Consider the following 115,343-nt stretch of genomic DNA (forward strand, 5'->3'; position numbering starts at 1 on the left):
AGGTCATTGAAACCAAACTCAATGACCTAGTTTGTTTTTTAGGTTGTAATAAAATTTAATCGTAGTTTAAAGATGTGTGATTTTTTTAAAATAGTAGTTAGACGTAGTGAAAGGGAGGCAGACTCCACCGGGAAAAGCGTGGCGCCTGAGACTACAGGCTCAGGCCACGCCCGGGGAAAGGGTACTCCCTGTAGCGTAGGCTAACGGCTAAAAAAAGCCACACTCTAAAACACTATACAACGGAGGAAAATAAATGATGGAATTAGCAGACGTGCGGAATGCGCTCGAAAATACAGCTACAAAACTAGCGGACTTCAGGGGGTCTCTTTGACTTAGAAAACAAAGAGGCACGTATCCAAGAATTAGATGAGTTAATGTTAGAGCCAAATTTTTGGAACGACCAGCAAGGCGCTCAGACAATTATTAACGAATCAAATGGCATTAAATCGGTCGTTAACGAATACAACGATTTAATCTCAACACAAGAAAATCTAGAAATGACATTAGAATTGTTACGCGAAGAGCCGGACGAAGAATTACAAGAAGAGCTTGGAAATGAGCTAGCAGAGTACCGAGAAAAAGTTGAAGCGTTCGAATTACAAATGTTATTATCTGAGCCATATGATAAAAACAATGCCATTTTAGAGCTTCATCCAGGTGCAGGTGGTACTGAGTCTCAAGACTGGGGTTCGATGCTTTTGCGAATGTACCAACGTTGGGCAGATAAGCGTGGCTTTAAAGTCGAAACATTGGACTATTTACCGGGCGATGAAGCAGGGATCAAATCGGTTACTTTAAAAATCTCTGGTCATAATGCTTACGGTTATTTAAAGGCAGAAAAAGGTGTTCACCGTTTAGTACGTATTTCGCCGTTTGATTCATCAGGTCGTCGCCATACATCATTCGTTTCATGTGATGTGATGCCAGAATTTAATGATGAAATTGAAATCGAGGTTCGTGCAGAAGATTTAAAAATTGATACGTATCGTGCAACAGGTGCGGGTGGTCAGCACATTAACACGACGGACTCTGCTGTTCGAATTACGCATGCGCCTACAGGGGTTGTTGTACAATGTCAGGCAGAGCGTTCACAAATTAAAAACCGTGAAGCTGCGATGAAGATGTTGAAATCGAAACTGTATCAATTAGAAATTGAAAAGCAACAAGCACAATTAGATGAAATCCGTGGTGAGCAAAAAGAAATTGGCTGGGGTTCACAAATTCGTTCGTATGTATTCCACCCATATTCAATGGTTAAAGATCACCGCACAAGCGCAGAAACAGGCAATGTTGGTGCGGTAATGGATGGCGATTTAGATTTATTCATAACAGCGTATTTACGTTCAAAAATTTCATACTGATTTATGATTGGGAATGTCCTAGAAGCGATTCAGGGGCATTCCCTTCTTTATAGTGAAAATTTAATTAGATGTAGTTGGGACTTGTCAAATAGATGAGGATATGTGATAATAAATACGAACAAACGTTCTTAAAATAAGGAGGCATTTTATGCTACAAATCCCTTCTGGAACGATTCCGTATTATGAATCAGGCATTTATTTGCCGTTATTGTTAATCATTCTTGAAAAAGATCAACGAATTATTGAGCAAAGTCCGTTCAAGTTTAAAACGCCATATTTACAATTAATTGATGCTACACGAATAAAAATTGAGCAAGATTTAAAAGAAACGAAGGACTATTTTACACTTCATCAGATGCGCTTAGTTAGAGGAAAAACGGATGATTTGTTTACCGAGTATCAATTTTATTTTGGTGGGGTCATGGAGTGTAGAAGATATTCGAATATTCGCCTTCGTAATCAAAGTGAGTTACTTCTTGCTGAATATATTGGAAAGTCTTAAGGTCATATTAAAGCTTTGCGTTGTAATATAAGGTTTTTATAGTAAAGAACAGCTCTTACGTATTGCTGATTAAATGATTTTAAGTGCACAGGGAAAATTTGCTCTGTACCATCGACAAATGTCACCAATGTTGATTCGTTCATTTCTTCAATATTAATAATGGCATTGACCGTCACCCAAATATTTTGTTTTGAATGAGGAGAAAACAAAGGGAATACAACACAAGGATCCCCAAAGTTATAGGCAACCATAATCGGTACTTTATGTCGATTATGCCCCAAAAATTCTCTCGCTTGCTGTGTAGTTGCTTCAAATGTTGAGCCGTTTAACGTACAAGTATGTCGAATTACTCTCAAAGGTGGGAATGACATTGTAGTTTTTCCGTGCTTGTCTAATATTACTGTGAAAACTTTGTCGGAATTTGGTTGTGAAATTAAGCAATAGGTCGAATTAGTAATATAGTACTTAGATATTTGTTCGCTATTTCGATTCATTGTAGACTCCTTTCTTATGAAAAAATACTTAAATTTTCACTATATATCTAAATTAATGCATAAAAAGTCAAAAATCAACACAATTTTTAGAAAATTCTGTAAGAAGATAATTATTCAGAATATATTGCAAATTAAATATGGTTTATCTTATAATGGAAAAAAGAGATCGAGGTGATATCGATGGATAAATATTATTCATATACAGACTTTTTAAAAGCAGTAGGCCATCAGCCAACAGAAAATCAAGCAGAAAAGTTGTTAGGTGAAATTTATTTAGATTTATTTATTAGTCGAATACAACGTATATATCGTATCGAACAATTAAAAACGCTAATCGATAATTCATTAGATCAGAAGAACCAGCGAGATTTTTATACCTATGCTTCCGAACTAAAAATGCTAATGGAAGCACCGATTTCTTAAACAGAGAAAGCTACCTAAATAGTTAGGTAGCTTTTTGTGTGTGGAAAATTAGTCTACTCTTAGAGATATTCGGCGAGAATATTAGAAGGCATGCACTATATTCTTGGGGAAAATTTCGAATATATGTTCGTAAAATAATCGTCAATTGAAAATGCGTATGGTAAAATGTAGTTATGAACAAAACGACAGAAAGGACAGCAACTATGACAGAAACTTTTACAATTCAATCAGCGTACAAGCCTGCTGGAGATCAGCCCGAAGCGATCAAAGAACTTGTACATGGCATAAACGAAGGCAAACGTCATCAAACGTTACTTGGTGCTACAGGGACAGGGAAAACGTTTACGATTTCAAACGTAATTAAGGAAGTCAACAAACCAACGCTAGTAATGGCGCATAATAAAACACTGGCAGGTCAATTATATAGTGAATTTAAAGATTTTTTTCCAGACAATGCAGTTGAATATTTTGTGAGTTATTATGATTATTTCCAACCGGAAGCATATGTACCACAAACCGATACGTATATCGAAAAGGATTCGAGTATTAATGATGAAATTGATAAGCTTCGTCACTCGGCTACGTCAGCATTATTTGAGCGTAAGGATGTTATTATTATTGCTTCGGTATCGTGTATTTATGGCTTAGGGAATCCTGAAGAATACCGTGAGATGGTTGTATCAATTCGAACAGGAATGGAAATTGAACGCAATCAATTACTGCGAAAATTAGTAGATATTCAATATGAACGCAACGATATCAAATTTACGCGCGGAACATTTCGTGTGCGAGGAGACGTTGTTGAAATATTCCCAGCGTCTAAGGATGAACACTGCATTCGAGTTGAATTTTTCGGAGATGAAGTAGACCGTATTCGTGAAGTAGATGCACTAACAGGTGAAATTCTAGGCGAGCGTCAGCATGTGGCCATTTTCCCTGCATCCCACTTCGTAACGCGTGAAGAAAAGATGAAAATCGCAATTGAAAATATTGAAAAAGAGTTACAAGTGCGACTTGATCTGTTGCGCTCGGAGGATCGTTTACTAGAGGCGCAGCGCTTAGAGCAACGTACAAATTACGATTTAGAAATGATGAAGGAAATGGGTTTTTGCTCAGGAATCGAAAACTATTCACGTCATTTAACATTACGGGAAGCGGGAGCAACACCGTATACATTGCTTGATTATTTCCCAGAGGATTTCTTGCTTGTTGTCGATGAAAGTCACGTAACATTGCCTCAAGTGCGCGGTATGTATAATGGTGACCAGGCGCGAAAAAATGTATTAGTAGAGCATGGTTTCCGTCTGCCATCCGCGCTAGATAACCGTCCATTAATGTTTGATGAATTTCAGTCGAAGGTCGGTCAGGCGATTTATGTTTCGGCAACACCAGGACCTTTTGAATTAGAGCATACACCAGAAATGGTACAGCAAATTATTCGTCCGACCGGCTTACTTGATCCAAATATTGATGTGCGTCCGATTGAAGGGCAAATTGACGATCTAATCGATGAAATTCATGAAAGGATTCGTCGTAATGAGCGTGTATTAATTACAACATTAACGAAAAAAATGTCTGAGGATTTAACAAATTACTTGAAGGAAATGGGCTTAAAGGTTGAATATTTACACTCAGAGATTAAAACACTAGAGCGTATTGAGATTATTCGTGAGCTGCGTAAAGGAATACATGATGTGTTGGTTGGTATTAACTTACTTCGAGAAGGGTTAGACATTCCGGAAGTGTCCCTTGTCGCAATTTTAGATGCTGATAAGGAAGGGTTCTTACGTTCGGAGCGTTCACTTATTCAAACCATTGGACGTGCTGCGCGTAATGCGAACGGTCATGTTATTATGTATGCCAATAATATGACAGATTCAATGACGAAGGCGATTTCCGAAACGAAACGTCGTCGTGAAATTCAAATGGCGTACAATGAACAGCATGGAATTGTACCACAGACAATTATCAAAAAAATACCAGACATCATTCGTGCAACACAAGCTGCTGAGCAGGAAGAAAAGTATATTACAAAAGTAACAGGTGGCAAAAAGCTAACGAAAAAAGAGCTGCAAAAGCTAGTTGAAACATTGCAAGTAGAAATGAAAGAAGCTGCAAAAGCATTAGACTTTGAACGTGCAGCAGAATTACGAGATATGATTTTTGAATTGAAGGCAGAAGGGTGACTTACGTGAAAAATACAGAAATCGTTGTACAAGGCGCACGCGCACATAACTTAAAAAATATTGATGTCACAATTCCGCGAGATAAAATCGTTGTTGTGACAGGTCTTTCAGGTTCGGGGAAATCTTCATTAGCATTTGATACGATTTATGCAGAAGGGCAGCGTCGTTATGTCGAGTCACTTTCTGCGTATGCACGCCAATTTTTAGGGCAAATGGATAAACCCGATGTTGATACGATTGAAGGGCTGTCACCAGCAATTTCGATTGACCAAAAAACAACAAGCCGTAACCCGCGTTCAACTGTTGGTACAGTTACAGAAATTTACGATTACTTACGTTTATTATTTGCGCGTATTGGTAAGGCGTATTGTCCAACGCACGGCATTGAAATTACGTCGCAAACGGTCGAGCAAATGGTGGATCGTTTATTGGAATATCCAGAGCGCACAAAAATTCAATTGTTAGCGCCAGTCATTGAAGGAAAAAAGGGAACTCATGTCAAGTTATTAGAAGACTTGAAAAAGCAAGGCTATGTGCGTATTCGATTAAATGGTGAGCTACGTGATTTAGACGATCATATCGAGCTTGATAAAAATAAAAAGCATACAATTGAAGTCGTTATTGACCGTGTTGTGATGAAAGAGGGCATTGAATCTCGTTTAAGCGATTCTATTGAAGCTGCCCTAAAAATCGCAGAAGGTCGTGTGTTAGTGGATGTTATGGAGCATGAGGAGTTACTTTTTAGTGAGCACCATGCTTGCCCGCACTGTGGCTTCTCAATTGGCGAGCTTGAGCCACGTATGTTCTCATTTAATAGTCCGTTTGGTGCATGTCCGTCATGTGATGGATTAGGGAGCACGGTAAAAGCGGATATTGAATTAGTTGTGCCCGATTGGAATTTATCACTTCTTGACAATGCGATTGCTCCGTGGGAATCTGTATCATCAATGTATTATCCGCAGCTACTAGCATCGGTATGTCGTCATTACGATATCCCAATGGACGTGCCAGTAAAGGATATTCCAAAGGAGAAAATGGATAAAATTTTATACGGCTCAGGCAAGGAAAAAGTCCATTTTGAATATACAAATGATTACGGCAGTATGCATAAGAAGGACATCGAATTCGAGGGGGTAATTCCAAATATCGAGCGCCGCTTCAAGGATTCTTCGTCTGACTATGTACGTGATTCGATGCAAAAGTTTATGACGGAGCAGCCATGCAGGTCTTGTAAAGGGCATCGTCTAAAACCGGAAACATTGGCTGTGAAAATTAAAGGGCAAAACATTTCAGAGGCAACGCGTCGTTCAATCATAGAAATGTATGATTTCTTTAGTTCAGTGGAATTATCAGAAAAAGAAAAGCAAATTGCCAATTTAATTATTAGAGAAGTAATTGAGCGTTTGAGATTTTTACTTGATGTTGGTTTGAACTATTTAACGTTGGCGCGTTCTGCAGGTACATTGTCAGGTGGGGAAGCGCAGCGAATTCGTTTGGCAACGCAAATTGGCTCGCGTTTAACAGGTGTTCTTTATATTTTAGATGAACCGTCGATTGGTCTGCATCAGCGTGATAATGACCGATTGATTGCCACACTTGAAAGTATGCGTGATTTAGGAAATACGCTAATTATCGTAGAGCATGATGAAGATACAATGATGGCAGCAGACCATTTAATTGATATTGGGCCTGGTGCTGGTGTCCATGGTGGGCAAATTATTGCGCAGGGTACGCCAAAGCAAGTGATGAAAAATAAAGACTCCATTACAGGGCAATATTTAAGTGGGAGAAAGTTCATTCCACTACCTCAGGAGCGCCGAGAATCAGATGGTCGTAAAATTACGATTAAAGGGGCTTCGGAAAATAACTTAAAAAATGTTAATGTAGAAATTCCACTTGGGCAATTTATTGCGGTAACAGGAGTATCAGGTTCGGGGAAATCTACTTTAGTAAATGAAATTTTATATAAGGCACTTGCATCGAAATTAAATCGTGCCAAAGTAAAGCCTGGTGCACACAAATCAATTGAAGGGCTAGAGCAGCTTGAAAAAGTAATTGATGTAGACCAATCACCAATTGGTCGCACGCCGCGTTCAAATCCTGCAACGTATATTGGTGTATTTGATGATGTACGCGATGTATTTGCGATGACGAATGAGGCAAAGGTGCGCGGCTATAAAAAAGGTCGTTTTTCGTTTAATGTGAAGGGTGGCCGCTGTGAAGCTTGTCGCGGCGATGGTATTATTAAAATAGAAATGCACTTCTTGCCAGATGTGTATGTACCTTGTGAAGTCTGTCACGGTAAACGCTACAACCGTGAGACGTTAGAAGTGAAATACAAAGAGAAAAATATTGCTGACATTTTAGAAATGACAGTGGAAGATGCTCTAGAGTTTTTCGGTAACTTACCAAAAATACAGCGTAAACTGCAAACAATTGTTGATGTAGGGCTTGGCTATGTGAAGCTTGGTCAACCAGCAACAACATTTTCTGGTGGTGAGGCACAGCGTGTAAAATTAGCATCTGAATTGCATCGACGTTCAAACGGAAAGTCATTCTACATTTTAGATGAACCAACAACAGGTCTTCATGTCGATGATATTGCGCGCCTATTAAAGGTGTTACATCGTTTAGTAGAAAACGGTGAAACGGTGCTGGTTATTGAACATAATTTAGACGTGATTAAAACGGTCGATCATATTATCGATTTAGGTCCAGAAGGTGGCGATGGCGGCGGTACAATTTTAGCGACTGGCACGCCTGAACAGATTGCGGAAGTAAAAGAAAGCTATACAGGTTATTATTTAAAGCCAATTTTAGAGCGCGATCGTGAACGTATGGCTGACAAAATTGAAATGGCGAAAAGTAAATAAATTGCAAGAGTGTCAATGAAACTTTTTGTCCTCCCTCCTCGTATAATAAAATAGATACGATGAGAGGGAGGAATTTTTTTATGCAAGAACAACGAAAACGCATTTTACAATTAGTAGAAAACGGTACAATTACAGCTGAAGAGGCCATTGTTTTATTAGAAAAGTTATCAGGCAAAAACGAATCAACTCCGCCACCAGTTCAACCGGTCGTGCTTCCAACTGAGTCAAAAGAGAACGAGCCTGTTTTTAAAGCAGAGCCGGTTGATGAAGCGAAAGAACAACGAAAAACGACAGGATTTGAAGATATTTTTGGCAAATCATTTAATGATAAAGAATTCAATAAAAAAATGGATGACTTCATGGGCGATATAAAAAAGGATTTATCTCAATTAAGCACGCGTATGACAGGGTTAGTTGGTGCGGCATTATCAAAATTAAAAGACTTAGATATTGAAACGCCTTTTGGTGAAAAAGTAGAGTTTTCAAAAACTTATGCTTATCCAGCTTTGGATGTGAGAAGTATTGAGCTTGATATAGCCAATGGGAAAATTGATGTAGTGCAAGCGACGGATGAATTAATAACTGTTCAGGTGAATGGTAAAACAACACTTAAAGGTACTGAAGAAGAAACAATTGCACACATTACCGAAACATTAGTTACAAAGACGGATGATAAAATATATATGAAGTCAGAAAATAAATTTACCCAGTTGAAAGTGCAAATCGCTATTCCAAAAAAACATTATGACGTATTTATTGCCCGCTTAATGAATGGCGGTATTTCAGTAGAAAACTTAGATGCGAAATTAATAAAAGCACGTACTTATAATGGGGCAATTCGAGTAAACCATACACAATTTGACCATGCCGAGCTGCAAACGAGCAATGGAGCTGTAGAAGCACGTACTGTAAAGGGTACCGACTTAGAAATTGAAACTGCAAATGGCCGAATTTATGTCGATGGCGATTTAAAAGAAGTCGATGCTGAATCGATGAACGGTCATGTTGTCGTAACTACTTCAAGTGCAGAAGCTCATAAAGTAAAAGCGCGTGCGTTGGCTGGTTCGGTCGAAATCTATGTACCAAAAACAGTGGCGCTAGAAGGACAAATTTTCTCAAACTTAGGGAAAGCAGATGTCGGCTTAAACGATGTGAAGCTGTATGAGGAAGAGGAGCAATTCCTGTTAAAATCCGTGCGCTTTACAAAAGAGCTAGAAGGCGCAAAATTATTGAAGTTAACAGGTGAATCACGTACGGGTACAGTGCTAGTTCGTTACACATTACAATAAAATGCTATGTTCAGCCCACTTACAAGAAAGTAAACTTGTATGTGGGCTTTTTAATGTGCTTAAAATGGTTTAAAAGGCTGAATATTCGTTATATTAATAAAATTTCTAACTATAACAAAGTAATTACGAGGAGTATGAAGTATCTCAGATATAATGCAAAAAATATTAGGAATTTGATTTGCTAATCTAGCAAATTTCAGTCAGAAACTAGCAAAAAAAGGAGCATTTTAATATTGAAAAGAAAATGTAATAAATTTATAGCTTGAAAGTGCTATAATGAATAGGAAAATTTATTTCATAAAGACATAGAACTTAGGTGGTTTCGTTAATGATTCAAATGAATAATGTAGTGAAAAAGTATCCTAATGGCGTTGTCGCAGTAAACGGGATTACAATTGATATAAAAACAGGTGAGTTCGTGTATGTAGTAGGCCCAAGTGGTGCCGGAAAATCGACCTTTATTAAGTTGATGTACCGAGAAGAAAAGCCTACGTCAGGTGATGTAATGATTGACAACATAAACTTGCGTACTTTGAAAAATAGCCGTGTTCCTTTTTTACGACGTCAGTTAGGAGTTGTATTCCAAGACTTTAAATTGCTGCCACGTCTAACGGTGTATGAAAACGTGGCCTTTGCGATGGAAGTAATTGAAGAACAGCCGAAAGTAATTCGCAAACGTGTAATGGAAGTATTAGAACTTGTTGGTTTGAAACATAAAGTACGCATGTTCCCAAGCGAATTATCTGGTGGAGAGCAGCAACGTGTGGCGATTGCCCGTTCGATTGTGAATCGTCCGAAAGTAATGATTGCGGACGAGCCAACAGGGAACCTAGACCCTGAAACGTCATGGGAAATTATGAATATTTTTGAAGAAATTAATCGTCAAGGTACGACGATTGTAATGGCAACACATAACCGTGAAATCGTAAACACAATTCGTAAGCGTGTTATTGCAATTGAAGGCGGTATGATTGTACGCGATGAGTACGGGGGTGACTATGGCTATGAAAGCTAGAACGCTCGTACGCCATTTTAGAGAAAGCTTTAAATCATTAGGACGTAATAGCTGGATGACAATTGCATCAGTCAGTGCTGTAACGGTAACATTACTATTAGTCGGTGTTTTTTCAGTCATTATGATGAACTTAAATAAAGTAGCATCAGACTTAGAAAACGATGTTGAAATTCGAGTGATGATTGATATCATTTCAGATGAAACACAAATAGATATAGTAGAAAATCAGCTCATAGATAAGATTCAAGGAATGCCAGATGTTGAGGAAGTTACATATTCTTCAAAAGAAGAAGAATTAAATAAATTAATAAAAGATTTTGGTGATGAATTAAGCCTATTCGAACAAAATAACCCACTTTACAACGTGTTATATGTTAAGGCGGTTGACCCATTAAAAACAGCAGAAGTGGCGAAGCAAATTGATAGCTTCGACAATACACAGGAAGTTGTATATGGAGAAGGAAAAGTTGAAAAGCTATTTAACGTTTTAGCGATTGCTCGTAATGTTGGGCTTGTTTTAATTTTAGGGTTATTATTTACAGCGATGTTCTTAATTTCGAATACAATTCGTATTACGATCATTGCACGTAAAGATGAAATTGAAATTATGAAATTAGTAGGGGCGACAAATTCATTTGTGCGCATTCCATTTGTATTAGAAGGTATGTGGCTAGGCATTATCGGCTCGATTATTCCAATTACTGTCGTATCCTTTGCTTACTATAAAATTCATGAATTATTAGCACCACGCTTAAAAGGCGAGTTATTCCAAATTTTAGACACAATGCCATTACTGTTCCAAGTGAATGGCCTGATTTTATTAATAGGTATTTTCATCGGTATATGGGGCAGCTTTATGTCGGTACGCAAGTTTTTAAAGATTTAACTTACTTTAGCAAATTCTTTTTGTACCAGAGGCAAAGCGACAGGTACAGAAGACCTTACTTCTACAAGTGTGAGATACATGCAACATGAAAGCAGATATTCTACTAGGGAATATCACAAATACTGCACAAGCTCAAAAAACGCATCTAAGACAATCGTAAAAAAATAATTAGGCGTTTAGGGGGAATTTAATTTTTGAAGAAGCAAAATACACGTTCATTTAAACTACTGGCTGTATTATTCGCATGCGTATTATTCATTCAAATGCCAGCAGCCTATGCAGCTAGTTTAAGTGATTTGAAAAAAGAACGTAGCGAGCTTGAGGCTCAGAAAAAAGCATTAAATAATTCGTTACAGCAAAAAGCAAGTGAATTAAAATCCAATCAAAATAAACAACAGCAAATCATAACCCAATTGGAGCAAATTGGTACAAAGATCGATCAAACTAATCAAGAGATTGCGGTAGTAAAGCTTGATATTGAAATCGCGAATCAAGAAATTGCTGCGTTAGAACAAAGTATCGCAGAGCTACAAGAAAAAATAGATCAACGTGATGCGCTATTACGTGAGCGTGCACGTGCGATTCAAACAGGTGGTACAGTTAGCTATATTGACGTATTACTAGGAGCAAATAGCTTCGTAGATTTTATCGACCGTTTCTCAGCGGTAAGTACATTAATGGATGCCGACCGCCAAATTATGCGTGAGCAAAAAGAAGACCAAGAAAAGCTAGAAATTCAAAAGGCTGATCTACTTGTAAAAAAGGCAGATTTAGAAGCGAATAAAGCGCAGCTAGAAAAATTAAGAGCAAATCTTGAAGAGCAAAAGAAAGAGAAAAATAAATTAGTAGACGAGCTAGAAAAAGAGGAAGCGCGTTTACATGAACAAAAAGAATCAATCGAAACACATCTTGAAGAAAACATTGAGCTAAGTAAAGAATTAGAAAGCGAAATTATGGCAGAGCAACGACGCCAAGCTGAAATTGCACGTAAAAAGGCATTAGAGGCAGCAGCGAAAAAGAAACAGGAAAATAATGCATCATCGTCAGGGAATTTACCAACAGTGTCAGCAGGTACATGGACAAGACCAGCTGCTGGCCGCTATACTTCAGGCTTTGGAGGGCGTGATATTGGTCCAATCGGTAGTAAATATCACTTAGGTGTTGATATCGCGAACTCAATCGGCACACCAGTAGTCGCAGCAGCGGATGGGGTAGTATCCTATGTCGGTACAATGAGCGGCTATGGTAAAGTAGTGATGGTGACACACTCATTAGATGGAAAACCTTTTACATCGGTTTATGGACACTTAAGTGGCTTTACATCGAGTGTGGGTGATGTTGTATCAAAAGGGGATCAAATTGCGAAAATGGGGAACACAGGTAACTCAACTGGGCCACACGTGCACTTCGAAATTCACGTAGGTGAGTGGAACGGAAAACGATCAAACGCTGTTAACCCGTTACGTTATATTTCTTTATAAGAATAAACAAAAGGCAAAACTTCGAATTTTTGGAGTTTTGCCTTTTTCTTTTGAATATTTTGTTAAAAGTTATGATATGGTACTACTAGAAACTGAGGACGGGGTGTAAAACATGAAAAAGAATATCGGCATCCTCATCGTTTTAGTGCTAGTTATAACGATGATTGGTACTTATATAAAAAAAGAGCTAGATGAAGACAAGAAAATTAGTGAGCAAGTGATGGGGAAAGAAGTCCCGTTAGATGAAACAATTGGCTTAGAAAAAGGAAACATTGCACCAGATTTTACATTGTATAATTTGGATGGAAAGCCACTTACATTATCAGATTTAAAGGGGAAGCGTGTTGTTTTAAATTTCTGGACAACATGGTGTCCACCGTGTAAGGCTGAGATGCCGCATATGCAGGAATATTACGAAAAATATAAAGAAGAGGACAATGTCGAAATTGTTGGCGTGAATGTAACCTATGATAGAGAAAAGGTTGAACGTGTTGAACAGTTTTTAAAAAGCTACAACATTACCTTTCCAATTGTGTTAGAGCCAGACGGGTCAGTTACCTCACAATATAAAATTATTACGATTCCAACGACGTTTATGATTGATACAGAAGGACGCATCCAAAAGCAAATTATTGGTCCGCTTGATTTAGAAACATTGCGTGATAATGTGACACAGTTAAATTAATTCTATAACGAGCATTTTTCAATTTAAAAGTTGAAGGCAAGTGCCTTTATCTAATAAAATTCGCTGTCATGGCGTAGCCCGCCAAAATAAGTGGAATGCACTTAATCCATTTCTTGTTAGTAAATTTACTCAATGTTAGTTAAATTAATTTTCGAAAATAGTATTCCTAAAAAACAGAAATAGTTTAACTATCAATAAAAATTTGATTCGACTTAAGTAGTATGAAATGATTCTTTGCTTCATAAGTTTTTATGGAGTGGAGGGAAGTTCGTGCGAAAAAGTCGAATTTTTTTATTGTTGGTAGCTATGCTCATTATTGTCGGCATTGGATATGGTTATAACGAGTTGCAAACAAAGGACCAAAAAAAGGTACAGGCGGATTTTGCGGTGGTAAATGAGTTACATGACCTAATTACAACTGAAACGGTGTATGACATTACGTCAGAAAAATTAGTCGAAGGTGCGCTGCGGGGAATGGCGGATGCAATAAATGATCCATATAGTACGTACTATACGGAACAAGAAGCTGCGTTTCATAAGCAAACATTGGCAAGTGAACGGGTTGGTATCGGGGTGGAGTTATCAGAAGTGAACGGGAAATTCATTGTTGTAGCACCAGTGAAAGCTTCACCGGCAGAAAAAGCAGGAATTCGTCCGCTAGATGAGCTTGTTCAAGTGAATGAAACTAGGCTAGAAGGAAAGACATTCAGTGAAGTGATGAAACTAATGCAAGGGAAAGAAGGGGAAAAACTAGAGCTCGTACTGTTTCGACCAGAGTTAGATAGTCATTTGAAGCTATCAGTAAAGCGTGAGAAGCTTAAAAATACAACTGTCCAAACACAATTACTTGATGTTGAAGGCGTAAAAATTGGGTATGTGATTGTTTCACTATTTGCTGAAAAAACGGCTGAAGAATGGAAAAATGCATTGGACATATTGTTCACTAAGGATATTGAAGGCTTAATCATTGATGTGCGCGATAACCCAGGTGGCTATTTACATAGCGTTGCACAAATGATGAGTATGTTTGATCAAAAAGAATCTATTTTTGCTTATATGCAAAATCATGATGGAGCAACAGAGCCGCTGAAAACAAAAGCAAATGAAGCATTTGAGCCATATGCAAAGCAGTTAAAGTCAATGCCAATTACGATTTTACAAAATGAAGGCAGTGCTTCAGCGAGTGAAGTGTTTGCTGGCGCATTGCAAGATTGGAAACGTGCAACGCTAATTGGTGTGACAAGCTTCGGAAAAGGAACTGTACAACAAACTTGGGAACTACAAAATGGTGGAGAAGTCAAGCTCTCAACAAATAAATGGCTGACACCTTCTAAGCGTTGGATACATCAAGTAGGGATTGAACCAGATCTTGAAGTGAAGCAGCACCCGCTATATAAAATGGAAATGAAAGTGCTCAAAGGCCGTTTTGAAGTGGGGGAATATGGTGAAGAAGTGGCATATACTCAACGAGTGCTAAGTGAATTAGGATACAATATTGCACGTACAGATGGTTTTTATGATATGGATATGGCAAATGAAGTTGAAAAGTTCCGTAAGAAATATGATTTACAAGATGGTAGGCATTTAGATGAGGTATTTTTCCGAGAGCTCACTATGCAGCTTCAAAAATTTAAACAAGACCCAGTGAATGATATGCAATTGCAAATGGGTGTGAGCTATATCATGCATCAATTGGAGTAAAAAGGAAATCGTGTATGTGAAATGAATAGAAACTCACAATGAGTACTTTTCAATACAAAATTTGGAATCAAGTGCGTTTATCTAATAAAATCCGTTCTGCTACGCTACGGGGCATGCTTTCCTGGGGGCGTGGCTCCAACTAACTATATGCTTGCCACTACGGCGGCAAGCATATAGTGGATTTTACGCGCACGCTTAATCCCCAAGGAGTCAGCCCCTTCGCTTCGCGGCACTCTACTATAAAACTAGAGTTGGTTTTTATTACAAAGTGTTTGAATGAAGTGTGCTGAATTGAACTTTGTAATTGAAATAAAGTCTACTTTCGTCTAAAAATGGATTTATTTTTGTGAAAATAAAAAAGAGCAATTTTTTTACAGAGCTAACATTTAATTTAAGATACCCTATTGTATTAGTGTACTATTTTATTCATCACCGCCGCCTCGCGATAGCGCAAGCGGCAACATTTTGCGCTCTTAACTATATAGGAAAAAGTACATTTTAATTTGGCGGGCCTTGCATGCGGCATTAAAGACAGTAGTATGGACACGTACCACGTGGCCATATTGCTGGCATGCCGTAGCCCGCCAAAAATAAGTAACACTGTACTTAATCCATTTTTTGTTAGTAAATTTACTCAATGTTGTAGAAATACAAATAGGACTACGCAATATGAACAGGATTTGATACAATTAGTCGTACGGTAGGTGAGAGCATGGACGAAACAATTATTATAGAAATTTTAAAAGGTATTGGTCGCTTTTTTATTAATCCACTATTTTATCTAGCACTCATTTCAGCAGTTTTTTTAGGCTATCGTCGTGTAAAACGAGAGCGTCGCTTTTTTCATATTAGAATTTTAGACGGTTGGTCGGAGCTTAAAAATATGTTATTGATGGGCTTTGTTTTATCGTTGATTATTTCATTATTTAGTGTCGTAATTGGGTTGACGATCTCACTAGAATTATTAGTAGCGGTATTTTTAATTAGCTTTATTGGCTTAATTGTATTTATGTATCATTTACTTTCGCCAATTATACTGATGACGCTCGCATTTTGTGTGATTGTGTGGATGGATTGGCAAAATTGGTCTTATTCTATTTGGGGCGTTGATTTAGCGGCGCGTAATGTTGTCGATGGCTTAGTGATAACAGTCCCAGTGCTTGCGGGGCTATTGTTAATGGCAGAAGGAATTTTAATTCGTCGTAACGGGGCAAAGTTTGCATCGCCGATTGTTGAAACGACAAAGCGCGGTCTAAATGGTATTGGTTATTATAGTAAGCAGCTTTGGTTATTGCCACTTGTGACGATTATTCCGGGTGACGGCATTCAAAGTATTGCACCATATTGGCCACAGTTTACGATTGGTGCAGAGCAATTTTCAATTATTGTGTTTCCATTTGTGATTGGATTCCAGCAAATGGTCCGTCAAAAGCTACCGATTTATGTGTATCCGAAAATGGGAGAAAGCATTATTTTGACGGGTGAATTGGTATTGATCGTAGGCTTTCTTGCTTACTTCATGCCGGTGCTTGGTGCAGCTGCATTAGTATTGGGTGCCATTTCACGTACGGTAATTGGTATTTACTATAGTCATTTAGAGGATCGCAATAGCTATGCGGTGATTCGTAGCGATAAAGGGGTTATGATTGCAGGCGTATTACCGAATTCGCCAGCGCAAAAAATGGGCTTAGTTGCTGGTGAAATTATTAAACGAGTGAATGGGCAGCATGTGTTGACTGAAGATGAGTTGTATAAAGCATTACAAATTAATGCAGCACATTGTCGTTTAGAAGTGCTCGATCATTCAGGCGAGCTACGTTTAACGCAGCACGTCGTTCACCGTGAAGATAATCATACTATAGGATTGCTAATTGTAAAATAAACAACTAGGATTTGTCCGAGAAGTATTTCTGGGACAAATCCTTGCGCCGAGGATGGTGAGAATTTATTCTGACCACCGCAGAAGCACCGCCCTCAAGCGGTTAATTAATACATGAACGAGGGGCTGCCCGGAAAGTATATACTTTTCGGGTAGCCTCTTTATTATGTAAAATGTGTTTTTCTAATTTATTATGTTTATCACTGTTGAGTATTGTGAAGTATGTTACTATAAATGTATCACTAGTTGTTTGAATTATTTGAAAGCGTATTAAAAGTTTGCCGTTCATAGCAGGAGTTGGGTTTTGTGTTTGATTGGATTAGTATTGATAATGTCGAATTATTGATTGAAAAATATAAATTGCTTGGGCCTTGGTTTAGTGTTTTTTTAACGTCTGTTGAAGCATTTTTACCGTTTCTTCCGCTGTTTGTCATTGTTGTTGCCAATGCTGGTGCATACGGATTGTTTTGGGGCTTTATGTTATCGTGGCTTGCAACTGTGGTGGGTTCATATTTATTTTTTTTAATGATTCGTTATTTTGGTAATCATCGACTATTACAAAAACTTAAAGGGCAAAAGCAAGTAAAACAGCTGATTCACTGGGTCGATGTACGCGGCTTTACACCGCTTTTTGTGCTGTTATGTTTACCGTTTACCCCTATTGTTGTTGTCAATACGGTAGCGGGATTATCACATTTAAAAAAGAAATACTATTTTTTAACGTTACTCATTTCAAAGCCAGTCATGATTTTTTTAATTAGTTATTTAGGTAGTGACCTACGTGCCATTTTGAGTTCACCTATGAAAATTGTTGTATCCTGTTTGATTATTGCCGTGATTTGGGCACTCGGTAAATGGATTGAACGGTATTTAACTAAACGGGTTGAACGTGATTTACGCAATATTAAGTCCCGTAAATAACAAGTGTAAGCGCTGCTAATTTAAAAAATAGCAGCGTTTTTTCCATGGGCGCAGTATTAGATGCACGAACGTGTATTCTTATATTATAATGAGAGTATAAAAAAGTGAGGTGTAGGCGATGACATTGCGTGTAATATCTGGTCGAGCGGGTACAGGGAAATCTACATTAATTCATAAGGAAATTGTCGAGGACCTAAAGACAAATGTACTTGGCTACCCGATTTTTATTTTAGTACCAGACCAAATGACGTTTTCGACAGAGTATGAGCTGACGAATAATTACGATATTGAAGGTATGATGCGCGCGCAAGTAATGACATTTAAACGACTTGCGTGGTTTGTGTTACAAAATGAGGGCGGTATTGCTCGCGAACGTATAGATAACACCGGCTACCGCATGCTATTGCGTCGGATTTTAGAAGAGCATCAAGAAGAGTTTTTACTATTTAAACAGGTTGCAGGAAAACGAGGCTTTACAAAAGAAGTAGAACAAATATTAAAGGAATTTAGTCAGTACAACATCGGTGTGGCCTCAATTCAACCGCTAATTGAAGCATTGCATTTAAATGGAGCGAGTGAAGTACTGCTCCATAAAATGCATGATATCGAAATTATTTTACAGCAATTACAACTGCGGATTGGTGCAGAATATGTCGATGGTGACGGTGATTTTCCTTTATTACTAGAGCGTATGCCGAAAATGGAAAGTCTACGCGAAACGCATGTTTATCTAGATGGCTTCGTGTCATATAATGGCCAAGAGTTTGCAATTTTAAAAGAATTACTCATTTATGCGAAGCGTGTAACGTTAGTGCTACCAATGGATGATCCACAGGGAGATAAATTAGATGGTTCAACGTTTTATCGTGCTGCAATGACCTATGATAAATTAAAGCACGAATTGGCCAAATTGCAATTTGAGCGCGGCATTGTTATAGAAGAAGAGCCACGCGTGCATTTAGAAATAAATTATCGCAGCAATAACCGTGATTTACAGCAAATTGAACGAAACTTTAATGAACCGTTTGTGACATCTGTCGAATCGTTAGGGAATGCGCAAATTATCGAGGGAGTAAATCCACGCGCAGAGGTACAAGGTATTGCCCAGGAAATAAAAAAGCTCATTGTTGAGCAGGGGCTTCGTTATAAGGATATTGGGATTATGTATCGACAAGCGGATGTCTATGATCCAATAATTGGTACAACATTCGCGCAATATGAGATTCCTTATTTCTCAAACGAAAAGCGCGCGATGTTGTACCATCCACTCATTGAATTTAGTCGTTCCGTTTTAGAGATTATTACGTCGAATTGGAAATATGAGCCGGTATTTCGAAGTGTGAAAACTGACCTCTATTTTCCGTACAATGCAAATTTAGCAGCGATGCGCGACCGTGCTGATATTTTAGAGAATTTTGTCATAGCCAAAGGGATTGTGCATGATCGTTGGTTCGATGAAAAGGTTTGGCATTACCGCCGTTTTAAATCATTGGAAAAAGTAAATGCAGTGCAAACAAAAGATGAGCAGGAACACGAAACACTATTAAAATCGGTGCGTAATTTAATTGTTGAGCCGGTAAAAAACTTGCAGCGAAAGTTAAAAGGCAACGTAACTGGTCGTAATATTGTCGTTGCTTTGTACGAGTTTATGGAAGCGCTCGATGTGTATAAAAAGCTTGTTAAAATGCAGGAGCAAGAGGAAAAAGCACATGCACTGCAAAAATCATTAGAGCATGAGCAAGCATGGAACGGCTGGGTGCATATTTTAGAACAATTTGATTTAATGTTTGGCGACAAGGAAATGACCTTAGAAGATGCAGCACAAATTTTAGATGAAGGTTTTGAATCCCTACAGTTTTCTAGTGTGCCACCGACATTAGATGAAGTAACGGTTTCGACATTAGAATTTGCCCGCTTTGATAATAAAAAGGCGATTTTCATTATTGGTGTCAATGATGGGGTCTATCCAATGCGTATGGATGCCGGTGGACTTTTATCGGATGCAGAGCGTGAAGTGTTTGAAAAGGCGGATGTCGAGCTAGCCCCTGGTATTAAAAGTCGACTGTTACAGGAAAGCTTTCTATTTTACCGTGCAATCGCTTCACCAACAGATTATTTGTTTGTTACATATGCGAGCGCTGATGAGGAAAGTAAGGGGAAGCTTCCATCAATTTATATAAATCGTCTCCATAAAATGTTCGAAGTGAAATCGGATGAAAAAACGGAACCAATCCGCACATTACGACAGCGTCAAGTGGTGGCAGACCCGCTTGATGAGCAAAATGCAGAGAATATGCTTGATTATTTGCAGCATCCGTCACCGGCAATTGGATTTTTAATGACACAGCTAAAGCAGGCACAATTTGAGCGTCGGGAAATACCTGAACAGTGGCAAGCGTTAAAAGCGTTTTATGAGAGGGAAGGCAATTGGCAACATGTGCTCCATATTGTAACAAAGCCACTTTATGAAACAAATGAAGCGCAAAGCCTGACTGAAGAAACCGCAACCAAGCTATATGGCGAAAACTTTTTAGCGAGTGTTTCACGTATCGAAAAATTTTATAGCTGTCCTTATTCGCATTTTGCTTCATATGGCTTGAAGTTACAGGAACGCACGGAATTTAAGCTAGAATCATTTGCGATGGGCGATCTATTCCATGAAGCGATTCGTACGATTTTGTCGGAAAAAGAGCAAACGATTGTACTTGATACGTATGTTGCTTGTTATAAAAAAGCCGATGATACGATTTCGAAGCTAGTAGATTATTTTTCATACAACATTTTAAAAAGTAGCCATCGCTTTGAGTATATTAAAACTAAGCTAGTAAAAATAGTGGCTCGTACGATCTATGCTTTAGTAAATCAAAGTGAACTATCCAAATTCAAGGCGATTGCGCATGAAAAGCCTTTTGGTAAGCGTGATGATAAAAATACAGAACAAGATGACCGTAATCCACTTGATGCATTGGAAATTGAGCTAGACCATAACCGAAAAATGTACGTACGCGGCCAAATTGACCGAATAGATGCTTATAAAGATGCGCAAAATCTGTATTTACGTGTCATTGACTATAAATCAAGTGGGCGTAAATTAGATTTCACTGAAGTATATAACGGCATTTCACTACAGTTGTTAACGTATTTAGATGTAGCGATGCAAAACTTCCCAGTCATTGCGCAGGAAGGGAAGTTCATTAAGAATTTATCGGAGCTTGAAAACATTATTGTACAAGCGGCTGGTATGTTCTATTTACATGTGCATAACCCACTAATTCCTACAGAGGATTATGAGCAGCTTGATCAAGTAGAGAACTTGCGTCAAGAAAAGTTCAAACTAAGTGGTTATATGCTAAAGGATACAGAAGTGGCAAATTTAATGGATACATCGCTTGAGCCGAGTAAAGCTTCTATCATTGTCCCAGCAAAGTTTAAAAGTGGTAATGATTTAGAATTTGATAGTCGTTCATCGAAAGTCATTGAACCAGACGAAATGAAAGACCTTCAGCAATTTGTGCACCATAAATTCCGTCAAGCTGGCAATGAGATATACAAAGGCAATACCGAAATAAAACCGTACAGCTTAGGTAGTCAAAAGGCATGTACGTTTTGTAATTATAAATCGGTTTGTCAATTTGACGAAACAGAAACAGGCAATAGCTTCAATGAATTGAAGAAGCAAAAAGAGGAAGACGTATTTGACAATATTAAAAAGGCGGTGTGTGAACATGACGATTCCAACGAAGCCAATTGATGTGCAATGGACCGATGTGCAGTGGAAGGCTATTTACGCAGCAGGGCATGATGTATTAGTATCCGCCGCGGCAGGCTCAGGAAAAACGGCGGTGTTAATTGAACGTTTAATTCAAAAGATTTTAGCACCAGAAAAAGAGCGTATTGATGTTGATGAATTACTCGTTGTAACCTTTACAAATGCGTCAGCCGCTGAAATGCGCAATCGTATGGCGGAAGCGTTAGAAAAAGCATTGTCAAAGGACCCGAGTAATGCCTTTTTACGCCGCCAATTAAGCTTATTAAATAAAGCGCAAATTTCAACACTGCACTCATTTTGCTTATCCATTTGTCGGGAGTTTGCGTACACGATCGATTTAGATCCAGGTTTCCGATTGGCAAGTACGGAGGAAGCATCACTTTTACAGGATGATGTGTTAATGGACGTGCTAGAAAAGGCGTATCGAGGCGATATGGATGCATTGTTTTCGAAGGATGAGCTCTACGCATTAGTCGATAGCTTTGCGTCAGATCGTAGCGACCAAGCCATTGAGTTTTTACTACAGGAAATGTATAAGGTGTCGCGCGTACAGCCAAAGCCATATGAGTGGTTACGAGAATTGCCAACGAAATATGACATTGATCCAGACGCACCGATTGATACATTAGCTGTTGCACAGGAAATTCGCCCATTTATCATTGCAAGCTTACAGGAAGCAGCAAGTCGATTAGAAAAGGGCTTGCAAATTGTATCGGTGGAGCCCGCACTTGAAAAAAATGTGCCGTTATTCGGGGCAGAATATACGGCGGTAAAGGCTGTTTATGAAGCGCTAATACAAGGAACATGGGAACAGGCATATGCATTAATGCCGGCGATAGAATTTGGTCGTATAAAAGCGGCAACCAAAAAGGATACGGAAGAAGACCGAGCAAAGTATACAGTAGCCAAGGAGCATCGTGATCAAGCGAAGGCAATGATTACGGGTTTAAAAGAGACATTTTTCGCGCGCCACCCGAAGCTGTATGTACAGGAAATGGCAGCAACAAAGCCCATTTTGGAAACATTAGTGAAGCTCACAATTGAATATAGCGAGGCGTTTAAAAAAGCTAAGCAAGAGCGTGGGTTACTTGATTTTTCTGATTTGGAGCATTACGCACTTGAAATTTTAACAGCACCAAATAGTGATACAACACCACCAACCCCATCTGAAGTAGCGATTGGCTTTAAACATCGCTTTAAAGAAGTGCTTGTTGATGAGTATCAAGATGTGAATTTTTTACAAGAAACGATTTTACAGCTTGTGAAAAGTGGCGATGAAGCAAGTGGCAATATGTTCATGGTCGGTGATGTGAAGCAGTCCATATACGCGTTTCGACTGGCAGAACCACGTCTATTTCTTGATAAATATAAGCGTTTTGATGTCGATCCCACGCACAATGGTATGAAAATTGATTTAAATGCTAACTTCCGGAGTCGTTCTGAAGTGCTTGAAGGGACGAATTATGTATTTGAGCAAATTATGGATGAGGAAGTCGGCGAAATCGAATATGACGAGCAAGCAAAGCTCAAATTTGGTGCGAGCTATGATGCGCAGCAAGTGCCGATTGAGCTTGTATTATTAGAGGGCGATTCGAAAACACAAATCGTACCAGGGGCAGAAGATGATACAGAAGAGGAAAGCATTAGCGCAGCGCAACAGGAAGCACGCTATATTATTGAACGTATCCGTGGATTGGTTGAAAAAGGTGGACAAGTTTACAATCCAAAAACGAAATCGATGCGTCCTGTAAATTACCGAGACATAGTTGTATTAATGCGCTCGCGTTCTTGGTATACAACATTTGCTGAGGAATTTAAAATGGCGGGCTTACCGTTATATGCTGAAACGGACGGGGGCTATTTCGAATCGCTTGAAGTAATGATTATGATCAACACACTAAAAGTGATCGACAACCCATATCAAGATATCCCACTCGCATCGGTGCTACGCGCGCCATTTATTGGGCTAACGGAAAATGAACTCGCAGCGATTCGCTTAGTCAATGAAAAAGTGCCATTTTATGACGCGTTAAAGCAATACCGTGAAAAGGGAAGTAACGCGATTTCAAACGCTACGGAACAAAAGTTAGATAAATTCTTTAGTTTACATGAAAAGTGGCGAAATTTCTCGCGTCACGGGGCGTTAGCTGATTTAGTGTGGCAAGTGTATTTAGATACGAATTACATTGAAATGGTTGGCGCAATGGCGAATGGCAAGCAGCGTCAGGCCAATTTACGTGCACTGCATGACCGCGCATTAAGCTATGAAAAGTCATCGTTCCGCGGTTTATTCCGTTTCTTACGATTTATCGACCGTATGCACGCGCGCGGGGATGATTTAGGCATTGCAAAATCAATTAGTGAAGCCGATGATGTCGTAACTCTGATAACGATACACAAATCAAAGGGGTTAGAATATCCAGTCGTATTTGTGGCGGGTATGAGTAAAAATTTTAATACGAAAGATTTAGGAAGCCGTTATATTTTTGATCAGGAGTTTGGCTTAGCGATTAAATCAGTAAACCCAGATTTGAATATTATTTCAACATCACTTCCACATTTATACGTAAAAGAAAAGAAGCTTGCAAAATTAAAGGCCGAAGAAATGCGTATATTATATGTTGCGATGACGCGTGCAAAAGAGCGATTAATATTAGTTGGCTCAATTAAAGATTGGGAAAAGCAAAAGGAAGAATGGCAGTTTTATCAGGACTTACAAGAAAAGGTACTGCCGAAGTATGTACGTTCAAAAGCGAATAATTATTTAAGTTGGGTTGGCCCAGCTGTTGCACGTCATGACGATTTCCTATTTGCCAATTATCGCTCGGATAATGCGACAAAAACAGAAAAATGGACGATTACAGTGGTGCCAAATAGTGATTATTTAGCAACGAATGAGTTGACAGAAGTAAGTGAGGACCATACAAAACAAGTGGTGAACGAGGATTTAGTCTCATTGCTAACGAAGCGTTTTTCAGCCGTCTATCCATATAAACAGGCAGTAATAAAAAAATCGAAAACATCTGTGTCTGAGCTAAAGCGTTTAGAAAGCTTGCAGCAAATGGAAGACGAACAGCTGTACAATACCGATGCAAAGCGTTACGTAAAGGCGAATGTTCCGAGCTTTATGCTGAAAGGAAAAAAGAACGAACGTAAACTTTCAGCAACAGAGATCGGAACCGCGGTACACGCAGTCATGCAGCATGCCCCTCAACAAGGTTTTACAACGCTTGTACAAGTAGAACAATTTATTCAATCATTAGTCGAGCGTCAATTATTACAGCAAATAGAAGCCGAGGCAGTACAGGCTGATAAAGTGCTCGCATTTTTCCAAGCAGAAATTGGACAGCGCTTTACAAAAGCCTCGCAAATATTACGTGAAATGCCGTTCACACTCAGCCTAAAAGATAAGGACGGGGATGCCCAAATTATCCAAGGGGTAATTGACTGCTTATTTGAGGACGCTAACGGTCAGTGGGTGCTTCTAGATTATAAAACGGATTTTATCACACCATCGATTTTAGACGATTTTGAGAAAGTTAAACAAAAAATGACCAAATCCTACCAAATTCAATTAAACTATTATCAACAGGCTGTCCAATCGATTAAACGAATTGATATTAGCGAGAAATATTTATATTTGTATAGTATTGGTCAACAGCTAAAAATGGATTAGGAGGACGAGTTGTGGAGTTTCGCCCAGTAGGTTCAAATGAGCGTATTGCAACGCTTGATATACTTCGAGGTTTTAGTTTGCTTGGTATTTTATTAGTGAATATGTTTGGATTTTATTTACCGATGCCTCATATAGCAGATTTAAGTAATTGGTTTAGTGAGGCACAGGATATAATTTTACAGCAACTTTTAGATATTTATGTGCAAAGTAGTTTTTATCCGTTATTTTCAATGCTGTTCGGGTATGGTTTAGCAATGCAGTTTTTAAAGGCAAAACAAACGGGGGCTAGCTTTTATCGTTTTGCTCCTAAGCGTATGGTTATTTTATTTGCAGTGGGGATGCTACATGCCATTTTCATTTGGTGGGGCGATATTTTGGCAACGTATGCATTTTGTGGTGTCTTTTTGATTGCATTGATGCGTCTGCCAGCAAAATGGCTTTTAATAATTGCCATTATCGTGAATGGATTGTATCATGCGTTTATCTTAAGTTTGTACAAGGTTAGTGGTATGTTTACTATGACAACAGATAGCATGTCTGTTGATATCGAAGCAATTCAAAGCGCCATTGCGGCATATGGTGTGGGGAATTGGGCAGATGCATTTTCACAGCGCTTAGTTGATTTGTCGATTCAAATGAGTGGATTTATGTGGATTTCGTCGCTGTTTACGATTTTACCCTATATGTTAATCGGTGCAGCACTTGCGAAATGGCGATTGATTGAACGTGCGAAAGAAAAACTAGTGTTATGGTTTGTACTAGCACTCGTTGGAATCGGCGTAGGCATTTATGTCAAAAGCTTGCCGATTGTAGGTGCGCAAACATTTGGTAATGAATATTTACAAGTGTATATTGGTGGTCCGATTTTAGCATTAGGCTATATTGCGGTTGTGACGTTAATAACGCAGCTACCAGTCATTGCAAAAATTTTAACACCGGTCGCTAAAGCTGGTCGTATGTCGATGACACTTTATATTATGCAGTCCATCGTATGTACAGCACTATTTTATAATTGGGGCTTTAGCTTGTATGGTGAGGTTAATGTACAAATGGGGATCTTTATTGCGCTCGCGATTTATGTCAGCCAGTTACTAATCGCAGAGCTATATTTTACAAAGTTTAAGCAAGGTCCACTCGAAGCAACAATGAAACGATTAACCTATGGTAATAAGATTTCGGAAAAGTAAGGTAATTTCGAAAGATTTGATGTATGATGTAAAAAAACATTAAGGAGCGCTCTACGTTATGAAATTGTTATCATTTAAAGTTAAAGACCAAATAAAGTTTGGACCAAAAGTGAAAAAAGAAGAGGCAGTTTGGGATGTTGTTGAAATTCAAAAACAACTAAACGTTTTAAAAGCCTTCCCTATAACAATTATTGATGGTATAGCGTTAGGCTATGAATTTGTCGAGCAAGTTCGTAAGTTAGTAGATGCCGCACAAAAACATGAAGACAGTGCGCAATTTAAATTAGCGTATTCAGATATTGAATGGTTATCACCAATTCCTCGTACACCAAAAAATATTTTATGTGTAGGAAAGAATTACAACGATCACGCAGTTGAAATGGGGGCCGACAAAGCCCCAGAAGATATTATGATTTTTACGAAATCTCCAACAGCTATAGCAGCTGATGAGTCAACATTACCGGTACATGCAGACTTAACCGATTCACTTGATTATGAAGGTGAGTTGGCGATTGTTATCGGGAAGCGTGGAAAAAATATTGCTAAGGGAATGGCAATTGACTATGTGTTTGGTTATACAATTGCAAATGATCTTACAGCGCGTGACCTTCAACAAAAACATAAACAGTTCTTCTTAGGAAAGAGCTTAGATGGCAGCTGTCCGATGGGGCCGTACTTAGTGACAAAAGACGAAATTCCTGATCCACATGCACTTTCAATCGTAACGAAAGTAAATGGAGAAGTACGTCAAAATGGTTCAACGAAAGATATGATGTTTACGGTGTCAGATATAATTGCAATCGTATCAAAATACGTAACGCTTGAGCCAGGCGATGTGATTTTAACTGGTACGCCAGCTGGAGTGGGTAAGGGCATGAATCCACCACAATTTTTAAAAGCAGGCGATGAAGTGAAAATTTCGATTGAAGGAATTGGAACGCTAGCAAATCGCTTCGCTTAGCATTGTAAAATTTTCTTATAATGCTAGTTAAGTTAGTCGAATTCATTGAATCCATTTGAGCTCTCATGGTAGGATAAAACATGTAGGGAAAAATAGAAGAGGTGGAAAATCATGAGTTTTTTATCAAGCACACCGCATTTACACATCACAACTTGGGTAATTGCATTAGTTTTATTCTTCATCGCAGCATTAGCTAGCAAAAAGTTAACAGGTGTGCATATGGCACTACGCGTTATGTACATTTTAATCATTATTTCTGGTGGCGCATTATTCTTAGAATGGCGCGACAAAATTCCTGAAAGCGGCATGAACTATGATATGAAGGTGCTATTCGGTATTTTAGTAATCGGCTTCATGGAAATGGTTTTAGTACGTAAAGGTAAAGGCAAATCAGTTAATTTATTCTGGATTTTATTTGCCGTTGCATTATTAGTAACATTATACCTAGGGTTAAGCATGGGTATCGGTATGAATTTCTAATTTTAAAATGAAACCACTTTAGCGAATAAGCTAGAGTGGTTTTTTCTTCTTTGTTAAGGAAACTATAAATTATCGCATAGTGTATAACTTTTGCAAAAAGTCATCTTCCGTCTAGGCTAAAGCGCCAGCCCCTCGGCCATTTCGATCCCTCCTGCAAAAGTGGCGGAGCGTTTACTTTTGCGTCGGGCCCTCCAATGTCTCTCGGGACTGAACGGGCACTTTAGCGCTTTTGTTCTAGAATACACATTTTTGTCACTTATTTGTTCAATTTACTATTAATAACTACTGTTTCCATAGCTTGTCATATGCTTTTTTTGGTAAAATGACGATGGACTGTATGTGAAGGAGAGGAAAAAGTTGAAACTGAAAAAGTGGTTGAGTGTATTAACTGCGGGTGTGCTGCTTTCGACGACTTTTGCATTTGCAAGTATCGCAAATGCTGAAAACAAAGCAAGTACAATAGCAGATGAAAGTATATACGATTTATTAGTAGACCGTTTCTTTAATGGTACAGGTAAAAATGATGATGAACAAGTAAATACAAAAGACCCAGAAATGTTTGCAGGTGGGGATTTTGATGGACTTGTAAAAAAAGTAGATTATATTGCCAATATGGGCTATACAATTTTATCAATTGGTTCAGTATTCGAGACAGAAAAATATGATGGCTCGATGGTGACGAGTTATTCGGCGTTAGAATCACATTTCGGTACAGAAGAAGAATTTCAAAATATGCTACATACATATCAAAATCGAGATATTAAAATAATGGTCGATTTCCCGCTTTCAAATGTAAGCCCGAATCATGAATGGGCTTCAGAAGCTGGGTTTGTAACAAGTGCGAATGACGGTAAAATTCAATGGGATTTAACGAATACAGCAGTACAAGACAATCTAATAGAAAGCGCGTCCCAATTCGTATCAAAGTTTGGTATTAATGGTGTGCGCCTAACGAATATTGAGTCGGCGGATACGGCATTTTTAAATCGAATGATTGATGCGTTAAAGGCTGGTAATAGCAATGTTTATGTCATCACAAATAGTGAAAGTGATGCGAACTTTGATGCAAAGTTTTATGAGGATACAGCGAATCTGTTTACGAATGCTTTTAAAAATGTTGATTTAGACACTGACGTATTGGAAACACATATCAATGAAGCTACTTCTGGTACACCTGTGCTATCAATGACAGATACAATTTGGTCGGATCGTTTTACATTGTCTTCAACAGAAGAGGAGATGTATCAACCGACGCGAAGTAAAATGTCGATTGCGAGCACATTGTTATTACCAGGTGTTCCAGTTGTTACATACGGTTCTGAAATTGCGATGAATGGTACAGCAGGTGCAGAAGCACATCAATACTACAATTTTAAAACTGACTCAGAATTAGTCGATTACATTGGGAATTTACAGACTTTACTGAATGATTCGGATACATTACGTTCAGGGGAATTTAAATGGATTGAAAATGATAATGGCTTTATGGCATTTGAGCGTAAATCTGATACAGAAGATTGGATTGTAGTCATTAATAATAGTAGTAAGACAAAGCGCGTTAATCTTCCTGTCGCTGAAATTGGGGAAGGAAAAGAAATTCGCGGAATGTTCGATAGTGAAATAATTCGTGCCAATAAAGATGGTAACTATACAATCATTTTAGATCGTGAAATGGTTGAGGTTTATCAAATAATCGATGCACGCGGTATTAATATGTCTTACATTATTGCACTTGGTTTAGTAGTCGTTATTTATACAACTTTCATGATCGTAGTGATGAAGCGCGGGAAAAAACGTCGAACAGAGCAAGTGAATAACGGATAAAAAAGGAGCTGCGCGAAAAGTAAATACTTTTCGCGCAGTGCTTCGTTCGTGTATTAATTATCCGCTGCAGGCGGTGCTTCTGCGGTGGTCGAAATAGGAACGAATGCTAAAACCGTCACATCGTGTGACAACGCATTCATGACCAGCATCGTGCTGGCCTCCTTTAAGCGTTAAAGCTTTAAACGTTCTTGTAGAAATTTCGCGATACCGTCCTCATTATTGGATAATGTAATTTCATTAGCAATGTTTTTCAGCTCAGAAATACCGTTATTCATTGCCACACCAACACCTGCATATTCGATCATCTCTAAATCATTGTCCTCATCGCCAAATGCGATAATGCGATCGCGGGGAATTCCCATTTCTTTCGCGATATGGTCAATCCCCACAGCTTTGCTTAAGCCTTTTCGTACGATTTCGATAATTGGGAATGGTGCGCCCCAACGACGATGCTCGATTAATTCAGCATGGACATCTTGTAAGTGTTTGCGAATAATCGGGGTATTCGCATCATCGGCATGGACTAGTAAACTCGTAGGATTTTGTAATAATGTTTGCGTTAAATTACCAAGTAAAATGTTTGGGCTACCCATATGGAACATTTCTAACATGCCATCATCTTCGCGGTGAATGTACACGTCGTCCATCACTTCTGCAATTAAATTTTCATACTCGTATTTGTGTATCGACTCTACTACATCATGAACTACATGCAAGTCGACTGTAGTATGAATGGTTTTCCACATTGGATTTTTGGGATGGTGGATTAATGCACCGTTAAAGTTTACGATAGGTGTTGTTAAACCGAGTTCATTATAGTAAAGCTGGCTTGCGCGGTATGGACGTCCTGTTGCGATCATTACTTGGTGACCAGCTTGTTTTGCTTTTAAGAGTGTATCTTTTGTTAAGTTGGAAATGACTTTTTCGTCAGTTAAAAGTGTGCCATCTAAGTCCAAAACGATTAAATGTTCTTTCATAAAGGTAAAGCCTCCTTTTGCGTGGGTTAATTGTAACGATAAAATTAGTGTTCGTCAAAGTTTTGAAACAAAGGTAAAGTTTTGATAAAGTAAGTAATGAGGTGAAAGTGATGATCGTAAAACGTGAGCTTTGGAGCGGTATTCCGTTATTACATGTATATAATGAAGAAACGAATGAACAATCGCCCATCGTAATTTTTTTACATGGTTTTTTAAGTGCGAAAGAGCATAACTTGCACTATGCCTATCAGCTTGTGCAGCAAGGAGTTCGTGTAATTTTACCAGATGCTCTTTTACATGGTGAGCGTTCAGAAACATCATCAGAAGTAATGATGAATGCGCATTTTTGGAAGATTGTTTTAACATCTGTGAAAGATGTACATACTATTTATGAGCAATTAAAGGTAAAAAATTATGTAACGAACGGTAAAATCGGCATAGCAGGGACTTCAATGGGAGGTATTGTGACGTCGGGTTGCTTAGCTGTATATCCTTGGATTCAAACGGCGGGTATTTGTATGGGAACAACAAGCTTTACAAATTTGGCACTGCATCAAGTAGAAGACATGAAGCAGCGTGAAATCGATTTCCCGATGTCAGAACAAGAACAGTCAGACTTATTGACACTACTAAGTCAATTTAATCTGGAAGACCATGTAGCAATGTGGAGTGGGAAACCAATTATTTTCTGGCATGGCATGCGTGATACGGTAGTACCTTATCAAATGAGCCGTGATTTTTATGATGGGCTAACAGATAAGCTACTGACATCTATCACTTATTTATCAGAAGAGAAGGCTGGTCACGCTGTTTCACGGGATGGTGTATTACAAGTGACCCAATTTATTGCCCAACGTTTGGCATAAATCGTAAGTTCTGATAAGATTAACGTTAACACCATTTCGAAAGGGGAAATACAAAATGGCGATTGATCAAGATATGAAAGACAGCATGTTAGGTACATTAGAAAATGTAATTGACCCTGAGTTAGGTATTGATATTGTAAACTTAGGTTTAGTATATGATGTTGATTTAACGGACGAAGGTTTAGCAATCGTTACAATGACTCTTACGTCAATGGGTTGCCCATTAGGTCCTGTTATTGTGGATCAAGTAAACACAGCGTTAAACGAGCTTCCTGAAGTAAAGGAAGTAAAGGTTGACATTGTATGGCAGCCAGCATGGTCTAAGGACAATATGTCGCGCTACGCAAAAATGGCATTAGGAATTCGCTAATGTACAAGACCCCGATTTTTTCTATTTTACTATAGAAGAAATCGGGGTCTTTTTTTAATCAATGCGACAAACGGCAAGCGGGCAGTTCTCACATTCAATTTCGCGTTTTAAAAACGATAAATTATGAATTGTAATGTAACTTTTTTCGGTGGATAGCACATGCTGTTTACGTAATTCACTAAGCATACGATTTATCATTTCGCGGCTTGTCGCACATAAATTGGCGAGTTCGGTATTTGTCAAAGCGAGTCGGATTGTCACTTCATTAGGCGATTGAAACTCACCATACGTATTCGCTAGACGTATGAGTGTAGAATAAAGCGCCCCTTTTTTGCCATGAAGCACTAAATCGCGTAAACGACTTTGATCTTTTATATGCTCAATTTGTAGCCATTTTAAATAGTCGGTCATTATAGTGGGTTCATGATGTAAATAGTTTTCAAATAAGTTGCGTGAAATAGCATAAAGTTCGGTATTCATGATGGCCTTTGCTGTTGTTGTATGAAAGGTGCTACAACAAAAAACCGTCGTTTCGCCAATTAAATTATGCTCCCCACAAATACGAATTGCTAATTCTTTCCCGCTTTCAGTTTCTTTGCTAATTTGCACAGTCCCTTTTTTTATAAGATAAAGTTGATCGGCTAGGCTTCCTTCTTGAAAAATGTGCATGCCCTTTTCTACTTTTAATAATATGCCTTTAGTTTGAAAGAAAGTAGTAATGGTAATGGGCAAAATAATTGCCGTTTCGATTGTACTCACACCTTTCAGGAATTTGCAGTTTACAAATAATACCTAATTTATCGTACCACATAAATAGAAAAATGTTGTTGAACATTGAGTGTATTTTGTTGAACTTTGACTAACTTTGACCTATACTTAAATTAGTCAATAAAGGTCAAATTATTAAAGGGGTGCAGTTTATGCAATTTAATCAAACACAAGATAATCGTCCGCCATTAGAACAATTTGGGCGCAATTTAATTGAACAAGTTAAAAACGGCAAAATGGATCCAGTTATTGGCCGTGATGAAGAAATTCTTAATGTAATTCGTATTTTATCGCGTAAAACGAAAAATAATCCGGTATTAATTGGGGAGCCGGGTGTTGGTAAAACAGCAATCGTTGAAGGATTAGCACAGCGTATAGTGCGTCGCGATGTTCCAGAAGGATTAAAAGATGCAGAACTCTATGAATTAGATATGAGTGCGTTAATTGCAGGAGCTTCGTACCGAGGGCAATTTGAGGAACGTTTAAAAGCAGTGTTAAAGCAAGTAAAGGATTCAGAAGGACGCATTATTTTATTCATCGATGAAATTCATACAATTGTTGGTGCGGGAAAAACAGATGGTGCAATGGATGCTGGGAATATGCTGAAACCAATGCTTGCACGTGGGGAGCTGCACTGTATCGGCGCAACAACACTAGATGAGTACCGTATGTATATTGAAAAGGACCCTGCGTTAGAGCGTCGTTTCCAACAAGTATTAGTGCGTGAACCATCAATTGAAGATACGGTGTCGATTTTACGTGGTATTAAAGATCGCTTTGAGGAGCATCACCGCGGTGTTCGTATTCACGATCGTGCCATTATTGCAGCGGCACAATTGGCAGACCGTTATATTACGGACCGTTTCTTACCAGACAAAGCCATTGATTTAGTCGATGAAGCATGTGCAATGATTCGCATTGAGATTGATTCCATGCCACAGGAGCTAGACCAATCAATGCGTCGTTTAACGCAATTAAAAATTGAACAGCAAGCGCTGAAAAAAGAAAAGGACGAAGCAAGTAAAAAACGTCTAGAAGTATTATCAAGTGAAATTAATCAGCTTGAAGCAACGATGAATGCAATGAAAGAGCAATGGGAGTTAGAGAAAAATGGCTTACAAATGGTGCGTGACAAAAAAGATGAGTTGAAAAAATTTGAAGTCGAGCGCGATGACCTCTATCTTTCTGGCAGTAACTTTGCACGTGCTTCTGAGCTGCAATATAGTGAAATTCCAAAGCTTGAACAAGAGGTTGCACAGCTAGAGGCACAGTTAAAAGAAACTGAAGATAATCGTATGCTACGTGAAGAAGTAACAGAAGAGGAAATTGCAAAAATTATTTCGCGTTGGACAGGCATTCCGGTTACGAAATTAGTGGAAGGGGAGCGCGAAAAATTATTGCGCTTAAAAGACACATTGCATGAGCGTGTCATTGGTCAAGAGACGGCAGTAACGTATGTGACAGAAGCGGTGTGGCGCGCACGTTCAGGTATTAAAGATCCGAACAAACCAATTGGTAGTTTCTTATTTTTAGGGCCAACTGGTGTTGGTAAAACTGAATTAGCAAAAGCATTAGCCGAGCAACTATTTGATTCTGAGGAGCATTTCATTCGTATTGATATGAGTGAATACATGGAAAAACATTCAGTATCTCGCTTAGTCGGTGCACCTCCAGGATATATCGGTTATGAAGAGGGCGGGCAGTTAACTGAGGCTGTACGTCGTAATCCGTATTCCGTTGTGCTTTTAGACGAAATCGAAAAAGCGCACCCAGATGTAGCGAATATTTTACTGCAAGTGTTAGATGATGGACGCATTACTGATAGTCAAGGACGTATGGTGAATTTCACGAATACGGTAATTATTTTAACGTCTAATATTGGTTCTCAATATTTATTAGAGCAAACCGAACAATCAGAAGAGCTTGTGCAAATGGCGTTACGTCAGCACTTCAAGCCAGAGTTACTAAACCGTATGGACGATATTATTATGTTCCATGCGTTATCAAATGAACACTTCGACGCGATTGCTTGGAAATATGTCCACCAATTACAAGTGCGTGTGGCTGAGCAAGAAATTACGCTAAAAGTAGAGGATGCGGTAGTCGACTGGATTGTCAAACACGGTATTGACCCACAATTCGGTGCACGCCCATTAAAACGCTTTGTGCAGCGCCATTTAGAAACTGTAGTTGCACGTGAATTGTTAAAGGGCGATGTTGTCGCGGGTGGTACGTTAGAACTTACACTAGAGAACGATTCGTTAGTAATTAGAAAAGGATAGAGTAGTGTAGTTTTTAGTGGGCATTGCAGCAAATTCTATTTAGTTGAAAGTATTTATTCAAAATTTTATGCGATTTTAGAGAAGGTTGTATGGTATGGGAAGTGGCATTAGCCATTAGTATCAAGGCACTTTAAATGAAATGTATAAAATTCTGTAAATGAATAAAAAATTGTAAAAGCCATTAAACATGAAAAATCAACGTTTAATGGCTTTTGTATTGCTTCCTAACTTTGAATTGGAAATATTTACTTTTATATTCTTTCATAAAGATAATTAAAATTGTATATTTAACTTATCTATAATAGTGAATTGAGGAATTTATATGAAATTACACTTAAAACCGATTACTCCAGAAAACTGGCGTACTTTCAATGCTCTTAAAGTGAAAAAAGAACAGGCACAATGGGTTGCTTCTAATGAGTTAATTTTAGCAAGAGCTTATGTATATCGGGAATATAATAGTAATGTATTCGCAATTTATGCTTCTAATACACCGATTGGTTTACTAATGCAAAGAGATCATATTGATAATGGAAAAACATTCTGTATATTAGATCAAATTATGATTGATGAACAATATCAGGGCTGTGGTTATGGAAAGGTAGCTATGAAACAATGGATTTCATTAATTAAAGAAAATAAAAAATATGAATCAATAAAACTTTGTTATAAAGAAGAAGACATCATTGCATATAATTTATATAGGGATTTAGGATTCCAGTACACAGGAGAAATAGATGAAGATGAAATAACAATGGAATATAAAATGTTCTCTATAGATTAAATTACTTTACTAAAATTAATTAAATATAAAACAAAGACAGTGGCTTCGTATAATCGCATTTTTAATGAAATGTATAAAATACTGTAAATGAAAAGAAATTGTAAAAGCCATTAAATGCTGAAAAATCAGGCTTTTGTATTGCTCCCTAAATTTCATTCGGAGACGTTATTAGGATTATTTATGTAAACTTTATAAATCCTTGTTGCACTAAAGCCTCCGTTAGAACAGCAATCAAAAAAACTACACTCTAAAAATTGATTTAATACGATCGTTTTCTTCTTTCTTATCCAAATATTCAAAGAGACCCAGTCGATTTCCCCATGAATCAGTGAAAGATCCCCATTTTGCAGAAACTTCGTCACGAGAGTAAATCTCAAATTCTTCAATTCCTAACTCTTTAACAAGTCTATCTCTTTCAGCAATTATATCAGTAACCCCTAAACGTAAAGGTCCACTAGCTTCTGATGGTGTTCCTTCAGCAACTTGCAACCAGAAACCAGGGATTATTTCCCATTCAACAAACCCATCGTGTGGTATGAAATCAGGTTCTTTGTTTAGTAGTGTTTCATACCACTTCCGTCCTTCTTTAAAATCTGTAACACGAACTTGATTTGTAATTTCAAAAATCATTTATTTACCTCCTATAATGCTCCAAATTATATACAATATATAAATTCAGGTGGCTCTCCTTCTTGTTTGACTAACCTGTTGCGTTAGTTGAAGAAAAAGAGTCACCAAACAGTTTGGTAACCTCTCTATACTTAACATTGAAAATTCGCGTATTTCTGACAATATTTCAATAAGTAGTTATTGAATATAAAGTTATAGTGTTTCGTGAATTTGAGTGTTGATTTTAGCGGACCATAGTATTATTTGAATCATAGTGTATGTTCGACTTAATTTTGCTCAACTCTTTATCGATTTTGGAAATTAACATATGTAACTCTTCATTTTCTGAAACGGTAAAGGTTTCTCCTCTTTGTTTGCTTAACATCACAGTTTGATTAATCAGCCTCAAACAAGATTTAATCAATGCCAAATCAATATTTATTGCTTCTTTACTTGTATCTATTCCCTCCATTTATACCACTCCCTTACACTAATTATATATTGGTAATATATAATTTTATACCAAATAAAGGAATATGTTAACTGGATGAAAAAAATACTAGCATTAGTCTACAATGAGCCCTATAGGATTAATAAAGTTCTTCTAATGAGTTATTCTTAACTTAATATTATTATTAACCCGTGTCTCAAACATACATATAAAACATTCGAGTTAAAAAGATGAATTAATGCCTTTATTTGTGAATTTAAATCACAATGGTACACAGTCAAAAAACCTATAAAAACTAACAAGGGGCTGCCCAGTAATGTTTACTGGACAGCCCCTTATTACAATTAGTGGTGTTCTGCTTCTGCGTCTGGAGTAGATTCGTTTGGAATTACTGCAGCGATAATAAATACTAATACACTGAATACTAAAGAAATAATAACGCCATTCATAAAGTTAAAATCTACGTTTAAAACTGAGCTTACTACGTAGTTTAACATTGAAACTAATAAGAATGACCAAAAGAATGTAACGATATATTGCATTAAATTCACCTCATTGAACTTATTTAAAACGTTTTTATGAAATTACATCTTCAATATCATACCATAAGCCAATATAAAAATAAAAGAGGGAATACAACATTTAAAGAACTTGTCAAAATATATTACACTACGGTCATAATACAAGAAATATCGTTGAAAGTTTAGTCCTAATGACTTTGCAAAAGGCAGAATTAAAAAGCATTTTCATGGCCAGATAACATTTTCTGCTACACCATAAAAAAATCAACAGTTGAGTTTCTGTTTATTATCATCTATAATTAGCACCAACTACTAATAATTAGTGATGATTAACAAGGGATTTTTTATAAAGGGGGCGTTTGAATGAACGCAGGGATTATTGGGATTAGTAAATATATTCCACCGAAAAGTGTAAGTAATGCAGATTTTGAAAAGATATTAGATACATCAGATGAATGGATTCGTACACGTACAGGTATTGAAAATCGATATATCGCGGAGACTGAAGAAACATCAGATATGGCAGTTAAAGCTGCTCAAAAAGCGCTTGAAAATGCAAATATACAGGCAAATCAAATTGGCATGATCATTGTGGCGACAGTTACACAAGATCAAAATTTTCCAAGCGTAGCGTGCCAAGTTCAAGAGCGTTTAGGAATTTCGGGTTGCGCGGCCTTAGATATTTCAGCAGCGTGTTCGGGCTTTATTTATGCGACGACGATTGCCAAACAATTTATCGAGAGCAATAGCTACGATTATGTATTAGTAGTAGGTGTTGAAAAATTATCGAAAATTGTTGATTGGGATGATCGAAATACTGCGGTATTGTTCGGGGATGGTGCAAGTGCAGCGGTTATTGGTAAAGTTTCGGAAGGACGCGGTATTTTAGCGTTTGAACTTGGTGCAGATGGAACGGGTGGTAAACACTTGTTTTTAGATCAAGAATCACAAATCAACATGAATGGTCGTGAAGTGTTTAAATTTGCAGTCCGTCAAATGGGCGAATCTGCAATTAGTGTACTTGAAAAAGCAGGTTTATCGAAGGATGACGTCGATTATTTAGTGCCGCATCAAGCGAATATTCGCATTATGGAGTCTGCACGTGAACGTCTTGGCTTACCAGAAGAAAAAATGTCGAAAACGATTCAAAAGTATGGAAATACCTCAGCTGCATCAATTGGAATTTCAATCGTCGATGATTTAGAAGAAGGCAAGATTAAAGACGATGATCTAGTTGTATTAGTTGGCTTTGGAGGAGGGCTCACTTGGGGCGCGATTGCACTAAGATGGGGTAAATAAATTCAATTTAAACAAGAGAAAAGGGTGTCTTACAATGGAAAAACGTAGAGTAGTTGTAACTGGAATTGGGGCAGTAACACCTGTTGGAAACAGCGCTGAAACATCTTGGGAAAATGTCAAAGCAGGAAAATCAGGGATTGGTCCACTGACACGTGTTGATACAAGTAAGTTTACAGTATCCGTAGCGGCAGAAGTAAAGGACTTTAATATAGAAGATTATATTGAGAAAAAAGAAGCACGCAAAATGGATCGTTTTACGCATTATGCTCTTGCTGCATCAATGATGGCTGCAAAGGATGCTAACTTAACAATTACGGAAGAAATGGCGCCACGTGTTGGTGTATGGATTGGCTCGGGTATTGGCGGAATGGAGACGCATGAACAGCAATTTTTAACATTCCAAGAGCGTGGGGTACGTCGTGTGAGCCCATTCTTTGTACCGATGATGATTCCTGATATGGCTTCGGGTCAAGTGTCGATTTATTTAGGCGCAAAAGGAGTGAACTCTTGCTCGGTAACGGCTTGTGCCTCGGGGACGAACTCAATTGGTGATGCATTTAAGGTTATTGAGCGCGGCGATGCAGATGTGATGATTACAGGCGGTGCAGAGGCGCCGATTGTTACAATGGCTGTTGCAGGATTTAGCGCTAATACAGCGTTATCATTAAACCCAGATGTAAACAGTGCTTCTCGTCCATTTGATAAAAATCGTGATGGCTTTGTTATTGGTGAAGGCGCGGGGATTTTGATTTTAGAGGAATACGAACATGCGAAACAGCGCGGTGCAAAAATTTACGCAGAAATCGTTGGTTACGGGGCAACAGGTGATGCGCACCATATTACAGCACCTGCTCCAAATGGTGAAGGGGCTGCACGTGCGATGCAGATGGCGTTAAATGATGCAAATGTAGCACCAGAACAAGTAGGTTACATCAATGCACATGGCACAAGTACACCATACAATGATTTATTCGAAACGCAAGCTGTCAAAACAGTATTTGGTGACCATGCTTACAAATTAGCGATGAGCTCAACAAAAAGTATGACAGGGCATTTATTAGGTGCAGCGGGTGGAATTGAAGCAATCTTTTCAGCGCTTGCATTAAAAGAAGGTATTTTACCACCTACAATGAACTTAGTAGAGCCTGATCCAGATTGTGATTTAGACTATGTACCAAATGTAGCGCGTAAAGCGAATATTGAATATGCGCTTAGTAATTCACTTGGTTTTGGTGGTCACAACGCATGCTTATTATTTAAAAAATATAGCGAATAAAAATGGAGCTGACCAAAAAGTGATTACTATTTGGTCAGTTTCTTCTTATATATTAATCATCCGCTTAAAGTAGTGCTTTTGCGGTAGTCAGAATAAGAAAAATGGTCACATTGTGTGACAACGTATTAATAGCCAGTGTCTTACTGGATGTACAAAGGGGGTGTCCTGACATGAATTTCAGGACACCCCCTTTCATATTGTGTACAAAGGATGGTGCGTTGACTCGATTTGTACTTTTTTTAGTCTGTTACGGCTTATGTGTAATGTCGCTAAGCAATATCATTTTGTATCTCAATTACCGTACGCTAGGTTATTCTTGGCATGCGGTACTATCATACATTGTCAACGGAGTAGAGCTATATTTAGCCCTCGCTGCACTCATTGGCATGTTTAGCGTCGTTTACGTCCAAGGCCCATCGCGTTCTCCATTTTCTTAAGTGTTTTAGAAGCGATGGCGTTTGCTTTTACTGCTCCTTCGTCTAATATGTCGTCTAATTCTGGAGAGTCGATTAAAGCGAAGTAGCGCTCTTGAATTGGTGTTAAATGCTCGATAACAGCTTGAGCGACACCTGCTTTGAAATCGCCATATCCCTTGCCCTCATATTTCTTTTCAAGATCCGCAATCGATACACCTGATAATGCCGATTCAATTATTAATAGGTTAGATACACCTGGCTTGTTTTCAACGTCATATTTTACAATGCCTTCAGAATCAGTCACCGCTGATTTAATTTTCTTTTCAATTTCTTTTGTTGTATCTAATAAACGGATAGTTGCTTTTGTGTTTGGATCTGATTTTGACATTTTTTTCGTTGGCTCTTGTAATGATTTAATACGAGCGCCTTCTTTTGGTAATTGAATGTCTGGCACCGTTAAAATGTCATTGAAGCGCTTGTTAAATCGCTCTGCCAAATCACGTGTTAATTCGATATGTTGCTTTTGGTCTTCACCTACAGGCACAATGTCAGTATTGTATAAAAGAATGTCAGCTGCCATAAGTGGAGGGTATGTTAATAAAGCGGCTAAAACGGTTTCTTTACCATTTGATTTGTCTTTAAATTGCGTCATACGCTCTAATTCACCGATTGTCGCAACACATTGTAATAACCATCCTGCCTGTGCATGTGCTGGTACTTCTGATTGGATGAATAAAGTTGATTTTTTCGGATCAATACCACATGCAATGTACATAGCTGCTAATGAACGAATGCTTTTTCGTAGTTCTAAACGATCTTGTGGCACGGTAATCGCGTGTTGGTCCACGATGCAGTAAATTGCATCGCCCTGTTCTTGTAGTTGTGGGAATTGTTTAATCGCGCCGATATAGTTCCCTAACGTAATCGTACCTGTTGGCTGTACGCCTGAAAAAATGGTTGTCATTGGTAAGTCCCTCCGCTAAATGAAATATAATTCAATTTCGCCTTGGCGTAATTGTGTTCAGATTTTTTCGGGAGTACTCGAAATGTCCTTTGAAAATCTGTAACATTTGCCAGTGGCTTTTTTATTTAGCTTAGCTAAATAAAAATAAAAAACATCATGCGTCCTCTATAAAAAAATAGAAGGGACGAATGATGTTTAAATCCGCGGTACCACCCAGCTTGCCAATATTGGCCACTCTTCTTCGTAACGTGAAGTCAACGAGCAAAACTACTGGAACCACATATTAGTGTCCGTTCGTAAAGCTAACTCAGAAGTCCATTCCATTTAACGAATGGTCTGTTCTCACCAACCACAGACTCTCTAAACATTCGATTTAAATGTACTACTCTTCGTCAACGTTTTTTTATAATCTTGAAAGTGATTATAACGCACCGCGCGAAAAAAAGGCAATCATTTCACATAAAAATTTTTGTATAAGAAGCTAGGGAATTGGAAATAGTAGGATTACGTATAGAAATCACAAGAACAAGGCTTGAATTGTCAAACTATTTTCTCAATTAATGCTTATAAATGAGAAATATTATCCGCTTGACTGAGGTTTGATACTCACTATTTTTGGGTAAAAAATCATTGTTCCTAAAAATAATGAAATATACGTTCTTTAGAGAGAAAATCGTCATAAAAATTTACGTAAAGCCTCACTTTTTTGTTGACAAGGTGTATTCAAACATGCGTATTTCATGTATAATAAGAACGTAATTTTAAATTAAATTAATTCTAAACTAAGTATTTTTCTACAATTTGCTTCTTTTGAAAGAAGACACTTATAGCAATTGAATTGAATCAATTAGAGAGGAAGTGAGACAATGTTAGTAACATTATTTACTTCACCAAGTTGTACTTCATGTCGCAAAGCGAAAGCATGGTTAGAGGAACACGAAATTCCATATACTGAGCGAAATATCTTCTCAGAGCCTTTAACAATTAGCGAAATTAAAGAAATTTTACGAATGACAGAAGATGGCACCGATGAAATCATCTCAACACGTTCGAAAATTTTCCAAAAATTAAACGTTGATGTTGAAACATTACCATTACAACGTTTATACGAGTTAATTCAAGAATATCCAGGACTTTTACGTCGTCCTATCATTTTAGATGAAAAACGACTACAAGTTGGTTATAACGAAGATGAAATTCGTCGATTCTTACCTCGAAAAGTAAGAGCTTATCAATTACAAGAAGCACAACGTATGGTTAACTAAATAAACGCAATACACGATGTTACGGTTGCAAATTAGCGATTGTAACATCTTTTTTTGTCCGAAAAAGTCCAAATGCTTTGCTAACTATTGCGTATAATATTGTAAGGTAAGTTGTCACTTGATTTACAGAAGTAAGTGCAATACAATTGCAAGTATTCAAATTATTTAGTGTGGATAACGTTTTTCCTTTTCATTTTAAGGCAATCCATCATACAATAGATTTATAGATACTTTAGTGTATGAAAAGTATCGAAGTTCTGATGCAATAGATAGCCATGTTGTATAATATTGTAAGAAGGCATGACGTTCTATACAATGACTGTGAAGGGAGTTGAGGTCTAATGGACATCGAACGCATTAATGAAAATACGCTAAAATTATTTATTACGTATAGTGATATTGAGGACCGCGGATATACGCGCGAAGAAATTTGGTACAATCGTGCAAAAGGGGAAGAGTTATTCTGGGATGTCATTGGCGAAGTGAATACGGAAGATTACTTCGATTTAGATGGACCGATTTGGATCCATATAAATGCATCAGAAAGTGGTTTGGAAGTTGTAGTAACACGTGCAGCATTGAACAATGATTCTGAGACTTCATCGATGGTTGGTTCGTTTGAAGACGACCTTCATATAGCAGATCAGTTAAATGAGATGGAAGACTCGATTTTCAATTCAATTGGTGGCAAAGGGAATAGGGAAGAAGAGTCACTTGAAAACGCACGCTTCCGCTTTAAAGATATTGATGAATTAGTTCCACTTGCCGAACGTGCAGTGCAACTTGGCGTTCCATCAGCATTGTACAAATGGGAAAGTTATTACTATTTATTTGTTGATTTACAACATTTAGAGCAGGCAGATGCACGAAATGTTATCGCATTATGCAGCGAATATTTATCAGTTTCTAAAATGACAATTCACCGTTTAGAAGAATATGCGGAGAAAATCATTCCAGAAGACTGTTTTGAAACGATTATTAGTTACTTTTAATATACAGGGCCACCTACGATTTATGTAGGTGGTCTTTTTGGTGCCATGATTTAATAGCAATAACTTGCACGATTAGGTCCCTCCTTCGAAAATGGTGATGCTTTTCCGTATGAGTTAGGCTCCTCGTTATCAGTATGAATTAGTCGGGCGCTTTAGCAATTTTTTTACTACTCGCAATGAATATTTTAAAAAACTTACAATGAACAATTTTTACACAAAATTTGGAATAAAGTACACGCAAATAAAATAATTCGTTCTGCTACGCTACGGGAGGCCAACACGATGTTGGTCATGAATGCGTTGCCACACGATGTGGCGCTCTTAGCATTTGTTCCACTGTTCCTGGGGGCGTGGCTACAACTAACTATATGCTTGCCACTACGGCGGCAAGCATATAGTGGATTTTCCGCGCACGCTTAATCCCCAAGGAGTCCGCCCCTTCACTTCGCGGCACTCTACTCTAAAACTAGAGTTGTTTTTTTATTACAAAGTGTTTGAATGAAGTGTGCTGAATTGAACTTTGTAATTGAAATAAAGTCTACTTTCGTCTAAAGGTGATTTTATTTTTGAGATACTAAAATTGCTAATTTTATTTACAGAGATAACTTCTAATCAAAGATACAATATTGTAAACAGTGTCATATTTTTTTCATCCCTGCCGCCTCGCGAAAGCGCAAGCGGTAGCATTGGAATCTTTTAACTAAATTAACACGCAACATTTTAGTTTGGCGGGCCTTGCATGCGGCATTAGTGACAGTGGTAGAGACATGTACGACATGGCTCTAACGCAGTCATGCTCCTGTCACTGCGTTTTCGTCGCAAAAGATAAAACCAATCCAGACTGCGATTGGTTTTATTTCTGCCGTAGCCCGCCAAAAATAAGTAACACTGTACTTAATCTTTTTTTGAAGTAAATTTACTGAATATGAATTACAATACATGAAATCGACAGTTTTCCATTAGTTACTTGTTGTAAGTTGAAACTGTGGTCAATACCCGTTACGATTGGGAAAAGGGGTGATTCTATGCTGGTTGCGCACAATGAAAATAAGCAGCTATTTGTTTTACATCGACAATTTTCAAGAGATGAATTGCAGTTGCTGAAGAAGCAACAACAATTTTTTTGCCCACAATGTAACGAGCCACTGCAATTAAAAATTGGCCAAATTCGAATTCCACACTTTGCCCATTTTCATAATAGTGAATGTGACAATTTGTTTTCCGAGCGTGAATCAGAGGCTCATTTACTTGGTAAGCAACATCTATATGAACTATTTGAAAAACTTCAGCTATCCCCAATTTTAGAGCCATTTCTTCCACAAATTCAGCAAAGACCTGACATTTTAATCGAACATCATAACCGCTTGTTTGCGATTGAATTTCAATGCAGCCAACTAGCAATCGAGCTATTTACAGCGCGAACGAAAGGCTATTTGGAAGTAAATATTACGCCTATTTGGATTGTCCATACACCTTATGAAAAGTTAAAGGGGCTTGGTATTCAAAAAATCAAAATCAATCATACGATGAGCCAATATCTTATGCAAAACAACGGGCAGCGTTATTTAATGACCTATGATGTGAAGCGGGAATTGTTTTACTACATAAGTAACATAACGCATTTAACAAAGACGCAATATATAGGGCAAGTTCACCGTATCCCACTCAAGCAACAGCAGTTTCCATTTCTGATTCCTTCTAAAATTTCCCTAGAAAAATTTGACCAATTATTTTCGCAAATACTAAATTTTCGAGATGACTATATGCTTCCAAGAATTTTGTTGAGTAAGCGCGGTGTGAACGACCAATTTTTACGTGCGATATATGAGCTACGTTTAACGGGAAATCGTTTACCGATTTTTATTGGAATTCCTGTCCGAAATACGAATGCTTTCGAAGAATTTTGCGTAGAATGGCAAGTACAGTTATTTTATTTTTTGAAATGTCATGAACTTACGCCACAAACGATGAACGCAAATGCGGTTCCTTATTTTTTTGAGTGGGCGAGTTTTGCTTTGACGATAGAGCGAAAGATAGAAGTGACGTACTATTTAAGTTTGTTAAAACGATTAAATGTCCAATCTGTTGATGATCATTTAGAAAAAAGACACTTAATTGAAGTACTTTACGACGAATTGGTTGCAATTGGATAACGAAATTGTTTAAATAGACTTATAATTTCGAATTTCGTAATAGTGGGAGGTAATTATTAATGGCAAAACAAATTTTAACGCGTTCAGAAGTACCGGAGCAATTAACGTGGGACTTAACATCAATTTTTGAATCAGATGCAGCATGGGAAGCAGAACTAAAAGAGGTAGAAAAGCTATCTGAACAAGCAACAAACTATAAAGGGAAAGTTGCTGATAGCGCGGAAAGCTTATACAATACATTGCAATTTAGCGACGCATTATATGAGCGTTTGCAAAAATTATATGTCTATTCTCATTTAAAGCATGATCAAGATACAACAAACTCAACGTATCAAGATTTAGATGGTCGCGTGCGTTCAGTATTTGCAAAAACAGGAGCAGCATGGTCATTCATTACACCAGAAATTTTAGCCCTAGATGAAGAAACGCTTAACAGCTATGTAGCAAGCTACGAGCCACTGGAGTTATACAAACAAAGCTTAAAGGAAATTAATCTAGGTCGTCCGCATGTACTATCAGCGGACAAAGAAGAACTATTAGCACAATTGTCTGAAGTGGCTTCTACAGCGAGCAAAACGTTCAGCGCACTAAACAATGCCGATTTAGAATTCCCAACAATTACTGGGGAAGACGGCGAAGATGTGCAAATTACGCACGGTAACTACATTCTAATGCTTGAAAGTGATAACCGTAACGTCCGTGAAGCAGCATTTAAAGCAGTTTATTCTACTTATGGCCAATTCAAAAACACATTTGCTGCAACAATTTCAGGTAATGTAAAAGCGCAAAATGCTAATGCAAAAATTCGCAATTACGAATCAGCTCGTCATGCGGCTCTAAGCAACAACTTTATTCCTGAAAAAGTATACGATCAACTAATTTCGACAATTCACGACTACTTACCAGCACTTCATCGTTACGTAGCGCTACGTAAACAAGTGTTAGGTGTTGACGAGCTACACATGTATGACCTATTCACACCACTTGTTAAAGAAGTGAAAATGGAAGTAACGTATGATGAAGCGAAGAAAACAATGGTAGAAAGCTTTGCACCACTTGGGCAAGAGTATCAAAATGCCGTTCAGCAAGGTCTAGATAGCCGTTGGGTAGATGTGTTAGAAAACAAAGGAAAACGTAGCGGTGCTTATTCATCGGGTACATTTGGTACAAACCCATATGTATTAATGAACTGGCAAGATAATGTGAACAACTTATACACATTAGCACATGAATTTGGTCACTCAATGCATAGCTATTATTCACGTGCAAATCAGCCTTACCAATATGCGGATTACTCTATTTTCGTTGCAGAAGTGGCTTCAACTTGTAACGAAGAATTATTATTTGATCACTTAATGAATACATTAGATGATGAAAAGCAAAAAATCTATTTATTAAATCAGTGGTTAGACGGCTTCCGTGGTACAGTATTCCGTCAAACAATGTTTGCTGAATTTGAGCATATGATTCACGAAATTGATGCAAAAGGTGAAGCAATTACAGCGGATAAATTAACGGCAATGTACTACGATTTAAATAAAAAATACTTTGGTGATGCCATGACAGTAGACGAGGAAATTGGCCTTGAATGGGCACGTATCCCGCACTTCTATTACAACTATTACGTATACCAATATGCAACTGGTCAATCTGCTGCAACGGCATTATCAAAACAAATTTTAGAAGAGGGCCAACCAGCTGTAGAACGTTATATTAACAACTTCTTAAAAGCAGGCTGCTCGAATTTCCCAATCGAAGTATTAAAAGCGGCGGGTGTTGATATGGAATCTCCAGAGCCAATCGCACTAGCTTGCCAAGTATTCGAAGAAAAATTAACTGAGCTTGAAAAATTATTATTAAATAATTAATTGTTTGTGAAAACGCATCTGTTTTAGGTGCGTTTTTTATTATTTTTAATTAAAATTTTGCAACTTTTAATAATGTTTATTTGATATGGACACGTTAGGGTAGAAATTGGACTACTTTAAGAAACGTTCTATATCAAGAGTTATAAGTGTTTTCGAAGTTATGAATGTTATAACCTTAATAAAACGCTTACATTTCGATGGAAACGCTTTCTATTTGACGAATTTGTGAAATAAAGCTTGTTTCGTTGCAACGATAATTATTCCATGATAGAGTAATAGACGTGAAATAAATCACATAACAAACATACACCCCTTTGTTTGAACGTGAACATTTCTCCCATCCCCTTTGTGAAAAAGAGGCGTCCTATCTGTCGAGGATAGGTGCGCCTCTTTTGTTTTTTGTTACGAGAAAAGTATAAGTTTTTTTGCCAGCAAAAGTGTTTCCTCCAAACGATAGCTTAAACGTAAAAAGCGTTTTTCATTTAAATATCTCATAAACTACAAAACAATATAAAAAAACCAACCTACGAAAAACAGGTTGGTAAAGAATATGATGTTATAAGTGCTAGATTATTTTGCGCGCCAAAGCGTGATGTCGTCGGTCATTAGGCGCTCGACTTTTTGCTGTAGCATACGTTTTTTTAGTTCGCGTTCTGCTGCTTGCTCATTAATTGAATAAATTTCAGCTACTTCAGCAGTTGTCAATGTTGTAAAGCGAGTGAATAATTCATCTAATGCTGGTGCTTGTTGGCGAATTAACTCCTCACCAAGTAGTTCAGCTAAAATGTGTTCGTATACTTCGTAGTTATAAGAACCACAAACTTTTAAACCTTCATCCTCGATGCATTCGTTGAAAAAGACGATACTTGGGATTTCTTCTACTTCCATTTCGCGTGTTAAGTATAAATCACATTGGAAGGCACGCGCCGCTTCTTTTGAGCCGAAATCAGCCATAAACTCATTCATGTCTAAATCAACGTGCTGTGCAATTTCGATTAAAGTTGCATGAGAATTAATATTGCGTGTTTTTAGCGCTGTCACTTCTTGTACTTTATTCAAATAGCGGAACCCGGCACGTTTCCCTTGGAGCTCAGCTGCTTTAATTGCAATAGAAGGAAGTGCTGGATGGGTAATATCCAGTTCTGCTCCGGTAACACAGCCTTTCATACGGTTTGTCATAGAGTTCAGTGATGATAGCTCCGTACTAAGGACATAACGACATGTAAAGTAGTGACCATATTCGACCTGTAGTTTGCGCAGTGTTAACTGCATCGCAAGAGAACGGTCATCTAATGGGTCAATGAAAATATAAAGTTCAATTGGCTTATTACATGTAGAAGGTGTTATTGGTTGCTGTAAAACTTGGACATTATTCACTCAAATCCCTCCTCATCATTCGGGGCATTTACCATATGGTGAGCAGTCATAACAAGGCGTTTAAAATATACTTCACGGAATTTTCCGTCTAAACCAACCTCGTCCATTGCTTCTGCCATACACTCTAGCCAGGCTTGCGCACGATCAGGTGTTATTTTAAAATGCATATGTCGCGCACGCATCATAGGGTGTCCGTGTTCTTCTGTGTAGAGGTTAGGACCGCCAAGATACTGCGTTTGGAATTGAATTTGTTTACGAATCGTTTCTGATAAATCTTCAGGGAAAATAGGAATTAGTAAAGGGTGCTTCGCCACTCGAGAGTAGAACGCATTCATTAATTCAGAAAGCTTTTCAGCGCCAATATCCTCATAAGGAACCGTATATTTTCGATTCATTTGTTGTACTCCTTTGTGTCTTAACTTCGTCCCTATTGTAAATGGTACCCCCATTTATGTAATGAAATTTCATTAGGGCGATACAATTATTCTAGCAACGTAAACCGGTTTTAACAAATAAAGTGCCCTGCAAAATATTAAGAAGGGCATTTTAATTACGCATTTAAGTAGTTCAAAACTTTCTTTACGTAGTTTTGTGTCTCGTTAAATGGTGGGATTCCATCGTATTTTTTCACGTTTCCAGGCCCTGCATTATAAGCGGCTAATGCTGTTTCAATATTGTTATCAAATTGGTCTAACATTTGGCGTAAATATTTTGCACCACCCATAATATTTTGTTCTGGGTCGGAACTATTTGTTACCCCTAAATAACGAGCTGTTGAAGGCATTAACTGCATTAAACCAGATGCCCCAGAAGAGCTAACTGCCGAGGCATTGAAGTTAGATTCTTGTTTCATGACAGCAGCAATTAACTTTTCGGGTAAATTATAAGTTTCCGCAGCTTTTGCAATTTCTGAGCTATATTTTTCTGCTCCAGCAAGTAGGTTTTCGTAAGATGATTTGCCCGTATAGTCTTTTACATATTGTTCAATCGAAGTGCCTGTTGTTTGTTCATTTGCCTGATTGATTAGGTTTTGCAATGAACTCCCGCCTGCATCGTTATTTAATAAAAACGAAGAAATGTAATTATTTGTACTAGCCGATGTTGTTGAATCGCCTTGTAAAGAATTTAATACTTGCTGCAAGGAACTTACATCACCAAGCCCATCTAATGAACTTGATGTGCCAAGTCCTTGGCCATTCAATAAATTACTCAGTAATTCAGAGAATAATGTAGTGTTTGATGATGACAATGTGCTTGAATTTGAACTATCTGTTGTGTTTAAATTTTGCAACGCCTGTAACTCTAATAATGTTTTCATTGATGAAATATCCATGAAGGCACCTAGCTTTTCTGATTATTTAATGCCGTCATAAAGCGCACGATTTTTTTCGGTGCAGTTTGCGGCTCGATATTGTATCGTTGTAAAAATTGAAGAAACACTGTTTTTCCATAAGTTTCATCATTTGTTTCATATTCTACCTCATAATCATCACAGTGCAAATAAAAAGAATGGTCAAAAACGAGTAAACCTCCTTCGTATGGGAGCTCTACACGGTCTGTTGTCAAAGTTCCGTAGTGTTGTAAGTCGTTCAATGGAATGTCAAAAAGTACAAGTCTGCCCATTACATGTGGTGCTTCGATGCCGTTACCTGCAAGCATTCGATCGGCTTGTTCACGTGTAAGCATATCGGTCGTTTCTAAATGCTGATGCTCGGAAGCTTTTTCTTTTAATGTGCATTCGATATGGTTGCCAAACTCACGAATACGTAACGCACTTTTAATGTTTTTTAAATGCTGCGTTGGTGTATCAATATAATGGTTTGCCTGACGAATAATTTGTTCTGGTTGTATGTTAAAATCTGCAAGCATTTGCTCGTACTGAGCCTTTGTTAACATGTTTTTAAATTCAATTTCGATATGTTGAGACATAAGTTGGCTCCTTTAATTTCATATTTTGATACGGTTCTTTTACTATTCGTAAAGCTTTACTCACAATGAGTAATTTTTAATACAATATTTCGAATAAAGTGCATGCAGATAATATGTTTCGTTCTGCTACGCTACGGGGCATACTTTATCCCCAAGGAGTCCGCCCTAAGAAATGTGCTCCTGTCGCTGCGCTTTCGTCGCAGAAGTTAAAACCAATCCAGACTGCGATTGGTTTTAGCTTTGCCGGAGCCCGCAAAAATAAGTAACACTGAATTCAATCAATTTTTGTTAGTAAATTTGCTCAATGTTAGTTACAGAGTTAGATTTTAATCAAAGATACATAACACCTTTTCCTCAAAACCACTCTGCACCAATTGATTGTCATATGATAAAATAGAAAATAACAGTTTTTCATAAAGGAGTTCTAATCACTTGCGAAACGTATATTTAATTGATCAATTTGACGTAGTACATAATGAAATCTATTTTATTTTAAATGAAAAAAAACAACTTAGCCAATTTCAGCCAGCCGGGCAAGTATTGGCAGATTCAGATAATGGGGCATTTCTTTATTTAATCGACGAGAATGATGCATATAGTTATTTGCGCTTTGATCAATCAATTTGGCCGCAATTAGTGCATATGATTTTATCGGAACAAAAAGCTTTTTTAACAGTAGATGACGGTGCATTTGAGTTAAATGACTTTTCAAATGAACTAAAATCACTGCTTTATAATATTGAGGGCAATGGCAATTACGGGGAAACATTTGTAAAAGCAGTTGAAGAGGCTTTTGCTGATTTTTTTGCGCAAAATTAAGTATAATGAATGCAGTGTTGTGTTGTGAAATAGTAGGGAACGAGAGCTACTATTTTCAGTTGGGAGGTTTTGTAAATGGGGCAATGGGAAATATTTATAAGTCCATATAAACAAGCGGTGGACGAGTTGAAAATTAAGTTGAAAGGGATGCGTTCACAATTTGGCATAATGAGTGCAAACTCGCCAATCGAATTTGTGACAGGTCGTGTTAAGCCACTTGCTAGTATTTATGATAAATCGCTTGCGAAAGGCATCCCATTTGAACCAACTGCGAATTTAGGCAATGAACTACAAGACATCGCGGGCTTACGCATTATGTGTCAATTTGTTGATGATATTGCAACCGTGTCCGAGCTTATTCGCCAACGTAACGATATGAAAATAATCGAGGAAAAAGATTATATCACTTATAGTAAACCGAGTGGATATCGCTCACACCATATGATTGTTGAATATCCAGTTGAAACGATTCAAGGGTGCATTGTCGTAGTTGCTGAAATTCAAATTCGCACATTATCAATGAATTTCTGGGCATCGATTGAACATTCGTTGAACTATAAATATAAAGGTGTTTTCCCAGAAGAAATTAAAAACCGCTTACAAAGTGCAGCAGAAGCAGCGTTCCGTTTAGATGAGGAAATGTCATCCATTCGCAGTGAAATTCAAGAGGCACAGGCATACTTTAGCGAAATAAAAGAAGCAACGAATCCAGCTATCCATAAGTCAAACGACAAAGAGGAGCGTGAAAGTTCATGAAATTTGCTATTCAATCACGCAGAGACAGCCAATCAAACGAATTGATGGAGCTCGCAAAATCATATTTAATCGATTTTGGTTTGCAACTAAATGAGGAAGAGCCGGAAATTGTTCTATCTATAGGCGGTGACGGAACACTTTTACATGCGTTTCACCGATATGCTAATCGACTTGATAAGACGGCATTTGTTGGTATTCATACAGGGCATTTAGGATTTTATGCCGATTGGAAGCCATCCGAACTTGAAAAGCTTGTATTATCGATTGCAAAAAAAGAATTTAATGTGGTAGAGTACCCGCTATTAGAGGTACAAGTACATCGACATCAATCAGAGTCGAGCACATTTTTAGCACTAAACGAGGCGACGATTAAATCACCTGATGTTACGCTTGTAATGGATGTTGAACTAAACGGCGAGCATTTTGAACGTTTCCGAGGTGACGGATTATGCGTTTCAACGCCATCAGGAAGTACCGCCTATAACAAAGCATTAGGTGGGGCGATTATTCATCCGACATTACAAGCATTTCAAATTACTGAAATGGCCTCAATCAACAATCGTGTTTTCCGTACAGTAGGTGCGTCCCTTGTATTACCTGCACATCACAACTGTGTATTAAAACCAGTCAATGAGCAGCAGTTTAATATGACGGTCGACCATGTTAGCATGACGGAGACAGATGTAAAGTCAATTACATTTAACGTTGCAAATGAAAAAGTACGTTTTGCACGCTTCCGACCATTCCCATTTTGGGAACGTGTACATGATTCATTTATTTCAAATGAGTAGAAAGGGGATTATGGAAAAACGATTTCAATTACAATTTAAAAATCAAATCCCAGGTCAGTTGTTGCGTGAAGCAATCAGCAACTGGGGAATTTCAAAACGTGCGTTAACCGCAATAAAATTTGACGGTGGCGCACTTTATGTCAATGGTGAGGAACAAAATGTGCGACACCCACTTGCAGTTGATGATGAAGTAACGATTATTTTCCCGCTTGAACAGGTGAGTGATGGCTTAGTCCCACAACAGGGTGTGCTTGATATTGTTTATGAAGATGATGCGCTGCTAGTTATCAATAAACCTGCTTTTATGAGCTCGATACCTTCACGAGAGCATCCAGACGGTAGCGTAGCCAATATTGTCTGTGGTTATTTTCAACAACAACAGCTGGCTTCAACAGTGCATATTGTAACGCGCTTAGATCGTGATACATCTGGCCTCATGGTAATCGCCAAGCATCGTCATATTCACCATTTAATGAGTGAACAGCAAAAGAAAGGCCTTGTGCATCGCGAATACGAGGCAGTTGTAGAAGGTATTGTAGCTGAAGATAAACAATCAATTATTGTACCAATTGGTCGTAAAGATACGAGCATTATTGAGCGTGAAGTACGTGAAGACGGACAATATGCGCATACAGATGTGATGGTACTAGCGCGAAATGCGAAAACTACGCAGATTCGCTTAAAACTCCATACAGGACGCACGCATCAAATCCGAGTTCATATGAGTTCAATCGGACACCCCTTAGTAGGAGACGAACTATACGGGGGGAGCCACACACAATTGAACCGCCAAGCACTTCATTGTTGCTACGTCTCATTTATGCACCCTTTATCTAAACAGTTCATACAATATAAATGTGAACTACCAAAAGATTTTATCGAGATATTAAACTAGAAGATGCCAATGTGAAAGTGGCATCTTTTTTTATAGAAGAAAATGAATGGATTTAACTATATAGCGATAGACTTTGCATAATTCTACTTAATCATCACATTGAGCAAATTTATTTTTAAAAAATGGATTAAGTACAGTGTTACTTATTTTTGGCGGGCTACGGCAAAGCTAAAACCAATCGCAGTCTGGATTGGTTTTAACTTCTGCGACGAAAGCGTAGCGACAGGAGCATGACTGCTTCTGTGGGGAGTAAAATCTCGATTTTACTCTCCTCGGCGCAAAGAGAAATTCTAAAAAATGTTTTAGAATTTCCCTTTACTACTGTCTTTAATGCCGCATGCAAGGCCCGCCAAACTAAAATGTTATTTTTTCTATATAATTAAGAGCGCAAAATGCTGCCGCTTGCGCTTCGCGAGGCAAAGAACAATCAAATGCCTCTTGATTTGATTGTTCTTTTGCGACGAAAGCATAGCGACAGGAGCAGGGGTTTCAGGGATGAATAAAATATGTCGCTGTTTACAATATTGTATCTTTGATTAAAAGTTAGCTACGCCAATCAAATTAGCTACTTTGATTGTGTCATAATAAAACCATCCTTAGACTAACTTTTGCTTTATTTCAATAACCAGGCTTATTTCAGCATACTTTATTAAACCCTTAGTAATATAACCAAATTTTATCTTTATAGTAGAGTGCCGCGAAGTGAAGGGGGCGACTTCTAGGGGATTAAGCGTGTGCGGAAAATCCACTCATTTGTGCCACCGTAAGAGGCACAAATGAGTTAGTTGAAGCCACGCCCCCAGAAAAGCGTCCCCCGTAACGTAGCAGAACGAATTATATTAGATAATTACACTATGTTCCAAATTTTGTATTGAAAAATGCTTGTAATAAATTAATTGCTAAAAAAATTTACAACCAAAGCAAGCAAACTTCATATGAATCCATTAAAATGAAATTAAAGTGCGTAAGTGCTTGACTATACTTTAAATTTTGTACTAAAATAGTGCGTCATTAGTAAATGGAAGGAGGGGACAAGCATGATAGAGGAAAAAGATAATGAGGTTCATTACGATGAATCATTATTGCGAATGCTACTGGAAGAAGAAAATATAGAAGCATTCCGTGAGCATTTTTTAGAGCTACACTCATATGATCAGGCACAGTTTTATGAAGAGGTGGGCCCTGACATACGACAGGTAATCTATCGATTCTTGTCTCCTAAAGAAATGGCGATGATTTTCCAATCCATTGAACTCGATGATGATGAATATGAAAATTATTTAAATGAAATGGATACATCGTATGGTGCGGCTATGCTTAGTTTTATGTATGCCGATGATGCAGTAGACATTTTAAATGAGTTAGATACGGAACAACGTGAAAATTATTTAGAAATGATGGACGACGAAACTGTCGAAGAAATTAATGAGCTTTTAGCGTATGAAGAATATACTGCCGGGGCCATTATGACGAAGGAATACGTATCGGTGCTAGAACGTGCAACCGTGCGTGAAGCGATGCGCGTATTGCGGCAAGAAGCGCAAACAGCCGAAACGATTTACTATATTTTCGTTGTCAATGATGCACATCAGTTGCTTGGAGTGTTATCGCTTCGTGAACTGATTGTAGCTGAAGGTGATCTGCTTATTCATGATATTATGAGTGATCGCATCGTTTCAGTAAAAGTAACGGATGATCAAGAAAATGTTGCAAATTTAATGAAGGATTACGACTTTTTAGCGATTCCGGTTATTAATGATGAACGTGAATTACTAGGGATTATTACAGTCGATGATATTATTGACGTTATTGATGAAGAAGCGGAAGATGACTACTCAAAATTAGCCGGGATTTCTGATATGGACGACAATGACGCAGGGCCGATTAAAGCGGCAGGAAAACGTCTTCCATGGCTTATTATTCTATTATTTTTAGGGATGATTACATCTGGGTTGATGGGGATTTTTGAGGCGACATTAGATAAAGTAGCTCTACTTGCGACATTTATTCCGCTTATTTCAGGGACATCAGGAAACAGTGGGACACAGGCGCTTGCCGTAGCAATTCGTGGTATTGCGACAGGCGATATTGGTGGGAAAGACAAATTCAGACTTGTACTGCGTGAATTGAGTACGGGTTTGATTATGGGGCTTGTCAGCGGTGCTCTTGTTGTAGGAATTATTTTTGTTTGGAAAGGGACATTTATGATTGGGCTTTTAGTCGGAGCAGCGATTTGTTGTTCGATTATAGTGGCAACATTAGCGGGTTCGTTTATTCCAATTTTAATGCACAAGCTAGGCGTCGACCCAGCTGTTGCATCGGGACCATTTATTACAACATTAAATGACGTAACGAGTATCGTTATTTACTTAGGTTTAGCATCGACATTTATCAGCCAAATTATGTAGCATCTCTTCAAATGTATGCATATTGTATGAAAAAGGATGTGTAACGTGGAAGGGCAACCGCTACTTTATATTACGAGTCCGAGCTTTATAGCAAATATAGAAACTATAGAAACTATACAGCAAGAGGAAAGTACATCGATTTTTGTGCCAACACAGGTATTAGAAACAAAAAATGCTTTACTAGAAAAACAATTAAATTTTTTCTCTAAACCAATGAGGGAACCACGCATGTTACTATTTATAATGAATGACGGTGAGCGTATTTATGCATCGATTCAAAAGTTACAAGGTGTAGATGTACTACTTAATTGTTTTCATAAAGAGCGATGGATAAATGCGAATAATATCGTCACGATACAGCACGCATTGTAAGGGGAGCCAGCTAGCATGGCTCCTTTTTTTAGTTGTTAGGAAAGTATAATTTTCCTATGGGGAACCACTGAAGTAAAGACATCACTTCGCACTATGTTGCGTTTTTCTTATGTATCCCATGCTAATAAGCTATAGCATGGGTTCGGCAGTTTTAATTACAAATTCCAAGGTCCACATCATCAATACATTGCACCGCACAGAAGCAATCAAGGTCAACCGTTACACAACTGTCTGATGCCTCAAATTGAGTTACACTACATACTTCTCGGAACGAAATAGCTGTACCCTCATTATTCAATAAATCTACTGTACAATCATTGTCATTTTTAGGGATTAATACACGTAATGTAGCGCAGCACCCGTCAAAAACATCTTCAACACGGAAATAAATTGATACACATGCTGAGTCATCGTGTGAAGTACTAAATGTTGCAAAGAATGGTGAACCATCCTTGTTAAGTAGTGTGAAGACACGTGTATCAACAGAATTTCTTGATGGACTAACGATGCCTCCAAGTGGCTCTAAGAAACAGTTCGTCGTACATGATGAACATTCGTCTTGCGCAGCAGCATTTTGAATTTCTAAAATTGCACGTACAACTTCACAAACACAGCCTTTTGATGATGCTATTGGTCGACTTGAAGAATTACTTTCTGATCTTCCACATCCCATAAATTCACCTCCTCTGAAATCTAAGCTCATACTACAATATGAATACCTAGATTGATGAGTCGGGCGAATGTAACACATAAATAAAGTTCCCAAACTAACTGAATAAAATCCAATTGAAATGGCTAGAATTGGAGCAACTTTTGATGCAAGGTGGGCTGTTATGAAAAAAACTTGGCTAAGTGCGCTCTTACTACTGCTTTTAGCAGGCTGCAATGAACGTGATCAAGTAGAAACGTATACAAATACAAATGATACGCAGCTACAAAATGAGGTCGCGCAACTGTTCAAGCAAGAGGATACAATTGAGCGAGTCAATATTTTATTGGTTGAAAATGAACTATTTGTTGCAATGCAGTTAAAGCCATTTAGTAAATGGAATAAGCAAAAAATTGAAAAGAAGTGGCAACAAAAAATTGAGCAGCAATTTGAACAACAAACAGTGCTTGTATCAACAGATTTCAAATTGTACTGGGAAACATCGAAATTATTAGAGGAAAAAAGCCAACAAAAGGTTCAACAAAAGCTGCAACATTTGAAAAAGCTATCTAAGGAGGAAACGTAACGTGAATGAGCAGCAATACAATACACTCAAAGAGCAGCTAACGCCACAAACTCCTGTTTTTGTTAATGTCTTAAAGGCATTTGGCGTTGGTGGGATCATTTGTTCAATAGGACAGGCCATATCATATTTTTATATGATTTTTTTTGACTTCACAGAAAAAACAGTAGGAAATCCAACTGTTGCGACAATGATTTTTATCGCTATGCTCTTAACCGGTTTGGGTTACTACCGAAAACTTGGGCAATTTGCCGGAGCAGGGAGTGCAGTGCCGGTAACAGGCTTTGGTAATGCTGTTATTTCAGCGGCGATTGAATATAGATCCGAAGGGTTCGTACTTGGTGTTGGTGGCAATATGTTTAAGTTAGCGGGTTCGGTTATATTATTTGGGGTCGTTTCAGCATTTTTTGTTGCGCTGATTAAGCTGATTCTTGTATCGGTAGGTGTTGCTTCATGGTAATTGTTTTTCAATCTAAACCGGCTTTACTTGCCTCAGCCGCCGTTGTTGGCCCATTAGAAAAGCGAAGTGTTTTTTCTACTTATTTTGATAAGGTGTTAACGGATGAACGTGTCGATAAAAAAACGAATGAAAAAGGTGGCGCGAGGCTTATATCAGAAGCTTGTCAGCTCATTTTAAAAAAATCGAACTTAAATAATTTAGATATCGATTATTTATTAGGGGGCGATTTAATAAATCAAATGACGCCGACCAATTTTGCTGCGCGTGAATTGGCCATCTCGTTTATCGGAATGTTTTCAGCTTGTGCAACGTCTGTTTCTTCTATTATCATAGCGGGTTTATTAACTGAACTTGGTGCAAGTGACTTTGCGATTGCAGGGGCATCCAGTCAGCATAACTCAGTTGAACGGCAGTTTCGTTATCCAGTTGATTATGGGGGGCAGAAGCCTGCAACAGCACAGTGGACCGTGACGGCAGCAGGTTTTGTATTAGTAGGGAAGCACCAGAAAAAAATGCCCGTTCTTGAAGCAGCAACAGTTGGAAAAGTGATTGATTATGGAGCAACTGACCCATTTCATATGGGGGGAGCAATGGCCCCGGCAGCGTTTGATACCATTCAAGCGCATTTGCAAAAGCGAGGGCAAACGATTCAAGACTATGATGTCATAATGACGGGCGATTTAGGGAAAATCGGCTTAAAAATATTAATAGCCATGTTTGCCCAAAGTGGTGTGAAAAAAGAAGATTTAGCAAGATTTCGTGATGCAGGTGCAGAATTTTATGGAGAAGATTCTGCATTTTTGGCAGGTGCTAGTGGTGCTGGCTGTTCAGCTGCTGTATATAGCAGCTATATGATTGAACAGTTTAAAACAGGGCGCTATCAAAAAGTATTGCTTGTTGCGACAGGTGCACTACTTTCTCCATTATCGTTTCAGCAAGGTGAAACGATTCCGTGTACAGCTCATGCAATTGAAGTCGGAATGGGGTGAAGCGTATGGGCTTTTCATTTTTAATGGCATTTGTTGTAGGTGGGCTCATTTGTGTTATTGGGCAATTATTAATCGATATTGGAAAATTAACTCCTGGTCATACTTTATCAATACTAGTTGTTTTGGGTGCTGTTTTAGACGGGTTTGGTCTGTATGAAGCGCTCATTGATTTTGCTGGTGCTGGTGCGACGATTCCGATCACATCTTTTGGTAACTCGCTGACTCATGGTGCGATGGCGGAAGCTGAAAAGCATGGTTGGATTGGTGTGTTGACTGGGATGTTTGAAGTGACGAGTTCTGGTATTAGTGCGGCAATATTATTTGGCTTTATCGCGGCGGTAATTTTTAAGTCAAAAGGCAAAGTCGACTAGACGTTTTACCCTCTTTCTTTTCGTAGTGTGCATACACTAAGAATTAGAAAGGGGGTATTTTGAATGTCTGGATATGGCGGCTGGCAACAAGGCTGTAATTACGAGTCTCCTGCATATGATAAATGTAACAATAGCAGTACATTCGTATTAATTGTTGTGCTCTTTATTTTGTTAATTATTGTAGGTACTGTATTTTATTATTAAAGGAGGCAAGAAATGATGGAACGCTTTTCAAAACAGGTGGAGCGTAAAACCGGCGTAAATTTTGATGAAATAATGGCGCTGGCTAATGCGTTGACACATGCGAATTTTTCAGATGAAAAGCAAGTGCGTAAAATTGTTAAAAAAGTAAGTCGCCTTGCTAATAAGCCAATTACCCAAGAGCTAGAGGATAAAATCGTGAAATCCATTTTACAGGACGGTAAATCATTAGACTTTACAAAAATTGAGAAAATGATGAAGTAATTTATGCATACTAAAACCCCCGTCAAGTACATGTTTGGCGGGGGTTTCTTGTACGTTACATTTCTTTTTCCATTGCGCGATGTGGAATGTCAGCGTCCATGAATTCTGGCGAAGTAACAACATAGCCTAGCTTTTCATAAAATGGCACGGCATAGCTCTGCGCATTAAGTTTTAGTTTTTGAAAATCAATGCTCGAAGCATATTGCTCTACTGTTTCCATAATTAAAACGCCAAGACGCTTACCGCGGTAAGAGCTTAGAACACAAACACGTTCTACTTTGCCGATTTTTGGTTCGATTTCACGTAAACGTGCTGTCGCAATAGTATCATTACCATCATTAACGATGAAATGAATAGCTGTCGCGTCGTGTTCATCCAGTTCTAATGTAAGAGGTACGCCTTGTTCTTTTACGAATACCTCTTTACGTAACGCAAAGGCACGTTCGCGGTCTTCGTCAATTGTTACTAATTTTACATCAAACACGTGTTATTCAGCTCCAGTCAATTTGTATGTTTCGTAGGTTGTCCAGGAGCCATCTTCAAGTTGGTACAGTAAATGAATGCGGTCGATTACGTCTGTTTCATCTACGCCAACCATACGCAATTGACCGAAAATGTCATCGTGCTCTGAAGCATTCAATTTTTGGGCAATTGTAATGTGTGGTGCAAATACATGCTTAGGTGCACCTAGGTTGATATTTTCTTTTAATGACGTATGCACGCTTTCTAATTGCGGTGTAGGCTCTACGCGGAAAAAAATCGCATTCGTCGTAGGATAAAAAGAGCTAATTCGGGAAGCATGAATTTGTAATGGTGCAAATCGGGCTGAAATTTCTTCTAAACTTTTGGAAATTTCACCAATTTGAGATTCATCTGCATCGAACGCATCCTTTAATGTAATATGTGGCGTAATTAATGCGTAGTGTGGGTCATAGCGTTTTCTATAAGTGTTTGCTAAATCTTGTATTTTTTTGGATGGAAAAGCAACAATACCGTATTTCAAATTCATTACCCCCTAAAAAATTAATCAGACTTTATCTGATTATAACAGAAAATTATGTTAATAAACATTTCCTACTCTGCTATTATCCGAAAATTTTGGTTAGTGCACGTTTTAAATCTGGCTTCCAATATGTCCAAGTATGATTACCGTCGAATTCTTCGTAAAACGTATCAACACCAAGCGTTAAAAACAATTGGTGTAGCTCTCGATTTGGTGTTAAAAAGTCTTTAACCGATTTGTCCTTTAAAATAACCTCATTTTCACGTAGGCCGATAATATGGTAAACCGAAAGAATGTCTAAGTTTTTTGCATTTCGAACGGCATTAAGGACATGTTCGTCTACAAAAGGTGATTGTAAAATTGCTTTTCCGAAAATATTGGGATAATGTATCGCCGTCATAAGTGAAATGGTTGCTGCCATAGAGTCACCAATAAGTGCGCGGCTACCACCCATATGAGATGTAGAAAACTCTGCATCTAAATATGGGACTAATTCGTGAGCTAAAAAGCGCATATACGCTTCGAATTGATCACCAGTCGGCATGTACTTACGTTTACGGTCTTGATAGTCTTTGTATGGTACACCAACGATGATCATATTTTCGACAATATAGTCGTCAATCAATTGATCGGCAAGGCGCGGGATTCCACCTAGCTGGAAGTAATCTTTACCATCCGATGCGATTAAAATGTTATATTCATATAGTGGGGAATAGTTAGCTGGAATATAGATTAATAATTCTATTTCCTCATTTAATGCATTACTAAAAAAAGCAATATTTTCTACCGTGCCCTTATCCAAAGCAGTCACTCCTGTCTTACGTTTGTCCCCAAAATTGTATCATAAAGAAAAATAAAGTTGTAATATAGAGAGAGCTAGGTAAGAGTACGCTAAAATTATTTTGAAGTGAGGAAGTATTTATGCATAATAAAAGAGTACGTGTTCATTCGGATGAAGTGACAAAAGCAACACATGATGCATTATTACGCCGTCATGTGACAATTGAAGATATTGCAGATATCGTTTATACAATGCAATCGCCTTATAATGAAGGACTAACAATCGAGCACTGTGTTCAATCTGTTGAGCGAGTATTAAATAAGCGCGAAGTTCAGCATGCCGTTTTAGTCGGAATTGAATTAGATGAGTTAGCAGAGAAAAAGTTATTATCCCCAACATTACAAAAAATTATAGAGTCTGATGAAGGCTTATTTGGGGTAGATGAAACGTTAGCGTTAGGTTCGGTATTTACTTACGGAAGTATTGCGGTAACAACATTTGGTCATTTAGATAAACAAAAAATCGGCATTATTGAAAAGCTTGATACAAAAGCGGGCGAATCAGTTAATACGTTCTTAGATGACTTAGTTGGTAGTATTGCAGCATGTGCGGCTTCACGATTAGCGCACCGTATGCGTGATTTAGAGGAAGAGGGCGAAACATTTGCAGCAATTCCTCCACAAGAGCTAGGACCGAAGCCAAAATCGAACAAAGAGATTTAAAACTAACAATAAGCAAATTTATTAACAAAAATGGATAAAGAGCAGTGTTACTTATTTTCGGCGGGCTACGGCATGACAGCATTATGGCCACGTGGTACGTGTCCATACTACTGTCTTTAATGCCGCATGCAAGGCCCGCCAAACAAAAATGTTACTTTATCCTATATTGTTAAGAGAGCAAAATGCTGCCGCTTGCGCTAACGCGAGGCGGAGGTGATAAATAAAATATTACGCTGTTTACAATATTGTATCTTTGATTAAAAATTAGCTTCGGCAATAAAAGTAGCTAATTTTATTGTGTCAAAATAAAACCATCGTTAGACTAACTTTTACTTTATCTCAATAACAGTGCTTGATTGAACAAACTTTTTTGAAATCTCTGTAATAAAAAACGATTTATAACTTATAGTAGAGTGCCGCGAAGTGAAGGGGGCGACTCCTAGGGGATATAGCGTGCGCGGAAAATCCACTTTATGTGCCGCCGTAAGAGGCACATAAAGTTAGTTGGAGCCACGCCCCCAGGAAAGCGTCCCCCGTAACGTAGCAGAACGATTTTAATAAATAAATGCACTTGGTTTCAAATTTTGTATTGAAAGAAACTTGTTATGAGTTAAAATAAATTTTACGCAAATTGAGATCTTCGGTTCTAGCAACTGAAGATTTTTTTGAGTGTGATTTAACGAATAAATCAAATTCATTGTACTATTTGGCAAATTTAATGATAATAGAAATTAAGCAATGAAGAAGTTAGAAAAGAGGTACTAACATTGAGTGACAAAGATATTAAAACATTAATTACGAGCGGAACAATTATTCTAGCATTTGTGTTGTATTTAATATTTAAATAAGAGTAAAAATCAAAATCTTCAGTTGATAAAAGAACTGGGGATTTTTATGTTTTCGAAAAAAACAAGTAAGAAGGTAGGATATACGTTTGAAAAAGTTTTATTTTACATTAATATTTTTGACATTGCTATTAACTGCATGCACAGAAGAAACTGGCACAAATAATATTGAAACACAAGATATCCAAGGAATTGTAACATCAACAATAGAAACAGCGGACAAGTATGATGTAAGTGAATTTGAGGAATTCGAATTACAAGAGGTAATTGATGGTGATACTATCAGAATAAAATATAATGGTAGTTCTGAAAAGGTTCGTTTTCTCCTTGTAGACACGCCAGAAACAAATCATGAAACATTGGGAGAGCAGCCATTTGGACCAGAGGCGAAAGCGTTTACTATGGAACTTTTAGCAGGTCAGGATACAGTTTATTTAGAGTTTGATGTATCGTATCGTGATAAATATAAACGCTTACTTGCTTACATATACACGAAGGATGGCATAAGTGTGCAAGAACAACTATTGAAGAATGGGTTAGCACGTGTAGCATATATTTATAATCCGAATACAAAGCATGTAAATTGGTTCAATTCCATTCAAAAAACTGCTCAAAAATCAGCAACAGGTATTTGGTCAGTTGAAAACTATGTAACAAAGCGTGGCTACGACAAAGATACTTATTATGCTGTTACAAAAGAAAATAATGATGCCCCTAGTACAACAACTGATGATAATAGTTGTGCGATTAAAGGCAATATTAATTCAAAAGGTAATAAAATCTACCATATGCCTGGTCAACGAGATTATGAAAATGCAATAGCAGAAGAAATGTTCTGTACTGAAGTAGAAGCTGAAGCGGCTGGGTTTATTCCAGCTAAGCAATAGATTTATATTTTATTTATATTAAAATATTCAAACGAACAAGGGCGCATGTTCTTGTTCGTTTTTTTTTATAAAAGATTAGAATTAATATAATGAGAAATGGAGAACTCAATAATTTTGGGAATTGTTTAAAAATAACCAATATTTGATAGTTTGGATTACATAACATTAGGTTTGTTAGATTTTTCACCATACTAAAATAAATAGGAGGTAGAAGTAATCAACTCTCGGCTACCTCTTAGCATACTTATTTCGATTGTGAACAAAATAGAGGGAGGAATGCCGAAATTGTAAAAAAAAATTAATATATTGACTTTCCTTCTCATAGCCTTATAATTGCTTATGATAATCATTTTCAATAATTTATTTGTATAGGAGAAATATATCGTGAAAAAATTATTTGTATTTGTAGTATTAAGTGCTCTATTTTTATTAGCAGCATGTAGTGATAGTAGTTCTACAACTCAAAAGAATTCAGAAGGAAAAAAGAATAGCTCTCAGGAAGAGTCAAAGGAAGTAAATTTATATACAAGCCGTCATTACGATGTTGATGATACATTATATAAAGAATTTGAAAAAGAAACTGGTATTAAAGTAAATGTCATTAAAGGTGAACCAGATGAACTACTAGAGCGTATTAAGCGTGAAGGTAATGCATCAAAGGCAGATTTATTTTTAACGTCTGATGCAGCCCGCCTATTCCGTGCCAAAGAAGACGGACTTTTACAAACTGTTTCGAGTGACACATTAGATAAGCAAGTGCCGAAAAATTTCCAAGATACAGATCAAATGTGGTACGGTTTAACAAAGCGAGCTCGTGTTATCGTTTACAATAAAGACAAGGTAAAACCAGAAGAACTTTCAACTTACGAAGCTTTAACAGAAGCACAATGGAAGAACCGTGTACTTGTTCGTAGTTCTGAAAATGTCTACAACCAATCATTACTTGCTTCATTTATCGAAATTAATGGCGAAGAAAAGGCGAAAGAGTGGGCAAGTGGTCTTGTAACAAATTTCGCTCGTAATCCAGAGGGTGGGGATCGAGACCAAGCAAAAGCGATTGCTGCTGGTATTGGTGACGTTGCCATTATGAACACATATTATTACGGACAAATGTTAAACTCTACTGACCCTGAAGAAGTGAAGGTCGCAGAGAGTTTAGGTGTATTTTTCCCTAACCAAGACACAACGGGAACACACGTAAATATTAGTGGTGCTGGTGTAATTAAAACTTCAAAAAATAAAGATAATGCAATAAAATTATTAGAATATTTAACTGCTCCTGAAGCACAGACTGTTTTTGCAGAGACAAACTATGAATACCCAGTAAATCCAGAAGCAACATCCTCAGAGCTACTTAAGTCATGGGGCAAATTCAAAGAGCAAGATATTCCACTTTCTTCTTTAGGGGATAACAACTCAAAAGCTGTTATGATCTTCAATGAGGTAGGCTGGAAATAACAAGTAAGATTAAACCCTTGTTGCGTGTTGCAGCAAGGGCTTTCTTGCTATATATCGAGGTGACAATTAATATGCGTAAGTTCTTTAGCAAAATGAATATCTGGTCATTTTCGGCAATAGGTATCATCTTATTTCTTGTTGGTCCCAATATTACAATTATAGAGGGGCTCTTTACGCCTGAAAATGAAAATTGGGCACATATTAAAGAATATATTTTAGCTGACTTTATACGTGCATCATTTATTCTAGTATTTTTCACAGGTATTTTAACGATTATATTAGGTACAAGTCTTGCGTGGCTCATCGCTCAGTATGATTTTCCTTTGCGTAGCTTTTATAAATGGGCACTTATTTTACCCTTGTCTATTCCACCATTTATAGCAGCCTATACGTATCACGGCATATTGAATTATACAGGTGTTGTTCAAACAACATTACGAAACAAGCTACATGTCGAAGTTAATGCCGCTTACTTCGATATTATGAACATGCCAGGTGCAATTTTTATTTATACGATGTTTTTGTTTCCTTACGTTTATACAATTGTGCGTGTATTTTTATCACAGCAGTCTGCAACTTTAATCGAAAGTGCAAGGATGCTTGGAAAAGGACCCTTCAAAATTTTCTTACAAGTAGTAGTCCCGATATCCCGAGCGGCAATTGTTGGTGGGGTGAGCTTAGTTATTTTAGAGGTATTAAATGACTATGGGGTAGTAAAATATTTCGGTATCCAAACATTTAGTACGGCTATTTTCCAAACTTGGTTTGGGTTAGGTGATATTGATACCTCATTAAAGCTAGCTGCCTCACTTATGGGATTTGTTATTTTGATCTTAATTATCGAGAAGGTGCTACGTGGGCGAAAGCAGTTTGGCTATGCTACTACTAAAATCAGACCGTTAAAACTTGTGAATTTACGCGGTGGTAAGGCAGTATTCGCAACACTATATTGTACAATTATTTTCAGTCTGAGCTTTTTAATCCCAGTTATTCAGCTAATAGATTGGTTTATTTTAACATTTGGTCATATCCCATTCCAAGACTTTTATATTTATGTGAAAAATTCGATCATTGTTGCAGGGGTTAGTGCAACCATTATTATTATATTTGCACTAATTATCGGTAACTTTAATCGGCTGTTCCAAGGGCGTATTACAAAAGTATTGACTCGACTATCTGTTTTAGGCTATTCAATTCCTGGGGCTGTTATAGCGGTAGCTGTTGTCACTGCCTTTATTCAACTAGACGAGTGGCTGTCACCTCTTTATATAAAGTTAGGACTCGATTCCACACTTGTACTTAGTGTCAGCATTGTGATGCTGATTGCTGCCTATATAGTACGTTTCTTTGCAATTGGCTTTAACTCTATTGAGGCTGGCTACGAGAAAATTGGTACGAATTTCCGAGATGCTTCAAGGCTTTTAGGGGCGGGCATTACAAAAACCTTTTTTAAGGTAGATGTTCCAATGATGAAAGGTGCGATTATAAGCGGCTTCATTTTGGTGTTTATAGATATTATGAAGGAAATTCCATTAACACTCATTTTACGACCATTTAATTTTGATACTCTTGCTACTAAGGCCTTTCAATATGCAAGTGATGAAAAAATCATGGAAGCCTCCCAAGCATCGTTATTCATTATTGTGATTAGTGCCATTGCAATTTTTATTTTTAATAAGCTACTGGAAAAGGAGTAAAGCTAACATGTACTTATCTATTGAAAATTTATGCTTTTCATATCCTTCAGCAAAGGAAGAAACGATCCAATCATTTACGATATCAATTGAAAAGGGCGATGTCATTTCAATTTTAGGACGAAGTGGAAGTGGTAAAAGTACGATATTGCGCATATTAGCAGGGTTAGAATATGCAAGTAAAGGCTCTTTTTATATAAATGATGAAGTGATATTTGACAGTAAAACATTTATTCAACCAGAAAAACGTGATATTGGGATGGTGTTTCAGGATTATGCATTATTTCCACATATGACTGTCGGTAAGAATATATTATTCGGTATTGCACATTTAGCAAAAGAAGATCGACGTAAAAGATTAAAGGAAGTGTTAGAGCTGGTGGAAATGGAGGACTATGAAGATAGGTACCCTCATCAGTTGAGTGGCGGGCAACAGCAGCGTATTGCGATTGCAAGAGCACTTGCACCTAACCCTCGTTTACTATTATTAGACGAGCCTTTTAGTAACTTAGATACCGAGCTTCAAGTAAAAATTAGAAAAGAATTACGTGACATTTTAAAACGTGCAAATATTACATCTATTTTTGTTACGCATGATGAAGACGATGCCCACGTTATCGCTGATTTTATCGTGAAATTAAAAAACGGAAGAATCGAACAAATGGGAAATCCATGCGATATTTTAAAGGAAGAGAAAAAGATCGTCTTCTCCTAGTTTGAGGGCTGTCTAAAAACCTCCATTAAAATTGAGAAGAGCAAACATTCATTTATAAATCCTCATCACCTATTAAATGGGCGATGAGGATTTATTGGTAAAAGTTCAGAAAGATAAATTTTAAATCAAGGACTTCGAAATCACGCAGTCTCCTTGAGGTTGAATTAGCGCAATCGATCTTATTTTGGAAATTTATTAATTTCTACTTGAACATTCATGGCGCCTCGACAACTTTGTCAGGAATAGAGTAGCGTTGGTTCATATATCGGAGAGCTGCGGCGATTTCGCCGTCAGTACCGTAATGTCGACTGGGATTTTAGCTAGTTTGAGGTAACAGGTGCTTACTTTTACGGGGTATTGTAGCTTTTTTTCGTATATCTACGTTTATAACTGTGAATCAGGCAATAAAGCCCTTATTTTAGTTATTGACCTACTGAAAAGCGTTATGCTAGAATCAAATCTGCAAATGATTCTCGTTATCAAGGGGAGATAATGAAAATGTGCTAATAAGTGCTGTCTCGGTGAAAAATAACAGAATGATTGAATTGGGCAATCCATAATGGTTGCGCTTTTTGTCCATTAATTCTTCCAACGATATTCTAAATATTTTTCTTCGAGCTAGAGTGCTTTTTAAGTACTTAATAAAATCGGGCTAAAGTGTGCATTATCCTCGACAAAAAAGTATAACTTCAGACAGATCTAATATGGATTAGGTTACCGTAATTTTCAGGTGCATCATCTTCAAGATGTGGTTGCTGAACCCTAGAAAATTTGTCAGATATAGAAACTGTTTGAGCTAACAAGATTTTCACACAGCTGCAGGAGAAACTAATTATTGAAAGGGTGTAAATGATGAGAAATATCGAAAAATATAGAAATGCATTTATCAATGTGCTGGACTTAGAGGAAGATGAGGTATGTGAAGATTTAGCACTTGGAGTAACAAGAGAATGGGATTCAATTGGACACATGACACTCATTTCTGAGATTGAGGATGTTTTTGATGTCTCATTAGATTCTGAATTGATTACAGAGTTTGATTCTTACTTGTCAGGAATGGAGCTATTGAAACGCTTGGGAGTAGACTTTATTAATGAATAGTTTCAAAAAATTTGAGGAGTTTGGGAACCGCACCGCTGTATATGCTGAACGAGAATATTCTTACTATGAAATGATAGAAATTGCTGACGCTATCTGTGGTAATGTAGGTGAAAGAACGCTCGTTTTTTGTTTATGTTCAAATAATAAAGAGTCTTTATTTGGCTACGTGGGCTTTATTAGAGGTGGTGTTGTACCTGTACTTTTGGATGCATCCATCCATATTGATCGGTTGCGTAGACTCATTAACCTTTATAAGCCTACATACATTTGGGCAAGTAATGAAAATCAAGACCTATTAAAAGTAATGGATAGTTCATTTGTGTTTGGAGATTACACATTATATAAGTGTTCGACATTTTTCCAACATGATCTTGATGAACATCTTGCACTCCTTTTAACAACCTCTGGAAGTACTGGGAGCCCAAAATTTGTTCGCTTAAGTTATGAAAATATTTTCAAAAATGCTGAATCCATAGCGAAGTACCTTGACATCAATGCAGACGATAAACCGATAACAACACTTCCAATGAATTACTCCTATGGTCTTTCTATCATCAATAGTCATTTCATATGTGGGGCGACGATAATTGTAACGGATGCATCTATCATGAAAAAAGAGTTTTGGGACTTATGTAGAGAGCAACGAGTAACAACTTTTGGAGGAGTTCCTTTCATATATGAGATGCTTAATAGGCTGAAGTTTGAAGAGTTTAATCTTCCAAGTTTAAAAAAACTAACTCAAGCAGGTGGAAAATTAAGCTCAACTCTATCGTCCAAGTTTGCTAAAGTATGTAATCAGAAAGGAATTCAATTTTTTACCATGTACGGTCAAACTGAAGCAACGGCGCGGATGACCTATTTACCATGTGAAAAAAATCTCGATAAAGTCGGAAGTATTGGTATTGCCATTCCAGATGGAGAACTGATTCTGCAAGATGATAATGGCAACAAAATTACAGCGCCTAATGTTATTGGCGAATTGATATACAAAGGAGCAAATGTTTCTTTGGGGTATGCTGAGTCGTTATTCGATCTTTCGAAAAAAGATGAGAACAACGGTATTTTGCAAACAGGTGATTTGGCTTACTTTGATCAGGATGGGTATTATTTTATATCTGGCCGAATCAAAAGAATGATTAAAGTCTATGGAAACCGTATCAGCCTAGATGAAGTTGAAGGACTTTTAAATGAGCATGGTCATGATTGTATATGCGCTGGGACGGATGACCAAATGTATATTTACACATTAAAAGAAGATCGTGTTCAAATTAAAAAAATAATTAAGGAAAAATTAAACTTAAAGGGCTTTGAAATTATGAGAATTGAGGAAATCCCACGTAATCATTTTGGAAAAATCCTCTATTCTGAGTTACCTAAATATGGATAATTTATAATCACCTGAACCCGTAACAGGAAATGTGATACACATGACAAAACCTTAAATACTGAGATCTGAAACTGAGTGTGCACCTTCGAGGTGAAACATTGAAATAACGTGAAACCTACATTAGTACATGGTTTATTAGTTCTTAAGCGTTTCGTCGACACATTTCAGGGTTTCACGGAACTTGGACAACTTTAGGGTTATTTTTTGCCTCGTTTTTTGAAAAATCTTAAGTTTATTTTTATCAGGTGATTGGATGAGTTTTATATCTATTGAGTTTCTTCTATTTCTCGCAATAATCGTTTTTACTTATTATTTAATCCCACATCGATTGAGATGGATTCTTTTATTAGTAGCAAGTTACGTTTTTTACGCTATCTTGAGTATTCAATTTATACCTTTACTACTTGCAAGCACAGCTTTTACTTATTTTACTGGAATTATAATTGAAAAACAGCAGACAAAAAAACAGAAGAAAAAAGTCATGCTAGTTGGTATTTCCGTATTATTATTTTTTCTCGGTTGGTTTAAATATTTTAATTTTGTAAATGAATCACTTCGAGCGATTGCAAAATACATGGATTGGAATTATACCGTACCATACCAAGAAATTGTCCTGCCATTAGCCATTTCTTTTTATACATTTCAGGCAGTAAGTTATCTTGTGGATATCTACTATGGAAAGCAAAAGGCAGAAAGACATTACGGTTATTTTTCCATATTTTTTGCATTTTTTCCACAGTTGGTTGCTGGGCCGATTGAACGTGCTAAGAAATTACTTCCGCAATTTAAAGTTGAACAGAATTTTAATTATGAAAATTTAACCTATGGGATGAAGCGAATCGCATGGGGTTTTTTTAAGAAGACATTAATTGCAGATCGACTAGCTCCAATTGTATCAAGTGTTTTCGATAGTCCTAACCCGACTGGTTCACAAATCGTACTAGCTACTATTCTGTTCTCGATACAATTGTTCGCTGATTTTTCAGCATGCAGTGACATTGCCATCGGTTGTGCAAGAATGCTGGGGATAAATTTGACAGAAAACTTTAAGCAACCGCATTTTGCTGTTTCGATATCGGATTTTTGGAGTAGATGGCATATAACGCTCTCTACATGGCTCAGGGACTATATCTTTGTCCCGTTATGTAAGGGGAAAAAGAAGAGAATTGAAATTTATTTAGCAATTGTGATTACTTTTTTAGTAAGCGGCATTTGGCACGGAGCCGCTTGGACTTTTGTTTTATGGGGTCTAATTCATGGGTTTTATCGCGTGTTTGGAGATTATACAAAACATTTTCGTGAAAAAATGGCTTCATTTATTCATTTGGATAGAAGTCCAGTGCTGCATAAATGGATGAAAATTGCTATAACTTTCCTGCTAGTTTGCTTTTCTAGAGTTTTTTTTCGATCGGATTCCGTTACACATGCATTTGAAAATGCACAGCTTTTCTTAACAATTAACTCCTGGAGACCATCGGGAATTGTTAAAGCATTTGAAATATTTTCGCTACTAGATTTAGTGATTTTCATTTTTTTCTTTATTATTGTACAAATATTTCAGTATATCGAAAGAAAAAATGTTTCAACATGGGAATGGCTATCGCAACGCTCGATATTCGCTAGATTTGCATTTTATATTTTTATCATTGTTTCAGTCCTTATATTCGGTGTCTCGGGTGAGGGGTTTGTTTATGGTGGATTTTAATCTAAATGCAAATTATATAGGTAATTTTGGTTACGTTTTATTCGTGAGCCATTTAGTAATTTTAGTAAAAGAAGCAATGTATTGAAAGGATTTGCTATGGGACGTTTATTCATTAAGTTAACAATTATCATTACTGTTGTTTTACTACTGTTTATTCCAGTAAATAACTTTGTAAAGAATTCTCATGATTACAACATAAACCATGCAATACTGGCGTTTAAGGAACACCCATATCCAGTTGATATCATTAATCTAGGCGCATCTCATTCAATGTATGGTTATTATTTTAAGCCTACTGGTTTGTCCCATCTGGACTTAGCACTTCCAGCTCAGACGATTCAGTACGACTATAAATTGTTGAGAGAGTATGGCAAGTATCTTAAACCTGATGGTGTAGTCATCGTTTCCATATCTCAAATTACTTTCGCAAATTCTGAGACCAATCACGTAGGAAATTATTATGAAGTTTTGGATCGCACCGAAATTGAACCGTTTAATTTAATTGATTATTACAGTTACTTGTACTTACCTGGGACAGATAGTGGAAGTTTTAATTCTGCGCTTTCGGGTAAATTGAAAAGTTTTAAATGGGATTCTCATCAACCTTGGGCAAATAACGGTAAAAACTATTCGGAAAGAAAGTATGCGAAAGTAGAAGAACAATATAGAGAAGCGGTTGAAAACGATAACATTGAACGAAATGTGAAGCAGTTAAGAGAAATTGTAGATTATTGTAGCGAGAAAGGCTACCAAGTAATATTAACGATGGAGCCAGTTCATCAGTCTTATCAAGAATATTTCAATGAAGAAGTAATGAATAGACTTGTTTTTCAGTATTTAAACGCTCTTGAATTAGATGTCCCTTTTTTAAATTATATGAGCGATCAGAGATTTGAAGACAACAGAGATTTTTTTATCGATCCAGATCATTTAAACAGAGAGGGAAGAAAAAAGTTTTCTTGGATAGTTTACAAGGACCTCAAGAAATTGGGCTATTTATGAGTGATTTATATTACTAATATTGTGATTAACTTATTTAAATGTGAAGATTTATTTTCTATTGATGCCCATTTAAACAGGGTGTAACATAGTTTGTGCTTATATCTCCCGGAAGACAAGAATTGTATTTCAATACTTGCCTTCCAGGAGATTTTTTAATGTCTACAACGCACTTTGGTAATGGCTGCCTTTAGTGAACTAAATCGAGAAATGATTAAAGAGAAGCAACAATCAGGAATTAAATTGGCCAAGCAAAAGGGGAAATATCGAGGAAGAGTTAAAAAATATACAGATAAGCATCAAGGTATGAATCATGCCATTGAATTACGTAAAACTACCAATAAAACTGTAAAGGAGATATGTGCAATTACAGGAATCAGTCAGGCGGCATTTTATCGTAGGCTAAAGGAAATGGAAAAAGATAATGGATAACAATTTTAATATATTTAATTATTTTGCAACCAATTTACTTCCTCATTCGACTTTATTGTGTAACGGAGAGGAGAACCAAAATGGATATAGCAAAATTAGTGAAAAAAGCAAGAAAGGGTGATGATGAAGCATTTGAACAACTGATTGATTCTGTTCGACAAAAGCTGTATCGAACAGCCTATGCATATGTTAGAAATGAACAAGATACTCTTGATGTCTATCAAGAAACAATTTATACAGCCTATATTTCAATAAAGACATTAAAAAAGCCTGAACATTTTTCGAGTTGGATTACAAAAATTCTAGTTTTTAAATCGATTGATTTTATTCGGAAAGAGTCTCGCCAGTTTACTACAGATAATGAGGAAATCTTTACTGAATTAATCTCTTCTGAAAATGTTGATTTTATCATGCATTCGATGGATTTATCAGAAGCATTTAAATTCTTAAATCCTACTGTTAAGACCATTATTTTGTTGAGGTATTATCACGATTTGTCCATTAAGGAAATTGCCACCATTATGAATTACCCGGAAGGAACCGTGAAATCACACTTAAATCGCGCGAAAAAAGAGTTAAGACCCATTTTAAAGGAGGGCTATCTTTATGAATAAAGACAAATTCAATCGATCCATCGACAACATAAATGTACCTGTTGAAAAGCTAATGGCTAGGGAGAAGGCGGCTATCTTTCAAGCCAAGAAAAAAAGAAAAGCCGGAAGAACCACAAAACGGTCAATCTTGGTAGCGTGTGGGTTATGTCTATCTTTGCTTGGTTCTGGATTTGTTTCAACAGGCATGGCGGAAGCATTATCAAATATTCCTCTAATTGGTCCAATTTATAAGGACTTTAGAGACATTGCCTCAGAGAAAATAGAACACGATCAACTTACGACAGTAATTGATAAACAAGATAGTAAAAACGGCTTAACAATGACTGTAAAAGAAGCAGCTTATGATGGCAACCGGTTAATCGTAACAGTAGTTTACACAGGTCAAAAAGAACTTTCGATGGAAGAAGAAAAGGCCGGCTTTAGCTATATAACAATTAATGGACAACAAGAAATTAAACCAATAATTGGTTCAACAGGTCAGGACGACATAAACTCGAAAACAATAATTGAACATCATCAATTTACCTTCTCAAAATATAATGAATTTGGCGATAACATTGAGATTGAGGTCCATGGAGAAAACTTATTTGGCTATGAGGGCAAATTGAAGGTGGCTTTCCCACTTGAAAAAATAGAAGGCGATGTGTTTGAGTTTTATCCAAAGGTTACAACTAAAACGGTTGATGATGTTTATAAGGTAACAGCGGACAAAGTAACCTTTTCACCTCTATCAACCAGAATAGACCTAACGATTGATTACCCTGCTGAAATGGATAAAAACGATACTTGGCCATGGTTTGATTTCTCTGTAGTTGATGATAATGGTCAGGTATATGATAAACTGAAACTACAAGCAGGCATGGTTTTTGGGAACTATGGTCATCATATGGTACTGACTTTACCTCCAATGGATACAATACCAAAATCATTTACACTTAAGCCAAGTCGACAAAATAGTGAAGGTTTTAGAGAAGAAATAAAGGAATTAGAATTGGTCGTTCCTTTAAATAAAAGTAAATAATGACCTCGTTTGCTCATATCGCGGAAGTACCTTAAGCTAATGAACACGCGATAGTTGAATAACGAGTTATATTAAAAGCCGTAATGAAAGCCGGATTCCATAGCCATTGGAATCCGGCTTTTTCACATTAAATTTTCTTAACGTAATGGTAGTTGTGAAATTAAAGGAAATATCAATACTAAAGGAAATAAAATTTACCATATGCCAGGACAACGTGATTATGGAAAAAGAGTAGCAGAGGAAATGTTCTGTAATGTAGATGAAGTTGAAGCGGCTAGATTTATTCTTGCGATAAAGTAATGCGAAAAGATATATTTTTTTGAAATGGACGATTCATTAAAGTAAAAAAATGTGCTGAAGGCAACAATCCTTTAGCATATTTTTTGTTTTGAATATTTTTCCTTGGAGTAAGCATATATTATGAACTGTTAAGAATAGCTGATAGACAATTGCAATTTCGAGGAGGAATTTCGTCATGGCACAATGGACAGTGGATTTATCGCATTCTAGTATTGACTTTCAAGTGAAGCATATGATGGTTACAAAGGTTAAAGGCACATTTGATTCTTTTAGCGCCAATGTAGTAGCAGAGAGTTTAGAAGATTTAACAGACGCATCAATTTCTATTGACATTGATGCCGCAATGATTAATACAAAAAATGTAGAACGTGATAATCACTTAAAATCGGGGGATTTCTTTGATGTAGAGAATTTCCCTTTGATTAAATTTCAATCGACTCATATTACAAAATCAGATGATGATTATAACCTTACTGGTGACTTAACGATTAAAGACGTGACAAAGCCTGTAACATTTAAAGTGAGATACAACGGTAAAGGTACAAATCCTTGGGGTGTTGAAGTGTACGGCTTTGAAGGGAAAACGAAAATTAATCGAGAAGAGTTCGGTTTAACATGGAATGCCTCACTTGAAACGGGTGGTGTATTAGTAGGGAAGGACATAAAAATTTCAGTAGCTATGGAAGTCAATTCAAATTAAAAGTTACAAGGCATGCGAGTTATTGGCGTATGTCTTTTAAAGTGTTTATGAATGAAACGCAAAAATTCGGAATTATTCGGCGATGATGCAGCAACGCAACACTGAGAGCCGCGACAATCCACATTGCAATTTACATGAAATGTTGCATCAAGTATTTTAAAAAGCTGTAGGGAATCGTTGACTGGCGAATCCCTACAGCTTTTGTCCCTAAAAGCCCGATTAGTGAAGGGTAATGCTCTGTAGGGGATGAGGAAACCCCACAGAGCAAAGTTTCACTTTATTTGACTTGTTCAAGCTTGATGTATGTTATTGCTGATGTTGGTAAGTCTTGATAAGAAATTTCGTCAATAGAGCGAACTGTTTTTGAGTCGATTGTTAATGTCAGAGCTTCTGTATTTTTACTTTTCACATTCATAAACCATTTTAAAGTGACGTCATTAATACTGTTCACATATTGAATCTCTTTTAATAGGTTGTAGCTATCTTTTAATAATGTCTTTTCATCGATAAATTCAGATGCTTGTAAGGAAATATCAATATTTTGTGTATCGTCAATGATGTCAATTTCCATATTTAACATAATATTTTCAACAAATTGATGCAAAATAATTTGAGAAATGGCGTTCATTGTTTCGATTTTTAATTGCTCTGGTGAGATGGCCGCCTGTGTTTCTTCAATTCTTTTTTGATCTCTTGCTTCGTTACTTTTTATAATAAATTGTACCGACACAGCGCCAACAAAAATAATTAGTACAACGAGCATTATTTTTAAAAATTTGTTCAAATGAAGGATGCCTCCTTTTGCAACGTGGCTAGATTAAAGCGCGAACTTTTTAGTCGGGCCCTCCAAAGCTTGAGGTTCACACGATGTGAATCATTGGAAGCTTGCCATATGGACATTACGTTCTGCCTTACTCGGAGCTAAACGGGCACTTTATCAAAAAGCACATAATTAATTATGCCACAAAAAAATACTAAAAGGACTGCCAATTGTGACAGTCCTTAAAAAAGTTAAGTATTTGATTCTTCAGTTGGAAGCGTTGCTGCATATTCGTTGAAGTATAAAAATGATTCGTCCTCTAATTGTTGGATTTTTTGTTCGTTTAAACCAATGGATAATGGGCCAGAAAAAATTTCGCCCCACCAAGTTTCAGTTATCATCATTGTTATATCCCCCTTTGTACGATAGTTATGCAATGCATAGTATGTTTGATTAGGATTAGTAGATAGTAATAAATTTCACAGTACATAAAATTTGTAAATTTATTTTTTAGTTAATTCGCTGGATTGTGAAAGTTCCTCCTTTGTTGTGCGGAATTTTTCTTGAAACTGTAGTAGTTAATACTATAGTTAATATGTGAGAAGCGTTATAATTTATGCATAGATTTTACAGAAAGGGTGAAAAAAATGAATTTTACAGCACAAGATGTGGAACGAATGATTGATGATCAACGTAGCTTTTATTTTACAGGTTCAACAAAGGATGTTGAATTTCGTAAGCAACAGCTACTTAATTTAAAGAAAACCATTAAAAAATACGAATCACAAGTGATCGAGGCGCTCGCATTGGATTTAGGAAAAAGTGAATTTGAGGCGTACTCTACTGAAATCGGCATTGTTTATGATAGTATTTCAAATTTTATAAAAAATCTATCGGCTTGGATGGTACCAGAGCCGATAAAAACGCCCCTTCACTTCCAACCAGCAAAGAGTTATATTGTACGTGAACCTTATGGGGTGGTATGTATTATTGGGCCCTTTAACTATCCTTTCCAATTAATTATGGAACCATTAATTGGCGCAATAATTGGAGGGAATACAGCAATTGTTAAACCCTCAGAAGCAGCGGTGCATACTGCAGTTATTGTGAAAAAAATTATTGAAGAAACTTTCCCTGCAAACTATGTAAGAGTAGTGGAGGGAGAAAGAGAAGAAGTGACAGCACTTATTCATGCACCATTTGATTATATTTTCTTTACAGGTAGTGTAGCGGTAGGGAAAATCATTGCAAAAGCAGCGGCGGAACGTTTAACACCAATTGCACTTGAATTAGGTGGGAAAAGTCCTGTAATTATTGACCAAACAGCAAATTTAGAAGTTGCAGCACAGCGTATCGTTTGGGGGAAATTTAATAATACAGGCCAAACTTGTGTGGCACCTGATTATGTACTCGTGCATGAAGCGGTTGCAAAAAAGTTTGTAAAGCTTTTGAAAAAGACTATTCGTGAATTTTATGGAGATGATCCACAGCAAAGTCCAGATTATGGTCGTATTATAAATACACGACAATTTGAACGTTTGGAAAATTTGCTCAATGAAGAGCGTTCTACAGTAACATTTGGTGGGCGTACGGACCGTGAAGATTTATATATGGAACCGACTATATTAGAAAATATTAAGTGGGATAGCCCGTCAATGGAAGATGAGCTATTTGGACCAATTTTACCAATTTTAATGTTTGAACATTTACCAAAAGCAATTCATGAAATTCGTCAGCTTCCAAAACCGCTAAGTGCCTATCTATTCTCGGAAAATGACAAGGCAATTAACTATTTCTTACAAGAGCTTCCATTCGGTGGAGGCTGTGTTAATGATGTCATTACCCATGTAGGCAATGGTCATTTACCATTTGGTGGGGTAGGTCCATCGGGCGTGAAGGCTTATCACGGGAAAGCAAGTTTTGATAACTTTACACATCCAAAATCGATTATGCATCGTTCAAACAAATTAGCAAATAGCTTACTTTATCCCCCATACAAGCAAAAAGTAAAGCTCGTTCGCACGATTATGAAATAATAAAAAGGATTTGTCCGAGAAGTATTTCTGGGACAAATCCTTGCGCCGAGGATGGAGGCTAGCACGAAGATAGTCATGAATGCGTTGTCACAGGACTTGACGCTTTTAGCATTCGCTCTTTCCTTCTGACCACCGCCCTCAAGCGGTAAATTAACACATGAACGAGGGGCTGCCCGAAAAGTATATACTTTTCGAGCAGCCCCTTTTTCAAAAGAAGCGACTATGGAAAAATTTTATGATTGAACAACAGGGAAAGATAGCAATATTTCTGTCCCGACCTCTTCTTGACTTTTAATTTTTATCGTACCGTGATGGTCTTGAATAATTTTGTTAATCACCATCATACCTAGCCCAGTACCTTTTGTTTTCGTCGTATAAAACGGTTCAAAAATACGCTCCAATACATAAGAAGGGATCCCACAACCTGTATCTTTTAAACGAATAAAGATTTCGTTATTATCCTTGCTGGGGAACACTTCTAAAGTAATTGTTCCTCCGTCTTTAATAGCTTCCATTGCGTTTTTAAATAGGTTAATAAATATTTGCTTAATTTCATTTGCATTCCCTAAAATGATGACATCAGGATAATTATTTTGAAGAATGATATCGATGGATTTCTGCTGAAATTCAAATTGGAAAAATTGAATAATGTCATCAAAAATTTTAGCTAAGTGAATGTTAACGAATTGATTTACCTGCGGGCGTGATAATACAAGGAATTCAGACAAAATTAATTCAATACGCTCCGTTTCTTTTTGAATAAGCTTTGTATGTTCATAATATGGCGAATTCGAATCTTCATTCATCATTTGCACAAAACCTGAAATTACGGTCATAGGATTGCGAATTTCATGTGCTACGCCGGCTGCGATTTCCCCCACAACCTTTAATTTTTCAGATTGTAAAATAAGATTTTCGTTTTCCTTAACGTGGGAAATATCCCGAGAAATAATGGAGGAAGCAATAATTTCGCCATGGGAATTATAAATAGGCGATAAGGAAATTTGCACATCAAAAATAGTCCCATCTTTTCGCATATCTGTCGTTTCAAAAAGATAATAGTGACTGCCCTTTCGAAGCTCTTTCGCGCGACTTCTCGCACCCTCCAAATTTTTAGGTGGAATAAGAGGCAGTGAACGGCCAATAGCCTCTGTTTTGGACCAACCATATAATTTTTCAAACGCTGGGTTGACAGTAATGACGCGATCTTCTAAATCGAATACAGCAATTGAATCCTCAGCCTGTTCAAAAAATAAATTTAAATAGGCCTGCTTAGAATTTAAATGATACTCACGTGCGTCGACTCGTTTTTCCAACCTTGCCCAAGTCTTTATAATGTAATAACTTTGCAAACTACTAACAATGCAAACTATTAATAAAAAGAAGAAAAGTAAGTAGTTCTCTTCTATTTGGAAAATTTTAATTGAGTAAACATTAAATTTAAAAAGTATAATAATCTCAACTAAAATTAAAATAATGTTGGTGAAGTTAATTAAAAAAGAACGATAAATAGTTAAAACACCTATTAAATACACGAAACTGTAAATTGTAATCGGGCTATCACTTTGAAAATTATAAAGGAAAAGTAAAATATGCCAATTCGCAAGTAAAAACATCTGAAAAATTTTCGGATTTATTTTAAATAAATAAAGCGTGACAAGTAAAGCAGTGCTAAATCCACAAAAAAGTAAATAGCTGTAATGATGATGAAATTGCTGGGAAACTATTACCAAAATTACGACAAAATTAGAAAATAAATAGGTGATAAGTGTAAGAAAATTTCGTTTATTTAATATTTCTTGTTGCTGCATGGTACACCTCAACTAGTAAACTGTTTAACTTCTATCATACACGAATTCACTATGTCGATAAATGACGAATTTTGATATGATAGAGATGGTTAGAAATGAGAAAATTTATTTCATAGTTATTTTTGCTAGAGAGATGTTTAAAAACATAGAATTTTCGTTGGAACAGCAGTATGATGTTTATTACTAATAACAAAATAATCGTAAATGGAATTTTTCATACGCAAATAGATTGTAATTGTGGGGGAACAAATAATGTACGCAGAAGAACTTTTAAGCACACTGATGCAAAAAAGAATAGTCGGGCAATTACCGAGAGTAATTAAAGATGTCGCAATTGATTCACGTAGTGTACAGCCGAGTAGCTTATTCATTTGTATTAAGGGCTTTACAGTAGATGGACACGACTTTGCTCAAAAAGCTGTTGACGCTGGTGCAACTGTAATCGTAACGGAACGTCTATTACAATTAGAGGGTGAAGTAGCGCAAGTGATTGTGAATAGCACCGATCGTACGCTTGGCATATTAGCGGCGAAATTTTTTGATTACCCATCAAAAGATTTAACGATGATTGGGGTAACGGGTACGAATGGGAAGACAAGTGTAGCGGGTATTATTCATAATATTTTTGTCGGTCTTGGTGAAAAATCGGCTCTATCGGGAACAATTGGTTTTAATTTAAACGGTGTGCTTTATGAGTCAGCAAATACAACGAGCGACGCTTTAAATACTCAGCAAATGATTTTCCGTGCAAAAATGGAAGGCTGCCGCGCAATGGTAATGGAAGTATCTTCACATGGTTTACAGCTAGGTCGTTTAGCAGGTGTGGATTATGATGTAGCAGTATTTACTAACCTAACGCATGACCATCTCGATTTCCACGGAACAATGGAAAACTACGGGAATGCAAAAGGCTTATTGTTCTCGCAATTAGGGCAAGACTTAGAAAAAAATAAGCATGTGGTATTAAATGCAGATGATGCTTGGTCAGCGCGCTACGCAGAGATGACACCGTTCCCAATTTGGACATACGGTATTAATAATGATGCAATCTTCAAGGCAGAAAACTGTCGCTATGAAAATGGTATGACGTACTTTGATATGATTACGCCAGAGGGAACATTCCCGATTGCGATGCATTTATTAGGTGAATTTAATGTGTACAATGTATTAGCAGCAATGGCTGTCTTTTATGCACGTCAATTCCCGATTGAGGCGATTATTGAGCAAATTGAAAAGTTGCCACCTGTAAAAGGGCGTATGGAAAAAGTAGATACAGAATTACCAATTCAAATTTTTATTGATTACGCACATACACCAGACGCAATTGAAAAAGCAATCAATGCTGCATTACCATACAAAAAGCGAGAAAATAAATTAATTTTCTTAGTAGGTACAGGCGGAGGCCGTGATAAAACGAAGCGTCCAACGATGGCGGAAAAAGCATCGGTAGCTGATTATGTTATTTTAACAACAGACGACCCTCGTTATGAAGAGTTCGATAGCATTACTGGTGATTTAGCAAAAGGAATGCAGCATGACAACTTTACTTGTATTGGTGACCGTGCTGAGGCAGTCAAACATGCAATCAGTATAGCGGAACCTGGAGATATTATTATCTTTGCTGGTAAGGGGCACGAAGACTATCAAATTATTGAAAATACAAAATATCCGCATAGTGATGCACAAATTGCGATTGAAGCTGGAAAATTAAAATTTGTTTAACTGGATTCAGCAGGGGTTCAAACCTGGCTGAATAGGGGATCGAAGGCTAAAAGCGTCACGTCCTGTAACAACGCCTTCGTGATCAACTTCGTGTTGACCTAATGCCCTGGCGGATGTCACAGTTTTTTAGGGGAGTTTTAAAGAGGAAGTCAGCCTAAAGACGTCACATCGTGTGACAACGGCTGACTGACCCACGTCCTGTGGCCCCGAGCTCGAAAAAAATCTGGACCGCCGAGGCGTAATTGATCGAATATATTATTACTCCATCGTTTTAGGCGTGAAAGCGTAAACGATGGATTTTTTTTGGAGGTGAAGAGGCAATATGATTCGTTCGTTTTTATTGGATATGGTAGGCTATTGTCTCATTAGCCTGCCGTTTTATATGGTGATAAGAATGTTATATATGCGAAAGCAAAATAAAAATTGGTCGCGTGAAATTGTAATGATGCTCTTTTTCCTATATTGTGTCAGTATTTTTTCACAAACAATTATTCCGAATTTCTATATAGATGAAGGGCGGGTTATTTTTGATACGTCGAATGCATTTATTCGCAGTAATTTCACCCCCTTAACAACGATTCGTCTTTATTATGATCAATTAGATGGTCCGATTGCACAAATTGCCTTTTATAACTTAGTTGGCAATATTGTGCTATTCATTCCATTTGGCTTTTTTATGCCACTGCTTTGGAAAAAATTACGTAGCTGGCGGAAAATGCATATTATTGCGTTTGCGATTCCGTTATTTATTGAATGTACACAATATTTTATTGGTCGTAGTATCGATGTGGATGATGTTTTACTAAATGCAATTGCGATTGTTTTGGGCTTCGTTATGTACAAGGTGTTGCACCGTCTTCGTAAATTCGTGATTGACAAGTAAAAAAGGTTGTAACGAGTGTACAATGTCTTTTAAAATAAGAAAGTATGAAAAAAGGAGACGAAAACAATGACTTTAGAACAAGATATATTATCTCGTCGTACGTTTGCTATCATTTCCCACCCGGATGCTGGTAAAACGACGATTACAGAAAAATTATTATTATTCGGTGGTGCCATCCGTGACGCTGGTACAGTAAAAGGGAAGAAATCAGGAAAATTTGCAACGTCTGACTGGATGGAAATTGAAAAGCAACGTGGTATCTCTGTAACTTCTTCTGTTATGCAATTTGATTACTCTGGTTGTCGTGTCAACATTTTAGATACACCTGGTCACCAAGATTTCTCAGAAGATACGTATCGTACACTGATGGCAGTAGACTCTGCTGTCATGGTAGTTGATGCTGCAAAAGGAATCGAGGCACAAACGTTAAAGCTATTTAAAGTATGTAAAATGCGCGGTATTCCAATTTTCACATTCATCAACAAATTAGACCGTCAAGGGAAAGAGCCGCTTGAGCTAATTGAAGAATTAGAAGAAGTACTTGGCATTTCAGCTTTTCCAATGAACTGGCCAATCGGTATGGGGAAAGAATTCCTAGGGATTTATGACCGTTACAACAACCGTATTGAACAATTCCGTACAGAAGAAGCAGATCGTTATTTACCGTTAAATGAAGAAGGCGCTTTAGCCGTAGAGCATCCAATGAAAGTAACTTCATATTATACGCAAGCAATAGACGATATCGAACTATTAAACGAAGCGGGTAACCAATATTCTGAGGAAAAAATTCGTCGTGGGGAATTAACGCCAGTATTCTTTGGTTCGGCATTAACAAACTTCGGGGTACAAACATTCCTTGACACGTATTTAAAGTTCGCACCAGTGCCACAGCCTCGTATTACAGAGGATGAGCAATTTATCGATCCAGTAGAGCATTCAGAGTTCTCAGGCTTCATTTTTAAAATTCAAGCAAACATGAACCCTGCTCACCGTGACCGTATTGCATTTGTGCGTATCGTTTCTGGTAAATTTGAGCGCGGAATGAATATGACCTTAGCGCGTACAAGTAAATCATTCAAAGTTACGCAATCGACACAGTTTTTAGCGGATGACCGTGAAACAGTTGATGAGGCTGTTGCAGGTGATATTATTGGTCTTTATGATACAGGTACGTACCAAATTGGTGATACCGTTGTGGGCGGAAAGAAAACGTTCAACTTCGAAAAATTACCGCAGTTCACACCGGAAATTTTCATGCGCGTTTCGGCGAAAAACGTAATGAAAGGGAAGCAATTCCAAAAGGGTGTGCTCCAACTAGTACAAGAAGGCGCGATCCAATACTTCAAAACATTACACACAGAAGAAGTCATTCTAGGTGCGGTTGGTCAACTTCAATTTGAGGTATTTCAACACCGTATGAATAATGAGTATAATGTTGAAGTAACAATGGAACCAATTGGTAGCAAAATTGCACGCTGGATTGAAAATGAGGAAGACGTAAAGGATTCAATGCACTCTCAACGTTCGATGTTAGTGCGTGACCGTTTTGACAACAAAGTATTCTTATTCGAAAATGAATTCGCAATGCGTTGGTTCTCAGAGAAAAACGAAAACATTCAATTATATAGCTTATTATAAGAAAAAGCCGGCAACACTTGGTCAAAGTGTTACCGGCTTTTTTTGTTCTTAGATTGGGATGAGTTAGCTAGTCACCTAATAAGGTACATTATTTATTTCAAACAACTTATCAAACGCAAATTCGCCTTGTTCGTATGTACGTTCTTGTAGATGGATGTGGCCGTTTTTGTTGATAGTAATGGCTGTAGAACATCTTGTGCCGTAATTTGCTAACTTGACGAATGCTGCGGATAGAGCGCGTTCTAGGTAGATGCCAACGCCTGTATCGGGCAATGAATCGTCTGGAGCTGTTGCATCATTTGCGAGTAATGAAATGAGTTGATTTGTTTCGATTGTTTCGTCATCAACCGCTTGTTGCAGTACCTTTGCTGCGAAAGTTACTTTTGGCCATGGTGAGTTGAGTGTTGCATTACTGACGCTATGTACACCAGGAAGAACAACTGTGTGCTCGTCCAACACGTTATTGTAATGCTGCATTTGTTCGCCATCATATAGCAGTACATTAAACCCAACGTATAAATCCTTATTGCCCCGTAATTCCTCAACAAAATCTGCGCTTGTTTGTTCAGTATTTAAAAAAGACTTTACAATTGCGCCACGCGATAAATGACCAGTTTCAGGTCGATTTGGGTCACGATAATTTGTAATTGCAGCAAAGCGGCCAGTTTTCGACACGCCAAGCCAACTACCATTCATTCGCAAATCCCTTCCTGCCAAAATATTTGGTGAATCGTCCCAAAAGTGAACCGCTTCAGTAGGGCGCTCATAAAATTCATCACGGTTGGCAATAATGATTATTGGAAAATCAGGGTGTGTTTGATAAGCAAATGCGATTAAACACATAAAATCGCCTCCTAAATCTTGTTTTGTAATTTGTAACATTTTACCATGAGACTTGTGATTTTTGTTTTGTTATAAAGGGAAATTTTATAGAATACTCGAATGTTAAATAAAATACGCACAAAATGAAAGGGTTTCACATCTATGAATATAAGCAAATTCTCGATAAATCGACCTGTATTTACAATAGTCACCATGCTATTTGTATTATTACTAGGAGCCGTGTCGTTATTTAAAATCCCGATTACGCTCATTCCAGATTTAAATCCACCAATAGGGGTAGTTGTAACAAGCTATCCTGGCGCAAGCCCTATAGAAGTAAATGAAAAGGTGACAAAGCCTTTAGAGCAATCACTCGCGACATTGCCAGGAATTAAAAAAGTTCAATCAACTTCTATGGAAAACTCCAATTTAATTGTTCTAGAGTTTAACTGGTCAACGGATATGGACAAGGTGCAGACAGAAATTTTACAGCGCATTGATTTAGTACCGCTACCAGATGATGCAGGGCAGCCAAGATTTTTAAAATTTGATCCATCTCAATTTCCGGTCATTCAGCTTGCATTAGCTGCGAAAAATAAGGATATCGATGTCCGTCAAATTGCTGAGTCATTAGAACAAGAATTGAAACGAACTGACGGGGTAGCAAGTGTAACTGTATCTGGAAAAATTATTGAAGAAATTCAAATTGAATTAGATCCGGCGAAACTAGAACAGCAAAACCTAACCCAAACGGATGTCATGCAAATGGTGCAGGCAAGTAATATTTCATTGCCTGGTGCGGAGTTGAACACGCAAGAAGGACAATTATTAACGACGCGTGTCATTAGTTTGTTTACTTCTGCTGATCAAATTGCGGATTTAACAATATCGGTTAATCCACTAACTGGAGAAGTATTAAAGGTAAGTGATGTCGCAACAGTGAAGCGTCAAGAACCGCAAGCAACGACGATTACTCGAGCGAATGATCAGCCAGCTGTGCTTATTTCGGTGCTACAGGAATCGGGTGCAAATACAGCCAGTGTATCCGAAAAATTTCAAGCTGAACTGAATCGTTTGTTAGATGAGCCGCAATATGAAGGGGTCGAGGCAACGATTTTATTTGACCAAGGTGATTATGTCCGAATTGCCATTAGCAATATTAGTTCTTCATTAATTTTCGGTGGGCTATTTGCAATGCTCGTATTATTTGTTTTTTTACGAGGATTTAAAAGCCCGCTTATTATCGGTATTGCTATCCCGTATTCCGTTATTGTGACGTTTGTGCTCATGTATTTTGCCGACTTTTCGCTAAACATAATGACACTTGGTGCACTGGCACTTGGAATCGGAATGCTCGTTGACAATGCGATTGTAGTAATTGAAAATATTGAGCGGCATTTGGAACAAGGCACTTCACCAACTGCAGCTGCTATTAATGGAACAAAGGAAGTCGCGTTAGCCATTACAGCCTCAACCATAACGACAATAGCTGTATTTGTTCCTGTTATGTTTATTAGTGGCTTAATCGGAAAAATTTTTACGGAGTTTGCATTAACGATTTCATTTAGTTTAATTGCGTCGCTTATAGTCTCATTAACGGTTGTTCCTATGTTTGCTAGCAAATTTTTAACGACAAAATCTACGAAGCTAACCGAAAAGCGACAAACTTCGTGGTTATATCGAAATTATAAAAAGGCACTGTATTGGGCATTGGAAAAAAAAGCTGTTGTACTATCGGTAACGGTTCTATTACTCGCAGTTTCAGGATTTTCACTTTACAAAACAGGTACAGAATTTTTACCTGCAACCGATGAAGGCTTTGTCACATTATCGGTGAAATTACCAAATGGTGTATCAATCGAAAAAACAGAAGAAGTTGTATCCGAATTAGAAACGATAGCCAAAGAATACGATGAAGTAGATGTTGTAGTCAGTTTAATTGGTGGAAATCAGCAATCACTTTCACGCGGCACAAGTAATCCAAATGAGGCGGAAATTTCGATAAAATTAGTTGATTTATCGGTCCGTTCGCGATCTGTTTTTGATATTGTTGAGCAATTAGAACAGCAAGTGAAAAGTCAAATAGGTGAGCGAGCGGAAGTGGCGTTTTCATTATCCTCGTCAACAGGTTCTACGCCAAATACGTTATCATTCCGTGCGACAGACAGTGATGAGGCGCGTTTAAATGAGTCGGTAACAAAGATTCAGCAACAGCTCTCTCAAGTTGATTCGATTACGGAAGTAACAACGGATTTAGATGAGACAAAAGAGGAAATCCAAATTGAAATAAAACGTGATGAAGCTTTGAAGTACGGTGTATTACCAGCGCAAATTGCTCAAATCGTTAATACAATGATGCGTGGTGCATTTACGACACAAATCATTGCTGAAGATGGTGAGGTACTTGGCGTGTATACAGGGTTTGGAAAAGCCTATCGTGAAAATATCGAAGCTTTAAAGACGATGAAATTAAGGACAAATGCTGGAGTATTTGTGGAATTACAGGAGCTTGCCCATATCGAAATTATGCAAATGCAAACGGCTATTCGTCGGTCAGATCAAGCATCTGCAGTGGCGATATTCGTGAAATATAAAACAACGGAGTCACTTAGCGGTATTTCAACTAAAGTAGATAAGGCAATCGAGCAAGCGAACATCCCTAATACTACAAAAATAATATTCGGTGGAGATCGTGAATTATTTGATAGCGCAAAGCACGATATGATTTTGGCAATAATTTTAGCCGTCATACTCATTTATTTAGTGATGGGTGCACAGTTTGAATCGTTTAAATTGCCATTTGTTATGATATTTAGTGTCCCATTAATGGTAATAGGTGTTGCTATATCATTGTGGTTTACGAATACATTACTTGGGGTAACCGCTATTATTGGCATTTTAATTTTAGTTGGTATTGTTGTGAATAACGGGATTGTGCTTGTTGATTATATTAACCAAAAGCGTCAGCAAGGATTCGATGTTCAAGAAGCTATAGTGACAGGGGCACAAGACCGGATGCGACCTATTTTAATGACCGCTTTAACAACGATTTTAGGGCTAGTACCCCTTGCATTAGGAATTGGGGAAGGAACGGAAATGAATCAACCAATGGCGATCGTTGTTATCGGAGGATTAATTAGTTCAACATTTTTGACATTATTTATCGTACCAATTATTTATCGTTTAATAGAAAGAGACTAATCATGTTGCTAGCAAAGGGGGAAAAATCAGTGGGTAGTCACTTTGTTACAGGCTTTCCGGGATTTGTTGCAACCCATTTAATTTACGAGCTATTTAAACAAAAGGTAACGTCTGAAGTCATTGCCATTGTACAATCCGATGAATTAGCATGCGCAAAAGTTGTTGCGCAAGAAATAGAGCAGCAATTTGAACAGTGCCAAATCATACTGTTTGAAGGCGATATTACATTACCGAATCTCGATTTGGCTGATGCAGATGTTCAGCTAATTGCACCAAAAATCTCGATAATCTGGCATTTAGCCGGTGAGCATAATTTGATGATTAAGCGTGAAAAAGCATGGAAAGTAAATGTTCATGGAACTGCAAACGTCAATGACTTTACTGGCAAATTGCCGAATTTAAAACGCTATATGTATTTTAGTACGGCATTTATTGCAGGGAAACGACAAGGTGAAATTTTGGAAATGGAGTTAATTCGCCCATCTGCATTTCATAACTTTCTAGAGGAATCAAAATTTGAGGCAGAGCTACTAGTAGATGATTTAAAATTAGAGCTACCGGTAACGATTATTCGGCCAACGATGATTTATGGGCATTCTCAAACAGGGAGAACTCAGCGCTTTGATGGCATCTATTTTTTGATGAATATGATTGGTTATTTGAAAAACCAAATGTTGTTTCCTCAAGTCGGTAGTAAAAATACCGATTTTCAAGTTGTCGCATTAGATTATGTAGTCAATGCGAGTATCGCGCTTTGTTTAAATGACCAAGCTGAAGGTGAGACGGTACATTTAACAGATATAAATCTATATAAAGTAATAGATGTCTATCAAAGGCTCGTACAATTAATGACAAAGCGCAAAACTTTTAGTACATTACCGCTAGGCATTGCTAAAGTAATGTTAGAGCAATCAAGTATTCGAACTGCCTGGCATGTACCGCCGCAAATGATTGATTATTTAGACCATGCGGCATGCTTTGACACAAAGGACTGTGAGCGATTATTGGAACATGCGAATATGGAGTGGGTTAATTTACTCGAAGTGTTACCAAACTTAGTGGATTTTTATGAAAATAACAAGCATTTAACGACCTATCATGTAAAAATTTGATATCTTACAAAAGATTTAATTGATTTTTTTTCGCTTTATCGTATAATAAATATATTAGTTGAATATCCATTTGACATTTGTCAAAGGGGAGTAGCTATAAGGGATTTTTTCTTACATGTCGAATTAAAGCGCGTAAGATTATAAAAATGAACTTATTTCACATTCGTCATTACATGGTTAGGAACCATCGGGTGTGATAGCATCAGTTTGCTTAGCAAGACCTTTGCCTATACTAATAGGCAGAGGTCTTTTCTTTTTTGGCCTTTTGGGTGTTTTTTCAACTTACAATATGAAGCCCATTTAAAATGGGTACACATCTTTATTAAGGAGGAGAACTGTTCATGGAAACTATTTTATTGGAATATGCATGGGTCTTACTTGTATTAGTATTCCTTGAAGGATTATTAGCGGCAGATAACGCAGTAGTTATGGCGGTAATGGTAAAACATTTACCGAAAGAGCAGCAGAAAAAAGCATTATTTTATGGATTATTTGGGGCGTTTATATTCCGTTTCATTGCACTATTCTTAATCACATTCCTAGCAAAATATTGGGAAATTCAAGCGATTGGTGCAGCATATTTACTGTTTATTTCGATAAAGCATTTATATGATAATCATTACAAAAAAGAAGAAGAGCACAAGGATGCTGTTGAGAAAAAAGGTTCTGGCTTCTGGATGACTGTTTTAAAGGTAGAGTTAGCAGATATCGCCTTTGCGATTGACTCAATGTTAGCTGCAGTTGCCATTGCAATGACATTACCACATATTAGTGATATTGATATCGGTGGAATTAACGCGGGACCATTCACAGTTATGTTCTTAGGTGGATTCATTGGTCTTGTTATTATGCGATTTGCGGCACAAATGTTCGTTAAATTATTAAACGATTACCCAACATTAGAAACTGCAGCCTTCTTAATCGTTGGTTGGGTAGGGGTAAAATTAGCGGTATTAGCGTTAGCTCACGAAAACCTTGCAATTATTGATCCACACTTCCCACACTCAACAACATGGCAAGTTATATTCTGGGTTGTCTTACTTGGTATAGCAATCGGTGGCTATGTTGCAGGTGTAATGAAAAATAAAAAATAAAAAGTATAATAATCAGCTGAATAATGGGGGTACTTCAATAATCGAAGTATCTCCTTTTCATTTTCAGCGTAATTCATTATACTAGAAAAAATGAATGATGGAGGCGACTATTTTGCCTTTAAAACAATTTGAAAAAAGAAGTATTACACCGTTTCGACTTTTACTCACTTATTATTTTTTCGCCATATTAATTTCGTATTTGTTGTTGCGAATTCCTGGTGTGCATTTAGAAGGTGTACAAGTCTCACATTTAGATAGCCTATTTATGGCGGTAAGTGCAGTAAGTGTAACGGGGTTGACAACGGTAACAGTTGCAGAAACATATAGTAGCTTTGGTTTAGCAATGATTTTAATCATTTTACAGTTTGGTGCCATTGGTATTATGTCAATAGGTACTTTTTTATGGCTATTATTCGGCAAGAAAATTGGCATGCGTGAACGTCAGTTAATTATGATTGACCACAATCAGTACAATTTGTCAGGTGTTGTGGCGCTGATTAAGCAAATTACAAAATTACTGTTTTTAATTGAATCAATCGGAGCAATCATTTTAATGGTTCATTTTAAACGTTATTTTGATACGTGGGAAGAGGCTGCCATCAACGGGATATTTGCCTCGATTTCAGCGACTACTAATGGTGGTTTTGATATTACGGGCATGAGTTTGGTGCCATTTCATTCGGATTATTTCGTGCAATTTGTTTGTATGATCTTAATTTTTTTAGGGGCAATTGGCTTTCCGGTGCTAGTAGAAGTAAAAACGTATTTATTGAAAAAAGATCCGACATTCCGCTTTAGTTTATTTACGAAAATCACAACGGCAACATACGGTATACTGTTTGTTGGAGGAACGGTCATAATATTAATACTAGAAAGCTTTTATTCCTTTAAAGGAATGCAATGGCATGAGGCGATTTTTACGGCCATGTTTCATTCCGTTTCGACACGTTCTGCAGGATTGACGACGTTTGATATCACGACATTTAATGAGGCGACACAGCTCTTTTTGAGTGGGTTGATGTTTATCGGGGCTTCACCAAGTTCAGTTGGTGGAGGAATTCGAACGACGACATTTGCGATTATCATTTTATTTGTCATTGCCTATTCGCGCGGTCACTCTGATATTCAAATTTTTAAACGTGAAATTCATTTAATAGATGTTTTTCGTTCGTTTGCTGTATTAATTTTTGCAATTTTCATGGTCATGGTGGCGATGATGATTTTACTCATTACTGAGCAGCATGCATCCATGAATCAAATTTTATTTGAAATTACGTCGGCGTTCGGAACATGTGGAATGTCTTTAGGCATTACACAGGATTTATCGACGATAGGGAAAGTTGTCATTATGACACTAATGTTCATCGGTCGTGTTGGCTTAATTTCGTTTCTGTATTCCCTAGGTGGTACATCAAAAAGGAAAAAGTATCACTATCCGAAAGAGCGAATTATTATTGGATGAAAAAAAGCTACGATTACTCAATTATTGAGCGAATCGTAGCTTCTTTATGTTAGTTAAAAGAATAGAAATAAGGTGCTTCGCTGTTGCGGAAGTATGTGAACAAGTAGCCGGTTTGCTTTGTTACAGTGCCTGTTTCATCATAGTTTTGGAAGTCTATGTGGAATGGAATAACTAACGAATGCTTAAATAGTTCACGTTCGCTAATATTCATCGCTGCAAATTCATCTCCAACAATTGCAGGCTTTTCTTTAATACGTGCATAAATATCACGCATTTCATTTTCGGAAAGTCGGTCATTCCACCATAATTTACGTGGTTGGAAATGTTGTCCACTTAAGAAGTCGTATTTCATTAAGCTTGTGATAATGTCGATATTTGCATTTTCTACAGTTTGTAAAAATTCAAGTAAACGACGGAATAAGTCTTCTAGCTGATGACCGATTCGGCTCCAACCTTTTGTTTCCCAATACGTACCGAAGTTTTGGAAGAAGTCGAACGGTGTTTCGAATACCTGAGTTACTAAATATTCGATTGTATGATCCATACGGTGCGCATTCCAATATTTTTCAAGTACATCCTCTGCATGTTTAATCCTTACGATATCATCAAATGTTAGCACGTTGTTTGAGAAAATTTCATACGGTGAGATGTCAACGTATGTATAGCCATATTTTTCGGCCTCTAAACGTAAGCCTGTACCACGTAACAGTTTTAAGAAACCAAGCTGTAGTTCTTCTGGACGCATTGCGAATACATCATTGAACGTTTTGCGGAATGAATTGTAGTCTTCTTCTGGTAAGCCTGCAATTAAGTCTAAGTGCTGATCGATTTTACCGCCTTCTTTTACCATTGTGACTGTACGTGTAAGCTTTTCAAAGTTTTGACGGCGCTTTACTAAGTCATTTGTTAAATCATTTGTTGATTGGACACCGATTTCAAAGCGGAATAAACCACGAGGTGCATTGTCATTTAAAAATTGAATAACTTCAGGACGCATAATATCGGCCGTGATTTCGAATTGGAATACAACGCCGGGCTTGTGTTCATCGATTAAAAATTGGAACATTTCCATCGCATAGCTACGGCTAATATTAAATGTACGGTCAACGAATTTTATTGTTTTGGCACCATTGTCCATTAAATAACGAATGTCCTCTTTAATTTTCTCACGATTAAAGTAGCGTACACCGACTTCAATAGAAGAAAGGCAGAACTGGCAGCTAAACGGACAGCCGCGACTTGTTTCAATATATTGGATACGCTTTCCTAAATGCGGTAAATCTTCTTCAAAGCGGAATGGTGTCGCAATTTCACGTAAATCAACTTTTGGCGGTTGTGCGTGTATTTTTAGTTTTCCATCATGTAAGTAGCAAATTCCGGGTACTTTTTCAAGTTCAATTTCACCATTGAAGTGGCGCAGCATTTCTTTAAATGAAACTTCGCCCTCGCCCATAATAATGTAGTCAATTTCATCATGCTTGCGTAACCAGTCATGTACGTCGTAAGAAACTTCAGGACCACCTAGTACGATTTTGACATTCGGTAAAACTGTTTTTAACATGCGAATAACGGCAATTGTTTCGTTAATGTTCCAAATATAGCAACTGAAACCGACTATATCAGGTTTCTTTTGAAATAGGTCAGAAACGATGTTAAACGCGGGATCTTTAATAGTGTATTCAGCTAGTTCACATACAAATTCTGGTTGAATGGCTGCTTTTAAATAACGAATAGCTAAATTCGTGTGAATATATTTTGCATTTAATGTACTTAAAACAATGTTCATAGTTTAATTCTCCTCTACATACATACTATTGTAGCAGTGTGAGACACAGCAAACAATATAGGATATTATGCCCATTTTATTCCAAGTAATAGTATGGAATAATGTTGAGTATGTATAATTTTCTGAAAATTTTAAAATAAGAATTAGGAGGCTCGGATATTAGTGGAAGGCGAATTGAGTCACGTTGTAGAAAATCTATTTCAACAGGCAAATGAACATATGGTTATTTTTGATTGTACTGGAAAAATAAAGTATATGAATGGTAAAGTTGTCGACACGTTTGAACAGTTAAACATTCAGACAAATTTTTTTGAGTTAACAGAAAATAATAATGCTGAATGGAATAAGTTCATTACAAGAGTGACTCGAGACGCCACGGCTAGCTATACTTTAGATTTGTATAATGACTTTCAACAAAATGTGCTAATAAGTTTTTTAGGCTATTACATTCCTGAACGACAATTAGTTCTTTGTATATTACAATTTAACATAGTGCACAAACCATTAAATGAAACGCAACATAATTACCATTTGATAAATGGCCTACTCAATGGGGTAGTGCTTACTTCTAAAAATGGTAAAATTATTATGACTAATCCAATCGCACTACAGCTATTAGGCTTTGATAATGGACAACTTGAAAAAAGAAGTTATGATTTATTATTTGAAAATTGTTATGTTGATCCAAAAGCGATTATTCAATATTATCGTATGATATCGAACAATGAGCTTGCGACGATTTTAGTTAAGCGTATTAGTAACGATGATCAAGTGTGCTATTTAAATATTTCAAGCAAAATCGATGAAACACTTGATATGTTGGTAACTACTATTACGGATCAAACAGAAAAAATGATATTATTAGAAACAATTAACCATCAAAAGTCATTAGCAACAGTTGGGCAAAGTGTAGCGACTATTATCCATGAAATTCGGAATCCAATGACCACTATTCAAGGCTTTATTCAGATGATTAAGAGCAGTATAGAAGAGCAGGTAAATCCTTATTTTCAAATTGTCGAAACCGAGCTTCAGCGAATTGATGATATGCTATTAGAATTACTATCGATTTCTAAGCCGAAAAAATATGATTTTCATTTACTTGATTTCAAAGGGGTAATAGAGCAAGCAATTACATTACTTCAATTGAAGGCCTTAGAAGCAAATGTAAATATTATTTTTGAATATGATGACAATGCTTCTTTCTTAATAAAAGGGAATTACAATCGATTAAAGCAAATGCTTATTAACTTACTGAAAAATGCAATTGAAGCAGTTGAAACGAATGGTTCAATAATTGTTCGTTTGCTATATACAAATGCATCGACACTTCGGTTAATTGTAGAAGATACAGGAAAAGGAATGTCGAAAGAGCAATTAGCAAACGCATTTCAATCATTTTTTTCGACAAAATCTACTGGGACAGGCTTAGGGCTTGTGTTAGTTCAAACAGTTGTAGAAGAGCACAATGGTACTATTTTTGTGGAAAGTAGTGAAGGTGTAGGTTCAAGGTTTAAAATTGATATAAACTTATTAGAGAATGAAGGGAATCCGTCCATTTCGTTTTCGTCTTATCCTTCCATGCAAAAATCAGCAAACATATATCTGTAATGACTATTCATTAAGTGAAACACTCCTAGTTCACTTCAAATTTTATTTGAAAAAATGCGTATTTTGACAAAACTTTCGATTAATCGCTATAATAGCCTTATTACTCAAAAATAGAGGATGGTTTTTATGGCTTCAAATGAAGTAAAACAATCGTTAAAATTATTTATCGTATTATCAAGAGCAACGAAAGCGATTAATGAAGCGACGAATCAGTTTATCCAACAAAACGGTTTGAATCCAACCGAATTTGCAGTTTTAGAGCTTTTATATCATAAAGGTCGCCAACCATTACAACAAATTGGCAACAAAATTTTATTAGCAAGCGGTTCGATTACGTATGTAGTAGATAAATTAGAAAAGCGCCAATTTTTAGCACGTGTTTCTTGTCCAGAGGATCGTCGTGTAACCTTTGCAGAAATTACTGAACAAGGTTCTGAATTTATGGACAAGCTGTTTCCGGAGCACGAGCAAAAATTACATGAGCTTTTAAGTGCCCTATCATCAGAAGAAAAGCAAACGACTATTGAGTTAGTAAAAAAATTAGGTATATCGATTAAAGATTTATCTTATTAAAAAAACGCCTCTCCAACTCATCATGAATTGGGTAGGCGTTTTTTAATTTTTGGATGATAGAATATAAATTATTGAATTGTTAAGCCCATTTGTAAAAATGCGTCTTGTAAATCTGCTGCTACCGTATCATAAATTGTCAGTGTTACAAACATATTGTCTCGTTCAAATGCAAATTTAATAACTTTATCAGTGTTTTCAAACGTAGTTTCGTAACCGACAATTTGAATAATGTCAGTATGATGTTCTAAAATACCGCTTAAATCATATTCTTTCACATCTGATGAAATCGCATCCATTGATTCAGTTACAGAAGACTTTACATCTTCAAAAGTTACCTCACCTTTTGCAGTAACTTCAATTTGCATTGAGAAATTGTCATCAGCATTGTAGAGTAAATGATCGATGCCAGGTTCCTCTGCCTCTAATGTGTAGTTTTCAAAGTGTTCAATAGAATAATTCATTTCTGCACTTTTTGAAGTAATAACCGCCTCTTTAAACGTTTGCCCGTTTGAACTATAAGTTAATGTTGCTTGTTCATCAGTTTGTTGAGGCTTTGCTTGTGCTGGTTCGTTCGTTTCTCCAGCACCTTTAGCGGGTTCTGTAGTTGTCTGAGTTGTTGTTGTTTCTTCGGTACTTGTTTCTGTTTGAGTTTGCTCTGTTTGAGGTTTTTCGTTTTCAGCCGTATTCGTGTCAGGCTCGCTTGTATCAGTATTACAAGCAGCTAATGTAGTTGATAGTAATAGCAATGCACTCAATGTTGCGAATGGTTTTTTCATAATGTGCCTCCTCTTACTTTAATAGATGGAAACTGTGAAAGTAAGTTTCTGATTTTATTGTATCAAAATAACGGTAAAACTAAAAATAATAATAAAACAAAGACGATATGTGCAACGATAATGAGTGGTAAGCTTTTTTTCCATTCATAAAGAGCACCCCATAAAAGACCTGCGACAATGGCAGCCATTGCCCCCGGGATAAATCCGCTAATTGCTAGCGATAATGAAAACAACATTGCAGTAATAAAAACAGCATAAGCAGGTGATGTATAGCGTTTTAGTTGTTGCTGCACATAGCCACGCCAAAACATTTCCTCACCAACTGCGATAATAAAAATAAGCATGACGTAATGGAATATATTTTGTGGACCGTAATCATTTAAAAATTTTGGGATTTCAGTTGTTACATTAGAATCGATATAAGGTAGCAGGGTATAACCTAATTTAACAAAACCGTACGTAATTGTCCCATAACCAATTCCATAAATTAAATATTGCCAAGTTGGAATACGGTCTTCGAATTTACCTGTGACTAAAGCAATCGCTATCCCCACTAGTAAAGTGAAAGCATATAGATACCAAAAGATTGATTTTTCATGAAAAGTGAAAAACATCATACTATAAATAAAAATCAATGACAGAAGGAGAGTAATCGTTTGTTTATCCATTTTCATTCATTGTGTACCCCCTTTTACGTATCGTATCAAAAAATACCCTTTTTAGCATCTTTTGAATGTTAAAAAGGGTATTTTGTATTAATTTGTTTCAGCGAAAGTCCCTACTTTTATAAACGGGGGATGAATGCCAAGTATGCCCTTAATTCAGTGGAGGTTTAAACCCTGGCTGAATTGGGGAACGAAGGTTAAAAGCGTCACGTCCTGTGACAACATCTTCGTGATCAATTTCCTGTTGACCGAAATGCCCCGGTGGATATCACAGATTTTTTTCAAGTCTACTCGAAAAAAGTGGGAAGCAATTAGGCCGAGACGTAATTGATTTATTCGTGATTTGCTAAAATCTTATAGCGTTTATGATTAACAACTGTTTTTTCTTCCATTTCTAATTCGTGAAAATTATCCATGATTGTAATATTCACAATAACCGAATTTTCATTGACCTTTTCAACAATACCTCTTAATCCATCTTTGAACTCGATAATATTTCCAACTTCAGCAATTTTCACACGCAGTCAGCCCCTTCATCGACTAATAATTAACAGTTTGCATGCTATTATACTATAAAGTTTATCTTTTTTAAATATTTATATTATTTTAATCGATTTTCAATCTCTTTTCTTCATATAGTAGTTCTGTTATATTGGAAAAAATAATAAGACTAGAGGTAATTTAAGATGGCAGACTATAAAGACATGTTAGACCAATTACGCAATGGTGAAGTGAAATCAGTTGTCATAAAAAAAGAGGAATTTTTACAATTTCGTGAACAAATTGTAAAGGATGAACAATTTAAACATTTTCGTGGTGAAGCAAAACAAGGAGGAGACGTTGTTTTTACCTATTCACAAATTCCTAGATCATAAAAACTGTCGAATTTTGTTTTACGATTATTTTGTATCTGTTATGTAAAGAAAGTATAATAATGGTAACAATTGGTCGTAAGGAGGGATAAAATTGGACGAAGTCAGGTTTGATGAATCGTTATTACATCAAATTGAAATTAAAAGACAACTCATGATTCAATCTGGTATTGAAAATGGGTTACAAAGTAAGCAAACGCTTTGTTTAAGCAAGCAAGTTGATCATTTAATGAACAAATTCAATCAAATTTATCATAGAAAATTGGGCATTCCAGGACAAAAGTAGCGTTATAAATAATTTTAGAGAATGGCGTTTTAATGTTGTTTTATTAGGGCATATTATTATTGAACACAGCAACATTCTCATTTCCCCCTTTAGAGTAGAAGCGATTCAAAGCTACTGCTCTCTTTTTTTGTTTTTATATAGAAAAATGTATTCAACTTAATTCAGTGGGGTTCAAACCGGCGCAATTGATTACATACAACATAACGCTCATTGCGGTTTATTTGAATTTTGATAAAATGAAAGAAAATATCAAAAAGGGGATTTTTGTATTGGATATGAAAAAAATTGGCTTTATCGGAACAGGTGTTATGGGAGCTAGCATTGTAAAGCATTTACTTCATGCAGGACATGAGGTAACGGTTTATACACGTACAAAAACTAAGGCGGATGCTCTAGTTGAGCTTGGTGCAAAATGGGCAGAGACTCCAGCAAAGGCTACAGAAGAACAGCAAATAGTATTTACAATGGTTGGCTATCCGAAAGATGTAGAAGAAGTTTATTGCGGTGACAAAGGGGTTTTTTCTTCTGCAAAACAAGGGACAATTGTTGTTGATATGACAACGAGTGAACCAACGTTAGCGAAAAAATTATACGAACAAGCAAAAGAAATCGGTGTACATAGTTTAGATGCTCCTGTTTCAGGTGGAGATATTGGCGCGCAAAATGGAACATTATCATTAATGGTAGGTGGAGATGAGGCTGTTTTTGAACAGATGAAACCGATTTTTGAAGTTTTTGGACAAAATATTATTTATCAAGGTGCAGCTGGTGCAGGACATCATACGAAAATGTGCAACCAGATTGCCATTGCATCAGGTATGATTGGTGTTTGTGAGTCAATGATCTATGGGTTAAATGCTGGTCTAACGATGGATGAAGTATTACGTTCAATTACAGCAGGTGCTGCAGGTTCTTGGTCACTTTCAAATCTAGCACCACGCATGCTGAAAGCAGACTTCGATCCAGGTTTTTACATTAAGCATATGATTAAAGATATGAAAATCGCTTTAGATGAGGCAGAACGTATGAATATTCAATTACCAGGTCTTATTTTAGCAAAAACTATGTATGATAAATTACTTGAAGATGGTTATGGTGAAAATGGTACACAAGCACTAATTAAGTGTTATGAATAATACATTTTACAACATAAAATCTACCTTATTAAGTGGATTCGTTTATAGGAGAATCAAATTCCCTATGATACAATAGAGTTATACATACCTGGGAAATTGGAAGGAGATACATGCAATGGAAAATCAAAAAGGGATTTTACTAGAAAGTGGAACAAATGAACTTGAAATTGTTGAATTTGAAGTAGCAAATAATAAATTTGGTATTAATGTAATTAAAGTAAAAGAGATTATTCAACCAATTCCCGTGACATTTATTCCACATGTGCACCCTCACGTAGAAGGCATCATTCAATTACGTGGAGAAGTACTGCCAGTTGTAGATATGCTAAAAGTATTGGGCATTCCAACAGAAAATCGTAATCCGCAGCAAAAGTACATTGTTGCAGAATTTAACAAACAACGAGTTGTATTCCATGTAGACAATGTAACGCAAATTCACCGTATTTCTTGGGACCAAATCGAAAAGCCATCTGATATGTACCAAGGTGGTTCTTCACAAGTAATTGGTGTTATTAAATACAACGAAGAAATGATTTTATTACTAGACTTCGAAAAAATCATGGTAGACATTAACCCTGAATCGAGTATTAGCGTAGAATCCGTAAAAAAACTTGGTAAACGTGAGCGTACAGAAAAGAAAGTCATTATCGCGGAAGACTCGCCATTATTGCGTAAACTATTATTCGATACTATGAATGAAGCAGGTTATGTGAATACAGAGTTCTTCGAAAACGGCCGCGATGCTTATGATTATTTAGAGGCACTTGCGAAAGCAGATAAGGAAATCGAAAAGCATGTCCAAATGGTCGTAACCGATATTGAAATGCCGCAGATGGATGGGCATCATTTAACGAAGAAAATTAAATCACATCCTGATCTACAAAAATTACCGGTAATTATCTTCTCAAGTTTAATTACAGATGATTTACGTCACAAAGGTGATCAGGTAGGGGCAGAAGACCAAATCTCAAAACCAGAAATTGCAGAACTTATTTTACGCATGGATAAGTTAATTTTGTAAATTTGTCACTTATTGAATTGAAGCAATACCTAAATATGATATAAAATAGAAACAAAAGCCGGATACTTGTAAAAGTAGTTCCGGCTATTTTTATAAGTTATTATTAATCGGAATAATTTGTATATTTATATAGCGATGAAATGACTTTTAGAAAGAAGTGAAGGCACCTATGAAAAATTTAAAAACGGCCATTATTGATATCGGTTCGAACACCATTCGACTTGTATTATATTCATATAATAAAAATGAGGGATTACGTGAGTTTGGCAATATTAAAACGGTAGCTCGCCTTCGCACTTATCTATTACCTAATGGAGAGATGTCTGAAGAAGGTATCCAACTGCTAGCAGATACATTAAATTCGTTTCGGTTAATTTTAGCTGATTATGAAGTGACAGATGTAAAGGCAGCAGCAACAGCAGCTGTACGTCAAGCTGTTAATAACGGAGAAATCATTCGTCGTATGCAAGAAGAAACAGGGATTAAAATTGACATTTTATCAGAAGAAGAGGAAGCCTATTATGGATTCGTTGCTGTCGCACATTCAATGGATACACCGTCTGCTGTAACGATCGATATTGGTGGTGGTTCGACGGAAATTACTTTATTTATCAATAAAAAGCTACAAAAAACCATTAGTTTTCCCTTTGGTACCGTGTCATTAAAACAAATGTTTATAAAGGGCACCATTATTAATAATGACGAACGAATTAAGCTACGTGCTTACGTGACCGAACAATTTAGTTCGTTGCCATGGATCAAGGACGTAGCCTTCCCGGTTATTGGAATTGGTGGTAGTGCTCGTAATATTGCACAGGTACATCAGCAAAAAACCAATTATCCATTATCAGGTGTTCATGAATATTCTATGAAACGAGATGATTTAGACGCGTTGCAAGATTATTTATCTCGGTTTTCATTTGAGCAGCTAAAGCAATTAGATGGGCTCTCTTCAGACCGTGCAGATACGATCGTGCTAGCTTTAGAAGTGTTCCTTGCATTATTGTCCGTCGTAGGAACAAATACATTCCAAGTAAGTAAAAAGGGATTACGTGAAGGGGTAATTATTGGGCGAGTATTGCAGGGAAATTCAAAGGCGTACAATAAATACAATGTATTTGAGGAAAGCGCACGCCAATTAGCACAAGCCTATGGACGTACAGAAGAAGAGGTTCATACACTTGCTGAGCTAACAGGGCAATTTTATCGAGGGTGCTGTAATTTACAATTATTTCATTATAACGATGCAGACTTAGAACTATTAATAAAAGGCGCAAAGGTGTATGCAATTGGTGAATATATCGAGCTTGATTCATCTAGTCAACATACATTTTATTTAATATCTAATCAGTCATTGTCAGGTCTTTCGCATGTAGACCGTGTCAAGTTAGCGCTACTTGCATCATATAAAAATCGCGATTATTTTGAACGCTTTGCACAACCTTTTGAAAGTTGGATGTCAAAAGAGGAATTAAAAAAGTTACGTGATTTTGGTGCAATATTAAAGTTTGTTTATGCACTTAATATGACAAAGCGCAATGTGGTGAAGCAACTTGTCATTAAAAATAAAGGAAATGACCTTTTAATCGAAGTGATGACGTCAGAGCGAGCAATTGCGGAAATGGCACAAGTAGAGAAACAGAAAAAGCATATCGAGCGAGTGTTCAAAAAAAATATTACAATTGTGTTCAATGTTGAAGGGTGGAATTGTTGATGACAACGAATATGGAGATGGATCCGATGTTTGAATCAGAAGATACATCAGAAAATACAAAGTCCTATTACCTGATGTTAGAAGAAATTGCGAAACCAGAGTATTACAATAACCGTGAGCTAAGCTGGTTAGCGTTTAACGAACGTGTACTAGAAGAAGCGGAAGATACAAATAATCCTTTACTAGAACGCTTAAAATTTTTGGCGATTTTCAGCTCAAATTTAGATGAGTTTTTCATGGTGCGTGTAGCTGGTTTACAAGACCAAATTCGCGCAGGCTTCCACAAACCTGAAAATAAGTCAGGCTTAACTCCAAAAGAACAATTAACAAAAATCGCAGAGCGTACACAAGCATTAGTACGTCGTCAAACCGAAGTATACCGTCATTTAGTGTATGATTTATTACCAAAAGAAAATGTTTTTGTACGTGATTTAAAATTGTTAACGGCTGCACAAAAAAATTTCCTTCATGAATTATTTGACGAAACGATTTTCCCGGTATTAACGCCAGTAGCGGTTGATGCGTATCGTCCATTCCCAACATTACTTGGCCGCACGTTAAACTTACTTGTGTTGCTAGAAAATAATAATACAGATACAGAAATGTTAGATAAAGTCGCAATTGTGCAGGTCCCATCTGTATTAGAACGCTTTATTAAAGTACCTACCCAAGGTAATGAAACGGTATTTGTATTATTAGAAGATGTCATCTCAAGCAATATTGACCGTTTGTTCTATGGATATAAAGTGAAGTCATCTCAAGCGTTCCGTTTAACGCGTAATGCAGATTTAACGATTCATGAAGAAGGTGCACAAGACTTACTTGTAGAAATCGAAAAAGAGTTAAAGAAACGTAAATGGGGCGTTGGTTCACGTTTAGAAGTACGTGACAAAGAAATGAGTGACGACGTCTTAGAATACTTACTAGATGAATTTGAAATTGAAGAATCCGACGTATTTAAAATCGATGGACCTCTAGATCTAACGACAATGTTTAGTTTTGTGAAGGTCATTTCAGCTGGTCGTGAGCATTTGGAATATGAAAGCTTCATCCCTCAACCACCACAGGATTTGCAATCGGATGAAAATATTTTTGAAAAATCATTAATACAAGATTTATTCTTCCACCATCCATATGAGTCATTTGCGCCGATTGTTGATTTTATTGCAGAAGCAGCCAAGGATTCGAGCGTGCTTGCGATTAAGCAAACTCTGTATCGTGTAAGTGGGAATTCTCCGATTATTCAAGCGTTAAAGCAAGCTGCTGAAAATGGTAAGCAAGTAACGGTGCTTGTTGAGTTAAAGGCACGTTTTGATGAAGAAAATAATGTGCATTGGGCGAAGCAATTAGAACAAGCAGGGTGCCTTGTTATTTATGGAATGAATAATTTAAAAACGCACTCAAAAATTACATTAGTTGTGCGTCGTCGCCAAGGTAAAATCGAGCGCTTTGTTCACCTAGGTACAGGAAATTACAATGACGCCACGGCGAAAATATATACAGATATGGGGATTATTACGTCAAATAAGGAATTTGGCATAGACGCAACAAACTTCTTTAACTATTTAAGCGGCTATACGGAAAAGCCAGAATTCCATCATATTCGCGTATCACCATATGATATTCGTGATGAATTTATTGAATTAATTAATAAAGAAATAGCGTTACATAAAAAACATGGCAACGGTTTTATTCGTGCAAAAATGAATTCATTAACGGATAAAGATTTAATGATGAAATTATATGAAGCGTCAATTGCTGGTGTGAAAATTGAGCTAATTATTCGTGGTATTTGCTGTATCCGTCCTGGCATTCCAGGCATTTCAGAAAATATTACGGTAACGAGTATCGTAGGTCGCTTCCTAGAGCACTCACGTATTTTTTGGTTCCATCACAATGGTGAAGACAGCTTGTATTTATCTTCAGCTGATATGATGACACGTAATATGATTAAGCGTGTTGAAATTTTATTCCCGATTTATTCAGCGGAAATTAAAAAACGCATTCAGCGCATTATGATGTCTCAACTTGAAGATAATCAAAAAGCGCGTATTCAGGATTCTAATGGGAAATATCACTATAAAGAAAACCACAATAGCAATGTTCGCATTAATAGCCAAGAAGTGTTCCTAATCGAATCACTTGGGACGATTGTGGAAGAATAAGTAATTGATGAAGCTACGGACTCAATTTGGTCGTGGCTTTTTCTTTTGGTGTGCTAACGATAATAACGTTTAAAATAGAAAATTTCAAATTTTTCTACAATTCCCCTTACTTATATAGTAAAATGAATTTATGAATGATTGTTCATTTTATTTGAAAAGGGGATGAATAGATGTTACAAGGTAAGACGATTATTATTACAGGTGGCTCTAGTGGGATGGGGCTGGGCATGGCGAAACAATTTGTGCAAGAGGGAGCTAGTGTTGTAATTACAGGGCGCGATTCGGAGCGTTTAGCAAATGCTAAAACGGAAATTCTGGAATTTGGCTCAAATATTGAAACATTCCAAATGGACGTACGTGAGCCAGAACATGTACAAGCTATGGTCGACTTTACCGTTGAAAAATTTGGGCGTATTGATAGTTTAGTAAATAATGCAGCTGGTAACTTTTTAGTGCATGCAGAAAAGCTGTCACCAAATGGCTGGAAGGCGGTCATTGATATCGTGTTAAATGGTACGTTCTATTGTTCTTCAGCAGTAGGTCGTTACTGGATTGAAAAGGGGATTAAGGGATCGATTTTAAATATGGTTGCCACATATGCATGGGGTGCAGGTGCTGGTGTTATTCATTCAGCTGCTGCAAAGGCTGGTGTGCTATCCCTTACGCGTACATTAGCAGTTGAATGGGGCAGTCAGTACGGAATTCGTTCTAATGCTATTGCACCTGGACCAATCGAACGTACAGGAGGCGCGGAAAAGCTGTGGGAATCAGAGGAGCAGGCAAAGCGCACGATTAATTCAGTACCATTAAAACGCCTTGGTACACCAGAAGAAATTGCTGATTTAGCAGCGTTTATGCTGTCAGATAAGGCAGGCTATTTAAATGGTGAATGCATTTCATTAGATGGCGGTCAATGGTTAAATCAACATCCATTTTAAGTTGTACTCACAATTAGCATGTTTCAATACAAAAATGGAATGAAGTGCATTTATCTAATATGCATTTAATCCATTTTAGTTAGTGAATTTACTCAATGTTGTTTGCATACTTTCTGTTAAAAAACCACATACTACCATTATCGCAAAAGGGGGCGCTAGTAGTGGGTATGTGGCTTTATCCAACGATTTTTGTTTGTATAGTACTTTGTTTAATTGGCTATTATTTAACCGTAAAAGTGGGACATAAAATTGAGCATAGTGGTGAAGAGCGGGATTCAGAAGTGCCCGACAAAATTATAGAGCATCCGTTTTTACTTAATCCAATTGTGTTATCATACGCGATATTTTTAGCATTTACAGGTATTATTATTTTTTATTATTGGGCACGTGGTTACTAAATATTCATGCATAATAGGACGAAATTGCTCGTCTTGTTATGCTTTTTCTTTTGCGTAAATGGGCATGTTTCTTAGTCAAGGATTTACCTGTTATGGTATGATAGAGGTAAGGTAAATAATATGCGAAAAAGGCTATTGTTTACTTAAGCTTAAAATTTTCGAGTTTTTAAGTGTTGATTTGCCCGTATTTACGGAGTCAAAGGAGTAGAATGTAATGATTTCAACGAACAACCGAGCGTTACTAGACATGCCGATTAAAGATTTTATTATTTCTTCTGAAAAGGTAGCGCATGTTCAAAGTGGGAATAACGCAGAACACGCACTGCTCGTATTAACGAAAACAGGTTATTCTTCGATCCCAGTTTTAGACGTAAAGTATCGTTTAAAGGGACTACTTAGCACAAAAATGATAACGGAATCCATTTTAGGATTAGAACGAATTGAATATGAAAAACTAGCTGAAATTCGAGTAGATGATGTTATGAATCATGATGTAGCATATTTAAAAATTACGGATACATTCCGTCGTGCACTTGATTTAGTCATTAACCATGCCTTCTTATGTGTAATCGATGAAGAAGGTACGTTTGTCGGTATTATGACGCGCAGAATTATTTTAAAGCAATTGAAAAAGTATATGTATCAACAAAATTAGTAAGTAACATTTCGTCGGCAAAGTCCATCTAGGATTTTGTCGACTTTTTAACTTGCTTCAGCAGAAGTCCTCCACTACTATAAGTGGAAGATGTATGCCAAGTATGTCCTTTATTTAGTTGGGTATAACCCTCGGCTGAACAGGGGAACTCAGGCTAAGAACGCCGAGTCGTGCGGCAACGCCTGAGTGACCAACATCGTGTTGGCCCGAGTCGTAATTGATGTAAGAAAGGAAGAGTTGTATGACGGCGACAGAAGCGGAAATTATCAAGGTGCTAGCAGAGGAAAAGAATATGCGTAAGGCTGCCGAGCGATTATTTTTAACACAGCCGGCTTTGTCACAGCGCCTACAATCCATCGAAAAAGAATGGGGTGCACAATTATTTATTCGCTCACAAAAGGGATTAACGGCGACGCCAGCTGGTGAATTAGTCATCCAATATTCGAATGAAATGATAGTGAAGCGGGAAGAAATATTTGAATCCATTCAAGCGTTACAGTCGAAAGTACATGGTACGTTAAAAATTGCCTGTGCTTCGATTGTAGGTCAAAACTGGCTACCAAAAGTTTTGAAGGATTTCGTAACAAAATATCCAGATACAAAAATTTCGCTTATGACTGGTTGGAGCTCAGAAATTGTGAAAGCGCTTTATGATGGAGAAGCACATATCGGTATTGTCCGTGGGCAAGCTGAATGGAAGGGGAAAAAAATCCATTTATTCCGCGATATGATGTACTTAGTTGATAAGGAAATTCAAGATATGGAAGATATTATTACATCGGATCGCCCGTTTATTCAATTTAAAAGTGATTCGAATTATTATCAGGAAATACAACAATGGTGGCAACGTCATTTTAACTACAATCCTAAGCATCAAATTATTGTAGACCAAATCGAAACATGTAAACAAATGGCGCTAAATGGCATTGGTTATGCGATTTTACCGTCCATCACATTAAATGGTGAGGAAAAGGTGCACAAAATTCCGTTAACCAACTCAGAAAATGATCATGGCTTGACACGTGATACGTGGTTAATTGGCTATGAATCGACGTTTGAATTACGCCAAGTGGAGGCATTTGTCAATGTAGTACAAGACCATGCCCGCTGTTTATATGATTATTCCAGAGGATAAGCTTAAAAAACAGTTTTATTTTAACTGAAAATTTAGTACAATATTCCGTGTTAAGAAAACTCACATATTAAAGAGGTGTCTCAATGGAGAAATTAAATGCACAGCAAATTATTGATTTTATTTCACAGGCAAAAAAAGTTACACCGGTTAAAGTTTATGTAAAAGGTGCGGGTGTCGCTTATTTATCATATGGTCCAGATGCAAAAGTATTTGGTGATGGCAATAATGCCGTTGTTTTCGGTGAGTGGTCTCAAATTGAGGCAGCTTTAAAGGAACATGAAACACAAATTGAAGATTATGTTGTTGAAAGCGATCGCCGTAATTCAGGTGTACCGTTATTAGACACAAAACATATTAATGCACGTATTGAGCCAGGTGCGATTATTCGTGACCAAGTAACAATAGGTGAGCAGGCTGTTATTATGATGGGCGCGATTATTAACATCGGGGCTGAAATTGGTGCAAAAACAATGATCGATATGGGTGCCGTATTAGGTGGGCGTGCTACAGTTGGTGAAAACTGCCATATTGGAGCAGGAACAGTGCTAGCAGGTGTAGTAGAACCTCCAAGTGCGTTACCTGTAGTCGTTGAAGATGATGTTGTCATCGGGGCTAATGCAGTTGTATTAGAAGGTGTACGAATCGGCAAAGGGGCTGTCGTTGCAGCGGGTGCCATTGTTATTAAAGATGTAGAGCCATACACGGTTGTAGCAGGTGTACCAGCTCGTGAAATTAAAAAGTTAGATGAAAAAACGAAATCAAAAACTGAAATTATTGATTCATTACGCAACTTATAAGAAGGTGTAGCAATGACAAATCTGATTGAAATTCGGCGTGATTTACATCAAATCCCTGAAGTTGGCTTTAAAGAATTTAAAACGCAGGCGTATTTATTAAATTTTATTGCACAGTTACCACAAGAGCATATGCAAGTTGTGACGTGGAGAACAGGGATTGTCGTAGCGATTGAAGGAACAAACCCGACGAAGCAAATTGGCTGGCGAACAGATATGGATGCATTGCCTGTTTTTGAAGAAACAGCTTTAGATTTTCAATCGCAACATACAGGGTTTATGCATGCTTGTGGACATGATTGTCATATGGCAATTGCACTTGGCTTAGTTGAATCATTTGCGAAAAATCGTCCGACACAAAATGTAGTGATCTATTTCCAACCAGCTGAAGAAGGTCCAGGTGGTGCTGAGCCAATGCTTGAATGGCTACGACTAGAACAGCCACAGCTTGTTGCTGATGAAATTTATGCCCTGCATATTGCACCAGAATATCCAGTTGGTACAGTTGCGACAAAGCCAGGTTTACTTTTTGCGAATACCTCCGAGCTTTTTATCGATTTAAAAGGTGTTGGTGGGCATGCAGCATTTCCACATAAAACACGTGATATGACGGTGGCGGCAGCGAACTTAATTGTACAACTGCAAACGATCATTAGCCGTAATGTTAACCCGATGGATAGCGCGGTCATTACGATTGGCAAAATGACTTCAGGTACCGTGCAAAATGTTATTGCTGAAAATGCGCGCTTAGAAGGGACCATTCGTACGTTAAATGTTGAAGCAATGGCAGAGGTGAAGCGCCGTATAGAAGCAATTTGTACTGGTATTGAGGCAGCATTTGAGTGTAGTGTAATGATTTACTATGGCTCGATGTACTATGAGGTAAATAATGATGAACGTTGTGCACAAGCGCTTTTATGTTTTGCAAGTGATTTTGATGGAGCGGTGAGTTATGAATGCCCAGCAGCTATGACTGGTGAAGACTTTGGATATTTTATAAAAGATATTCCGGGAGCGATGTTTTGGGCAGGAGCAAATTGTGAATTTGGTTTACATCATGCAAAAATAGCGCCAGACGAAGCATTAATTCCATTTAATCAAAAATTTGTCGAAGCGTTTATACGTACACTGTAAAAGATACTGTATTATACCCATTTAACGAACTCTGTTGAATGGGTATTTTTAATATAGCAATTAAAAAATCTGATAATTCGCAACTTTGTTAGTTGTGATTCGTACAAATAAGCAAAGAGAGGTGGAATAAAATGAAGAAATATGTCATGCTTCTAATTTTCTTAGTGACAATGTTCGCACCGTTGATGTATGGATCTGCTGAGATGAACATTGACGTTGACTATGGTTTTGAAGGAAAGGGCAAGCAAGATACACCGATTGCTGTAACGTTTACGATCCAAAATGATGAGCGTACATTTGATGGGGAGCTTGTCACGACATATGCAAATAATTATTTATTACAAAGGGGCGAAGTCATTCCACTACAGTTAGCGCCGAACGAGGTCGTAAGGAAAAAAGTGTATTTAAATTATTTACCTTATGAAATAATCGATAATTCAACAGGGAAGTTTGTTTATTTATATGATGATTCGATTGAAAAAGGGGACGAATCAAAAGATTATCGTGTCACACATAACAAACCAGAGTTGACTTCGTATGATGCATTTATGATTGGAGTATTCGGTGATAAGCAATTAGCTAGTGCATTACAACAACTCCGTGCAATTCAGCAAAGTAGAGTTGTTGATATATCTGAATATGAAATAACATCACTTGAAAGTGTTCAACAATTAGAGGATTTAGCACTTTTTAACATGATCTTCTTAACGCAAGAATTGGATACATTAACAGAAGTACAGCAAAAGGCTATTTTAGGCTGGATTCAAAACGGGGGACAGCTTGTAATAGATGGCGATGTTTCTAGTACTGCTTTAGAACCGTATAAAGCGTTAACAGCTTCATCGGCAACGAAAACAATTAATGCCGAACAACTTCAACAATTCACAGGGCAAGAAAGATTCAATAAAGTATTAACGGTTCATGATGTACAGCCAATACAAGGAGCACATAGTTTCAAAATAGATGAAACGGTACTTGCCGCTAGAAAACAAATTGGCTCAGGTGCACTTATTCAAACAGCTTTTTCACTAACAGATGCTACAGTGTCTCAAAACGATAATGCGGCATATTTAATGGCGAAATTATTAGATTTTGATGTGAACTTTAATACATCTACGCCAGAAAGTGATTTATCGAGTAATGTTGTGCCAGTGAATGCATTATTTGCTTCATTTGAGTTTTCACTATGGAAAATTGTTGTCGTGTTTGGGTTATATATTTTTCTACTTGGGCCAGTGCTTTATTTTTTCTTAAAACGTAAAGATAAACGCGAATATGCATGGTGGATTATTCCAGCTTTTGCGCTCGTTGTGTCAGTGGCACTCTTTTTAGTCGGTGCTAAAGACCGCATCGTCCAACCTCAAATTCAGCAAATGGCGGTAGTGAAAATTAGTGACAATGCATCAGAGCAATATTTTGCACAAAGCCTATTATCTAACCGTGGGGGCGATTATCAGTTTAGTTTAACAAATGATATGAAAGTAGCAAGCTATGGCGGGCAATCATTTGGACTACGCGATTTTCAAAATGGTCGATGGGGCTATGTAAAACAGCAGCAGGATCATAAAACATTAACATTAAAAAATGTGCCTTATTGGGATGTCGAATCGTTTATTGGCAGTGGCGCAATTGATATAGGAAAGCTTGATGTTCAGCTAGTAAATGAAAACGGCATGGTGACAGGGACAGTTCGCAATGACTTAACGATTGATTTAAAGGAAGTACAAATTTGGACTGGGCTGCAATTTATTAATATAGGCGATATCAAACAAGGTGAATCAAAGCATGTTAATGAAAAATTGGTATCATCATTGCTTGTACCAAACACGTTACCGGTTGATCAAACCTATTATGACAGACCGACACCAGAAACAATTGATGAAGTTAGAAAAGGACGGTTATTAGGCTTAGCAAATACACTTGTGATGGATGATCAATCCCCTGTAATCATCGGCTATTCCAATACAGCGGATATTGGGGCACAATTTGCTGGGAAGGCGAAAATGCAGTCTACTGTATTAGTGGTGCAGCCATTTACGGCATCAGTAAACTTCTCAGATGATGTCACGATAAACGGAGACTTAATGTTAATGAAATATTCCACAGATTTATATGGTGGGGTTAAAGATCAGCTGATTAGTGGTCAAGATTCCTATTATTTAGATCCAGCAGATTATAAGGTTACGTATCAATTGCCACAATCTATCATGGTGCATAATTTTTCTTGGGAAAGTTTACGCTATGAGCTATATGGTGGTGCGATTAGCTCGCAAATTTATAATGTAAAAACGAATCAATATGAATCGTTACCTAGTGAATATTCAACTGACAATGTGGATGATTATATAGAAAATGACATGATTCAATTTAAATGGCATGTTTCAGACGCTGTGTATAGTGATAATGTGAAGCTACCAATGATTGAGCTGAAAGGGGCGATGAAGCAATGATTGAATTTCAGCATGTTAGTAAAAAATATGGAACAACGAAAGCGCTAGCAGATGTATCGCTTACGATTGAAAGTGGGACTATTTACGGCTTTGTTGGAGCGAATGGTGCTGGTAAATCTACAGCATTTTCAATTTTAGCAACGCTCATTCCAGTATCTTCAGGCGATATTTTAGTAAATGGTAAAAGTGTGACCTATGAAGCGCATGCCGTTCGTGCCATGATTGGCTATATGCCAGACTTTTTCGGGGTATATGACCAGTTAAAAGTAGAGGAGTATTTAGACTTTTATGGCTCTGCCTATCAATTATCCGAAGCAGTAAGGGCAAAAAAAATTACGGAGCTCCTGTCACTCGTGCGCTTGACCGAGAAGCGATTTGAATATGTTGATGATTTGTCACGCGGGATGAAGCAGCGTTTGTGCTTAGCGCGTACTTTAATACACAATCCAGATATCTTAATTTTAGATGAGCCAGCGTCAGGTCTGGATCCAAGAGCACGTGTGGAGATGCGAGATATTTTAAAGGACTTGAAGCGTCTAGGGAAAACGATTTGTATTTCATCGCATATTTTGCCAGAACTAGCGGAAATTTGTGACGAGATTGGCGTGTTACATGCAGGAAGGCTTATTGCGAGTGGCAATATTGCTGAAATTGAAGCACAGTTACAAGGTGAAAAGTGGGTGACGGTTTCAGTTGTTGAGGATGAGGGAAGTGCGCTCGCCTTTTTTGCTAACTTACCACAAGTAGCAAATGCTACTCAACAAGGAGATGCCATTTCATTTGTATTTACTGGCGATGAATACGCGCAAGCTGCGGTACTAAAACAAGCGATTGAGGCTGGTATTCGTGTGAGTGCGCTTGAAGTACAAAAGAAAAATTTAGAGGATGTCTTTATGGTTATTACTAAGGAGGTGGCGCAGCGTGAATCTCAAAATATCTAATCCAGTGCTACTAAAAGAACTAAAGCTGAGATTTCGAAATGCAAAAAGCTTTTCGAGTCTCGCCTTTTACTTAATTGCGCTGACATTATTTATTATTGCGTACTTCATTATTATGTCGGGTGTGTTTTCGAATGGTTATGTGCAGCCAGAAAGCAGCTTTATCTTATTTTGCAGTTTAACTGTATTACAGATTTGTTTACTGCTATTCATTGCACCGGCATTAACAGCGGGTTCTATAAGTACAGAGCGTGAAAAGCAAACGCTCAATATTTTATTAACGACTACTCAGACATCCTCACAAATTATTGTCGGTAAACTCACTGCGTCGCTTGCTTATTTAGTTGTTATGTTAATTGCGACGTTACCGATGTATAGCATTTTGTTTTTATTTGGTGGGGTATCACCATGGATGTTAGCGAAAGTATTCCTACTGTTTTTATTAACAGTATTTACAGTAGGGAGTGTTGGTATATTATTTTCAACGATAACGAAAAAGACAATTGTATCAATGATTTCTACCTATGGGGTTATGATTTTTTTAGCGGTTTTTACGTTTATCTTTTTCCTGGTAGGCATTATTAACTTCGTTGATGGAACTTCGTATTATGCGTCGTATTTTTGGATTAGTATTAATCCGATTGCCGTTGTGCTAAGTTTGATTTCACCAGAAATTGCCATTGCAATTAAAGAAATGACACATTTAGATTGGCCACCGATCGCAATTTACTGTATTGTTTATGTGTTTATTGGAATTGTCAGTCTAGTGATTGCCTCGAAAAAATTACGTGAAACCAAATAAAACAGTACGCAATTCGTTAATAAGGCGAATTGCGTACTGTTTTTAATATGCTTTTAATAAATGTGCAGCTCTTTTTGATGTCCAGGCAAATGCGAGGATAAAGCAGCTGACTAATACGACCGTTCCTAAAATGTATGGTGAATCTGGATTCCAATCAAATAAAATTCCTGCAAGTGCTGGGCCAAACATATTCCCTAAGCTCATATAAGCATTGTTCATACCTGCCGCAAAACCTTGTTCTTCACCTGCTAGTTTCGAAATTAGTGTATTT

General features: G+C 37.2%; 102 protein-coding genes, 3 pseudogenes and 1 other annotated feature (1 of these 106 running past the window's edge). Of the genes and pseudogenes, 80 read left to right on the forward strand and 25 right to left on the reverse strand.

The window, feature by feature from the left end:
• Positions 1-256 precede the first annotated feature (256 nt).
• Together prfB and LZ480_RS02100 are read left to right on the forward strand one after the other, a co-directional pair.
• Positions 257-1,361, forward strand: a protein-coding gene (gene prfB, locus LZ480_RS02095; protein WP_241368643.1) for a peptide chain release factor 2 whose coding sequence is annotated in 2 segments (ribosomal slippage) — positions 257-328 and positions 330-1,361 — 1,104 coding nt in all. Because the reading frame shifts where the segments join, the coding sequence is not laid out codon by codon here.
• A gap of 148 nt (positions 1,362-1,509) precedes the next feature.
• Complete coding sequence (locus tag LZ480_RS02100; protein ID WP_241367689.1) at positions 1,510-1,863, forward strand: hypothetical protein; 354 nt, start codon at positions 1,510-1,512, stop codon at positions 1,861-1,863.
• Positions 1,864-1,865: 2 nt separating this feature from the next.
• Here the strand turns inward: LZ480_RS02100 and LZ480_RS02105 are convergent, their stop codons facing one another.
• Positions 1,866-2,357 (reverse strand): competence protein ComK, encoded by a 492-nt coding sequence (locus LZ480_RS02105; RefSeq protein ID WP_241367690.1) that lies wholly within the window; start codon positions 2,355-2,357, stop codon positions 1,866-1,868.
• 180 nt (positions 2,358-2,537) lie between these two features.
• Between LZ480_RS02105 and LZ480_RS02110 the strand changes: the two genes are divergently transcribed.
• The 17 genes from LZ480_RS02110 to LZ480_RS02190 all read left to right on the forward strand — a co-directional run bounded on the left by LZ480_RS02110 (position 2,538) and on the right by LZ480_RS02190 (position 29,593).
• Positions 2,538-2,780 carry an IDEAL domain-containing protein gene (locus LZ480_RS02110; protein WP_241367691.1) on the forward strand — a complete coding sequence of 81 codons (243 nt, stop codon included), beginning with the start codon at positions 2,538-2,540 and terminating at the stop codon, positions 2,778-2,780.
• A 203-nt stretch (positions 2,781-2,983) separates the two neighbouring features.
• On the forward strand, positions 2,984-4,966 hold the full coding sequence (uvrB, locus tag LZ480_RS02115) for an excinuclease ABC subunit UvrB (RefSeq protein WP_241367692.1): 1,983 nt from the start codon (positions 2,984-2,986) through the stop codon (positions 4,964-4,966).
• A 5-nt stretch (positions 4,967-4,971) separates the two neighbouring features.
• On the forward strand, positions 4,972-7,839 hold the full coding sequence (gene uvrA, locus LZ480_RS02120) for an excinuclease ABC subunit UvrA (protein WP_241367693.1): 2,868 nt from the start codon (positions 4,972-4,974) through the stop codon (positions 7,837-7,839).
• An 80-nt stretch (positions 7,840-7,919) separates the two neighbouring features.
• Positions 7,920-9,128: a DUF4097 family beta strand repeat-containing protein gene (locus LZ480_RS02125; protein WP_241367694.1), complete on the forward strand. Its 1,209-nt coding sequence runs from the start codon at positions 7,920-7,922 to the stop codon at positions 9,126-9,128.
• 328 nt (positions 9,129-9,456) lie between these two features.
• A complete protein-coding gene (gene ftsE, locus LZ480_RS02130) occupies positions 9,457-10,143 on the forward strand; it encodes a cell division ATP-binding protein FtsE (RefSeq protein WP_241367696.1) in 687 nt (228 codons plus the stop codon).
• Entirely contained in the window at positions 10,133-11,029 is an 897-nt protein-coding gene (gene ftsX, locus LZ480_RS02135) for a permease-like cell division protein FtsX (protein WP_241368644.1), read from the forward strand. The genes ftsE and ftsX overlap by 11 nt, the downstream gene beginning before the upstream one ends.
• A gap of 194 nt (positions 11,030-11,223) precedes the next feature.
• Positions 11,224-12,510, forward strand: coding sequence for a murein hydrolase activator EnvC family protein (locus LZ480_RS02140; protein ID WP_241367697.1), 1,287 nt, complete (start codon positions 11,224-11,226; stop codon positions 12,508-12,510).
• 112 nt (positions 12,511-12,622) lie between these two features.
• A complete protein-coding gene (locus LZ480_RS02145; RefSeq protein ID WP_241367698.1) occupies positions 12,623-13,195 on the forward strand; it encodes a peroxiredoxin family protein in 573 nt (190 codons plus the stop codon).
• A gap of 270 nt (positions 13,196-13,465) precedes the next feature.
• Positions 13,466-14,896 carry a S41 family peptidase gene (locus LZ480_RS02150; RefSeq protein ID WP_241367699.1) on the forward strand — a complete coding sequence of 477 codons (1,431 nt, stop codon included), beginning with the start codon at positions 13,466-13,468 and terminating at the stop codon, positions 14,894-14,896.
• A gap of 712 nt (positions 14,897-15,608) precedes the next feature.
• Positions 15,609-16,778, forward strand: a complete 1,170-nt coding sequence (locus LZ480_RS02155) for a PDZ domain-containing protein (protein ID WP_241367700.1) — start codon at positions 15,609-15,611, stop codon at positions 16,776-16,778.
• 303 nt (positions 16,779-17,081) lie between these two features.
• A complete protein-coding gene (locus LZ480_RS02160; RefSeq protein ID WP_241367701.1) occupies positions 17,082-17,696 on the forward strand; it encodes a TVP38/TMEM64 family protein in 615 nt (204 codons plus the stop codon).
• Between the two features lie 118 nt (positions 17,697-17,814).
• On the forward strand, positions 17,815-21,447 hold the full coding sequence (addB, locus tag LZ480_RS02165) for a helicase-exonuclease AddAB subunit AddB (protein ID WP_241367703.1): 3,633 nt from the start codon (positions 17,815-17,817) through the stop codon (positions 21,445-21,447).
• The gene (gene addA, locus LZ480_RS02170) at positions 21,422-25,141 is read left to right on the forward strand and encodes a helicase-exonuclease AddAB subunit AddA (RefSeq protein ID WP_241367704.1); all 3,720 of its coding nucleotides are present in this window, start codon (positions 21,422-21,424) and stop codon (positions 25,139-25,141) included. Before addB ends, addA begins: the two co-directional genes overlap by 26 nt.
• 11 nt (positions 25,142-25,152) lie before the next feature.
• Entirely contained in the window at positions 25,153-26,328 is a 1,176-nt protein-coding gene (locus tag LZ480_RS02175) for a DUF418 domain-containing protein (RefSeq protein ID WP_241367705.1), read from the forward strand.
• 58 nt (positions 26,329-26,386) lie between these two features.
• The gene (locus LZ480_RS02180) at positions 26,387-27,289 is read left to right on the forward strand and encodes a fumarylacetoacetate hydrolase family protein (protein ID WP_241367706.1); all 903 of its coding nucleotides are present in this window, start codon (positions 26,387-26,389) and stop codon (positions 27,287-27,289) included.
• A gap of 111 nt (positions 27,290-27,400) precedes the next feature.
• Positions 27,401-27,769 carry a YisL family protein gene (locus LZ480_RS02185; RefSeq protein WP_241367707.1) on the forward strand — a complete coding sequence of 123 codons (369 nt, stop codon included), beginning with the start codon at positions 27,401-27,403 and terminating at the stop codon, positions 27,767-27,769.
• 357 nt (positions 27,770-28,126) lie between these two features.
• A complete protein-coding gene (locus tag LZ480_RS02190; protein WP_241367708.1) occupies positions 28,127-29,593 on the forward strand; it encodes an alpha-amylase family glycosyl hydrolase in 1,467 nt (488 codons plus the stop codon).
• A gap of 170 nt (positions 29,594-29,763) precedes the next feature.
• Here the strand turns inward: LZ480_RS02190 and LZ480_RS02195 are convergent, their stop codons facing one another.
• Entirely contained in the window at positions 29,764-30,570 is an 807-nt protein-coding gene (locus LZ480_RS02195; protein WP_241367709.1) for a Cof-type HAD-IIB family hydrolase, read from the reverse strand.
• Positions 30,571-30,680: 110 nt separating this feature from the next.
• Here LZ480_RS02195 and LZ480_RS02200 point away from each other — a divergent pair, with 110 nt between their 5' ends.
• Both LZ480_RS02200 and LZ480_RS02205 read left to right on the forward strand, forming a co-directional pair.
• Positions 30,681-31,436, forward strand: a complete 756-nt coding sequence (locus LZ480_RS02200) for a serine aminopeptidase domain-containing protein (RefSeq protein WP_241367711.1) — start codon at positions 30,681-30,683, stop codon at positions 31,434-31,436.
• A gap of 55 nt (positions 31,437-31,491) precedes the next feature.
• Positions 31,492-31,806 carry a metal-sulfur cluster assembly factor gene (locus LZ480_RS02205; RefSeq protein WP_241367712.1) on the forward strand — a complete coding sequence of 105 codons (315 nt, stop codon included), beginning with the start codon at positions 31,492-31,494 and terminating at the stop codon, positions 31,804-31,806.
• Between the two features lie 54 nt (positions 31,807-31,860).
• Here LZ480_RS02205 and LZ480_RS02210 read toward each other — a convergent pair whose 3' ends face one another.
• Positions 31,861-32,475: a Crp/Fnr family transcriptional regulator gene (locus LZ480_RS02210; protein ID WP_241367713.1), complete on the reverse strand. Its 615-nt coding sequence runs from the start codon at positions 32,473-32,475 to the stop codon at positions 31,861-31,863.
• A gap of 251 nt (positions 32,476-32,726) precedes the next feature.
• Between LZ480_RS02210 and LZ480_RS02215 the strand changes: the two genes are divergently transcribed.
• Positions 32,727-34,856 carry an ATP-dependent Clp protease ATP-binding subunit gene (locus LZ480_RS02215; protein WP_241367714.1) on the forward strand — a complete coding sequence of 710 codons (2,130 nt, stop codon included), beginning with the start codon at positions 32,727-32,729 and terminating at the stop codon, positions 34,854-34,856.
• A 322-nt stretch (positions 34,857-35,178) separates the two neighbouring features.
• Positions 35,179-35,640 (forward strand): GNAT family N-acetyltransferase, encoded by a 462-nt coding sequence (locus tag LZ480_RS02220; protein ID WP_241367715.1) that lies wholly within the window; start codon positions 35,179-35,181, stop codon positions 35,638-35,640.
• Positions 35,641-35,880: 240 nt separating this feature from the next.
• Here LZ480_RS02220 and LZ480_RS02225 read toward each other — a convergent pair whose 3' ends face one another.
• The 3 genes from LZ480_RS02225 to LZ480_RS02235 form a co-directional block, all read right to left on the reverse strand.
• On the reverse strand, positions 35,881-36,270 hold the full coding sequence (locus LZ480_RS02225) for a VOC family protein (RefSeq protein ID WP_241367716.1): 390 nt from the start codon (positions 36,268-36,270) through the stop codon (positions 35,881-35,883).
• A gap of 223 nt (positions 36,271-36,493) precedes the next feature.
• Positions 36,494-36,721: a phosphoglycerate mutase gene (locus LZ480_RS02230; RefSeq protein WP_241367717.1), complete on the reverse strand. Its 228-nt coding sequence runs from the start codon at positions 36,719-36,721 to the stop codon at positions 36,494-36,496.
• A gap of 323 nt (positions 36,722-37,044) precedes the next feature.
• On the reverse strand, positions 37,045-37,242 hold the full coding sequence (locus tag LZ480_RS02235) for a YjzD family protein (RefSeq protein ID WP_241367718.1): 198 nt from the start codon (positions 37,240-37,242) through the stop codon (positions 37,045-37,047).
• 342 nt (positions 37,243-37,584) lie between these two features.
• Here LZ480_RS02235 and LZ480_RS02240 point away from each other — a divergent pair, with 342 nt between their 5' ends.
• The gene (locus LZ480_RS02240; protein ID WP_241367719.1) at positions 37,585-38,520 is read left to right on the forward strand and encodes a beta-ketoacyl-ACP synthase III; all 936 of its coding nucleotides are present in this window, start codon (positions 37,585-37,587) and stop codon (positions 38,518-38,520) included.
• Positions 38,521-38,554: 34 nt separating this feature from the next.
• Positions 38,555-39,796, forward strand: coding sequence for a beta-ketoacyl-ACP synthase II (fabF, locus tag LZ480_RS02245; RefSeq protein WP_241367720.1), 1,242 nt, complete (start codon positions 38,555-38,557; stop codon positions 39,794-39,796).
• 390 nt (positions 39,797-40,186) lie between these two features.
• Here the strand turns inward: fabF and trpS are convergent, their stop codons facing one another.
• On the reverse strand, positions 40,187-41,176 hold the full coding sequence (trpS, locus tag LZ480_RS02250; protein WP_241367721.1) for a tryptophan--tRNA ligase: 990 nt from the start codon (positions 41,174-41,176) through the stop codon (positions 40,187-40,189).
• Between the two features lie 177 nt (positions 41,177-41,353).
• Positions 41,354-41,581, reverse strand: a binding site (T-box leader).
• Between the two features lie 461 nt (positions 41,582-42,042).
• Between trpS and spxA the strand changes: the two genes are divergently transcribed.
• The 4 genes from spxA (at position 42,043) to pepF (ending at position 47,454) form a co-directional block, all read left to right on the forward strand.
• Positions 42,043-42,441, forward strand: coding sequence for a transcriptional regulator SpxA (spxA, locus tag LZ480_RS02255; RefSeq protein WP_241367722.1), 399 nt, complete (start codon positions 42,043-42,045; stop codon positions 42,439-42,441).
• A gap of 341 nt (positions 42,442-42,782) precedes the next feature.
• Positions 42,783-43,433, forward strand: a complete 651-nt coding sequence (gene mecA / locus LZ480_RS02260) for an adaptor protein MecA (protein ID WP_241367723.1) — start codon at positions 42,783-42,785, stop codon at positions 43,431-43,433.
• A gap of 1,025 nt (positions 43,434-44,458) precedes the next feature.
• Complete coding sequence (locus LZ480_RS02265; RefSeq protein ID WP_241367724.1) at positions 44,459-45,586, forward strand: competence protein CoiA; 1,128 nt, start codon at positions 44,459-44,461, stop codon at positions 45,584-45,586.
• A 59-nt stretch (positions 45,587-45,645) separates the two neighbouring features.
• Positions 45,646-47,454: an oligoendopeptidase F gene (gene pepF / locus LZ480_RS02270; RefSeq protein WP_241367725.1), complete on the forward strand. Its 1,809-nt coding sequence runs from the start codon at positions 45,646-45,648 to the stop codon at positions 47,452-47,454.
• 570 nt (positions 47,455-48,024) lie between these two features.
• On the opposite strand, the gene LZ480_RS02275 is transcribed toward pepF, so the two are convergent.
• The 4 genes from LZ480_RS02275 to LZ480_RS02290 all read right to left on the reverse strand — a co-directional run bounded on the left by LZ480_RS02275 (position 48,025) and on the right by LZ480_RS02290 (position 50,760).
• Positions 48,025-48,831 (reverse strand): DsbA family protein, encoded by an 807-nt coding sequence (locus LZ480_RS02275; RefSeq protein WP_241367726.1) that lies wholly within the window; start codon positions 48,829-48,831, stop codon positions 48,025-48,027.
• Positions 48,828-49,226 (reverse strand): globin domain-containing protein, encoded by a 399-nt coding sequence (locus LZ480_RS02280; protein ID WP_241367727.1) that lies wholly within the window; start codon positions 49,224-49,226, stop codon positions 48,828-48,830. The genes LZ480_RS02275 and LZ480_RS02280 overlap by 4 nt, the downstream gene beginning before the upstream one ends.
• A gap of 155 nt (positions 49,227-49,381) precedes the next feature.
• Entirely contained in the window at positions 49,382-50,164 is a 783-nt protein-coding gene (locus LZ480_RS02285; protein WP_241367728.1) for a lytic transglycosylase domain-containing protein, read from the reverse strand.
• An 8-nt stretch (positions 50,165-50,172) separates the two neighbouring features.
• Positions 50,173-50,760 (reverse strand): CYTH domain-containing protein, encoded by a 588-nt coding sequence (locus LZ480_RS02290; protein ID WP_241367729.1) that lies wholly within the window; start codon positions 50,758-50,760, stop codon positions 50,173-50,175.
• Between the two features lie 432 nt (positions 50,761-51,192).
• Between LZ480_RS02290 and LZ480_RS02295 the strand changes: the two genes are divergently transcribed.
• The 6 genes from LZ480_RS02295 (at position 51,193) to LZ480_RS02320 (ending at position 56,801) form a co-directional block, all read left to right on the forward strand.
• On the forward strand, positions 51,193-51,579 hold the full coding sequence (locus tag LZ480_RS02295) for a UPF0738 family protein (RefSeq protein ID WP_241367730.1): 387 nt from the start codon (positions 51,193-51,195) through the stop codon (positions 51,577-51,579).
• A gap of 75 nt (positions 51,580-51,654) precedes the next feature.
• Positions 51,655-52,335, forward strand: coding sequence for a GTP pyrophosphokinase (locus LZ480_RS02300; RefSeq protein WP_241367731.1), 681 nt, complete (start codon positions 51,655-51,657; stop codon positions 52,333-52,335).
• The gene (locus tag LZ480_RS02305) at positions 52,332-53,126 is read left to right on the forward strand and encodes an NAD kinase (protein ID WP_241367732.1); all 795 of its coding nucleotides are present in this window, start codon (positions 52,332-52,334) and stop codon (positions 53,124-53,126) included. The genes LZ480_RS02300 and LZ480_RS02305 overlap by 4 nt, the downstream gene beginning before the upstream one ends.
• 10 nt (positions 53,127-53,136) lie before the next feature.
• Positions 53,137-54,021 carry an RluA family pseudouridine synthase gene (locus tag LZ480_RS02310; RefSeq protein WP_241367733.1) on the forward strand — a complete coding sequence of 295 codons (885 nt, stop codon included), beginning with the start codon at positions 53,137-53,139 and terminating at the stop codon, positions 54,019-54,021.
• A gap of 1,037 nt (positions 54,022-55,058) precedes the next feature.
• The gene (gene mgtE, locus LZ480_RS02315) at positions 55,059-56,429 is read left to right on the forward strand and encodes a magnesium transporter (protein WP_241367734.1); all 1,371 of its coding nucleotides are present in this window, start codon (positions 55,059-55,061) and stop codon (positions 56,427-56,429) included.
• Positions 56,430-56,474: 45 nt separating this feature from the next.
• Complete coding sequence (locus LZ480_RS02320; RefSeq protein WP_408641582.1) at positions 56,475-56,801, forward strand: 4-diphosphocytidyl-2C-methyl-D-erythritol kinase; 327 nt, start codon at positions 56,475-56,477, stop codon at positions 56,799-56,801.
• 151 nt (positions 56,802-56,952) lie between these two features.
• Here the strand turns inward: LZ480_RS02320 and LZ480_RS02325 are convergent, their stop codons facing one another.
• Positions 56,953-57,474: a CotY/CotZ family spore coat protein gene (locus LZ480_RS02325; RefSeq protein WP_241367736.1), complete on the reverse strand. Its 522-nt coding sequence runs from the start codon at positions 57,472-57,474 to the stop codon at positions 56,953-56,955.
• A 160-nt stretch (positions 57,475-57,634) separates the two neighbouring features.
• On the opposite strand from LZ480_RS02325, the gene LZ480_RS02330 reads away from it, so the two are divergent.
• The 6 genes from LZ480_RS02330 (at position 57,635) to LZ480_RS02355 (ending at position 60,318) form a co-directional block, all read left to right on the forward strand.
• Entirely contained in the window at positions 57,635-58,036 is a 402-nt protein-coding gene (locus LZ480_RS02330; RefSeq protein WP_241367737.1) for a YhcN/YlaJ family sporulation lipoprotein, read from the forward strand.
• Between the two features lies 1 nt (position 58,037).
• Positions 58,038-58,493: a stage V sporulation protein AC gene (spoVAC, locus tag LZ480_RS02335; protein ID WP_241367738.1), complete on the forward strand. Its 456-nt coding sequence runs from the start codon at positions 58,038-58,040 to the stop codon at positions 58,491-58,493.
• On the forward strand, positions 58,487-59,482 hold the full coding sequence (locus LZ480_RS02340) for a stage V sporulation protein AD (RefSeq protein WP_241367739.1): 996 nt from the start codon (positions 58,487-58,489) through the stop codon (positions 59,480-59,482). The genes spoVAC and LZ480_RS02340 overlap by 7 nt, the downstream gene beginning before the upstream one ends.
• Before the next feature lie 5 nt (positions 59,483-59,487).
• On the forward strand, positions 59,488-59,853 hold the full coding sequence (gene spoVAE / locus LZ480_RS02345; protein ID WP_241367740.1) for a stage V sporulation protein AE: 366 nt from the start codon (positions 59,488-59,490) through the stop codon (positions 59,851-59,853).
• A 63-nt stretch (positions 59,854-59,916) separates the two neighbouring features.
• Positions 59,917-60,057: a YjcZ family sporulation protein gene (locus LZ480_RS02350; protein WP_241367741.1), complete on the forward strand. Its 141-nt coding sequence runs from the start codon at positions 59,917-59,919 to the stop codon at positions 60,055-60,057.
• 12 nt (positions 60,058-60,069) lie between these two features.
• Positions 60,070-60,318, forward strand: a complete 249-nt coding sequence (locus LZ480_RS02355; protein WP_241367743.1) for a stage VI sporulation protein F — start codon at positions 60,070-60,072, stop codon at positions 60,316-60,318.
• 55 nt (positions 60,319-60,373) lie between these two features.
• Here LZ480_RS02355 and LZ480_RS02360 read toward each other — a convergent pair whose 3' ends face one another.
• The 3 genes from LZ480_RS02360 to LZ480_RS02370 all read right to left on the reverse strand — a co-directional run bounded on the left by LZ480_RS02360 (position 60,374) and on the right by LZ480_RS02370 (position 62,123).
• Positions 60,374-60,802, reverse strand: a complete 429-nt coding sequence (locus LZ480_RS02360; RefSeq protein WP_241367745.1) for a GNAT family N-acetyltransferase — start codon at positions 60,800-60,802, stop codon at positions 60,374-60,376.
• 3 nt (positions 60,803-60,805) lie between these two features.
• Positions 60,806-61,321, reverse strand: a complete 516-nt coding sequence (locus LZ480_RS02365; protein WP_241367747.1) for a YjcG family protein — start codon at positions 61,319-61,321, stop codon at positions 60,806-60,808.
• A gap of 82 nt (positions 61,322-61,403) precedes the next feature.
• Positions 61,404-62,123, reverse strand: a complete 720-nt coding sequence (locus LZ480_RS02370) for an alpha/beta hydrolase (protein WP_241367748.1) — start codon at positions 62,121-62,123, stop codon at positions 61,404-61,406.
• A 119-nt stretch (positions 62,124-62,242) separates the two neighbouring features.
• On the opposite strand from LZ480_RS02370, the gene LZ480_RS02375 reads away from it, so the two are divergent.
• The 5 genes from LZ480_RS02375 to LZ480_RS02395 all read left to right on the forward strand — a co-directional run bounded on the left by LZ480_RS02375 (position 62,243) and on the right by LZ480_RS02395 (position 68,423).
• On the forward strand, positions 62,243-62,824 hold the full coding sequence (locus LZ480_RS02375) for a phosphatidylglycerophosphatase A family protein (protein WP_241367749.1): 582 nt from the start codon (positions 62,243-62,245) through the stop codon (positions 62,822-62,824).
• Positions 62,825-63,758: 934 nt separating this feature from the next.
• Positions 63,759-64,556: a thermonuclease family protein gene (locus LZ480_RS02380; RefSeq protein WP_241367751.1), complete on the forward strand. Its 798-nt coding sequence runs from the start codon at positions 63,759-63,761 to the stop codon at positions 64,554-64,556.
• Between the two features lie 384 nt (positions 64,557-64,940).
• Positions 64,941-66,014: a Fe(3+) ABC transporter substrate-binding protein gene (locus LZ480_RS02385; protein ID WP_241367753.1), complete on the forward strand. Its 1,074-nt coding sequence runs from the start codon at positions 64,941-64,943 to the stop codon at positions 66,012-66,014.
• 71 nt (positions 66,015-66,085) lie between these two features.
• On the forward strand, positions 66,086-67,711 hold the full coding sequence (locus LZ480_RS02390; RefSeq protein ID WP_241367754.1) for an ABC transporter permease: 1,626 nt from the start codon (positions 66,086-66,088) through the stop codon (positions 67,709-67,711).
• A gap of 7 nt (positions 67,712-67,718) precedes the next feature.
• A complete protein-coding gene (locus LZ480_RS02395) occupies positions 67,719-68,423 on the forward strand; it encodes an ABC transporter ATP-binding protein (RefSeq protein WP_241367756.1) in 705 nt (234 codons plus the stop codon).
• Between the two features lie 226 nt (positions 68,424-68,649).
• Here the strand turns inward: LZ480_RS02395 and LZ480_RS02400 are convergent.
• Positions 68,650-68,801 (reverse strand): annotated as a pseudogene (locus LZ480_RS02400) (manganese catalase family protein); the annotation flags it as partial.
• Between the two features lie 474 nt (positions 68,802-69,275).
• Here LZ480_RS02400 and LZ480_RS02405 point away from each other — a divergent pair.
• From LZ480_RS02405 to LZ480_RS02440, 9 genes and pseudogenes are all read left to right on the forward strand, one after another.
• Complete coding sequence (locus LZ480_RS02405) at positions 69,276-69,524, forward strand: acyl carrier protein (RefSeq protein ID WP_241367757.1); 249 nt, start codon at positions 69,276-69,278, stop codon at positions 69,522-69,524.
• On the forward strand, positions 69,517-70,911 hold the full coding sequence (locus LZ480_RS02410) for an AMP-binding protein (protein WP_241367759.1): 1,395 nt from the start codon (positions 69,517-69,519) through the stop codon (positions 70,909-70,911). Before LZ480_RS02405 ends, LZ480_RS02410 begins: the two co-directional genes overlap by 8 nt.
• Before the next feature lie 253 nt (positions 70,912-71,164).
• Positions 71,165-72,616 (forward strand): MBOAT family O-acyltransferase, encoded by a 1,452-nt coding sequence (locus LZ480_RS02415; protein ID WP_241367760.1) that lies wholly within the window; start codon positions 71,165-71,167, stop codon positions 72,614-72,616.
• 81 nt (positions 72,617-72,697) lie between these two features.
• Positions 72,698-73,618: a hypothetical protein gene (locus tag LZ480_RS02420; RefSeq protein ID WP_241367761.1), complete on the forward strand. Its 921-nt coding sequence runs from the start codon at positions 72,698-72,700 to the stop codon at positions 73,616-73,618.
• 174 nt (positions 73,619-73,792) lie between these two features.
• A pseudogene (locus LZ480_RS02425) lies at positions 73,793-74,047 on the forward strand (recombinase family protein); the annotation flags it as partial.
• An 80-nt stretch (positions 74,048-74,127) separates the two neighbouring features.
• A complete protein-coding gene (locus LZ480_RS02430) occupies positions 74,128-74,661 on the forward strand; it encodes a sigma-70 family RNA polymerase sigma factor (RefSeq protein WP_241367765.1) in 534 nt (177 codons plus the stop codon).
• A complete protein-coding gene (locus LZ480_RS02435) occupies positions 74,654-75,682 on the forward strand; it encodes a DUF4179 domain-containing protein (RefSeq protein WP_241367766.1) in 1,029 nt (342 codons plus the stop codon). Before LZ480_RS02430 ends, LZ480_RS02435 begins: the two co-directional genes overlap by 8 nt.
• A gap of 141 nt (positions 75,683-75,823) precedes the next feature.
• Positions 75,824-75,982 (forward strand): annotated as a pseudogene (locus tag LZ480_RS20030) (sunset domain-containing protein); the annotation flags it as partial.
• A gap of 175 nt (positions 75,983-76,157) precedes the next feature.
• The gene (locus LZ480_RS02440; RefSeq protein WP_241367768.1) at positions 76,158-76,682 is read left to right on the forward strand and encodes a YceI family protein; all 525 of its coding nucleotides are present in this window, start codon (positions 76,158-76,160) and stop codon (positions 76,680-76,682) included.
• Between the two features lie 277 nt (positions 76,683-76,959).
• On the opposite strand, the gene LZ480_RS02445 is transcribed toward LZ480_RS02440, so the two are convergent.
• Both LZ480_RS02445 and LZ480_RS02450 read right to left on the reverse strand, forming a co-directional pair.
• Complete coding sequence (locus LZ480_RS02445) at positions 76,960-77,466, reverse strand: hypothetical protein (protein ID WP_241367769.1); 507 nt, start codon at positions 77,464-77,466, stop codon at positions 76,960-76,962.
• A gap of 227 nt (positions 77,467-77,693) precedes the next feature.
• Positions 77,694-77,846 carry a hypothetical protein gene (locus LZ480_RS02450; protein WP_241367771.1) on the reverse strand — a complete coding sequence of 51 codons (153 nt, stop codon included), beginning with the start codon at positions 77,844-77,846 and terminating at the stop codon, positions 77,694-77,696.
• A gap of 243 nt (positions 77,847-78,089) precedes the next feature.
• Here LZ480_RS02450 and LZ480_RS02455 point away from each other — a divergent pair, with 243 nt between their 5' ends.
• Positions 78,090-79,478, forward strand: coding sequence for an aldehyde dehydrogenase (locus tag LZ480_RS02455; RefSeq protein WP_241367772.1), 1,389 nt, complete (start codon positions 78,090-78,092; stop codon positions 79,476-79,478).
• Positions 79,479-79,711: 233 nt separating this feature from the next.
• Here the strand turns inward: LZ480_RS02455 and LZ480_RS02460 are convergent, their stop codons facing one another.
• Positions 79,712-80,794, reverse strand: coding sequence for a PAS domain S-box protein (locus tag LZ480_RS02460; protein WP_241367774.1), 1,083 nt, complete (start codon positions 80,792-80,794; stop codon positions 79,712-79,714).
• Positions 80,795-81,541: 747 nt separating this feature from the next.
• Between LZ480_RS02460 and LZ480_RS02465 the strand changes: the two genes are divergently transcribed.
• The 3 genes from LZ480_RS02465 to LZ480_RS02475 all read left to right on the forward strand — a co-directional run bounded on the left by LZ480_RS02465 (position 81,542) and on the right by LZ480_RS02475 (position 85,532).
• Positions 81,542-83,011: a UDP-N-acetylmuramoyl-L-alanyl-D-glutamate--2,6-diaminopimelate ligase gene (locus tag LZ480_RS02465; RefSeq protein WP_241367775.1), complete on the forward strand. Its 1,470-nt coding sequence runs from the start codon at positions 81,542-81,544 to the stop codon at positions 83,009-83,011.
• Positions 83,012-83,333: 322 nt separating this feature from the next.
• Complete coding sequence (locus tag LZ480_RS02470; protein WP_241367776.1) at positions 83,334-83,894, forward strand: VanZ family protein; 561 nt, start codon at positions 83,334-83,336, stop codon at positions 83,892-83,894.
• A gap of 66 nt (positions 83,895-83,960) precedes the next feature.
• Positions 83,961-85,532: a peptide chain release factor 3 gene (locus LZ480_RS02475; protein ID WP_241367777.1), complete on the forward strand. Its 1,572-nt coding sequence runs from the start codon at positions 83,961-83,963 to the stop codon at positions 85,530-85,532.
• A gap of 75 nt (positions 85,533-85,607) precedes the next feature.
• Here the strand turns inward: LZ480_RS02475 and LZ480_RS02480 are convergent, their stop codons facing one another.
• Positions 85,608-86,375: an NRDE family protein gene (locus LZ480_RS02480; RefSeq protein ID WP_241367779.1), complete on the reverse strand. Its 768-nt coding sequence runs from the start codon at positions 86,373-86,375 to the stop codon at positions 85,608-85,610.
• A gap of 141 nt (positions 86,376-86,516) precedes the next feature.
• Between LZ480_RS02480 and LZ480_RS02485 the strand changes: the two genes are divergently transcribed.
• The 4 genes from LZ480_RS02485 to LZ480_RS02500 all read left to right on the forward strand — a co-directional run bounded on the left by LZ480_RS02485 (position 86,517) and on the right by LZ480_RS02500 (position 93,223).
• Positions 86,517-89,555, forward strand: coding sequence for an efflux RND transporter permease subunit (locus LZ480_RS02485; RefSeq protein ID WP_241367781.1), 3,039 nt, complete (start codon positions 86,517-86,519; stop codon positions 89,553-89,555).
• Between the two features lie 29 nt (positions 89,556-89,584).
• Complete coding sequence (locus tag LZ480_RS02490; RefSeq protein WP_241367783.1) at positions 89,585-90,667, forward strand: SDR family oxidoreductase; 1,083 nt, start codon at positions 89,585-89,587, stop codon at positions 90,665-90,667.
• A gap of 341 nt (positions 90,668-91,008) precedes the next feature.
• A complete protein-coding gene (locus LZ480_RS02495) occupies positions 91,009-91,761 on the forward strand; it encodes a TerC family protein (protein WP_241367784.1) in 753 nt (250 codons plus the stop codon).
• 97 nt (positions 91,762-91,858) lie between these two features.
• A complete protein-coding gene (locus LZ480_RS02500) occupies positions 91,859-93,223 on the forward strand; it encodes a TrkH family potassium uptake protein (protein WP_408641583.1) in 1,365 nt (454 codons plus the stop codon).
• Positions 93,224-93,272: 49 nt separating this feature from the next.
• Here the strand turns inward: LZ480_RS02500 and LZ480_RS02505 are convergent, their stop codons facing one another.
• Entirely contained in the window at positions 93,273-95,009 is a 1,737-nt protein-coding gene (locus tag LZ480_RS02505; protein WP_241367787.1) for a B12-binding domain-containing radical SAM protein, read from the reverse strand.
• 162 nt (positions 95,010-95,171) lie between these two features.
• Here LZ480_RS02505 and LZ480_RS19985 point away from each other — a divergent pair, with 162 nt between their 5' ends.
• Positions 95,172-96,620 carry an ATP-binding protein gene (locus tag LZ480_RS19985; protein ID WP_241367788.1) on the forward strand — a complete coding sequence of 483 codons (1,449 nt, stop codon included), beginning with the start codon at positions 95,172-95,174 and terminating at the stop codon, positions 96,618-96,620.
• 126 nt (positions 96,621-96,746) lie between these two features.
• Positions 96,747-97,193, forward strand: a complete 447-nt coding sequence (locus tag LZ480_RS02515) for a MarR family winged helix-turn-helix transcriptional regulator (RefSeq protein ID WP_241367789.1) — start codon at positions 96,747-96,749, stop codon at positions 97,191-97,193.
• A 68-nt stretch (positions 97,194-97,261) separates the two neighbouring features.
• On the opposite strand, the gene LZ480_RS02520 is transcribed toward LZ480_RS02515, so the two are convergent.
• The 3 genes from LZ480_RS02520 to LZ480_RS02530 all read right to left on the reverse strand — a co-directional run bounded on the left by LZ480_RS02520 (position 97,262) and on the right by LZ480_RS02530 (position 99,152).
• Complete coding sequence (locus tag LZ480_RS02520; protein ID WP_241367790.1) at positions 97,262-97,969, reverse strand: chemotaxis protein; 708 nt, start codon at positions 97,967-97,969, stop codon at positions 97,262-97,264.
• A 62-nt stretch (positions 97,970-98,031) separates the two neighbouring features.
• A complete protein-coding gene (locus LZ480_RS02525; protein WP_241367791.1) occupies positions 98,032-98,643 on the reverse strand; it encodes a CPBP family intramembrane glutamic endopeptidase in 612 nt (203 codons plus the stop codon).
• A gap of 323 nt (positions 98,644-98,966) precedes the next feature.
• Positions 98,967-99,152, reverse strand: a complete 186-nt coding sequence (locus tag LZ480_RS02530; RefSeq protein ID WP_241367792.1) for a YkvS family protein — start codon at positions 99,150-99,152, stop codon at positions 98,967-98,969.
• Positions 99,153-99,320: 168 nt separating this feature from the next.
• On the opposite strand from LZ480_RS02530, the gene LZ480_RS02535 reads away from it, so the two are divergent.
• From LZ480_RS02535 to LZ480_RS02605, 15 genes are all read left to right on the forward strand, one after another.
• Entirely contained in the window at positions 99,321-99,509 is a 189-nt protein-coding gene (locus tag LZ480_RS02535; protein WP_241367793.1) for a hypothetical protein, read from the forward strand.
• 91 nt (positions 99,510-99,600) lie between these two features.
• Positions 99,601-99,792 (forward strand): aspartyl-phosphate phosphatase Spo0E family protein, encoded by a 192-nt coding sequence (locus LZ480_RS02540; protein WP_241367794.1) that lies wholly within the window; start codon positions 99,601-99,603, stop codon positions 99,790-99,792.
• A gap of 275 nt (positions 99,793-100,067) precedes the next feature.
• Positions 100,068-100,928, forward strand: a complete 861-nt coding sequence (locus LZ480_RS02545) for an NAD(P)-dependent oxidoreductase (protein ID WP_408641593.1) — start codon at positions 100,068-100,070, stop codon at positions 100,926-100,928.
• 115 nt (positions 100,929-101,043) lie between these two features.
• Positions 101,044-101,949: a chemotaxis protein gene (locus LZ480_RS02550; RefSeq protein WP_241367797.1), complete on the forward strand. Its 906-nt coding sequence runs from the start codon at positions 101,044-101,046 to the stop codon at positions 101,947-101,949.
• Positions 101,950-102,118: 169 nt separating this feature from the next.
• Positions 102,119-103,663: a Ppx/GppA family phosphatase gene (locus tag LZ480_RS02555; protein ID WP_241367798.1), complete on the forward strand. Its 1,545-nt coding sequence runs from the start codon at positions 102,119-102,121 to the stop codon at positions 103,661-103,663.
• Between the two features lie 26 nt (positions 103,664-103,689).
• Positions 103,690-105,828, forward strand: coding sequence for an RNA degradosome polyphosphate kinase (locus LZ480_RS02560; RefSeq protein WP_408641594.1), 2,139 nt, complete (start codon positions 103,690-103,692; stop codon positions 105,826-105,828).
• A gap of 170 nt (positions 105,829-105,998) precedes the next feature.
• A complete protein-coding gene (gene fadH / locus LZ480_RS02565; protein ID WP_241367801.1) occupies positions 105,999-106,766 on the forward strand; it encodes a 2,4-dienoyl-CoA reductase in 768 nt (255 codons plus the stop codon).
• A 167-nt stretch (positions 106,767-106,933) separates the two neighbouring features.
• Positions 106,934-107,164, forward strand: a complete 231-nt coding sequence (locus LZ480_RS02570; protein WP_408641595.1) for a short-chain dehydrogenase — start codon at positions 106,934-106,936, stop codon at positions 107,162-107,164.
• A gap of 214 nt (positions 107,165-107,378) precedes the next feature.
• Entirely contained in the window at positions 107,379-107,819 is a 441-nt protein-coding gene (gene cbpB, locus LZ480_RS02575) for a cyclic-di-AMP-binding protein CbpB (RefSeq protein ID WP_241367804.1), read from the forward strand.
• Positions 107,820-108,060: 241 nt separating this feature from the next.
• Positions 108,061-108,954, forward strand: a complete 894-nt coding sequence (locus tag LZ480_RS02580; protein ID WP_241367806.1) for a LysR family transcriptional regulator — start codon at positions 108,061-108,063, stop codon at positions 108,952-108,954.
• A gap of 83 nt (positions 108,955-109,037) precedes the next feature.
• The gene (gene dapD, locus LZ480_RS02585; protein WP_241367807.1) at positions 109,038-109,751 is read left to right on the forward strand and encodes a 2,3,4,5-tetrahydropyridine-2,6-dicarboxylate N-acetyltransferase; all 714 of its coding nucleotides are present in this window, start codon (positions 109,038-109,040) and stop codon (positions 109,749-109,751) included.
• 12 nt (positions 109,752-109,763) lie between these two features.
• Positions 109,764-110,882, forward strand: a complete 1,119-nt coding sequence (locus tag LZ480_RS02590) for an N-acetyldiaminopimelate deacetylase (RefSeq protein WP_241367809.1) — start codon at positions 109,764-109,766, stop codon at positions 110,880-110,882.
• A gap of 131 nt (positions 110,883-111,013) precedes the next feature.
• Positions 111,014-113,332 carry a hypothetical protein gene (locus tag LZ480_RS02595; protein ID WP_241367811.1) on the forward strand — a complete coding sequence of 773 codons (2,319 nt, stop codon included), beginning with the start codon at positions 111,014-111,016 and terminating at the stop codon, positions 113,330-113,332.
• Positions 113,329-114,273 (forward strand): ABC transporter ATP-binding protein, encoded by a 945-nt coding sequence (locus tag LZ480_RS02600; RefSeq protein WP_241367812.1) that lies wholly within the window; start codon positions 113,329-113,331, stop codon positions 114,271-114,273. The genes LZ480_RS02595 and LZ480_RS02600 overlap by 4 nt, the downstream gene beginning before the upstream one ends.
• The gene (locus LZ480_RS02605; RefSeq protein ID WP_241367813.1) at positions 114,254-115,072 is read left to right on the forward strand and encodes an ABC transporter permease; all 819 of its coding nucleotides are present in this window, start codon (positions 114,254-114,256) and stop codon (positions 115,070-115,072) included. The genes LZ480_RS02600 and LZ480_RS02605 overlap by 20 nt, the downstream gene beginning before the upstream one ends.
• A 42-nt stretch (positions 115,073-115,114) precedes the next feature.
• Here the strand turns inward: LZ480_RS02605 and LZ480_RS02610 are convergent, their stop codons facing one another.
• A protein-coding gene (locus LZ480_RS02610) for an MFS transporter (protein ID WP_241367815.1) crosses the window boundary here: on the reverse strand, positions 115,115-115,343 show its final stretch. The gene runs 956 nt beyond the window's last position; the window shows 229 of its 1,185 coding nt (coding positions 957-1,185); its start codon lies beyond the right edge, outside the window; it ends in the stop codon at positions 115,115-115,117.

Source organism: Solibacillus palustris, from assembly GCF_022549215.1.
Taxonomy (GTDB): domain Bacteria; phylum Bacillota; class Bacilli; order Bacillales_A; family Planococcaceae; genus Solibacillus; species Solibacillus daqui.

Excerpts from the sequence above, each read along its gene's own strand:
- LZ480_RS02195 (WP_241367709.1), bottom strand. The coding sequence starts at position 30,570 with ATGAAAGAACATTTAATCGTTTTGGACTTAGATGGCACACTTTTAACT.
- LZ480_RS02375 (WP_241367749.1), top strand. The coding sequence starts at position 62,243 with ATGCATAATAAAAGAGTACGTGTTCATTCGGATGAAGTGACAAAAGCA.
- LZ480_RS02455 (WP_241367772.1), top strand. The coding sequence starts at position 78,090 with ATGAATTTTACAGCACAAGATGTGGAACGAATGATTGATGATCAACGT.
- LZ480_RS02505 (WP_241367787.1), bottom strand. The coding sequence starts at position 95,009 with ATGAACATTGTTTTAAGTACATTAAATGCAAAATATATTCACACGAAT.
- LZ480_RS02280 (WP_241367727.1), bottom strand. The coding sequence starts at position 49,226 with ATGAATCGAAAATATACGGTTCCTTATGAGGATATTGGCGCTGAAAAG.
- mgtE (WP_241367734.1), top strand. The coding sequence starts at position 55,059 with ATGATAGAGGAAAAAGATAATGAGGTTCATTACGATGAATCATTATTG.
- LZ480_RS02305 (WP_241367732.1), top strand. The coding sequence starts at position 52,332 with ATGAAATTTGCTATTCAATCACGCAGAGACAGCCAATCAAACGAATTG.
- LZ480_RS02570 (WP_408641595.1), top strand. The coding sequence starts at position 106,934 with ATGTGGCTTTATCCAACGATTTTTGTTTGTATAGTACTTTGTTTAATT.
- LZ480_RS02465 (WP_241367775.1), top strand. The coding sequence starts at position 81,542 with ATGTACGCAGAAGAACTTTTAAGCACACTGATGCAAAAAAGAATAGTC.
- LZ480_RS02300 (WP_241367731.1), top strand. The coding sequence starts at position 51,655 with ATGGGGCAATGGGAAATATTTATAAGTCCATATAAACAAGCGGTGGAC.
- LZ480_RS02405 (WP_241367757.1), top strand. The coding sequence starts at position 69,276 with ATGAGAAATATCGAAAAATATAGAAATGCATTTATCAATGTGCTGGAC.
- addB (WP_241367703.1), top strand. The coding sequence starts at position 17,815 with ATGACATTGCGTGTAATATCTGGTCGAGCGGGTACAGGGAAATCTACA.
- LZ480_RS02125 (WP_241367694.1), top strand. The coding sequence starts at position 7,920 with ATGCAAGAACAACGAAAACGCATTTTACAATTAGTAGAAAACGGTACA.
- LZ480_RS02600 (WP_241367812.1), top strand. The coding sequence starts at position 113,329 with ATGATTGAATTTCAGCATGTTAGTAAAAAATATGGAACAACGAAAGCG.
- LZ480_RS02205 (WP_241367712.1), top strand. The coding sequence starts at position 31,492 with ATGGCGATTGATCAAGATATGAAAGACAGCATGTTAGGTACATTAGAA.
- LZ480_RS02480 (WP_241367779.1), bottom strand. The coding sequence starts at position 86,375 with ATGTGTTTAATCGCATTTGCTTATCAAACACACCCTGATTTTCCAATA.
- LZ480_RS02310 (WP_241367733.1), top strand. The coding sequence starts at position 53,137 with ATGGAAAAACGATTTCAATTACAATTTAAAAATCAAATCCCAGGTCAG.
- LZ480_RS02200 (WP_241367711.1), top strand. The coding sequence starts at position 30,681 with ATGATCGTAAAACGTGAGCTTTGGAGCGGTATTCCGTTATTACATGTA.
- LZ480_RS02495 (WP_241367784.1), top strand. The coding sequence starts at position 91,009 with ATGGAAACTATTTTATTGGAATATGCATGGGTCTTACTTGTATTAGTA.
- LZ480_RS02590 (WP_241367809.1), top strand. The coding sequence starts at position 109,764 with ATGACAAATCTGATTGAAATTCGGCGTGATTTACATCAAATCCCTGAA.
- trpS (WP_241367721.1), bottom strand. The coding sequence starts at position 41,176 with ATGACAACCATTTTTTCAGGCGTACAGCCAACAGGTACGATTACGTTA.
- LZ480_RS02110 (WP_241367691.1), top strand. The coding sequence starts at position 2,538 with ATGGATAAATATTATTCATATACAGACTTTTTAAAAGCAGTAGGCCAT.
- LZ480_RS02225 (WP_241367716.1), bottom strand. The coding sequence starts at position 36,270 with ATGATTTTTGAAATTACAAATCAAGTTCGTGTTACAGATTTTAAAGAA.
- LZ480_RS02415 (WP_241367760.1), top strand. The coding sequence starts at position 71,165 with ATGAGTTTTATATCTATTGAGTTTCTTCTATTTCTCGCAATAATCGTT.
- LZ480_RS02475 (WP_241367777.1), top strand. The coding sequence starts at position 83,961 with ATGACTTTAGAACAAGATATATTATCTCGTCGTACGTTTGCTATCATT.
- LZ480_RS02240 (WP_241367719.1), top strand. The coding sequence starts at position 37,585 with ATGAACGCAGGGATTATTGGGATTAGTAAATATATTCCACCGAAAAGT.
- fadH (WP_241367801.1), top strand. The coding sequence starts at position 105,999 with ATGTTACAAGGTAAGACGATTATTATTACAGGTGGCTCTAGTGGGATG.
- pepF (WP_241367725.1), top strand. The coding sequence starts at position 45,646 with ATGGCAAAACAAATTTTAACGCGTTCAGAAGTACCGGAGCAATTAACG.
- LZ480_RS02180 (WP_241367706.1), top strand. The coding sequence starts at position 26,387 with ATGAAATTGTTATCATTTAAAGTTAAAGACCAAATAAAGTTTGGACCA.
- LZ480_RS02520 (WP_241367790.1), bottom strand. The coding sequence starts at position 97,969 with ATGAAAAAACCATTCGCAACATTGAGTGCATTGCTATTACTATCAACT.
- LZ480_RS02215 (WP_241367714.1), top strand. The coding sequence starts at position 32,727 with ATGCAATTTAATCAAACACAAGATAATCGTCCGCCATTAGAACAATTT.
- LZ480_RS02235 (WP_241367718.1), bottom strand. The coding sequence starts at position 37,242 with ATGCAATATATCGTTACATTCTTTTGGTCATTCTTATTAGTTTCAATG.
- spoVAE (WP_241367740.1), top strand. The coding sequence starts at position 59,488 with ATGGGCTTTTCATTTTTAATGGCATTTGTTGTAGGTGGGCTCATTTGT.
- uvrB (WP_241367692.1), top strand. The coding sequence starts at position 2,984 with ATGACAGAAACTTTTACAATTCAATCAGCGTACAAGCCTGCTGGAGAT.
- LZ480_RS02580 (WP_241367806.1), top strand. The coding sequence starts at position 108,061 with ATGACGGCGACAGAAGCGGAAATTATCAAGGTGCTAGCAGAGGAAAAG.
- LZ480_RS02555 (WP_241367798.1), top strand. The coding sequence starts at position 102,119 with ATGAAAAATTTAAAAACGGCCATTATTGATATCGGTTCGAACACCATT.
- fabF (WP_241367720.1), top strand. The coding sequence starts at position 38,555 with ATGGAAAAACGTAGAGTAGTTGTAACTGGAATTGGGGCAGTAACACCT.
- LZ480_RS02265 (WP_241367724.1), top strand. The coding sequence starts at position 44,459 with ATGCTGGTTGCGCACAATGAAAATAAGCAGCTATTTGTTTTACATCGA.
- addA (WP_241367704.1), top strand. The coding sequence starts at position 21,422 with ATGACGATTCCAACGAAGCCAATTGATGTGCAATGGACCGATGTGCAG.
- ftsE (WP_241367696.1), top strand. The coding sequence starts at position 9,457 with ATGATTCAAATGAATAATGTAGTGAAAAAGTATCCTAATGGCGTTGTC.
- LZ480_RS02185 (WP_241367707.1), top strand. The coding sequence starts at position 27,401 with ATGAGTTTTTTATCAAGCACACCGCATTTACACATCACAACTTGGGTA.
- LZ480_RS02330 (WP_241367737.1), top strand. The coding sequence starts at position 57,635 with ATGAAAAAAACTTGGCTAAGTGCGCTCTTACTACTGCTTTTAGCAGGC.
- LZ480_RS02440 (WP_241367768.1), top strand. The coding sequence starts at position 76,158 with ATGGCACAATGGACAGTGGATTTATCGCATTCTAGTATTGACTTTCAA.
- LZ480_RS02325 (WP_241367736.1), bottom strand. The coding sequence starts at position 57,474 with ATGGGATGTGGAAGATCAGAAAGTAATTCTTCAAGTCGACCAATAGCA.
- LZ480_RS02560 (WP_408641594.1), top strand. The coding sequence starts at position 103,690 with ATGTTTGAATCAGAAGATACATCAGAAAATACAAAGTCCTATTACCTG.
- LZ480_RS02340 (WP_241367739.1), top strand. The coding sequence starts at position 58,487 with ATGGTAATTGTTTTTCAATCTAAACCGGCTTTACTTGCCTCAGCCGCC.
- LZ480_RS02525 (WP_241367791.1), bottom strand. The coding sequence starts at position 98,643 with ATGAAAATGGATAAACAAACGATTACTCTCCTTCTGTCATTGATTTTT.
- LZ480_RS02230 (WP_241367717.1), bottom strand. The coding sequence starts at position 36,721 with ATGGAGGGAATAGATACAAGTAAAGAAGCAATAAATATTGATTTGGCA.
- LZ480_RS02210 (WP_241367713.1), bottom strand. The coding sequence starts at position 32,475 with ATGCACATTTTTCAAGAAGGAAGCCTAGCCGATCAACTTTATCTTATA.
- LZ480_RS02410 (WP_241367759.1), top strand. The coding sequence starts at position 69,517 with ATGAATAGTTTCAAAAAATTTGAGGAGTTTGGGAACCGCACCGCTGTA.
- LZ480_RS02355 (WP_241367743.1), top strand. The coding sequence starts at position 60,070 with ATGATGGAACGCTTTTCAAAACAGGTGGAGCGTAAAACCGGCGTAAAT.
- LZ480_RS02535 (WP_241367793.1), top strand. The coding sequence starts at position 99,321 with ATGGCAGACTATAAAGACATGTTAGACCAATTACGCAATGGTGAAGTG.
- LZ480_RS02595 (WP_241367811.1), top strand. The coding sequence starts at position 111,014 with ATGAAGAAATATGTCATGCTTCTAATTTTCTTAGTGACAATGTTCGCA.
- LZ480_RS02290 (WP_241367729.1), bottom strand. The coding sequence starts at position 50,760 with ATGTCTCAACATATCGAAATTGAATTTAAAAACATGTTAACAAAGGCT.
- dapD (WP_241367807.1), top strand. The coding sequence starts at position 109,038 with ATGGAGAAATTAAATGCACAGCAAATTATTGATTTTATTTCACAGGCA.
- LZ480_RS02100 (WP_241367689.1), top strand. The coding sequence starts at position 1,510 with ATGCTACAAATCCCTTCTGGAACGATTCCGTATTATGAATCAGGCATT.
- LZ480_RS02430 (WP_241367765.1), top strand. The coding sequence starts at position 74,128 with ATGGATATAGCAAAATTAGTGAAAAAAGCAAGAAAGGGTGATGATGAA.
- LZ480_RS02145 (WP_241367698.1), top strand. The coding sequence starts at position 12,623 with ATGAAAAAGAATATCGGCATCCTCATCGTTTTAGTGCTAGTTATAACG.
- LZ480_RS02550 (WP_241367797.1), top strand. The coding sequence starts at position 101,044 with ATGGAAAATCAAAAAGGGATTTTACTAGAAAGTGGAACAAATGAACTT.
- LZ480_RS02485 (WP_241367781.1), top strand. The coding sequence starts at position 86,517 with ATGAATATAAGCAAATTCTCGATAAATCGACCTGTATTTACAATAGTC.
- LZ480_RS02350 (WP_241367741.1), top strand. The coding sequence starts at position 59,917 with ATGTCTGGATATGGCGGCTGGCAACAAGGCTGTAATTACGAGTCTCCT.
- mecA (WP_241367723.1), top strand. The coding sequence starts at position 42,783 with ATGGACATCGAACGCATTAATGAAAATACGCTAAAATTATTTATTACG.
- ftsX (WP_241368644.1), top strand. The coding sequence starts at position 10,133 with ATGAAAGCTAGAACGCTCGTACGCCATTTTAGAGAAAGCTTTAAATCA.
- LZ480_RS02220 (WP_241367715.1), top strand. The coding sequence starts at position 35,179 with ATGAAATTACACTTAAAACCGATTACTCCAGAAAACTGGCGTACTTTC.
- LZ480_RS02545 (WP_408641593.1), top strand. The coding sequence starts at position 100,068 with ATGAAAAAAATTGGCTTTATCGGAACAGGTGTTATGGGAGCTAGCATT.
- LZ480_RS02395 (WP_241367756.1), top strand. The coding sequence starts at position 67,719 with ATGTACTTATCTATTGAAAATTTATGCTTTTCATATCCTTCAGCAAAG.
- LZ480_RS02435 (WP_241367766.1), top strand. The coding sequence starts at position 74,654 with ATGAATAAAGACAAATTCAATCGATCCATCGACAACATAAATGTACCT.
- cbpB (WP_241367804.1), top strand. The coding sequence starts at position 107,379 with ATGATTTCAACGAACAACCGAGCGTTACTAGACATGCCGATTAAAGAT.
- LZ480_RS02155 (WP_241367700.1), top strand. The coding sequence starts at position 15,609 with ATGGACGAAACAATTATTATAGAAATTTTAAAAGGTATTGGTCGCTTT.
- LZ480_RS02515 (WP_241367789.1), top strand. The coding sequence starts at position 96,747 with ATGGCTTCAAATGAAGTAAAACAATCGTTAAAATTATTTATCGTATTA.
- LZ480_RS02285 (WP_241367728.1), bottom strand. The coding sequence starts at position 50,164 with ATGGATATTTCATCAATGAAAACATTATTAGAGTTACAGGCGTTGCAA.
- LZ480_RS02105 (WP_241367690.1), bottom strand. The coding sequence starts at position 2,357 with ATGAATCGAAATAGCGAACAAATATCTAAGTACTATATTACTAATTCG.
- LZ480_RS02390 (WP_241367754.1), top strand. The coding sequence starts at position 66,086 with ATGCGTAAGTTCTTTAGCAAAATGAATATCTGGTCATTTTCGGCAATA.
- spxA (WP_241367722.1), top strand. The coding sequence starts at position 42,043 with ATGTTAGTAACATTATTTACTTCACCAAGTTGTACTTCATGTCGCAAA.
- LZ480_RS02470 (WP_241367776.1), top strand. The coding sequence starts at position 83,334 with ATGATTCGTTCGTTTTTATTGGATATGGTAGGCTATTGTCTCATTAGC.
- LZ480_RS02450 (WP_241367771.1), bottom strand. The coding sequence starts at position 77,846 with ATGATGATAACTGAAACTTGGTGGGGCGAAATTTTTTCTGGCCCATTA.
- LZ480_RS02500 (WP_408641583.1), top strand. The coding sequence starts at position 91,859 with ATGGAGGCGACTATTTTGCCTTTAAAACAATTTGAAAAAAGAAGTATT.